This window comes from Methylomonas lenta (genome assembly GCF_001644015.1).
GTDB lineage: Bacteria > Pseudomonadota > Gammaproteobacteria > Methylococcales > Methylomonadaceae > Methylomonas > Methylomonas lenta.
Map to the genome: position 1 here is coordinate 1 of NZ_LUUI01000077.1, position 94,954 is coordinate 94,954.

83 protein-coding genes, 1 other RNA gene and 1 riboswitch are annotated in these 94,954 nt (G+C 47.2%); of the genes, 44 read left to right on the forward strand and 40 right to left on the reverse strand.

Translation table 11 applies throughout. The features are described from left to right. Nucleotides 1-98: 98 nt before the first annotated feature. The 4 genes from A1359_RS05120 to A1359_RS05135 are packed head-to-tail and all read right to left on the reverse strand — an operon-like array spanning nucleotide 99 to nucleotide 3,630. Nucleotides 99-1,526 (reverse strand): AMP-binding protein, encoded by a 1,428-nt coding sequence (locus tag A1359_RS05120; RefSeq protein ID WP_066978977.1) that lies wholly within the window; start codon nucleotides 1,524-1,526, stop codon nucleotides 99-101. Between the two features lie 3 nt (nucleotides 1,527-1,529). Further along, nucleotides 1,530-2,822, reverse strand: coding sequence for a hypothetical protein (locus A1359_RS05125; protein WP_066978981.1), 1,293 nt, complete (start codon nucleotides 2,820-2,822; stop codon nucleotides 1,530-1,532). Nucleotides 2,823-2,826: 4 nt separating this feature from the next. Beyond that, complete coding sequence (locus tag A1359_RS05130) at nucleotides 2,827-3,060, reverse strand: acyl carrier protein (RefSeq protein ID WP_066978984.1); 234 nt, start codon at nucleotides 3,058-3,060, stop codon at nucleotides 2,827-2,829. Between the two features lie 54 nt (nucleotides 3,061-3,114). Further along, a complete protein-coding gene (locus tag A1359_RS05135; RefSeq protein WP_232322125.1) occupies nucleotides 3,115-3,630 on the reverse strand; it encodes a methyltransferase family protein in 516 nt (171 codons plus the stop codon). Between the two features lie 140 nt (nucleotides 3,631-3,770). Here A1359_RS05135 and A1359_RS05140 point away from each other — a divergent pair, with 140 nt between their 5' ends. From A1359_RS05140 to A1359_RS05165, 7 genes are read left to right on the forward strand one after another with little or no spacing between them, the layout of a single operon-like run. Continuing rightward, entirely contained in the window at nucleotides 3,771-4,034 is a 264-nt protein-coding gene (locus A1359_RS05140) for a phosphopantetheine-binding protein (RefSeq protein ID WP_066978987.1), read from the forward strand. 4 nt (nucleotides 4,035-4,038) lie between these two features. Then, a complete protein-coding gene (locus tag A1359_RS05145; RefSeq protein WP_066978990.1) occupies nucleotides 4,039-4,659 on the forward strand; it encodes a COG4648 family protein in 621 nt (206 codons plus the stop codon). Further along, on the forward strand, nucleotides 4,656-5,282 hold the full coding sequence (locus A1359_RS05150; protein ID WP_066978993.1) for a LolA family protein: 627 nt from the start codon (nucleotides 4,656-4,658) through the stop codon (nucleotides 5,280-5,282). The genes A1359_RS05145 and A1359_RS05150 overlap by 4 nt, the downstream gene beginning before the upstream one ends. A gap of 3 nt (nucleotides 5,283-5,285) precedes the next feature. Then, entirely contained in the window at nucleotides 5,286-7,598 is a 2,313-nt protein-coding gene (locus tag A1359_RS05155; RefSeq protein ID WP_066978996.1) for an MMPL family transporter, read from the forward strand. Continuing rightward, the gene (locus A1359_RS05160; RefSeq protein WP_066978999.1) at nucleotides 7,598-8,800 is read left to right on the forward strand and encodes a beta-ketoacyl-ACP synthase; all 1,203 of its coding nucleotides are present in this window, start codon (nucleotides 7,598-7,600) and stop codon (nucleotides 8,798-8,800) included. The genes A1359_RS05155 and A1359_RS05160 overlap by 1 nt, the downstream gene beginning before the upstream one ends. Next, entirely contained in the window at nucleotides 8,800-8,964 is a 165-nt protein-coding gene (locus A1359_RS23080) for a hypothetical protein (RefSeq protein ID WP_232322126.1), read from the forward strand. Before A1359_RS05160 ends, A1359_RS23080 begins: the two co-directional genes overlap by 1 nt. Next, nucleotides 8,940-9,557, forward strand: coding sequence for a beta-ketoacyl synthase chain length factor (locus A1359_RS05165; protein ID WP_232322127.1), 618 nt, complete (start codon nucleotides 8,940-8,942; stop codon nucleotides 9,555-9,557). The genes A1359_RS23080 and A1359_RS05165 overlap by 25 nt, the downstream gene beginning before the upstream one ends. Nucleotides 9,558-9,661: 104 nt before the next feature. Here A1359_RS05165 and A1359_RS05170 read toward each other — a convergent pair whose 3' ends face one another. The 4 genes from A1359_RS05170 to A1359_RS05185 form a co-directional block, all read right to left on the reverse strand. Further along, the gene (locus A1359_RS05170) at nucleotides 9,662-9,955 is read right to left on the reverse strand and encodes a hypothetical protein (RefSeq protein WP_157200480.1); all 294 of its coding nucleotides are present in this window, start codon (nucleotides 9,953-9,955) and stop codon (nucleotides 9,662-9,664) included. Nucleotides 9,956-10,176: 221 nt separating this feature from the next. Then, nucleotides 10,177-13,578, reverse strand: a complete 3,402-nt coding sequence (locus A1359_RS05175; RefSeq protein WP_066979005.1) for a choice-of-anchor O protein — start codon at nucleotides 13,576-13,578, stop codon at nucleotides 10,177-10,179. Between the two features lie 100 nt (nucleotides 13,579-13,678). Continuing rightward, nucleotides 13,679-13,757, reverse strand: a riboswitch (cyclic di-GMP riboswitch). A 281-nt stretch (nucleotides 13,758-14,038) separates the two neighbouring features. Continuing rightward, nucleotides 14,039-14,674 carry a PEP-CTERM sorting domain-containing protein gene (locus A1359_RS05180; protein WP_066979009.1) on the reverse strand — a complete coding sequence of 212 codons (636 nt, stop codon included), beginning with the start codon at nucleotides 14,672-14,674 and terminating at the stop codon, nucleotides 14,039-14,041. 1,360 nt (nucleotides 14,675-16,034) lie between these two features. Then, nucleotides 16,035-18,209 carry a glutamine synthetase III family protein gene (locus tag A1359_RS05185; protein ID WP_066979012.1) on the reverse strand — a complete coding sequence of 725 codons (2,175 nt, stop codon included), beginning with the start codon at nucleotides 18,207-18,209 and terminating at the stop codon, nucleotides 16,035-16,037. Nucleotides 18,210-18,809: 600 nt separating this feature from the next. On the opposite strand from A1359_RS05185, the gene A1359_RS05190 reads away from it, so the two are divergent. The 3 genes from A1359_RS05190 to A1359_RS05200 all read left to right on the forward strand — a co-directional run bounded on the left by A1359_RS05190 (nucleotide 18,810) and on the right by A1359_RS05200 (nucleotide 23,094). Further along, nucleotides 18,810-19,220, forward strand: a complete 411-nt coding sequence (locus tag A1359_RS05190; protein WP_066979016.1) for a hypothetical protein — start codon at nucleotides 18,810-18,812, stop codon at nucleotides 19,218-19,220. A 17-nt stretch (nucleotides 19,221-19,237) separates the two neighbouring features. Next, complete coding sequence (locus A1359_RS05195; RefSeq protein WP_066979020.1) at nucleotides 19,238-20,443, forward strand: NAD(P)/FAD-dependent oxidoreductase; 1,206 nt, start codon at nucleotides 19,238-19,240, stop codon at nucleotides 20,441-20,443. Between the two features lie 260 nt (nucleotides 20,444-20,703). Beyond that, nucleotides 20,704-23,094: a fatty acid cis/trans isomerase gene (locus tag A1359_RS05200; protein ID WP_232322128.1), complete on the forward strand. Its 2,391-nt coding sequence runs from the start codon at nucleotides 20,704-20,706 to the stop codon at nucleotides 23,092-23,094. A gap of 188 nt (nucleotides 23,095-23,282) precedes the next feature. On the opposite strand, the gene A1359_RS05205 is transcribed toward A1359_RS05200, so the two are convergent. Continuing rightward, the gene (locus A1359_RS05205) at nucleotides 23,283-23,750 is read right to left on the reverse strand and encodes a hypothetical protein (RefSeq protein ID WP_157200481.1); all 468 of its coding nucleotides are present in this window, start codon (nucleotides 23,748-23,750) and stop codon (nucleotides 23,283-23,285) included. A gap of 175 nt (nucleotides 23,751-23,925) precedes the next feature. Here A1359_RS05205 and hslV point away from each other — a divergent pair, with 175 nt between their 5' ends. The 11 genes from hslV (at nucleotide 23,926) to A1359_RS05260 (ending at nucleotide 33,939) form a co-directional block, all read left to right on the forward strand. Continuing rightward, nucleotides 23,926-24,492 (forward strand): ATP-dependent protease subunit HslV, encoded by a 567-nt coding sequence (hslV, locus tag A1359_RS05210; RefSeq protein WP_066979029.1) that lies wholly within the window; start codon nucleotides 23,926-23,928, stop codon nucleotides 24,490-24,492. A 20-nt stretch (nucleotides 24,493-24,512) separates the two neighbouring features. Then, entirely contained in the window at nucleotides 24,513-25,832 is a 1,320-nt protein-coding gene (hslU, locus tag A1359_RS05215; RefSeq protein ID WP_066979032.1) for an ATP-dependent protease ATPase subunit HslU, read from the forward strand. Nucleotides 25,833-25,834: 2 nt separating this feature from the next. Next, entirely contained in the window at nucleotides 25,835-26,224 is a 390-nt protein-coding gene (locus A1359_RS05220; protein ID WP_066979036.1) for a gamma-butyrobetaine hydroxylase-like domain-containing protein, read from the forward strand. A gap of 8 nt (nucleotides 26,225-26,232) precedes the next feature. Next, the gene (ubiE, locus tag A1359_RS05225; protein WP_066979038.1) at nucleotides 26,233-26,982 is read left to right on the forward strand and encodes a bifunctional demethylmenaquinone methyltransferase/2-methoxy-6-polyprenyl-1,4-benzoquinol methylase UbiE; all 750 of its coding nucleotides are present in this window, start codon (nucleotides 26,233-26,235) and stop codon (nucleotides 26,980-26,982) included. Between the two features lie 97 nt (nucleotides 26,983-27,079). After that, entirely contained in the window at nucleotides 27,080-27,724 is a 645-nt protein-coding gene (locus A1359_RS05230) for a ubiquinone biosynthesis accessory factor UbiJ (RefSeq protein WP_066979041.1), read from the forward strand. Nucleotides 27,725-27,740: 16 nt separating this feature from the next. After that, on the forward strand, nucleotides 27,741-29,309 hold the full coding sequence (gene ubiB / locus A1359_RS05235; protein WP_066979044.1) for a ubiquinone biosynthesis regulatory protein kinase UbiB: 1,569 nt from the start codon (nucleotides 27,741-27,743) through the stop codon (nucleotides 29,307-29,309). A gap of 44 nt (nucleotides 29,310-29,353) precedes the next feature. After that, nucleotides 29,354-29,704: a hypothetical protein gene (locus tag A1359_RS05240; protein WP_066979047.1), complete on the forward strand. Its 351-nt coding sequence runs from the start codon at nucleotides 29,354-29,356 to the stop codon at nucleotides 29,702-29,704. 253 nt (nucleotides 29,705-29,957) lie between these two features. Then, nucleotides 29,958-31,502, forward strand: a complete 1,545-nt coding sequence (locus tag A1359_RS05245; protein ID WP_066979050.1) for a 2-isopropylmalate synthase — start codon at nucleotides 29,958-29,960, stop codon at nucleotides 31,500-31,502. 11 nt (nucleotides 31,503-31,513) lie between these two features. Beyond that, nucleotides 31,514-32,365: a uracil-DNA glycosylase gene (locus A1359_RS05250; RefSeq protein ID WP_066979053.1), complete on the forward strand. Its 852-nt coding sequence runs from the start codon at nucleotides 31,514-31,516 to the stop codon at nucleotides 32,363-32,365. 5 nt (nucleotides 32,366-32,370) lie between these two features. After that, on the forward strand, nucleotides 32,371-32,925 hold the full coding sequence (rimI, locus tag A1359_RS05255) for a ribosomal protein S18-alanine N-acetyltransferase (RefSeq protein WP_066979210.1): 555 nt from the start codon (nucleotides 32,371-32,373) through the stop codon (nucleotides 32,923-32,925). Nucleotides 32,926-33,414: 489 nt separating this feature from the next. Continuing rightward, nucleotides 33,415-33,939, forward strand: coding sequence for a hypothetical protein (locus tag A1359_RS05260; protein WP_066979056.1), 525 nt, complete (start codon nucleotides 33,415-33,417; stop codon nucleotides 33,937-33,939). Between the two features lie 210 nt (nucleotides 33,940-34,149). On the opposite strand, the gene A1359_RS05265 is transcribed toward A1359_RS05260, so the two are convergent. The 7 genes from A1359_RS05265 to A1359_RS05295 all read right to left on the reverse strand — a co-directional run bounded on the left by A1359_RS05265 (nucleotide 34,150) and on the right by A1359_RS05295 (nucleotide 45,463). Further along, complete coding sequence (locus A1359_RS05265) at nucleotides 34,150-35,769, reverse strand: NAD-dependent malic enzyme (RefSeq protein WP_066979058.1); 1,620 nt, start codon at nucleotides 35,767-35,769, stop codon at nucleotides 34,150-34,152. 31 nt (nucleotides 35,770-35,800) lie between these two features. Beyond that, nucleotides 35,801-36,295, reverse strand: coding sequence for a hypothetical protein (locus tag A1359_RS05270; RefSeq protein ID WP_066979061.1), 495 nt, complete (start codon nucleotides 36,293-36,295; stop codon nucleotides 35,801-35,803). A gap of 404 nt (nucleotides 36,296-36,699) precedes the next feature. Next, entirely contained in the window at nucleotides 36,700-37,215 is a 516-nt protein-coding gene (pgaD, locus tag A1359_RS05275) for a poly-beta-1,6-N-acetyl-D-glucosamine biosynthesis protein PgaD (RefSeq protein ID WP_066979064.1), read from the reverse strand. Next, the gene (gene pgaC / locus A1359_RS05280) at nucleotides 37,212-38,573 is read right to left on the reverse strand and encodes a poly-beta-1,6-N-acetyl-D-glucosamine synthase (RefSeq protein ID WP_083960508.1); all 1,362 of its coding nucleotides are present in this window, start codon (nucleotides 38,571-38,573) and stop codon (nucleotides 37,212-37,214) included. Before pgaC ends, pgaD begins: the two co-directional genes overlap by 4 nt. Nucleotides 38,574-38,600: 27 nt before the next feature. Then, a complete protein-coding gene (locus tag A1359_RS05285) occupies nucleotides 38,601-43,502 on the reverse strand; it encodes a tetratricopeptide repeat protein (protein ID WP_066979067.1) in 4,902 nt (1,633 codons plus the stop codon). 314 nt (nucleotides 43,503-43,816) lie between these two features. After that, nucleotides 43,817-44,437 carry a lectin-like protein gene (locus A1359_RS05290; protein WP_066979070.1) on the reverse strand — a complete coding sequence of 207 codons (621 nt, stop codon included), beginning with the start codon at nucleotides 44,435-44,437 and terminating at the stop codon, nucleotides 43,817-43,819. Between the two features lie 624 nt (nucleotides 44,438-45,061). Then, nucleotides 45,062-45,463: a hypothetical protein gene (locus A1359_RS05295; RefSeq protein ID WP_066979074.1), complete on the reverse strand. Its 402-nt coding sequence runs from the start codon at nucleotides 45,461-45,463 to the stop codon at nucleotides 45,062-45,064. 75 nt (nucleotides 45,464-45,538) lie between these two features. Between A1359_RS05295 and A1359_RS05300 the strand changes: the two genes are divergently transcribed. From A1359_RS05300 to arsB, 6 genes are all read left to right on the forward strand, one after another. Continuing rightward, entirely contained in the window at nucleotides 45,539-45,886 is a 348-nt protein-coding gene (locus A1359_RS05300) for a phenylpyruvate tautomerase MIF-related protein (RefSeq protein ID WP_066979077.1), read from the forward strand. Between the two features lie 231 nt (nucleotides 45,887-46,117). Further along, nucleotides 46,118-46,582, forward strand: a complete 465-nt coding sequence (bfr, locus tag A1359_RS05305; protein WP_066979080.1) for a bacterioferritin — start codon at nucleotides 46,118-46,120, stop codon at nucleotides 46,580-46,582. Nucleotides 46,583-46,813: 231 nt separating this feature from the next. After that, a complete protein-coding gene (locus A1359_RS05310) occupies nucleotides 46,814-47,161 on the forward strand; it encodes a metalloregulator ArsR/SmtB family transcription factor (protein WP_066979083.1) in 348 nt (115 codons plus the stop codon). A gap of 57 nt (nucleotides 47,162-47,218) precedes the next feature. Further along, on the forward strand, nucleotides 47,219-47,671 hold the full coding sequence (locus tag A1359_RS05315; RefSeq protein ID WP_066979086.1) for an ArsI/CadI family heavy metal resistance metalloenzyme: 453 nt from the start codon (nucleotides 47,219-47,221) through the stop codon (nucleotides 47,669-47,671). A gap of 55 nt (nucleotides 47,672-47,726) precedes the next feature. Further along, a complete protein-coding gene (locus tag A1359_RS05320; protein WP_066979088.1) occupies nucleotides 47,727-48,206 on the forward strand; it encodes an arsenate reductase ArsC in 480 nt (159 codons plus the stop codon). 10 nt (nucleotides 48,207-48,216) lie between these two features. Then, on the forward strand, nucleotides 48,217-49,383 hold the full coding sequence (arsB, locus tag A1359_RS05325) for an ACR3 family arsenite efflux transporter (protein WP_066979097.1): 1,167 nt from the start codon (nucleotides 48,217-48,219) through the stop codon (nucleotides 49,381-49,383). A 70-nt stretch (nucleotides 49,384-49,453) separates the two neighbouring features. Here arsB and ssrS read toward each other — a convergent pair. The 3 genes from ssrS to A1359_RS05340 form a co-directional block, all read right to left on the reverse strand. Continuing rightward, nucleotides 49,454-49,632: non-coding RNA, 6S RNA (gene ssrS / locus A1359_RS05330), on the reverse strand. Nucleotides 49,633-49,653: 21 nt separating this feature from the next. Then, entirely contained in the window at nucleotides 49,654-49,947 is a 294-nt protein-coding gene (locus tag A1359_RS05335; protein ID WP_066979098.1) for a cell division protein ZapA, read from the reverse strand. Continuing rightward, nucleotides 49,944-50,171, reverse strand: a complete 228-nt coding sequence (locus A1359_RS05340; RefSeq protein ID WP_066979099.1) for a TIGR02449 family protein — start codon at nucleotides 50,169-50,171, stop codon at nucleotides 49,944-49,946. Before A1359_RS05340 ends, A1359_RS05335 begins: the two co-directional genes overlap by 4 nt. Before the next feature lie 108 nt (nucleotides 50,172-50,279). On the opposite strand from A1359_RS05340, the gene A1359_RS05345 reads away from it, so the two are divergent. The 7 genes from A1359_RS05345 to proB all read left to right on the forward strand — a co-directional run bounded on the left by A1359_RS05345 (nucleotide 50,280) and on the right by proB (nucleotide 56,379). Next, a complete protein-coding gene (locus A1359_RS05345; RefSeq protein ID WP_066979216.1) occupies nucleotides 50,280-50,804 on the forward strand; it encodes a UPF0149 family protein in 525 nt (174 codons plus the stop codon). Nucleotides 50,805-50,814: 10 nt separating this feature from the next. Continuing rightward, nucleotides 50,815-52,125, forward strand: coding sequence for a Xaa-Pro aminopeptidase (pepP, locus tag A1359_RS05350; RefSeq protein ID WP_066979100.1), 1,311 nt, complete (start codon nucleotides 50,815-50,817; stop codon nucleotides 52,123-52,125). Continuing rightward, nucleotides 52,126-53,334, forward strand: coding sequence for a 2-octaprenyl-6-methoxyphenyl hydroxylase (gene ubiH, locus A1359_RS05355; RefSeq protein WP_066979101.1), 1,209 nt, complete (start codon nucleotides 52,126-52,128; stop codon nucleotides 53,332-53,334). It begins immediately after the preceding gene. Nucleotides 53,335-53,529: 195 nt separating this feature from the next. Beyond that, nucleotides 53,530-53,841 carry a 50S ribosomal protein L21 gene (rplU, locus tag A1359_RS05360; RefSeq protein WP_066979109.1) on the forward strand — a complete coding sequence of 104 codons (312 nt, stop codon included), beginning with the start codon at nucleotides 53,530-53,532 and terminating at the stop codon, nucleotides 53,839-53,841. Between the two features lie 17 nt (nucleotides 53,842-53,858). Then, entirely contained in the window at nucleotides 53,859-54,116 is a 258-nt protein-coding gene (gene rpmA / locus A1359_RS05365) for a 50S ribosomal protein L27 (RefSeq protein WP_066979114.1), read from the forward strand. 84 nt (nucleotides 54,117-54,200) lie between these two features. Further along, nucleotides 54,201-55,271, forward strand: a complete 1,071-nt coding sequence (gene cgtA / locus A1359_RS05370) for an Obg family GTPase CgtA (protein ID WP_066979116.1) — start codon at nucleotides 54,201-54,203, stop codon at nucleotides 55,269-55,271. Then, on the forward strand, nucleotides 55,258-56,379 hold the full coding sequence (gene proB, locus A1359_RS05375; RefSeq protein ID WP_066979117.1) for a glutamate 5-kinase: 1,122 nt from the start codon (nucleotides 55,258-55,260) through the stop codon (nucleotides 56,377-56,379). The genes cgtA and proB overlap by 14 nt, the downstream gene beginning before the upstream one ends. 145 nt (nucleotides 56,380-56,524) lie before the next feature. On the opposite strand, the gene A1359_RS05380 is transcribed toward proB, so the two are convergent. The 3 genes from A1359_RS05380 to efp form a co-directional block, all read right to left on the reverse strand. Next, nucleotides 56,525-57,454: a ZIP family metal transporter gene (locus tag A1359_RS05380; RefSeq protein ID WP_066979118.1), complete on the reverse strand. Its 930-nt coding sequence runs from the start codon at nucleotides 57,452-57,454 to the stop codon at nucleotides 56,525-56,527. A 90-nt stretch (nucleotides 57,455-57,544) separates the two neighbouring features. Continuing rightward, nucleotides 57,545-58,525: an EF-P lysine aminoacylase EpmA gene (gene epmA, locus A1359_RS05385; RefSeq protein WP_066979119.1), complete on the reverse strand. Its 981-nt coding sequence runs from the start codon at nucleotides 58,523-58,525 to the stop codon at nucleotides 57,545-57,547. Then, nucleotides 58,525-59,094, reverse strand: a complete 570-nt coding sequence (efp, locus tag A1359_RS05390; protein WP_066979120.1) for an elongation factor P — start codon at nucleotides 59,092-59,094, stop codon at nucleotides 58,525-58,527. Before efp ends, epmA begins: the two co-directional genes overlap by 1 nt. A 74-nt stretch (nucleotides 59,095-59,168) precedes the next feature. On the opposite strand from efp, the gene epmB reads away from it, so the two are divergent. The 5 genes from epmB to A1359_RS05415 all read left to right on the forward strand — a co-directional run bounded on the left by epmB (nucleotide 59,169) and on the right by A1359_RS05415 (nucleotide 66,938). Continuing rightward, nucleotides 59,169-60,155, forward strand: coding sequence for an EF-P beta-lysylation protein EpmB (gene epmB, locus A1359_RS05395; RefSeq protein ID WP_066979219.1), 987 nt, complete (start codon nucleotides 59,169-59,171; stop codon nucleotides 60,153-60,155). Nucleotides 60,156-60,232: 77 nt separating this feature from the next. After that, nucleotides 60,233-64,231: a PAS domain-containing protein gene (locus A1359_RS05400; RefSeq protein WP_066979122.1), complete on the forward strand. Its 3,999-nt coding sequence runs from the start codon at nucleotides 60,233-60,235 to the stop codon at nucleotides 64,229-64,231. 3 nt (nucleotides 64,232-64,234) lie between these two features. Then, entirely contained in the window at nucleotides 64,235-65,161 is a 927-nt protein-coding gene (locus tag A1359_RS05405; RefSeq protein ID WP_198159278.1) for a diguanylate cyclase domain-containing protein, read from the forward strand. Nucleotides 65,162-65,241: 80 nt separating this feature from the next. Beyond that, a complete protein-coding gene (locus tag A1359_RS05410) occupies nucleotides 65,242-65,967 on the forward strand; it encodes a sulfite exporter TauE/SafE family protein (RefSeq protein ID WP_066979132.1) in 726 nt (241 codons plus the stop codon). An 11-nt stretch (nucleotides 65,968-65,978) separates the two neighbouring features. Beyond that, entirely contained in the window at nucleotides 65,979-66,938 is a 960-nt protein-coding gene (locus A1359_RS05415; RefSeq protein ID WP_083960509.1) for a sigma-54 interaction domain-containing protein, read from the forward strand. 48 nt (nucleotides 66,939-66,986) lie between these two features. Here the strand turns inward: A1359_RS05415 and A1359_RS05420 are convergent, their stop codons facing one another. The 10 genes from A1359_RS05420 to smc form a co-directional block, all read right to left on the reverse strand. After that, the gene (locus A1359_RS05420) at nucleotides 66,987-67,727 is read right to left on the reverse strand and encodes a PP2C family protein-serine/threonine phosphatase (protein ID WP_066979134.1); all 741 of its coding nucleotides are present in this window, start codon (nucleotides 67,725-67,727) and stop codon (nucleotides 66,987-66,989) included. A 3-nt stretch (nucleotides 67,728-67,730) separates the two neighbouring features. After that, nucleotides 67,731-68,474 (reverse strand): pyridoxine 5'-phosphate synthase, encoded by a 744-nt coding sequence (pdxJ, locus tag A1359_RS05425; RefSeq protein ID WP_066979225.1) that lies wholly within the window; start codon nucleotides 68,472-68,474, stop codon nucleotides 67,731-67,733. A 64-nt stretch (nucleotides 68,475-68,538) separates the two neighbouring features. Continuing rightward, nucleotides 68,539-69,243 (reverse strand): DNA repair protein RecO, encoded by a 705-nt coding sequence (recO, locus tag A1359_RS05430; RefSeq protein WP_066979141.1) that lies wholly within the window; start codon nucleotides 69,241-69,243, stop codon nucleotides 68,539-68,541. Between the two features lie 3 nt (nucleotides 69,244-69,246). After that, the gene (era, locus tag A1359_RS05435; protein WP_066979143.1) at nucleotides 69,247-70,134 is read right to left on the reverse strand and encodes a GTPase Era; all 888 of its coding nucleotides are present in this window, start codon (nucleotides 70,132-70,134) and stop codon (nucleotides 69,247-69,249) included. After that, nucleotides 70,134-70,814, reverse strand: a complete 681-nt coding sequence (rnc, locus tag A1359_RS05440) for a ribonuclease III (protein WP_066979145.1) — start codon at nucleotides 70,812-70,814, stop codon at nucleotides 70,134-70,136. The genes era and rnc overlap by 1 nt, the downstream gene beginning before the upstream one ends. Then, complete coding sequence (locus tag A1359_RS05445) at nucleotides 70,811-71,188, reverse strand: DUF4845 domain-containing protein (RefSeq protein ID WP_066979154.1); 378 nt, start codon at nucleotides 71,186-71,188, stop codon at nucleotides 70,811-70,813. Before A1359_RS05445 ends, rnc begins: the two co-directional genes overlap by 4 nt. Nucleotides 71,189-71,215: 27 nt before the next feature. Continuing rightward, nucleotides 71,216-71,992, reverse strand: a complete 777-nt coding sequence (gene lepB / locus A1359_RS05450) for a signal peptidase I (RefSeq protein WP_066979157.1) — start codon at nucleotides 71,990-71,992, stop codon at nucleotides 71,216-71,218. Between the two features lie 12 nt (nucleotides 71,993-72,004). Next, nucleotides 72,005-73,804 (reverse strand): translation elongation factor 4, encoded by a 1,800-nt coding sequence (gene lepA, locus A1359_RS05455; RefSeq protein ID WP_066979159.1) that lies wholly within the window; start codon nucleotides 73,802-73,804, stop codon nucleotides 72,005-72,007. Nucleotides 73,805-73,872: 68 nt separating this feature from the next. Further along, complete coding sequence (locus A1359_RS05460; protein WP_066979162.1) at nucleotides 73,873-74,565, reverse strand: cell division protein ZipA C-terminal FtsZ-binding domain-containing protein; 693 nt, start codon at nucleotides 74,563-74,565, stop codon at nucleotides 73,873-73,875. After that, nucleotides 74,565-78,065: a chromosome segregation protein SMC gene (gene smc, locus A1359_RS05465; protein WP_066979165.1), complete on the reverse strand. Its 3,501-nt coding sequence runs from the start codon at nucleotides 78,063-78,065 to the stop codon at nucleotides 74,565-74,567. The genes A1359_RS05460 and smc overlap by 1 nt, the downstream gene beginning before the upstream one ends. 264 nt (nucleotides 78,066-78,329) lie before the next feature. Between smc and A1359_RS05470 the strand changes: the two genes are divergently transcribed. Continuing rightward, on the forward strand, nucleotides 78,330-79,457 hold the full coding sequence (locus tag A1359_RS05470) for an aminotransferase class V-fold PLP-dependent enzyme (RefSeq protein WP_066979167.1): 1,128 nt from the start codon (nucleotides 78,330-78,332) through the stop codon (nucleotides 79,455-79,457). Nucleotides 79,458-79,609: 152 nt separating this feature from the next. Here the strand turns inward: A1359_RS05470 and rpsI are convergent, their stop codons facing one another. The 8 genes from rpsI to def all read right to left on the reverse strand — a co-directional run bounded on the left by rpsI (nucleotide 79,610) and on the right by def (nucleotide 87,286). Further along, nucleotides 79,610-79,999: a 30S ribosomal protein S9 gene (gene rpsI / locus A1359_RS05475; protein WP_066979169.1), complete on the reverse strand. Its 390-nt coding sequence runs from the start codon at nucleotides 79,997-79,999 to the stop codon at nucleotides 79,610-79,612. A gap of 3 nt (nucleotides 80,000-80,002) precedes the next feature. Further along, entirely contained in the window at nucleotides 80,003-80,443 is a 441-nt protein-coding gene (rplM, locus tag A1359_RS05480) for a 50S ribosomal protein L13 (protein WP_066979173.1), read from the reverse strand. Nucleotides 80,444-80,521: 78 nt separating this feature from the next. Next, nucleotides 80,522-81,883, reverse strand: a complete 1,362-nt coding sequence (locus tag A1359_RS05485) for a sigma-54-dependent transcriptional regulator (protein WP_066979177.1) — start codon at nucleotides 81,881-81,883, stop codon at nucleotides 80,522-80,524. After that, nucleotides 81,880-84,036 carry a sensor histidine kinase gene (locus tag A1359_RS05490; protein ID WP_066979180.1) on the reverse strand — a complete coding sequence of 719 codons (2,157 nt, stop codon included), beginning with the start codon at nucleotides 84,034-84,036 and terminating at the stop codon, nucleotides 81,880-81,882. The genes A1359_RS05485 and A1359_RS05490 overlap by 4 nt, the downstream gene beginning before the upstream one ends. Next, entirely contained in the window at nucleotides 84,018-84,497 is a 480-nt protein-coding gene (locus tag A1359_RS05495) for a DUF4390 domain-containing protein (protein WP_232322129.1), read from the reverse strand. The genes A1359_RS05490 and A1359_RS05495 overlap by 19 nt, the downstream gene beginning before the upstream one ends. Nucleotides 84,498-84,555: 58 nt before the next feature. After that, nucleotides 84,556-85,848, reverse strand: coding sequence for a 16S rRNA (cytosine(967)-C(5))-methyltransferase RsmB (gene rsmB / locus A1359_RS05500; protein ID WP_066979190.1), 1,293 nt, complete (start codon nucleotides 85,846-85,848; stop codon nucleotides 84,556-84,558). Further along, nucleotides 85,845-86,771 (reverse strand): methionyl-tRNA formyltransferase, encoded by a 927-nt coding sequence (fmt, locus tag A1359_RS05505; RefSeq protein ID WP_066979193.1) that lies wholly within the window; start codon nucleotides 86,769-86,771, stop codon nucleotides 85,845-85,847. The genes rsmB and fmt overlap by 4 nt, the downstream gene beginning before the upstream one ends. A gap of 8 nt (nucleotides 86,772-86,779) precedes the next feature. Beyond that, nucleotides 86,780-87,286, reverse strand: a complete 507-nt coding sequence (def, locus tag A1359_RS05510) for a peptide deformylase (protein ID WP_066979196.1) — start codon at nucleotides 87,284-87,286, stop codon at nucleotides 86,780-86,782. Nucleotides 87,287-87,509: 223 nt separating this feature from the next. On the opposite strand from def, the gene gap reads away from it, so the two are divergent. The 4 genes from gap to A1359_RS05530 all read left to right on the forward strand — a co-directional run bounded on the left by gap (nucleotide 87,510) and on the right by A1359_RS05530 (nucleotide 94,860). Beyond that, a complete protein-coding gene (gene gap, locus A1359_RS05515) occupies nucleotides 87,510-88,523 on the forward strand; it encodes a type I glyceraldehyde-3-phosphate dehydrogenase (protein WP_066979199.1) in 1,014 nt (337 codons plus the stop codon). 8 nt (nucleotides 88,524-88,531) lie between these two features. Continuing rightward, nucleotides 88,532-89,965 (forward strand): pyruvate kinase, encoded by a 1,434-nt coding sequence (gene pyk / locus A1359_RS05520; RefSeq protein WP_066979202.1) that lies wholly within the window; start codon nucleotides 88,532-88,534, stop codon nucleotides 89,963-89,965. Nucleotides 89,966-90,090: 125 nt separating this feature from the next. Next, nucleotides 90,091-90,747 carry a TMEM165/GDT1 family protein gene (locus A1359_RS05525; protein ID WP_066979204.1) on the forward strand — a complete coding sequence of 219 codons (657 nt, stop codon included), beginning with the start codon at nucleotides 90,091-90,093 and terminating at the stop codon, nucleotides 90,745-90,747. A gap of 21 nt (nucleotides 90,748-90,768) precedes the next feature. Continuing rightward, nucleotides 90,769-94,860: an EAL domain-containing protein gene (locus A1359_RS05530; RefSeq protein ID WP_066979207.1), complete on the forward strand. Its 4,092-nt coding sequence runs from the start codon at nucleotides 90,769-90,771 to the stop codon at nucleotides 94,858-94,860. The last annotated feature ends 94 nt before the right edge of the window (nucleotides 94,861-94,954 follow it).

Sequence of the window (94,954 nt, forward strand, 5' to 3'; positions counted from 1 at the left end):
CATATGATGCTTTCTTGTTTTAGGACGCTGGAGCGTCTGGGGCTGCGTTACCATTTATGCCCTTGAGGGTGCGCGGAGCGTGGGAACGATAGTTATCTTTAAGTTTCCAACATACTTCGTAACGTTTGGTAATCCAGCTTGCCATTCGGCAAGCGGGGCAGGGCGTCCAGCACTTGATAACGGCTGGGTTGCATGTAGGAAGGCAACTGCTGAAGTAGGTGTTTGCGTATTTCGGCAATGCCTATTCCAGATTCTAAAACCATAGCCAATACGGGTCGCTGGCCAGCGGTAGGATCATCGACACCCAGTACCGCACAATCCCGTACCCCATCAATTGCATTGACTACCGCTTCAATTTCCGCTGGTTCCACTCGATAGCCGGAGCATTTCAGCATGCGACCCAAGCGGCCATGAAAGCGGTATTCGCCATTTTCCAGGCTAACGCTGTCGCCAGTGGGATACCAACTTTGTGCGTTCAAAAAAGGCCGCAACTGGCCTGCGCCCCAATAACCGCTGGCTAAGGTGGGGCCGCGCACCCTCAGTTCGTTGCTGTCGGCATGGATATGCAATTCGCAGCCGGCTGCGGGTTGGCCGATGGGAATGTTTTGTTTGGCCTGCAACTGTTCCCGCTTAACCGGCCAATAACAACAGACATTGGTTTCCGTGGGGCCGAAGAAATTGTATAAAGCCGTTTGCGGCAGTGCTGCAGCTAAATCAATCAAAGCAGGTGTTGGAAACACTTCACCCGCGAAGATTATAAAGCGTAAGGATGCCAGCGGCGTTTGCGCCAAGTTGCCTTTGTAAGCCAGAAAGGCCAGCAGCGAAGGCACGCTGTACCAGCCGCTGATTGCTTGTTCACTGAGCCAGGCGCTCAAACGGGCCGGTGCCATGGTCAGTTTGCCGGGCAAAAAATGTAAGCTGGCGCCTGTGCCTAAAACCGCATAAAGGTCGAAGGTGGACAGATCAAAAAACAGCGGTGCACTGCTGGCGATGCGGTCGATGGGTGTTAAAGCCAGCAAATCAGCCGCCCAGTTTGCAAAAGCCGCAATCGCGCCATGACTCAGGGCTACGCCGTGCGGTTGGCCGGTAGAACCCGAGGTATACAAAATCGCCGCTAAACCATCGTTAGTCGTTTCGACGGGGTTAAATGGGGTGTTCGGACAATCGGCCATGTTCAGCCATAAACCTGCTTCCAGCCATTCGGGGGCTGTACCGATTCCTAATACGACTTTGACTTGCGCATCCGCAGTGATAAATGCCAAGCGGGAGCTTGGGTTTTTTAGGTCCAAAGGTACATAGCAAGCCCCGCTCAGCAAGACGCCGAAAACGGCAATCACCGCATCAATGCCACGATCCAGATGAATGGCGACGGGTTGGCCGGGTAGGGTGCCTAATGTTTGTAGCGCTGCAGCGACGGCTTGTGCTTGCTGTAATAACTGCGCATAACTTAAGCAGCGGTCTTGCTCTTGCAAGGCTAACGCATCCGGATGATCAATGCATTGATGTAAAAAGGCCTCAAGCAACATGGCTTAGCTCGGTTGGTTTGCCAATAATTCGTCGTCCATTTTGGCCATCACCGCATCCAGCCAGGCTTCGTCTATTGCCGGCGACAGATAGTTATACGATAGCGTCAGCCGGCCGTTGATTTGTCCGGCCAACAAGGCCATGCCTGGCGGTAGCGTCATCCAGCACAGCATGCTCATGTCTAAAACCGGTATGCCCTGAAAGCCGTTTTTGCTCCAGGATAAATCGCCGACATCGGAAAACCACAACGAGCTTAATTCGCCACCACTATGTTGTTTTCGCAGCAATTTGGCATAACGTGCCGGTGACAAGAATTGTCCCAACCACATCAGCGGCAAGTAAGCCAGATCCAGTTCGTCTCGCACGACTTTTGTATGTTGCGATAGCAAATGCTGGAATAAGCTTTGTCTGTTGTAGACCTGCTCGCGGGTGGCGCGGGCGAATAGACAGCCGACATGATTGCCTAATACCGGCGTAGGTGCATTTTGCCGACGCAAATTAAACGCATAAGGAATGCAATATCCGGCTTTGGCGGCTGGTGGTCCCACTAGCTCCATGGCTCGCATGAAACAGCCGAGATAATAGAGGGTGCGGCCAGCCATGCCGGTTTGCTGTTGCGCGAGTTTGGCGATGCGTTTGGATTCGTCGTCGTCATAACGACGCACTTTCAGTTTTAGGGTTTGTCGGCCTTGTTCACTGGTTGTGGGTAAGCAGCTATCCAGACGGTTGGATTCGTTATTGTGGCGTTTGGCTTTAAATAACAACAGCAGCTTTTTCCAGATACTCCATTGCGCCAGTTTGGCTTCGATCAGCGATGGCGATTCTTTGAAGCTTTCCGGCTGTTCCGAAGCTAGAAAATCCAGCAGAATCTTCCCGCCGCGCGCATCCAGTAACGGATGAACCCAGTTAAGCAGCAAGCTGCCACCGGTATTGCTGGCTATCCAATGCACGGTTAGCGGCAAAGATTCCGGACGGTTGAAAATCTCCAAAAGGATGCGCTGCGATTCTTGCTGCTGATCTTGATCCGCTTGGCAGCGATGCCGTTCCAGCACGATGGGCTGGCCGGTTGGTACCCAGGCAAAGCGTTTACCCTGAGATTCGATGCGCGCAGATGCCTTGGGGAATTTCTCCACCAGTAGATTTAAGCGTTGCTGTAATTGCTCCAAATTGGGTTCGGCGGCCAATTCCAAGGCAAAACAGCAATAGCCGCCGGGCATGCCGGCAGCACGGATTTCCTGGTCGAGCACATAGGTAAAATAGTCGGCCGGATTGAATAACTGCGGTGAGTTTGTTGTCATGGGGTTAGGCTGCTTTTTGTATCCATATTTCCAGCGCATTCAGGCTTTTTACATTGTCGGGTTCGATTTCCGTATCCGGCAGGGTGACGCCAAATTCTTTCTCGGCGAACATGATCAGCCGCATGATGCCCATGCTGTCGAGCCCGGCTTCCAGCAGATCATCGTCATCGCCAAAAGCGGCCGGGTCTTCATGGTAAATAAGTTCGGCAAAGATAAACGTTTTGAGTTTTTCTTTCATAAGTTGAGTTGATTAAGAAAATGAATGAATAAGCTGATTATACACAGCGAATAATCAGTCTTTGCCTGCCGCATTGCTAGAAAAAGGCTGGCTGGCAAAACCCCAGCGCGGCACTTTTTGGCAGTAATCGGAATACGTGACGCCGAAGCGTTTGACCAGAGCGGGTTCTTCGTAAAACACCACGAATAGGTGAAATGTCAAGCCTATCGAGCTGGCGTAAATCCACAGGCCGGCTTCAGGAAACAGCAGGCATTCGGCTAACAGTAATAGCAGAACGCCATGATACATGGGGTTGCGAGTTCGACGATATAGCCCGCTGACGACCAGTTTTTTCGGCGGATCGATAGGTGCCGGTGTGCCAAGCCCATCAACGGCAAAATCCCAGGCGCAACGTAGATAGATGGCTGTGCCGATAAGTATGCAGAGCGACGCCGGAATGCTTAGCGCCAGATTCGGCCATTGCAAGCTGCCGGTAGATCTCAATACTAATGAATAGGGGAAGTAAAATATGACTGTACCAGGAACCAGTACGGTAAACAGTATGACTTTAAAAGCTAATAAATAACGCACGTATTAATAATCCGGGTCGGCTGGGCTAAGGCTTAATCTGCTAGCAATTTTGGCATCACTAGCCTGGCAATCCAAGTGTTTTTGGCGCAAGTCGGATTATTGTGTAAAATCTTGGCTTTATTAAAGGAATTGAATCCGTTATGTCAGACGACTTGATCAGCCAATTGAAAGCCATGCTTATCGAGGGTTTGCGCCTGGAAGATATTGCACCGGACGACCTGTCACCCGATGCAGCTTTATTCGGTGGCGGCCTGGGGCTGGATTCCATCGATGCGCTGGAAATTGGCGTGATGCTGGATCGTCAGTTTGGTATCAAAATCACCTCCGGTGACGAACGCAATAATCAGATTTTTGCATCCGTACGCGCCCTGGCAGAATTCGTCGCCGATAATCGCAGCCGATAAAGTCATGCTTAACGCAATCAAGCCCGTCGCGATTGCCTGTTTGTTTCTTGCTTATCCCTTTCTTAGCGCTTACTTGGCCAAACTAGGCTTTGCCAGCCTAGAGTTGGTGGTGTTTGCCGGCATCAGCTTTTGGCGCGGAATCAAGCTGGAAAAAATCCTATATCGCTTGGCTACTCTGGCGTTAGTGGCTGTGTTGTTGGTAGCCGCCTATTTTTCCAACGCCTATTTCATCTGGTTGGTGCCTTCATTCGTTTATATCGGGCTGACTATATTGTTCGGCCACACCTTGTGGTCGCCGCCAACCTTGTGCGAACGTCTGGTGCGCTTACTGTATCCGGATTTTATACCCGGTATTGCCGAATATCTTCGTCAAGTGACCTGGGTTTGGACGGTTTTTTTCGCCGTCAATGTATTAGTCTGCGCCTTGCTGCCGCTTTTTGCCGGGCCAAAAGCTTGGGCTGTATACACGGGGGTGTTGGTGTATTTGCTGATGGGCGTTTTGGTGGTCGCGGAGTGGCTATATCGGCATAAACGTTTTCCTGATCTTGAAATTCCACCTATGCTGGAAACCGCTAAATTCTTTGCCTTGAACGGCCACAAGTTATTTGAGGATAAGCCGTTATGAAGCAGTGGCTGTTTTTGCTGTTACTGTTTGCGCCCATCTTGGGGTTTGCCGATGATAGCAAGCTGACTGAATTGCTGGCCCATATCCGCCAAACCGGACCGGCGCAATATCAATATCAAGAAACCCGACAACTGGAACTGGCGACTTCGCCCTGGCAAGGCCAAGGTATTATGCTGACCGACGGCAACGGCAGTTTGGTCAAGCTGCAATTGCAACCTACTCGGGTCATCATGGCTATTACTAATGACAGCATGATTTACTGGGACCCTGAACAAGATCAACGCCACACTATGCCTATAGATTATGCTGGCCCTGCGGCTGCGCAAATTTTGGTGTTCCGCTCCATCCTGCAAGGCCGTGCCGAGGAATTACAGCCTAACTACAATTTTGTTGCCGAGCAGCACGATAAGCACTGGACTTTAAGGCTGACACCCAAAGCCGAACACAGTGACGACCAGACAGCTGCCATCGAAATTTCCGGTGATGGCGACGATCAGCAACGACGGATTATCATTCGCCAAGCCGATGGCGAATCCACCGAATATCATATCGACAAGGCCTTACCCAAGCAGGCTGAGGCCTACAGCATTCCGCAGTTGCTGCAAGAAGCCACAGGAGAATAATCGGTGTCTTTCGTTTGGAGAAAACGCTGGTTTTTAATGCTGTTGCCTTTGCTATTGGCACTCACCGTTTGGCAAATCCGGGTCGAATCCGATCTTAATGCCTTTTTTACCGCTACCGACGACGAAGATTCCCGATTACTGTCCGGACTACTGCAGTCGGGCGAACTATCCCGCCGTTATCTGTTGGTGGTGGAAGCCAATGCGGATAAGCCGGATGATCATACCAATATGCTGGCAAATTTCAGCGCCCAATTGGTGCAGGGCTTGGCCAAGCTTGATGGTGTAGAGCAAGTTTGGCCAGCTAACCAGCCGCCACGCGACTGGATTGATGCAGTAACTACTTATGCGCCTTACCATGCGCGGCTATTCAGTCTTAACCCTGCGCAGGACGGAGTCACACTGTTTGATCCTTTGAGATTGCTGGCGCAGGCAGAGGGATTGAAGCAAGCCTTACTCTCGCCGCAGGGTGGTTTCGTCAAAACCATCGCCAAACAAGATCCATTGCTACTGTCGCTCAATGGTTTCAAAGGCTTACAAGCCCAGTTTGCCCAGCAATCACCCATTAGTGCTGCCGGTGGCGCCATCATCCTGCAAAGCCAGCCGCCGGCGCTGGATTCTGCTGCCCATCAACAGTTACAAAGCGCAATTCATGCCACTTTCGATGCGTTGAATGCTAACGCCGGCGGCGGATTTCATCTGGCAATGGCCGGTGTACCGGTATTCAGCGTGGCCGCACACAGTGAAATCAGCCGTGATGTGACTTTGGTGTCGGTAGTTTCCAGCGTCGGCGTGGTGCTGGTTTTTTTACTGCTATTTCGCTCATTCATCGCCCTGCATTGGATCATGATGATCCAGGCTGCTGCATTTCTGGTGGGTACGCTGGCAACCTCCCTCGCTTTTGAGTCTGTACACAGTCTGACGTTGGCGTTAGGCGCCAGTTTGATTGGTATCTGCGTAGATTATCCTATGCATGTCATGATCCATTCTGCCAAGCATCGCCACACGCCATTGGCTGCCGTACAACTGCTATGGCCCAGCCTGTTCATGGGTGGTTTGACCACCGTGGTCGGCTACATAGCGCTGGGGCTTACCGGTTTTCCGGGGTTTGAACAGATTGCCGTGTTTGCTTTGTTCAGCATCGCCACTTCACTGGCATTGACTCGCTGGGTGCTGCCGGCATTATTGGTTAATGTATCGATGCAGGTTGCCCATTTACCGGGCATTGCCGGCTGGGTGGCTTTTTGTGGACGTCGGCGCAAACTTTTGTTGAGTGTGTTTGCCGCTGCAGTGGTGTTGTCATTGCTGGTTTTGCCGCAGTTACGCTGGATGGATGACATGCAAAAACTGGCCATGGATATGGATTTTATCAAACAGCAAGACCAAGCTGTTCGCGCGCATTTTTCCAGCATCGAGCCAGGTCGTTTTGTTTTGATTCAGGCAGATGATTTCGAAACCGCGCTGCAACGTAGCGAAGCCGCCGAACGCCGTTTGCAGCAACTAAAACAGGCCGGCGTGTTGAGCGAATATCACGGCTTGTTTCCCTGGTTGGTATCGCAAGCGTTGCAAGCGGAAAACATGCAAACCTATCAGCAAGACATAACCCCGCAATTCCGCCAGGCTTGGCTGGACGCATTGACAGCAGCCGGCTTGTCTACCGAAAAGCTCGGCACGTTATTACCGGCCTCATCTCAGCCGCTGAATCCCGAAACGGTATTGGCTTCATCGGTTAGGCATATTCTGTCCGGCCAATTGCTGCAAGGCCAACAGGGCGTGAGTTTTGCAATATGGCTGGGCGACCACGATGCCGTTAAACTCAGCGAGGGTTTGCAAGGCCTAGCGGGCACTCGCTACTTTAGCCAAAAAGATCAATTGGATCACTTGGCGGCACAATATCGTGATCGGTCGTTACGCATGCTGGCCATCGGCATTGGTATCATGGCTTTGTTGATTTGGTTACAGCAACGCAATCTACGTAGAATGCTGTTGACCCTGGTACCGGCGCTGGCTGCGGTATTATTTATTTTCGCTACTTGGGCGGTAATCGGTGAAGAAATCAGTTTCCTGCATGTGATCGGCTTATTGTTGGCAATATCCTTGTGCGTCGATTACGGCATCTTCTTTATGGACAATCGCGGTCGCGACAGCAATGTCACGTATCATGCCATTGCATCGTCCACCCTGACTACGCTGGCATCCTTTGGGGCGCTGGGTTTAGGTAAAACCCCAACCTTACCCATCTTGGCGCTGTCAGTTAGTTTGGGCGTCACTGTTGGTTTTCTGCTTTGCCCATTGCTGATTCCTAAAACCACAAAGTAATGACGATACATCAGGCGCTGCCACCTGCAGCCATTACCGCTTATCAATGTGTTAGCGCCGCCGGCGATGACGTGGAGGCGCTATATGCCGCTTTAATGGCTAACCAAACCTGTTTAAAACCGCTAGGTTTATTCGACATTCCTTTCGAAACCTTGGTGGGTGAGGTCAGTACTGCATTACCGGCTCTACCAGCTCATCTTAAAACCTATCAATGCCGCAATGCCCAGCTGGCGCTCAAAGCATTGAATCAGGGGGGCTTCCGCGCTGATGTGGAACGCGCTATAGCGCAACATGGATCAACACGGGTAGGGGTGATTTTAGGCACCAGCACTTCCGGCATTTACGAAACCGAGAACGCCTATTTTGATTTACAGCGCGATGGCAGCATGCCGGCTGACTTTAGTTTTCTAACAACCCATACCGCCCAGGCTACGGCAGAATTTTTACAGCATGAACTGGCTCTGCAAGGACCCTGTTTTGCCATATCCACCGCCTGCTCATCCAGCGCCAAAGCTTTGGGTGCGGCACAACGCTTAATCACTGCCGATATCTGTGATGCGGTGCTGGTGGCTGGGGTAGATAGTTTGTGTCGCTTGACGTTGCGCGGTTTTTACAGTCTGCAGTTGATCTCGCCGGAAGCCTGCCGACCGATGGACGCCGAACGCAAAGGCATCAACATTGGCGAAGCCGCGGCCTTGTTATTGTTGGAACGCCCCAATCCCGATAACGCCGGTAGCCCCCGATTGTTAGCCGTCGGCGAGTCGTCAGATGCACATCATATGAGCGCTCCGCATCCACAAGGCATCGGTGCCGCCGCCGCCATGCGCCAGGCTGTGCGGTTGGCTGGCCGCCAACTGGAAGACGTCGATTACATTAATCTACACGCCACTGCCAGCCAATTGAATGATTTATCCGAAGCCAAAGCTGTAGCAGGTCTGTTCGACAATCCGCCGCCTTGTAGCGGGGTAAAAGGATTGCTCGGACATACTCTGGGTGCGGCGGGAGCGGTGGAAACCATCGTCAGCCTGTTGGCTTTGGAAAAAGGTTTTCTGCCCGCCACCTGTGGTTTACAACAAGTCGACGCGCAATGTCAGATCCCGGTCATTGCCAGATTGGATGCGGCTATAAAAACCAAGCTAGTGTTGAGCAACGCTTTCGGTTTTGGCGGCAATAATGCCAGCGTGTTGTTGGAGGTTGTCTGATGGAATACATGAGCCTGCTCGGTTTCGGCGCTTGCGCACCTGATGCTGATATACGCGCGGGCATGCCGTTTCCGGTTTCCGACATTATTCGTGCACCATTCCGCCTTTGCTGCGTCGCCGTAGTAGTCAGGCGACCCAAATGGCATTTACAGCCGCAACCTTAGCTTGCAAGAACGCCGGTTGTTCAACGGCGACCCTGCCAGCAATTTTTGCCAGCGTAGCCGGCGAAATTCAAACCACCGACCAACTTTGCCTGGAATTAAGCAAAGCCGATGGCGTGGTGTCACCCAGTGCTTTTCACAATTCCGTACAAAATACCGTGGCCGGTTATTGGAGTATTGCCCAGCAATGCAGCCAACCCGCTACAGCCTTGGCCGCAGGTTTGGACACTGTTGCCATGGCCATGCTGGAAGCCTGGTGCCAATTAGCCTGTCACGGTGGTGAATTGCTGCTGGTGTGTTACGACGAGCGCTGGCCGGATTATCTGGCCCCCGGCAGCGGCGCACCGGCTTTCGCTAGCGCCTTTGTATTAGCTGCGGGCGTTGTGGAAGACCGTGTCGCGCAACTTGGCAAACCACATATTGGCACGGCACGATTTTCTGCCGAATGGCAGTCTCAGGCAAGCAAAATGCCGATTCTGGCTGCCGTGCCGCTGCTTGATTCAATTGCAAACTGCGCGGAAAAACAACACATTTCGCTGTCCCCATTGCAATCGGGCTGGCAGGTAACTATGGATGGTTTGCATCAAAATAGTTGAACGCTTAACTTTTTGGGTCTTTGATATTTGATGTTGAAAAGTTACAGTTTGGATGAGTCAGGGCTTTTACTGATTGCCTTATGGCTATTATGCCCCCTGCCAGTTTATCGTTGCATCTGTTGCTCTTGTATCTGATTTTGTTCGCGCTCACGTTCGCGCTCTTGCATCTGCCATGAGCCGTCTTGTTGGTTATGCTCTTGTTTCATTTGGCGGTTTGTTTCCTGCATTTGCTGCTGCTGGGGGTTGCCGCGTGGAGCTGGATTGGTTTGCCATGTGCCGCCTTGATTAACACCGCCAGCACCTTGCCGTCCACCACCGCCCGGTGCTGCGGAAACGACTCCCAAAAAACCAGCCAGTAACATTAATATTGCTATCTGGCATGTATGATTTCGCTTCATTGCTTTATCTCCTAAAGATATTCGGACCGATAATTTAAGCAATCTCAAACTATCGGTCGTTGATCGTTGTGTATAAAAAAACACTTGGCTCAATTAACGCCATTCAGTGAGGTAAATTCCTGCCCAACCGGCTTCTTCCGTACCCATGCTGGCATTGATAACAAGACGTCCGCTTGAGGCATCCTGCCCGGGATAGACCCCGGGCAGGCGCGATCAAGAGACTAAGGAGTAGCAGGCGTACCGTCACCGCTACCCTGACCAAAATCCCAGCCCCATGTGTCGGAGATGTAGCCATCTATCCACCATACCCTACGGGCCATGGCGTCTGACCCTAGAAGCTCGCCGCTGTCTTTGTCGTGCTCCAACTGCGCCCAAACACCGTAGAGGAACTGGCCGCCAGGGTTGGCCGCCAGGCTGGCTTCACTGGCTTCCAGACCAGGAGTGCCCTGGTCGAACTGATCGAACTCGTTGCAAAAGCCTGAGCCGATATGTTCCGCTGGCACGCCTTTATCAGGATCAGTGTCCTCATGCGGATCAGACGGGTAGCAAGTACTAAGGTCATTCTCTGCCCATACCTGATAGTCATCGCCAAAGTTCACTGCGCGGCTATAGAACAGATCCAGTGGCTCTGGTTCGCCCTCGGCGGCGGTGGTGTTGTCACCGGTTTCGTACACTACAAAGAAGCGCGATGGATTCCTCACGTCTTCACCGTAAGGATTGATCCCGTAACCGAATGGGTTCAGCGTGTTGCCCACTCCTTGAGGTGAACCGGTGATGGCGAAGCGTGGGTCGAGGGTGGTGATCCGCATCGACTGATGCTGCGTCACGTTGCGGGCCTGCTCGGCGGCGCCGGCCGCATACTTGTTGCATACTCTGGGTTCGAGTAAGTCACCGCTGGCCTGGGTCTCGGCGCTGCGAAAGGTTTCGCAGGTAACCGTGCCATCTCCAACATAACGGTTTCTGTCATTCGAATCCCAGTACTTGTATTTCGCCGGCAAGGTGGTCCAGCTGGTGGCGCCTGCGAAGGAGCGGCGAATGTACAGCTCGTAGCGGTCGTTACCCTTTACGTTGAGACGCCAGTTGGGCGACCACGCATACAGCATCATCACCATATCTCCGTCCAGGAAGCCGCGATGACCCTTCGCCACGTCCAATGGATTGTACCAGGACTGGTCGGCCAGGGTGCTGGCGTCGTTGGTCCTCGTGTCGTTATCGCAGTTATATAGCACTGTTCCATCGGTGGATTTTACCGTGCTGAAGCTGGCTGGGCACTGGTGCCAAGACAGGACCTTGGTTTTATTAGGCTCTACCGAACTTCCCTGCAGTACCGGGTTAGTAGTCGTGGTGCCGAAGGGGGTACTACCTATGGTAACCATCGGGCAGTCAACTGCTTCACCGGAGTCTGAATCCGTGCAGGTGTCGGGAATGGTAGCCGACAGGTTGATGGCCGAATCCATACAGAGGCCACCTGGGTAGTAAGGATTATCTTTCTCGGCCAAGTTATTGCAAGCCATATTACGGAAGGCATAAGGATTACCGTCGTTGGTTAGGCTCCAATTGCCTCTATTCGGGATCACGATACGACGTGACATTACGTCCGCCGGGCCACCCTGGTTCATGATGCCTTGTTTCCAGGTCGGCAAGGCGAGCAGACCGAAGGCGGCTTTCGATGTAGCCAGATGCACCTTGTAGATATCCTGCCCCAGCCAACTGCCGCGGCGAGCGATCTCGGTATTGTAGATGTTGAAGTTGTAATTCCCTGAGTCATCAACAAAATTCCAAAACTCGCTGGTGTTGCGGGCCGGATAGAAATCACCGGATTGCCAGTCTACTTCCGGCTGGTTGAGTTGATGGCCGGGCTGTGTCAGGTTGGCCAACAGGCCGTCCTGAGACTTACCGCCAACGGTGTCCTTGATCGACATGCTGAAGGTAAAGTACTTGATGTTCTTGCCTTCGTCGAAAGTGAAGCAGTCGGGGTCGCTGTTGTTCTCCTGGACGCAGGATTGGCCGTTTGCATCGAAGGTGAACGCACCGAGGCCTTTGTCTTCCTCCGCTACCACCGCGACGAAAGCACTGTCGATGACAGCATCTCTTACTTTGCCAGTGGAGTCATAACCGTACATTGCCAGCCGCGGGCGGGTGGCCGCGGTATTGCCAACCAATGGTAAACCATCCTGGGTCACGCAGAGTACCGTCTCTTTGGGGTTCTGCTTGCCGGTCATAACCGTAACCGTGTATTTGCACATATCCTTTAGGCCGTAGCTCATCGGCGTCGCGTTCGCGACTGGGAAGACCGGTTTATTTTCTTCGGCGACCGTACCTAAGATGGCCGAGCCATAGCAGTAAGGTTTAGGATTGGTCACGTTGCACTTGGCGTTATCGGTCAGCTGCATGGGCATGGCGAAGGGTACGAAGGGTTTGGGCTTCTGCGTAATGTCGCCGGTGGCGGCAAGCTCGTAGTTCGCTAGGGTCATGGGCAAGCTACCATCCTCTTTAGACGGATCCTGCACCACATCAAAATGCTCCGCATCGATATAGGTATACCAAACGTCGGTCTGACTGTTGGCGACCGCGCCGCTCCAGCCCTCGCCGGGGCCTTCGCCCTGACCACCGCGCAAGCCATCGGGATCTTCTTGCCAAGTGATGCCGCAGCCGGCACCGGCCACGCAAACGGTTTCGATGCGATTGACATCACGAACGCCGGAAGTCAAGCGCTCGGGGTTAAACCAACGCATATAGCTCGACTCGGTGACATCTGTGGTGCGCGGGTCGTCGCCCTTGTTTAATACGCCGCGGGCGGTCCACAGGCAATTATAGGGTACCTCGCCCACCGCCTGGTTTGGCTCGTAGTCGTCCTCTTCTGCGTAGTTGACGGAACCCTGTGAGCCGCCGACGCCGTACATATCGATCAGGTAGAGGTCATCCGGTGTGGCCGTGGTCAGGTCGATGCCTAGAAACGCGGCGATGGCGGCGCGGCGAGCCTTCTGCTCGTCAGATGCTTGCGGATTGTCCAGCGAATAGTTGGGCTGACCGCTGCCGCAGTAACGACTCTGCCATGCCACCAGCACCTTGTTGCCCATGATGCTGTGAAACAGGTTGGTTACATCGCCAGGGTATTTATATGCGGTGTTCGCGAACAAAGGTACATCCGTCCGTGTGACATTGCAATTGGCGTTGTCACAAGATGTCTCGGAAGCTGAGTCGGAGAGATTGGTCTTTTTCCAGGTGATGCCGTCGTCCAGGCTCACCGAAGCGTAGGCATCGCGCTTGCCGTGGCCGATAAAGCCAACGCCAGGCACTTCTATCATGGGCCCGTACATGTGAACGTCCACCAGTGGCTTAGCCAAAGTACGCGTATCTTTCTTATTGCCATCAATGTCGAAGTAAAGACTGCCGTCCGAGTTAGCGTCAGGATCAGTCCCTGACTCGGCCCCGCTTGCGGCCTGCATCGGTACGTAAAATTTCATCTGGCCGATGAAGGCGTGCTCGGCCTCGTCCAGGTAGCCTGCTACCGTTGGGGACGGCAACTTGGACGTGCTCTTCAGTATTGGTTTGCCGGCTTCACCGTTACTGCCATCATCGGCGAGAGCTTGATTGATTCCCAGTGCTAGCGCGGTAGTCATTAAAAGTAATGCGGCTCGCCTGGATATTATTGTATTTTTGGTATTCACAGAATACCTCCCGTAAAATAAATTACAGATTGCGACGCTTACGAGGTCGATATTCGGCAATCCGGCTTTCCTTCTGGGAAGGAACCGCGACTTTCTGCCCCTACTTTACAATAGGTTTAGTTTTAGTTTTGTTTTAATTATAAATTACAAATATCACAAATTAGTTGAAAAAAAACGGAGTATTTAAGTTGGTAATTCTGTTTGTTACATCGATATTTAAAATCCGTATATATGAAGGGAATAGGCTTAGTATGTTCTATCAAAAATAGAAATAGTGACTCAATAAGTCCTATACATGGCTACAAATATTTTATATTCAGCGATCATTTAATGATTTCTTGGTAAAACTATAGGTCTCCTCTGTGCAATAAAGCCCCGATAAAAATCGAGACTTTCTACTGTCAAAACTAAATTAATTAGGCAATTTTATTTTTCTTGAAAAACCCATTCCAGCTAAGCCAATACCTAATAGGGCAATTGACGTTGGCTCTGGTACAGAAGATATTTGCGCTGGTACAGAAAATTCGGCACCTGTTAAAGCAAGCGTGTAATTCCCTGTTTGAAAAGTCCATGGATCCCGGTCCCATCCGGAAAGCGGGTCGAAGATTGGATATGTGTCATACAAAGCAAAGCCTAAAAAGTAGGTGCCTATGGATAAGAAAGAAACGTCCCCAGTATTGAACTGAGGAAGGTAGTTTCCATTTATAGTGTCAATATCTTCATCAAAAGCGGCCAGAGCGCCTAAAGAATCAAATAAAAACAGGGTTGAATCATTATCCCCAGGTGAGCCGTCATCCTCAAAGAAATTTGAAGTAACAGTTACTGAAAAAACGGAGGTATCTGAAATAAATATCTCAAACAAATCAATATCATCTACACCTTGTCCTAAATTAATCAAAGAACCGGTAATTGAGGTGAGCGGACCACTGCCAGTAGTTACTTGCGCAGTATTGATTAATTCGCCCGCATCACCTACCTCTGAAAATGATGCAGCATTAGCCTGGCCGAGAAGGCAGCTAATAAACAAACCTAAAAAAAGCTTTTTCATGGCATTTCCTTATATTAAGTTATTGAAATATACATTAGTTTAAGCATATTATATGCCAGGCTATAAGTGACTGATAAATAGATGATTATCATTAATTAAATCGAGGATATCTATTGCATGTGTAAAAAAAGCTGACACCTTGAATGATTTATTCAGATCTCTGCCTCTTCAAAAAAACATGGAAAACTTGTCGATGAAGTGCGTAGCAACCAATCAACATAGATCTGCGTGTTTGGTGTCAACTATCTTGGCCGGCTACCGTGTTCACTAAAAGGAGCGCTAAGCTCAAACTCTCGGAATTTTTTTAATCATGTAAATCAATAATATAACTATATTATAAATCCATAATTCCTGGGTTCGTTGCAGGTTTTTTGTCGTCGAAGAATCTGACATCAGAGCGGCTTTATTCTTCTGGAAACGCATATTCAGTCGTGAAATTTATAAAACCATTTCGAGGGTTTGGACACAAACCTCTAAAATTAACAATTGAGGGGGTAGTGCATGTGTAAAAAAAACTGACACCTTGATCGATTTAATCAGACCTCTGCCTGTTCAAAAAACATGGAAATCTTGTCGCTTAAGTGCTTAGCAAACAATCAACATTGATGTGCAATTGTGCTGTCATGTTTTCTAAAAGAGAGGCTCTAAGCCCAAACCTGCGGAATTTTTTATATAACCCTGAATCCGTGACTTAGTCCTTAATCAATTGAATATAAAGTGATTTTTAATCGGTTTGGGTGAAATCATAAAAACCTGTTTTCGTGCTTTATTCGAATAAGTACATGTATCTTAGGTTTTGAATTCACGCATTCAGGCTATAGTCAACCGCATACCTTATTTCAGCATTATTACTTTAATTCCTGACTAATTTAGTCCTGTAAAATTAACTGACATTACTGCACTTTCGGTTGCCAAACTGTCGCTGTTGACGTAAACCATTGGTAAATTCAAATACATTTTGTAACCTAGCGGGCGTGCATGGTCGGTAAGGCCGGTCGGGTCGGGGTAACGATTTCGCCCGTCACTCTCCTTCAGCACAAGACATAGGGCTTTCTGCATCCGGCGATTGAACCCGGCTACTTATTGGGTCGCACAAGCTGAGTAAACCCTGGCGTCGCACCCGGGCATTGTTCACCACATTTACCAATTCATTGAGTTGCTGGCATTTTTGGAGTGTGGTTTGAGGTTGGACTGAGGTCGAGTGGAAGCCAGAGGCGTTTAGAAGTAAACCCGAAAGCTTACCCTTATATCTCTGCTGAAAGGTGACAGCTGCAGGCTGTTGAAGTGACTCAAGCAGGTATTTTGTATGCTTGTTCAACTTCAACAGCCTTTTCAGGGCTTCTGTGGCATGTAGTGGCAGTTATTTAATAAATAACATTTCTTGATAAGTGGGATACGGCCATAATTCGTCAGCGATTTCACCTTCCAGTTCATCGGCAAACTGACGCACCTCATCCATCAGGGGGCGGATAGTCTGCGCGCAGAACTGCAAATGTTCTTCAATCGTGGCAAAATCATGCTTGGCAAGCGTAGCGCTGAGTGTATCCGCGGTTGCGGTCATTGAGGTTAAGAGTCCAGCAATCAGAACCAGGCGCTCATTTCCCAACTCAACACCATTGGTTTTAAGACTGCTTAACGTAGCCGAAAGATCTGACAGATATTTCACTGCAGCCGGATAAATCCCGGTTTTTGCCATGCCGACCACCAATTTAGCCTCTACCTCAATTGCCAGTATGTACTGCTCGGCGTAGATTTCAAATCGGCTGGCGAGTTCGACGGGTGACAATACACCGAGTTTTTCGAATAACTCTTGCACGTCGGGTTCTTTTAACACCGGCAAGGCATCGGCTGCGGTTTTTAGATTACGTAAACCGCGTTCTTCGACCGCCATTTTGTGCCATTCGGCAGAATAGCCATTGCCGCCGAAAACCACGGCGCCATGTTGATCGATTAATGTCTTCAGAGTTTTAAGGATTGCGCCATCGAGATTGATGCCTGCATTCAACTGACTTTCCAGGCTATCGGCCACCCAATTCAGGGAATCGGCCAGCATGGTATTCATGGTCACCAGCGGACCGGCGACCGATTGACTGGAGCCAACAGCGCGAAATTCAAAGCGGTTACCGGTAAACGCAAAAGGCGAGGTACGATTTCTGTCACCGGCATCCTTACTAAACACCGGCAGGGTGTTGATGCCTAGATTCATCACGCCGGCGTTTAAGGAGCCGGTGATTTCACCGTTGCTGATTTGTTCGAAAACATTATCCAGTTGCGAGCCTAAATACACGGACATAATCGCTGGTGGCGCTTCATTTGCACCCAAACGATGATCGTTACTGGCGGTGGCGATGGCCGCGCGCAATAACGGACCGTATTTATGCACGCCGCGAATCACTGCGCCGCAGAACAACAGGAACTGTGTGTTTGCATGCGGTGTATTGCCTGGATCGAGTAAATTGCCTTGGGTAGCATTACCGACCGACCAGTTCACGTGCTTGCCGGAGCCGTTAATGCCTTTGAATGGCTTTTCGTGCAGCAGACAAACCAGACCGTGTTTTTTGGCAGTATTTTTCAAGATCGTCATTAACAATTGTTGATGATCGGTGGCGACGTTGGCGGATTCAAAAAACGGTGCAATCTCGAATTGACCGGGCGCCACTTCGTTGTGACGGGTCTTGGCTGGAATGCCCAGACGGTATAGCTGCTGTTCCACATCCTGCATGTAAACCTGAACCCGTTCAGGTATTGCACCGAAATAATGATCATCAAACTGCTGACCTTTTGCCGCCGATGCTCCAAAAAGCGTACGTCCCGCCAGCAACAAATCCGGCCGGTTGTTGACGAAATTAGCATCGACCAGAAAATATTCCTGCTCGGCTCCGCAGCTGGAATTTACCGGCGCAATATCGGTATGGCCAATCAGAGATAATACGCGTTGTGCGGCTTTGTTCATCGCCGCATTGGCGCGTAATAACGGAGTTTTCTTATCCAGCGCTTCGCCAGTCCAGGAAATAAATACCGTGGGAATACATAGCGTCGCCCCATTGTCGGTAGTCATAATGTAGGCGGGACTGGTTACATCCCAGGCGGTATAACCTCGGGCTTCAAAGGTGGAACGAATACCGCCATTCGGGAACGAGGAACCATCCGGCTCGCCTTGAACTAGCACTTTACCGCCGAATTCAGAGATGACCGAGCCATCGCTCTGTACCGAAATAAAGCCGTCGTGTTTTTCTGCGGTGGCATTGGTCAACGGATAAAACACATGGGCGTAATACAGCGCGCCCTTTGATAGCGCCCAGTCTTTCATGGCCAGTGCCACCACATCGGCGATGGAAACATCCAGCTCCGCGCCGGTTTCAATGGTTTTCTTTAACGATTTAAAAACCTCTTTAGGCAGGCATTCCTTCATTTTGCTTAAGGTAAATACATCGCTCGCCCATAAACTAGCCAAAGACTGCGGTGCTTTGGGAGGCATGGGTTGGCGATTAGTAATGTTTTGAACAGCTTGAGTGCGTGCAGAATTTCCAGCCATAGCTTTCCCTTTAGTTTGATAATGAATACAAGCTAAGTGGTGAGCAATAATCGATCCAACAAGCTAGATTAATTGCTTGGTAGGATCAACCGCGCGGATTGTCGGTGTTTGTAGCTGTTTGGCAAAAAGTTGACGCTGCTTGAATGGTAAATTTGTGAGTGTTATTAGTGCAATGTAATGATATTTAGGCACAATTTTGGTGCGAAAATGAATTAATATTTTTAAGGCATTAGCTTGATACCAAGATAGTTAACGCCAAACAACCACCCTATTTATCGTTAAAAGTGGTTATTCATGAATGGCATAAGCTGGCAGAGCTATACACTGCAGAACGATCCGAGCCTATGCAAAAATTTAGGGAAATGTATGCAGCGGGATAAATAACGCCCTCAGTGTAGAAATAGGCTTATGTTTTAGAATTGTCACGCTTAGACCTTGCTCAATTTGAATGGCTTGCAACTTGCGTTAGCTGCTTAAGGTTGGGCGGATTGCAAAAAGCAGTATCAGTTAGAGATTAGCTGTCGAACAAGGCTAAGCCTCGAAAAGAGTCGCTGAATGAAATACTATATAGCTCCACCCAATTGAACGTAAGGAATGTTAATGAAAAACCATAAGACTATCGCGCTCTGTCTGGCTTTTACGCTGGGAGCAGGTTGTGCTTCAACAAACAAAACTACAGATCAGGCGGCACAGCCAAATACTCAAGCCGCTAAACAGCCGGAGTCGCGAATCGAGGGTAACTTTCCTGCTGATAGTCCGTTTGCAAAAATCAAATTAGGCATGACCCAAGGCGAAGTCCACGAAATTCTGGGTCAGCCAACCGACACAAAATCCTACCAAACAGGCAAAGCCTGGATACCCTTTTATTTTGGGCCGGATGTGATGCGCACCGATGAATTTTATAAAGGTGTCGGCATCATCACGTATACCGGCGCGGGGATAGGTGGCGTGCATTGGAAGGTTTTTCGCGCTATTTACAATACCGCCCAAATCGGTTTTCCTAACGATTGATAACGAGTACATACTGGATGTCAGAGAATACTCGAAACGACTTCGACTATGATGTAGTGGTCATCGGTGGTGGCCCTGCAGGTTCCACGGCAGCAACATTGCTGGCGCAATATGGGCATAAAATTTTGCTGCTGGAACGCGATAAGCATCCGCGTTTTCATATAGGCGAATCCATGTTGCCGTTTAGCGAGCCGGTTATACAGCGTTTGGGCATCGATTGGAGCGAGGGCAATCAGTTCAAGAGTGGGGCAGTGTTTATCGACGAAAGCAGCGGTCAGCGCATGTATTTTCCACTGAGCGTCTATCGTAAAACCTATCAGCTGGAAAGAGCGCCTTTCGATCAGTTGCTGTTTGAAAACGCCGCCAAACACGGGGTGGAAACGCAGCAGGAAGAAAAGGTGCTTGAAGTATCCTGTGAGGCGGATGGGGTGACGATAGATTCCGATAAGGGCCATTATCGTTGCCGCTATCTGGTGGATGCCACGGGACGCGCAGCCTTGATGGGTAAAAAAGCACGCAGTATAGAGCGCTTCGAAAATCTGGGTAAATTTGCCGTGTATACCCATTACCAAAACATTCAACCAGGCGAAGAAGCCGATGAGCTGTTTCGTTCCGGCAGCATTTATGTGCCGGTAGTGGACATCGGCTGGATTTGGATTATTCCTTTGTCCGGTCGGCGTTTGAGCGTGGGCTTGGTGGTGCAGAAAGAACGCCCGAAAGACTGCGATGTGGAGGAATTGTTACGCCGTTATCTGGCGGCTTCGCCTATCCTCAACCGCTTGCTGGCAGGCGCCGAGCAATCCGCACCCATCAGAATCGAGGCCGATTTCAGCTACGGCAACCAAAGCCGTTACGGCATGCGTTACGCCTGCTGCGGTGATGCGGCCGGTTTTCTGGACCCGGTGTTTTCCTCCGGGGTTTTCCTGGCATTTACCAGCGCCGCCCGCATCGCCGATCGCATTCATCAAGGCTTAACCGAAGGCCGCGAAGCCGATCCGCAATTGCACGCCGAAGATGACGAAGCTTATTTAATGGGCTTTAACACCATGCGCTTGTTCGTAGAACGGTTTTACCATTCCAACGTGGTACATAATCTGTTTTTTGAGGCACACAGAGATCCTGAATTGACAGCGCAAATTGCCAGACTGTTATCGGGTGATTTGTGGGTGGACGACAACGCATTACAGAAAAGTTTGTTAGCGGGTCGCAGAGTAAGTGGTTAATTGTCTTAAAGATCCTTCATCTGGGCTGAAATAGCGTCATTCCGGCAATCCTTGCCTGAATGACGCATTGGCATAAACAGCATAAGTGTTGATATTCAGCTGTTAAGATTTTGCCTTTTCGATGGTGTTCAGTTGAAGGCTAATTGAAACGTTCTTGTCGTGATTTCAACTAGACGATGATTCGACAAACCAAGCGACCTTTGTGCTTGCCAAATTGACAATGTATAGATTTTTTTCTCCAGCATTCAAGTATAGAAATTGTGAAACCACTTATTTTTGTTGTTTTTCTGATTATTACCGGTTGCGCGTCTGTTGTTTATAAAACAACAGATTTTGAGAGTTTGTACGGGCCTTCAGCGCCTAAACCTCGGCAGTTGACACCGGATGAGGCGCAACTTGCTTTGCGGCAACATAAAGTCTCATTTACTAAAGACATTAAACACATACTGGATTCACGTTGTGTGGTTTGCCACGGTTGTTACGATGCGCCGTGCCAGTTGAAATTGGGCTCTATAGAGGGCATCGATAGAGGGGGCAGCAAGCAATTGGTTTATGATTTTGCTCGGTTGGAAGCGGCTGATCCGACACGGCTTTTTATTGATGCTACCAATACTGCAGCTTGGCGGAAAAAAGGCTTTCATCCGGTGTTGAATGAGCGTAACCAAACAGGCGTTGCCAATTTGGATAATTCGGTTCTGGTGAAATTGATTCAGTTGAAACGCCTAAATCCACAACCGATAACCGGCAAGTTGGATGCGGATTATGATCTTGCCTTTGATCATCCGTTGCAATGTTCTACTGTAGATGAGTTTCCAAAATATCAATTTGAACATCCTAAATGGGGCATGCCTTATGCTATGCCAGGCTTGTCTCTAAAGGAAGAGTACAAATTGTTGCAATGGTTGCAGGAAGGGGCAAAATTGGAGCCATCACCGCCGATGTCGGCTCAAGCTACGGCGGCTATTCAGAAATGGGAACATTATTTCAATGCTTCCAGCCTGAAACAGAAGCTGGTTTTTCGCTATATCTACGAGCATCTGTTCATCGGTCATATGCATTTTAAAGGCCAGCCGGAGCATGAATTTTATCGCTGGGTGCGATCTAAAACGCCTTCGGGCCAAGCCATTGAGGAGATTAACACTGTGCGGCCCTATGATGATCCTGGCGCCGTTTTTTATTATCGACTGCAACCAGTTATCGAAACCATCGTCGATAAAAATCATTTTGTCTATGAATTAAGTGACGAAAAGATGCAGCGCTATGATACGTTGTTCTTTGAAACTGATTATGAAGTCACCGCCTTACCAAGCTATGAAGCCTTGATAGCCGCTAATCCTTTTAGTGCGTTTAGCCAATTACCGTTGATATCGAAATATCAGTTTCTACTGGATGATGCGCAATATTTTGTCTCGGGTTTTATAAAAGGCCCGGTGTGTCGTGGTGAATCGGCAACTAGCAGTATACGAGATCATTTTTGGGTGGTTTTTAGTCAACCGGGGATGATAGATCAGCATAAAGTCAGTGCTGCCCTGGCAGAAAATAATCAGATTTTGGGCTTGCCGGGAGAGGAAAGTGATGAAATTAGTCTGTTCGGTTTTAGTAAATTCGATAAATATGGCGAAGAATACCTAGTCAGGAAAAATGCGTTTTATGAGCAGGTGTTGCCAAAAGGGCAGGGCTTTGGCCTGCAAAATATTTGGGATGGCGGGGGTGATAATCAGAATGCGGCATTGACGATTTTTAGGCATTTCGATAGCGCTACCGTGAGCAAAGGCTTTATCGGCGATACCCCGTTAACCGGCTGGGTGATTGATTATCCGATTTTTGAACGACTACACTATCTATTGGTGGCGGGCTTTAATGTTTTTGGCACAGCGGGGCATCAGTTGGCTACCCGAACTTATATGGATATTGTGCGTCAGGATGCGGAAGATAACTTTCTTCGCTTTATGCCTATCAGCCAAAGACAAGCTATTTACAATAGCTGGTATCTTGGTTTAGACGGTTTGCTCACTGATAAGCCTTTGTTCAATATTACGCATGAAACCCAGGTGAAATTTAAAACTACGGACTATAAAGAGGAGTTTTTTGAGCAGATTCGGCAAAAATTAGGTAAAGCCGCCGGTATCTCCGATAGCATCAATCACTGTGAGCAAGCAAGTTGTACGCGGAAGGGTGTATCGTCCACACAGCAGTCTGTCGATAGCCAAATGCGTGACCTGGCAAAGCTAAAGGGGTTGGAATTAAAAGCATTGCCGGAAATGTCGTTGTTGCGGATAAAAACCAACGATGCTCAAGGCGATTTGGTGTATACGCTGTTAGTGAACAAAGCTTACAGTAATATCTCAAGACTCATATTTCAAAACTCCCTACGCCAGCCTGAAAACGATACCTTGACGGTTGTGCCCGGATTTGTCGGCAGTTATCCCAATTTTTTCTTTAATGTGGAAAAAAACCAGCTGGGCGAATTTGTCAGTCTGGTTCGCAATGCTACTAGCGAAGCAGAATTGGAACAACTATATAGTCAATACGGTATCCGCAGAACTAATCCTGATATTTGGCAGCATGCCGATTGGTTTAATCAGCAGCATCCTTTATATAGAGGTTTGGAAGCCGGGTTGTTTGATTTGAATCGGTATGAAAATTTGTAGGGCTTGTTGGGGCTAAATTACAGACTGGGGATAAAACCCCAGTCTGTATTACTGTGAAAGTACGCAGCGCTTCAATTGCGAACGATGCGCTTCATGTTGTTCAGCAGAACCTGGCTAACTTTCCATTTGCCGGGGCGATAAAGCTTGTTCATAATCGTTAGACAGATAAAGACCGGTATAACTTCTGTTTATTTGTCGTCAGTGGCCGCGCTGAGCTCTTGTTTGGATTCTTCTTTGGCCTCAGCATTGGGTGTCTCTTTTGCCTGCTCATTGATTTTAACCAGCCAGCCATCTACTCCCACGCAATCGCCTTCTGTGGATTTAGCTTCAATATGGATGCGGGCGTAACTATCTCTTAGCTCTTTGGGTAGTTTGGCGGTGACATAATAAAAGGTCTGTTTATCCTCTATCTGAACTTGCATGGGGATTTTTTTTGCGCTGGCGCCAATGTGTAGTGGGTCAGCGTAGCGGTTGACATGAAAAGAAATCTGCGTTTCCGGTGCTACTTCAGCTTTATGGGCGGGTGAAAAATCTCTGAATTTGGGTTTGATGCATTTTTTTTCCGTCTCTTCAGCGGGCGTTTCTGCTAATGCGGCTTGAGCAAACACCAGCGTGGTGAGTAGGATGGCATGTTTCCAGGATTTGGATAATTTCATAGCGGGCCTCTTGATGTTGTTTTTATTATGCTTTTCCAGGCCAACTTTAATCAGTTTTTCGGCATATTTCAATGATTAAACAACCACAGAGTTGTTAAGTAAACTGTAAACTTTTGGCCCATCCTGTTGGATACCATGTAAAATTACCGGCTTTTCATCAGTAACAGTAGAGCAAATGAGCATAGAACTTAGAGGCACAACCATCCTTGCTGTTCGACGCGGCGATAAAGTCGTTATCGGTGGCGATGGACAGGTTACTATGGGGAATACGGTCATGAAAGGCAATGCCCGTAAGGTCAGACGTCTTTATCACGATAAAGTCATTGCCGGATTTGCCGGGGCGACTGCCGATGCTTTTACCCTGTTTGAGCATTTTGAGGGTAAGCTGGAAAAACATCGCGGTAATTTGACGCGGGCAGCAGTTGAAATGGCCAAAGACTGGCGGACTGATCGAGCGTTACGCAAACTGGAAGCCCTGTTGATTATTGCCGATGCCAAAACTTTGTTAACACTATCCGGTACTGGCGATGTGATTGAACCTGAGCACGATTTTATGGCTATTGGTTCCGGTGGCGCATTCGCGCAAAGTGCGGCCAGGGCATTGCTGGATAATACCGAGCTAAGTGCGCGCGAGATAGTCGAAAAATCATTGAATATCGCTGCTGATATCTGCATCTATACCAATCATAATCTGCGCATCGAAGAGTTGGATGCGGAGCCGCAAGCGCCGGCTATTTTATAAACGCTGGAGAAGAGTTAAACATGAGTCAAATGACCCCAAGAGAAATCGTCAGCGAACTGGATAAACACATCATCGGTCAGGCTGATGCCAAACGCTCGGTAGCGATTGCATTACGTAATCGCTGGCGTCGTAGTCAGGTAGCCGTAGAATTGCGCGAGGAAATTACCCCGAAAAATATTCTGATGATAGGTCCTACCGGCGTTGGTAAAACTGAAATCGCCCGCCGTTTAGCGCGCTTGGCGAATGCACCTTTTATAAAGATAGAAGCCACCAAATTTACCGAGGTGGGTTATGTCGGTCGCGATGTGGAATCGATTATTCGTGACTTGGTGGATACTGCGGTAAAAATGACCCGCATGTCGGCCATGGAAAAAGTGCAAAACCGGGCGGCCGATGCTGCTGAGGAACGCGTGCTGGATATTTTGCTGCCCAGAGCCGAAGGCGGCATGTTGTCTGAAACCGAAGCCTCGACCCGGCAAAAAATGCGCAAAAAACTGCGTGAAGGTGATTTAGACGACAAGGAAATTCAAATCGATGTCAATGCTCCCTCAGTAGGCGTAGAAATCATGGCGCCTCCTGGCATGGAAGAAATGACCAGTCAGCTGCAGGGCATGTTCCAGAATCTCAACAGTGGGCGCACCAAAGCACGCAAGTTGAAAATCAAGGATGCCATGAAATTGCTGCAGGAGGAAGAAGCCGGAAAACTGGTTAACGAAGACGAAATCAAGCAAACAGCATTGGAGGCTGTTGAGCAACACGGTATCGTGTTTTTGGACGAAATCGACAAAATTTGCAAACGATCAGAAATGGGTGGCGGTGAAGTGTCGCGAGAAGGCGTGCAGCGCGATTTGCTGCCGTTAGTGGAAGGCAGTACTGTCACCACCAAATTCGGCATGATCAAAACCGATCATATTTTATTCATCGCTTCGGGTGCCTTTCATTTGACCAAGCCGTCGGATTTGATTCCGGAGTTGCAAGGTCGTTTTCCGATTCGAGTGGAGCTGAGTGCCTTGAGCGCTGATGATTTCGTCCGCATTCTTACCGAACCGGACGCCTCGTTGACAGAGCAATATCAAGCCTTGCTGGCTACCGAAGGTGTGCAGGTGACATTCACCGATGATGGCATCAAACGTATTGCCGAATTGGGTTGGCAGGTCAATGAAAGCGTGGAAAATATCGGCGCCCGACGTTTACATACCATTTTGGAAAAGCTGCTGGAGGAAATTTCCTTCGATGCGCCGGATTTGACGGACAAAGTCATTAATATCGATGCGACCTATGTAGATGCTCATCTGCAGGAGTTGGCGGCGGATGAAGACTTGAGTCGTTACATACTTTAATCATGCGTCTAAAAATCACCCCTTGCCACCACACGCCGACCGAAATCAAGCTGCACAAATTGTCGGCAATTTTGGAAGTGCATTTCGACGACGGTAGCATCTTTGAAATGCCGAGTGAATATCTGCGGGTTTATACCCAATCAGCCGAAGCGGTTGGTCATGGCCCGGGTCAGGAAACTTTGCAGACAGGTAAGCAGGATGTCAGCATTACCGATATTCGGCCAGTAGGCAATTATGCGATTGCCCTGACGTTTAGTGACGGCCACAACAGCGGGATTTATTCGTGGGATTTATTGTATAAATTAGGCTCTGATTTTCCGCTGCTGTGGTCGGACTATCTGGAGCAACTTAACGCCGCCGGCATTAGCCGCAAATCGACTATCAATCATTAATTCGACTCATGACAAACGACAACACCACTCATTTCGGTTTTAAACAAGTTCCCAAACAAGAAAAAGTCGCCATGGTTCGCGGCGTTTTTGATTCGGTTGCCAGTCAATACGATTTAATGAATGACTTGATGTCAATGGGCATACATCGCATCTGGAAGCGAGTAGCCGTGCAATTGGCCAATGTGCGCGAGGGTGATCGGGTACTCGATCTGGCCGGCGGCACCGGCGACTTGACCACGCTGTTTGAAAAGCGCGTCGGCAAAAAAGGTGACGTGGTGTTGGCGGATATCAACGCTGCCATGCTGCGCACAGGCCGCGATCGTTTAATTAACCGTGGTTTGGCGGGCAATCTTCAGTATGCACAGGTCAATGCCGAATGTCTGCCGTTTGCCGATAATACCTTCGATTGTGTCTGCATCGCTTTTGGACTGCGTAATGTCACGGATAAAGATGCGGCTTTGCGCTCCATGTATCGGGTGTTAAAGCCGGGTGGACGCGTGATTGTGCTGGAGTTTTCCCATCCCATCGATCCTATCACCGAGAAAGTTTATGACTTTTACTCGTTTAAGCTGTTGCCGAAAATAGGCGCCATCGTCGCCAAAGACGAAGACAGCTACCGTTACTTGGCCGAATCGATTCGTATGCATCCTAAACAGGACGAATTAAAACGTATGATGGAAGAAGCAGGCTTGGAACGTTGCGAGTATTTCAATATGACGCAGGGCATTGTTGCGGTGCATAGGGGCTATAAGTTTTAGTCACCCCAAAGGCAGCAGACAATATGGCTCTTAAGTATGCTGAACACTTCATTTGTCAGCAGGATAATCTGCAACAACTCGCACAACAGGCAGACTGATGTCCAGCAATTTCGTCCAAATCAAACCATTATTAATCGGCGCGTTAGAAGCTGCGATAAATAGCTATCTCAGGCTTGATGAACAATTAGAGCAATTGTTGGTGCCTATGGTCGGCAAAGTGATTGCTGTTCATATCACGCCTTTCAACGAAACGCTCTACCTAAGCCCGGCGCATGATCGTATTCAAATACTGGAAAGCTACCCCGGAGAAGCCGATGCCAGTTTGAGTGGTTCACTCTCGGCATTGGGCTTGATGGGATTGAGTGCGACACCGATGCGGTCATTGTTTAAAGGTGAGGTGAGAATTGAAGGCGATACTCAACTTGCACAGAAATTGCAACGGCTGTTTGAAAAACTGAATATCAACCTGGAAACTAAATTGGCACGCTACACAGGTGATGTGTTTGCGCAACGATTAAGTGGATTAGTGCGCGGTAGTCGTGAATGGACCCAGCATACTGTGAACAGTTTTCGTCTAAATCTGGAAGAGTTTCTACAAGAAGAAACCCGTGATTTGCCAGCCAAAGCTGAAGCAGAAATAATGTTTCAACAAATCGATGTCTGTCGGTGTGATACAGACAGACTCAATGCGCGCGTCGAGCGATTGATGACCGCCCTGAATACCTCTCCTAAGCCTCAATAAATACAAGGACTTTGCCGTGATTCGCCCCAAAATTCTCATGCGTCTGATCCATATTAATTGGGTGATGATGTTTCACGGTCTGGATGAAATTGTTTTAAAAACCCATTTGTTTCGGCCTATTCGTTATCTGGCCTACTTTTCTCCGACTTTTTGGTTACGCAAACCCACAGAATCGCGCGGCGTGCGTATCCGCCGAACTTTGGAAGATTTAGGACCTATTTACGTCAAGTTTGGCCAAACCCTATCCACCCGCAAGGATTTATTGCCGGAAGATATTGCTGAAGAGCTGGTCAAATTACAGGATAGAGTGCCGCCATTTTCTGCCGAGACTGCGCGTGCCATCATCGAGCAACAACTGGGACAGACTATCGAACAGGCATTTGATGAATTCGAGCCTCAGCCTTTAGCTTCGGCCTCGGTGGCACAGGTGCATACTGCCAGATTGAAAACCGGCGAAAATGTGATTATCAAAGTATTGCGCCCGGATATCGAAGACAAAATTCATTCCGATGTGGGGTTGTTGTATGAACTGGCCCGCCTGGCCGAACGCTTCTGGAGCGACGCCCGCCGTTTACGCGCAATGGAAGTCGTAGCAGAGTTTGAAAAAACCATCCTGGATGAGCTCGATTTGTTACGTGAGGCTGCCAATGCCAGCGCAATCCGCAATAATTTTAAAAATTCCGATTCGCTGTATATTCCGGAAATTCATTGGCCTTTGACCCGCCATAAAGTGTTGGTGATGGAACGCATCTATGGCGTACCAGTGGGGGATATCCAGGCCTTGCGTGCCGGCAATGCCGATTTCAAAAAGCTCGCTGAGCGAGGTGTGGAAATCTTTTTTACTCAAGTTTTTCGCGATAATTTTTTCCATGCCGACATGCACCCCGGCAATATTTTTGTCGAATTACCGGACAAATATCTGGCGGTGGATTTTGGGATTGTCGGTAGTTTGTCGGACACCGATCAGCGCTATCTGGCAGAGAATTTCCTGGCATTTTTCAATCACGATTATCGCCGCGTGGCAAAAATGCATATCGAGTCCGGCTGGGTGCCGAGTACGACGCGCGTAGAAGAATTCGAGGCGGCCATTCGCAGTGTCTGCGAACCTATTTTCGAAAAGCCTTTAAAAGACATTTCCTTTGGTTTATTGCTATTGAGGCTGTTTCAAACCGCACGCCGCTTCGATATGGTGGTACAGCCGCAATTGGTTTTGCTGCAAAAAACCTTGTTGAATATCGAGGGCTTGGGGCGGCAGCTGTATCCTGATCTGGATTTATGGCAAACCGCCAAGCCATTTTTAGAAAACTGGTTTAAACAGCGTTTGGGGCCAGCTGCAAAAGTTAAAGAATTACTCGGAAAGCTGCCTGAAATGACCGAACAATTACCAGAAATTCCTGGGTTAATATTTCAGGCTTTGCAAAGTAACGCCCAGATGCAGCAGCAGATTCAGCAACACAATCAGGAAATGACACAATTACGTAAACAACTACAACGTAATAATAGACGTACCCTGCGGGCAATTTTAACCGGTGCGCTGATGGTGGCGGCAGCAATACTGTTGCAATCGCCGCTTTTGAACGGATAAGCCAGGAGCGGGTTTCTGTAATCTACTTTGCTGGAAGAGTATGCATGAAATTAGCACACAGATCAGATGAAGATATTTTGGCGATAGCGAATCCCATTATGGATAACCTGATGGCGGGTTCTACAGAGATCAATCATTCCAAGCACACCAGAGACTTTACCGACAGACTAAAGGCCATCGTCAGCGAGGCGTATTTGCAAAAAGTCTGTCAGCGTTATCAGGCCGAATGGGGCTATTTTGCTGATAGGGAATTTGTGGCTATATTTCGGCGGCCTGAATCGGTGGCCATAGTCTGGAAGCAATACTGTAGCAAACAGGCTGGGGAATTTGTGGCGGAATTGGTTTTGCTGGAGCAAAACGGCCGATATTTAGTTGATCATGCCATGGTGTATTAAGGCTGATTTGAACTACCTGGCATTGGATGCTTGAGCCAATTCCTGCAATGCAGTATAGTTCTTAACTATGAACATTCAGTCACACATTCATTTTGCTGATTTGATTTGCTTGCCATGCCCAGGCAGCTTTCCGTTCGTCCTGTCTTTAAGTTTGCTGCTGCCCTGAGGGGCGCACATTCTATCCAAATATTATTAATCCACCTTTTTTCTGCATCTCGGCATAAATTGCCGAACTTTTCATGACGGAGTTCTCATGAAAGATAAATTGATTATTTTTGATACCACCTTGCGCGATGGCGAGCAAAGCCCTGGCGCGTCGATGACGCGTGATGAGAAAGTGCGGATTGCCCGTGCACTTGAACGCATGAAGGTCGATGTGATTGAAGCAGGCTTTCCAGCTGCCAGTCAGGGCGATTTTGAAGCAGTGCAGGCCGTAGCCGATGCGATTAAAGACAGCACGGTATGCGGATTGGCTCGTGCGCTGGATAAAGACATTGATCGGGCCGGCGAAGCGTTGAAAGGCGCGCAAAGTTCGCGTATTCATACATTTATCGCCACCTCGCCTATCCATATGCAGATGAAACTGAATATGCAGCCGGAGCAAGTCATCGAATATGCGGTCAAGGCGGTAAAACGAGCTAGACAATATACCGATAACGTGGAGTTTTCGCCGGAGGATGCCGGTCGGTCGGAAGAAGATTTCTTGTGCCGGATTTTGGAAGCGGTTATCGATGCCGGAGCGACGACCTTGAATATCCCCGACACGGTCGGTTACAGCATGCCGCAACAGTTTGGCGCCACCATTGCCAATTTAATTCAGCGTATCCCGAATTCCGATAAGGCTATTTTTTCCGTACATTGCCATAACGATTTGGGTTTGGCGGTAGCTAATTCCTTGTCCGCAGTAATGAATGGCGCACGTCAAGTGGAATGCACCATCAATGGTTTAGGCGAACGGGCTGGTAATGCTTCTTTGGAAGAAGTGGTGATGGCGGTTCGTACCCGGCAGGATTTCTTTACTTGCGATACTAGTCTGGATGCACGCGAAATTGTCACCTGCTCGAAGTTGGTGTCGTCGATTACCGGTTTTCCAGTGCAGCCTAATAAAGCAATTGTCGGCGCCAATGCGTTTGCGCATGAATCCGGCATTCACCAGGACGGTGTATTGAAAAACCGCGAAACTTACGAAATCATGTGTGCGGAAGATGTGGGTTGGACCACTAATCGGATGGTGTTGGGCAAGCATTCCGGTCGCAATGCCTTTAAAACCCGCATGGCAGAATTAGGCGTGCAATTTGCCAGCGAAGCCGATTTGAACGATGTTTTTTTCCGCTTTAAACAATTGGCTGACAAAAAACACGAAATTTTCGATGAAGACCTGCAAGCCTTAATTTCCGAGCAAAGTTTTGAAGCAGAGGATGAGCACATCAAATTGGTGGCTCTGAAGGTCTGCTCGGAAACTGGCGAAGTGCCGAATGCCACCGTGACTATTCGTGTCGATGGCAAAGAAATGACCGGCTGTGCGCAAGGAGGCGGTGCGGTTGATGCCAGTTTGAAAGCGATTGAAAGTTTGGTGAAAACGGGTGCTATCTTGGCTTTGTATTCGGTTAACAACATCACGAATGGCACGGATGCGCAAGGCGAAGTGACAGTAAGGTTGGAACATGCCGGTCGAATTGTCAACGGTTCCGGTGCGGATACCGATATTGTGATTGCATCGGCCAAGGCTTATATCAATGCGGTTAATAAACTGCAAGGCGTTGATAAAAGACGGCATCCGCAAAAAGGCGATGTCTAGTCTAAGCAGTTATGGATAACGCCACCCGCTTGCAGTATCTGGAGGCGATGGGCATCGATGTCTGGGTTCCCAGGCATCAACCCGTCACTGGCGTGCCGGCGGGTGGCGAGTCGGACAATGTAGGGCGGACTGTCGAGTGCAGGGATGGAGGAGGTATTCCCTCAAGGGCACAAGGCACAATTGCCGAACAGCGAGACGCCGATCAAGAAGGCCTAAATCAAAGTACCGTTACGCCAAGTGAAGCGCCCGAGTGTTGGGCTTCATTAGCTTCAGCCCAAGCTACGCAATTATCCCATGCCGGCGATCATGCTTGGAGCGAGCTGCAACAACAGGTTGCTGCGTGCCATGCCTGCCAATTATGCGAAACCCGCACCCAAACCGTATTCGGTGTAGGCAGTCATCGGGCAAGCTGGATGCTGATCGGTGAAGCGCCGGGACAAAACGAAGATTTGCAGGGCGAACCGTTCGTCGGCAAAGCCGGTCAGTTATTGAATGAAATGTTACGGGCAATCGGTTTGGCGAGGGAGGAAGTCTTTATTGCCAATGTGTTGAAATGCCGCCCGCCCGCCAATCGCGACCCGCAAGCCGAGGAAGTGGCTGCTTGTCATGATTTTCTACAGCAGCAGATTAGCCTGTTGCAGCCCAAGATTATTTTGGCAGTGGGTCGCATTGCAGCACAAAATTTACTCAATTCCCAGCAACCTCTGGCAAAATTACGCGGTAGACTGCACCGACTGGAAGATATTCCATTGGTGGTGGTTCACCATCCGGCTTACCTGTTACGCGCATTAACGGAAAAAGCCAAGGCTTGGGACGATCTGCAATTTGCGTTGTCCGTTTATCAATCGCTAGAAGAAAAATAATAATGATGTGGAAATTGCTACATAAATTAAAAAATGCCGTTCTTTACGATGCTGATCGAGAGTTTTACGCCAAAGTGTTTCCGAACTCAGTGAGTAGCAAAGATTTACTGCGGCTACGAAAAATGGATCACAGTGACTTGACTGCGGTGTTAAGAATTGAAGCCTTAAATTACGAGTTTCCTTGGTCGGCAGGGGTTTTTAAGGATTGTTTTCAGGCCATGAATTACACCAATTGGGTGTGTGAAGCTCCGGATGATGTGATTGTCGGCTATTGCATTATTTCAGTAGCCGTTGGCGAAGCGCATATTATGAATATCAGCGTCAGCCCGTATTTTCAAAGACAGGGCGCAGGTCGTAAAATGCTGGAGCATTTAATCGAATATGCCCGCTCACGTGCCGAGAAAGTCTTTTTGGAAGTGCGGCCTAGTAATCCAGGGGCAATTGATTTGTATCGTCAAGTGGGCTTTCGCGAAATTGGTGTGCGCAAAGGCTATTATCCAGCCAAGAATGGACGTGAGGATGCGATTATGTTTGAACTGGATCTAGTGCCAATGTTGTAATCGTGTCGATTAATACAGTTAGTTCAATCATTAAGAATGTGGTTGGAGATAACTTCACGGACCCCCAACCGCTCTGCGGTTCGGGACGCTGGAGTTCCCCACGCAAAGCACTCATCGTTATACACATCTCGATTTACACTGCGTAATCCGTTTTCATGCTGGAACACTTTAATGTGATGGTGTTAAGCCCCCTCTCCTGATGGAGAGGGCGGGGGTGAGGAGAATTTGAATCACCAAAATGCTTTATTTTGATTCTCCTCACCCTACCCTCTCCAACAAGAGAGGGGTTTTGAGGGCTTCGCCAGGATTCGAGTGACTTGTGTATAACGATGAGCGCAAAGCATGGGAACCATAAGCGGGAGTTGATTTTGGCGAAATCCTAAGCCGCAAATCTGTTTTTGTAAAAAATTCTACCCGTGACGATCTTGACTTTTTATTTTTTTAAGGCATAGATATTCCATTGCTTTTGTCCTGGTTCGGAGGTTCGTCATGTCTCAATCTAAAGCTTATTTAAACTCTGCAACTCATCCGGTGGTGGCTATCGTGGCCGGTGTTGATAAGGATGTTGAGCGCGGCGAGGATATTTTGATGTTGGGCTATAGTCTGGTATTGATGGCGCCGATTTTTGCGCCGATTGCGCCACCCCGAGTGTTGTTGCCTTTGATGGCGTTAGCCTTTGTGATTTCAGTGTGCGTGGCCAGGTTGAACTTTTTAGGGATACGTACCAAATTGGCCGCTGCCATGGCGGCATTGGATGGTCGGCAGGATTTGTCTTTGCTGAAACCGATTACCGAGATTTTTGCCGAACATCCCAAGTCCACGTTAACCGAAGGTTTTAATCCGTTAAAAAACTGGCAGCGCACAGCCAAAAGCATACTCGGCGCAATGATGATCAATTCATTCTGGATGCCGATTTTTTACATGCTGGGTTTGCAATTTGTTGAAGAAAAACAGCTGAGTTTATTGAATCGCGCAGTGATGGAAGCCGAAGAAAAAACCTCAAGCTGGCGCTAGTTATTCATACAAGCAGTGCCGACTCCAATTTAAGCACTGCTTTTATCGCTAAAGTCTGGACGGGTTAATCATTTAAGGCGGTTACGTTAAGCCGTTCATGGTGGGTTTGTCCGACCATCAGCGGCTTAATTTTTACCTTAAAGGCATTGGTTGCTAATCATGCGACATTTGGAAATGAACATCAACCCCTGCATTTCAGATTACAGCCGATCAATAAATCGTGTTGTACATCATGTCCTGTAAAACCTTTTTGATGTCCCCTGGTTGAGGTGAGCGGTTAAGTCCTTGCTCAAAAACATAGGTGGCTACTTGTTCGGCAATTAGTAAAGAAATATCCAGGATGTTATCCAGGTCGGGATAAATGGTGCCATTCAGCAGCTCGGTTTTTGAAACTTGTTTTGCCAATGTTTTTGCCGCAATCAAAAACATTTCATCGGTGATAATACTCGCATCGCCAGCCAGCGCGCCTAAACCTACGCCCGGAAAAATGTAGACATTGTTGCCCTGTCCGGGAATAAAGCGTCGCCCCCCCTCTATAGTGACGGGGGGAAATGGGCTGCCGCTAGCAAAAATGACATTACCATCACTCCATTCGTAAGCTTGTTGGGCAGTACATTCAGAGCGTGAGGTAGGGTTTGATAATGATAATAAAACCGGGTGCTCGTTATGCTTGCACATGGCCTTGACAACCTTAGAATTAAAGGTGCCACCGACGCCGGTCGCACCGATCAAAACATGCGGTTTAAAGTGATTGATGGCGCCAATAAATGACAGCATCGGTTGTTCATGGGCATAAGGTAAGTTATGCGGCATCAAGTCGTCTCTTTCTTTGCAAATCAGGCCATTTTCATCCACAAACCATAGCCGTTGCACGGCTTCGGATTCAGTTAGGCCTTCTGCAACCAAGGCTAGTTTTATCAAGTCGCCTATGCCGGTAGCGGCAGAGCCGGCCCCTAAAAACATCAGTCGTAAGTCTTTGAACGCATGCCCGGTTATGCCGCAAGACGCCAGTACGCCAGACAGCGCCATGGCCGCCGTGCCTTGAATGTCATCATTGAAACACAAGATCGATTTCCGGTATTTTTCCAGTAAGGCATAGGCGTTCGGGGTCAAAAAATCTTCAAACTGAATTAACGCTTTAGGAAAGATCTCCTGTACGGCCTGGACAAATTCATCAACCAGGCTTAAATATTCATCACCCTGTATACGTTTTTGGGTTAAGCCCAGATACAAAGGATCCTCACGCAAGCTGACGTTATTTGTGCCTACATCCAACATGACCGGCATACAGTATTCCGGATGTATGCCTGCGCAGGCGGTGTATAAAGATAATTTGCCGATCGGGATGCCCATACCGTTTGCGCCAAGATCCCCAAGTCCTAAGATGCGTTCACCATCGGTGACGACAATGATGCGTACATCTTTATGCGGCCAGTTTTGCAATACTTCTTTAATCTGCCCGCGATTTGTAGCGCTAAGCGTCAAGCCTTTTTGTTGTTGATAAATATGGGCAAATTCCTGACAGGCTTCTCCCACCGTCGGGGTATAGATGATGGGCAGCATTTCTTTGATATTTTCTGAAACCAAACGAAAAAATAAGCGCTCGTTGCGACTTTGTAGGCTATTCAGAAAAATATAGCGGGCTATATTGCTTTCTTGTCTATGCAGGTTGGCTAGAACTCTCTTTAATTGCGTGTCCTGGGTGGTAATCGCTGTCGGCAACAGGCCGTGTAATTTGTACTTATCCCTTTCTTCTGAGGTAAAGGCGGTGGATTTGTTAAGGCTTGGGTTTTTTAATCGGTCAATACCGATGATCAGCTCTTCGTTCATTGATGAATCTCTTTTTGTAGCTTACTTTTAATTAACTTTCGCTAGGCGGTAAATATTTGGTTCTTTCAAGACGATCTTCTAACTCGCCAATATAGGCGTCCAGCGTATTTTCCATCTCTTCAATCATGGTGCGGAAATTACCATCAACGAGGTCGTATCTTGCAAATAGTTCGGCTTTTATTTCATCGTTAAGTAAACTTTGTTTGGACAATTCAGTTTCAAAACTATTTTTTAATTCGGTAAAGCGCGATTTTTCAGTATCGTTGACTAGCTCTTTGTTCGCTTCCAATTCTTTCGAGTAGCGACGGGATTCAAGAATTGAAGTGGATTGCATATAGACCATATTCATTAGAAAGAGCACAGTGATAAATATCAATGTGCCTAGCAAAACCAGCCCAATGGGGGCTTGAATAGTTGTAAACCCAAGCGACAATTCATTGGGCGCAATAAAAATAGGCCAGTTATGATATGCAAGCGCAGCCGTAGCTGTAAAAGTCAGTAGTAATAAAAGACCGAAAAATCTCATAGTAATATCCCCAATTCCATGAAGTGAGCTGATATGCCAAGCTCTGAATCTACATCCATCATATCACCCTGCATTAGCAATCAATGAAGTGTTTGCAAGCGAATTGCGCCTGGCTAAAAGTTGCTAAGACTAAGGCTTGATCAGCTGGCAATTTCGCCTAAGTGAGTGAGTTTTGTATTATGAAGCTAGGTTTTTGGCGGCATCTGAAAGTGTTTCAATTAGCGAATGTTTAGCAGTTGCCTTTAGAAAAACCTGATTAGGATTTGGTTTGGAATAAGGTGCCGACTTGGAATCCCCATGCAAAACATCGTGGCCGCTGTCGATAAAGATGTCGAACGTAGCGAAGATATTTTGATGCTGAGTTATAAGTTGGATAAATCCAAGCAAAATTCCGTGTTGGTGCTTTAGATTGGAGTTTCGGGTTGTTGCTTCAGCTCTGCTGTAACAGAAGATTGTTTTGGCATTTCAGAGGGAAGCTCAATTTCTGTACTGTTGACAATATTTCCATGCTCATCGAAATAGACTGATAAGCACTGGGATTTTTGTTGTTTGGCCAGTAATGAGGGGTCGATAGCAAAAAATATGGATAATTGATGGTTGTTGACAGGCTCAATGGCCGCACGGCGATCGATGTCTTTAAAGCGCATAAAATTATAAAGCGCCCAAATTCCCAAAATAAAACCTATAACCGCCACGCATATTAGAAATAAGCCGAAATCGGTAATCACGGCTTTATAGCCTTCCAGTTCTATCATTTCAAGATAAACCAAATCTAAACCCAGCAGCCAGCCGATTAAAGTGACTAAAGGAGTCCATAAAAAAATCCAGATTATCCAGAACAGAAACGTGAAGAGGGCGGAGAGGTAACGCTCACTTAGGCTCTGCAGCGATGGTGAATTGATGACCAAGGGTTGTTTCATCTCAGACCTCGATCGGGGCTAACCCAGGTTGCTCGTGTGTTACGTTTTTTTATCAGGGCTTTGATCAAGCCGCATACAGTTGTTAGCACGTTGATCAGCCAGTAAATCAATGGATACCAGATCATCCAGTAATAGGTTTTGGTAATGCCTTTTTCGTAGCGGGAATCTATAATCAGGCTGACGGCAAATTGTAGTAAGCAAGTGGCCCCTAAAAGTACGCCACCCCAGCTGGGTATCAGTGTTGGAATGGTCAGTTCATCCGGTAACTCGAAAAACCAGCCTAGTGTCCAGAGGATTAAAATCATGATCATTGTGAAGGACCAGAATACACTGGTCAGATATTCGACATAAATCCCCCACATGCGCCGTGACCGCCATATAGCTAGAGGTTTGCTGTAACGAAACAAAACCTCTGCTCCGCCTTGGGCCCAGCGTAAACGTTGTCGCCATAGTCCTCGCAAAGTTTCCGGCATCAAAATCCAGCAGAGTGCATTGGGTTCGAAACGAATATCCCAATGATCGAGTTGCAATTTCCAGCTGATGTCAATGTCGTCAGTCACTATGTCGGTGCTCCAGTAACCAACGCGATGCAGCGCTGATTTCCGAAAGCCGGCAACGACGCCAGAAACAGTGAAGATGCGGCCATAGACTCGTTGCGCCCGTTTGATCAGGCCGATAATGGCAGAAAATTCGCCAACCTGGATTTTACCTAGCAACGTTGAGCGTGTGCGTATGCGGGGATTACCAGTGACGGCAGCCACGCGCGGCCCGGAGAGTAAATGCTGCATGATCCAGGTGGTGGCGTGTGGTGCTAATAGGGCATCGCCGTCTATGCAGATCAGATATTCGTTATTGGAAAAAAGCGCACCGGTCCTTAAAGCCACCGCTTTGCCTTGGTTCTGCTCCAGGTTGATTACCCGCAATTGCGGATGTTTCGCAGCCAATTCCAGTAATATGTCCAGTGTATTGTCTTGGCTGCCATCATTGACAGCAATAATCTCAAAATCGGGGTATTGTTGTTGCAACAAAAACTCGATGGTATCCGCGATTTCGCGTCCTTCATTGTGGCATGGCACCACAATGGAAACCGGTGGATAGCTCTGCAATATGGGTGGGTGGTCGGGATCAAAATGGCTGTTTTTTTCCCAGTGAAAATAATAGATGAATGCGCCTATCATCCATAGATAAGCCATGAAGAGCGGGTAATAAAAGGCAAACTCTAGTAGCAGACTTATCCATTCGCCGGCAAAATAACTGGCAGTTTGCCAAATCCATTGCCAGATTTGGTAGCTGGCATGCATCACTAACGAGATGACTTGATAGAGTTTGTCCATTAATGAATGCATCAATTCAGGCATGATGGTGGCTGTGAATATATTTGCATATTAGAAGCGTATATCGGCTGTTAAATACATTTGCCACGTTTGGGTTAAGGCATTATCGTAATAACGATAGCTTCGGTTGCCGCCGTAAATCAGTTCTATATCAGAGCCAAGGTGCCAGCGATGTTCATATTGGATATTGCCAATCATATTGGAGCCATAATCTTCCTGCCAGTAATCGCCAGCAGTTAGGGCTACGCGTTGATGGAAGTCTGTTTCGTAATTACGGTAAGTCAGCCAGTCATTGTCCAGTGTCAATGCGACTGTGGCATCTTTTTTGGGGCTGTAATAGAAAACGTTAGTGGATGTATTGGCAGAAAAACTAGCGCCCAAGATGGTTGAGAACTTATAAATTGGACCACTGTACCAGCGTTCGAAATAGTTCCCATCTAAAGCGTAGCGGTTGTTAGAGTGGTTGTATATTTGGTTGGTAAGGTTAGATAGTTGTGTTTGCTGAATAAAATCATTTACTGTTTGGCTTGACCATATTTCATCATATGCTCTACCCGTACTAGCGGAAAGATTGTCTTTTTCGGGCAAGATGGCTGCTACGGTATCGGTCAGGCTTTTATATTTTTGCGAGAGGTAATCATAGCTAGCCGCGCTGTCGCATACTTGTTCTGAGCTTAAATAGGTAGGGCTATAGACAGTCGAATTAAACTCTATTTCTGGAATTGATACAGAGTTACAGGAAGTTGATTGTGCGCTACTGAAATTATAATAGTGGCTGGATAAGTTGAATTGCCTGGATTCATTAACCTTGAATGTAAAACCAATAAGAGCCGATTTTGCAGTAACCCCATACTTTAGTGCGCGTACCGGAATATTATTATCCAGGCTACTTAAGTGGGTAAACAGTTGCCAATGATCATTAAATTGATATTCGAGGTCTAAATCTACGCCTACTTTATTTGCCCCACTGTTGTCATAGTGGATTTCAGCTCCTGCTTTGGTTTTATCTTGAGTGAATTCAACGCCGACACCGTAATGTCTTAGGTAGCCATTCCCAATTTCAGCGTCAGTTTCTTGCCAGTTGCGTTTGGCTATGAGATCGGCAGTATTGTTCAACAAGACGATTTTTTTACAGTCGTCTGGATTAGTATTTAAATTACAATCGGGTAAATCGGAAGGGTTTGGTAGGGCGATACTATTTCCAAGTGTAGATTGCCATGAACTACCTTCCTTAAACGACGAAGTTTTCCAGCCATTATGTGCGAATAATCTAAAGTTTTGAGCTATCGGTTGAGAGTAAGCAATGCTATCTATATTGATTTCATCGTTACCAATTAATGACGCCGCAGCCGAAGGTTCATTTTTACTGATACCGCCATTTGCAAATATTTTTAACTCCGGCTTATTGTGTCGTTTCCAGGCCTGCATTTGTTTTAGTGCGCCGGAATCCTCTGGATAATCACTGTAAAGCTCGTTTGTCAGCGATTGCTCTGCAGGGTAGTCACGTAATTCATGCGAAACTTTGGCCTGATTTAATTTTAAGCCGAAATGTTCCGGCGCCTGTTGGCGGGCGATATCGATTTCATGTTGTGCTTTGCGGGGCCAGCCGCGAAAATAGTAGACTTCAGCTAGTTTGCTGTGAATGTCGGTATTATCGGGATATTGCAAATGCAAGCGCTCCAGGCGCGACTGTGCCTCGTTGAGATCGTCCACATAAGCGTGGAATATCGCAGCGGTCATATCCGCGGTGGCTTTTTTAGGATTGGGAATGCTGATTTCACTACCGTCAGTCTGGGGTAGGCTAATGGTTTCCGGTTGTTCCTTCGACAGTTGCTCTGCGGTGGCAAGGGCTAAATCCGGTTGTTCGGCTTCTAAATAGGCGTAAGCAAGTGATGCTTTGGCGTTATAGTAATCAGGCACTTCCTGTAGAACGCTTAGATAGAGCTCCCGCGCTTGTTCCGGTTGGCGGTTATTCAGGTAGGCATCGGCTGCTGCCATGCGGGCATAGACAGGTAATCTCGTGTTTTGTCGCAGTAACTGTTGGTATAGCGCGATGGTGTCGTCCATACGGCGTCGATCACGAAAGGCGACCAGTAAATCAAACTGAGCTCTTTGCCGCCAAACAAGGGGGTCTTTGAGTTGCAGTGAGTCCACTAAGGCGATATTGCTTTGCAATTCGTTAATTGCCTGATCTATGCTGCGATAATCTCGCGCATCTTGGGATAAAGCCTGTTCTCCTTGACGTATCAACCCGGCGGCGTGGCTCCATTTTAGCTCAGCCCATTCTTCATTGTTAAATAAAGTTCGGTTAGCTTCGGCAATAGTTAAAGCTTGCTCGGTTTGGCCGGCATTTGATAGGGCGAATACCTTGCCACGCAGCGCATTTGGTTGAGTCGGCTGTAGTTCGAGCGCCTGTTGATAGAAGTCGACGGCTTTGAGGTATTGGCCGGCAAGTTCTTCTGCGCTAGCCTGAGTCAGGATCAATTCAATGTCGTTCGGGTAGTCTACTCGAAGTTGTTGCAGGTAAGTGGTAGCCGATAAGGCTTGTTGCTGGTCGAGCATTAATCCGGCCAGTGCGAGTTTGGGTGTTAGTCGATCAGGTGCTTTGTCGGCAGCAAGGCTATACAGATTTTCGGCAAGCGGATAATCTTGGGTGTTGCGCGCTGAGCGGCCCACAGTTTCCAAAATATAAACAGGCGCCGAATTTTTGTCGATAAGAAGTGCTTGCTGCAATACTTCTGTATCTCGCTCCAGCCAGGATAAACCTTGTAGCAGATCGTATCGATAGCGAGGTTGTGAGGGATTTTGTTCGGCTAGCGTTTGTAGTTTTATCAGAATGGGTGCTATGTCTTGTGTTTGCCCAGTTGCCAAATAGGTACGCATCAGGCCTTCAATCGCATCGAGATTGTCCGCTTCGTTGGCAAAAATCTGTAGATATAGCTCGCGAGCAGCAGTCGGCTGGTTGTTTTTGAGTTGACTGTCGGCAACAGCCAGCAGTGCGTAGGTGGGCAGGTTGAGATTCTGATCTAACGCAACTTCATATTCATCGTTAACTTGGTTATAAAGTTGGCGATCATGTAGGGCAACCAATAGGTCGGCTTGGGCTCGGCTTAACCAGATTTTCTTGTCGCGGATTGCAAGTCTGGAAATTGACTTTATGTTAGCGTTAATTGCAGCAATGGCCTGATCGGTGTAATGAAAATTGTCTGGGTTGCTATTTAAAGAGGTTTTGCCGCGGCGAACGAGTTCGGCAGCGTGATGCCAATTTAAGTCGACCCATAGATCGTCAGGCACTAATGAGCGGTGCTGTTTGGCCACTTGTAGGGCTTCTGCTTGCAGGCCTGCAGATGCCAGGGTGCGAATCAAGCCGCGCGCTGCTTCCGTATGTTGCGGTTGATTGTTTAGGAGTTTTTGATAAAGCTGGCTGGCTTGTTTGGGATGTCCAGCCATTTCATGCGCTGCTGCCTGTGCAAACAAGATGTCCGAGTTCTGTTGACCGGTACTTGCTAGCTCATCGAAATGTCGAGTCGCTAGCTTGGTATTGTGCTGGTCCAGCATAAGTAGACCTAGTCCCAATTGGGGTGTTAGGCGATCCGGTGCTTTGCTGGCAGCCATAGTGTAGAGTTTTTCCGCTTGTGGGTAATCGTGCAATTCACGTGCGGCTTTGGCAATGGTTTCCAAAATATAGGCAGGGGCGGCGTCCAGCTCGATTTTTTTAGCTTCTGTGAGCACTTCAGCGTTATGACCGCTCCATTGTAAATATTGTAAATAGTCATATCTATAATTCGCGACATCCGGATGACTGTTTGCAAATTCGCTTAGCTGGGTCAGGCTGTTGTCCAGTTGACTTTTATCGCCCATATCCAGGCTGATTTTAGCCAAAGCTTTTTGGGCGGTGTAATTCTTCGGTTGTTCTTGGATTATTTCTTGATAGAGTGCCTGCGCATTTTTTGTCTGATTTTGATCTGCAAAGGCGTTTGCCGTTGCCATTTTTGCGTAGGCGGGCAGTGACAGGTTTTGTTGCTGTAAGCGTCGAAAGCGGGTTATGACATCGCTCATTTGCTTGCGATCATGCAAAGCAACCAATAAATCCGCTTCTGCACGTGTTTGCCAGTATGCTAAATCCTTCAGGTTGAGTGTTGCTAATGCTGCAAGGTTGGCTTTAATCGCTTGAATAGCTAGGTCAGTCTTGGCGAAGTTGGTTGGATCTATGCTTGTATCTCTTTCGCCTTGCCTAATAAGATCAGTAGCGTAATCCCAGTTTAAGTGAGTCCATTCTTCGTCGTTTAATGCTTGTCGATGTGTGTTGGCTGTAGCAATTGCAGTAGTAAAGTCCTTGCTGGCTGATTGCGTCCTGATTAAACCTTGCGCGGCATTTTTATTATCCGGTTCATAGGTTAAGGCTTGTTGGTAAAGTTGTTCTGCGGCTTGTGTTTGCCCGTCTTGCTCTAAAGCAGATGCCAGGGCCAAAGTTAACTCAAAATTATCCGGAAAGTTTTGGGCGAGCTTGTTGAAATGCGCTATGGCGGCTTTGGTTTGCTTTTGATCCAGTAGAATCAAGCCAATGCCGAGATTTGGGGTCAGCCGATTTGGTGTTTTTTTAGCCGCTTGGCTATACAGTTCGGTGGCTTTATCTAGTTGGCCTTTGTTGCGAGCGGACTTGGCAATGGTTTCAAGTACGTATGCTGGCGCTCGTTTAAGGTTTAGGCCTTCGGCCTCCCTTAGTACGTCATCATCACGTTCTGCCCATAAAAGTAGTTGCAAGTAGTCATACAGATATTGTTTGCGTCTTGGGTGATCAGTTACGAGAAGCCGTAATTGCTCTAAAGCAAGTTCGGTTTGACCCGAGCGCGCTTGTTCCAATGCCTGTTGATAAGTCGCTTCATTTGTCTGTTTGGCATGTAAGCTGTATGCGGGGAGCCATAGCGCGATTGCAATGATTTTACGATTCATCAATTATTTGTAGTGGGGGTGTCGAGCTTTTGGCGTTTATGGGGTGGAGAGTATAGTGATGGTTTGGAAAAAAACTAGTAAATAGTCGATTTTGGCGAGAAATATGCTGAAAGCATTCTATCAGTCAGGCACGTTTCTCTGGCTTGATTGCTTGCTTGGGAGGGGGGTAGAGTTAGAAGCTCTGGTTTTTAGAGTGCCTTGGCAAAAGTCCTTTTGTTGTATGAATTATGAGTCGAGGCTGCGGGGCTAAATAAAGTCATTGATTAACCCGCATATCCAGGAAGATAGCGGGCTAAGAGAGTGATTGAAAGACGTTAAGCGTTGTTTTTTTGACGTTTTAACATCAGTAGTATGCCTGAAGCAAACAGCCAGATGCTGTGGGGTATGGGTACTATTGGTGAAGTAGCTGTTGGAGTGTACTCAACTACAAATCCCCGGGTAGTATATTTGAGTTGATTATTATCCATAAAAGATGAATCCACATTGGTATCGTTCCAATGTCCGGTGTAGTTGTTCCCTGGCCACCAATACATCAAATAGTCTTCGTTATTAGGTGTTAATGGTGAGTTGTCTTGCCAGTTGTTGGGTTCGCCAGTCACCCAGTTTGTATAACTGAATGCTTCGCCTGTAACCCATTGCCAGTTGGTTTCATTGCCGCTGGTATCAATTCCACCCAGAAAACTACCTTGGGCGCCGAGTGTATTCCACAAAAAATCGTCCTCATTCTGGCTGGTTACGGTTGCCAGGTAACCTGAGCCGCCAAGAAACGTCAAACTTTCGGCGAAGTTTTTAGCGTCCACCCAGTCAAGACGCCAATCATCAGTAAAAGTGTGTAGCTCGTAATAATGACCGTTGTCTGCATTGAATACAGGCGAAGCCAATGAGGATAGGCTGGTTGCGGTTAATAAAATGGCGGTAAAAGCCTTTAAAATCATGGCAAAACTCCTTTAGTATTTAAAATCAGCGCGTGTAATTGATAATCCGATGTTAATAAAGCATGATCCGTGCCATGTTTATATTGTTGATCATGTGTGTCTGCATAAGTTTAGCATGTTGAGCCAATTAAACAGATGAAGTCGGATTATTAATTCTGGTAAAGCTATTGATGTGTATTGGCGTAATTCTTTCTTAGGATGACCTATTGATATGCAACCTGTCAAAACTGGCAGGCTCATTGCCATGCCTGGCACTCATTTTAATATTCTCTGGGAGAGTTTTTTAGTTCTTCAAGTTTAGGGTGATCATGGTGCATGATTATCCGGGTAGTAGGCTATGGGGGTAAAAGCTTTGATAATCATCGTCGAAAGTTAGAATTACGGTTTTAGCAGGCAAAGTGTTGATCTAGACGAATTTTAGTAATTGCAAAACGATCATTCAGTTTTCCGTTGGCTGGATTTTCTACAATATAGTGATTATTCAGCACCAGAAAATTTTGAGCCGTTGTTTCAGAATAAGCTCGCCCTGAAATAACGAATAACAAACAGCTCAAAATAGTGACTAGTAGTGAGGGTTTTAGTCTGTATATCAATGCTTTAACCAGTAATTGGTTCGAGGCTAAATTATTGTACCTTAATCAAATACCCATCCGTGCTTTCGCAACCGGGTTTGCTGTGGGCTGTGACGCTGATGCGGGCATGTCCGTGTTGGAAGGGTTTGTTGAGTTTGCCTTTTACTTCCAGGCGGCCACTTTTTTGAGGAGTGATTTCTAGCTCTTTAGCACTAAAATGTTCTTTGAATGCACCAGCGCTGATATTCACTTCTATCGAGTTGGCAGTGGTATTGGGCGAGGCTACAAAGGAAAACTCACGAAAGCTTTGTAGGTATGTATTGGCATTCGGGTTAAATTCGGAATATTTGGGCTTGTCGCAATTACTTGAGCTTGAACTGCTGCCATAGGCTAAAACGGAATCCATAGGTAAGCTCAGCATAACTGCGACAATTGTGAAAAATCGTGGGTTCATGACTTTCTCCGCGGTGTGTTTTTATTAAATACCCGCTAAGATTACCAACAATTTGTATAAAGGAGAGAAATACCGATGCCTTATTTAAAACTAAGCACCAATGTACAGATTGGCGATGAGCAAGCCCCCCATTTAATAGCAGCTTTTTCTAAGTTATTAGCCAAGGAAACCGCTAAGCCCGAACGGTATGTTATGGTCGACATGCATGCAGAAAAGGCTATGTTGTTTGGAGGCTCTGCTGAGCCGCTAGCCTATGTCGAATGTAAAAGCATTGGCTTATCGGCTACCCAAGCCAAGGCTTTATCAGCCTCGATTTCAAAATTGCTAAATACTGAATTATCGCTGGCAGCCGACAGAATTTATATCGAATTCAGCAGTTGTCCGGCCGAATTCTGGGGCTGGAATGGCGGCACCTTTGGTTAATCGCTGACGACTTATACAAAGCCATGTAGAGTCTGGCAAAAGGCTGCATAAGTTGCGGTTTATGGTTTGATAGTTAGCCTTATTGGGTCTGCTATGATTTATTGTCTTTAAATGTAATTCTGTGTTTCACGACTGAGCTGGTTTAGTGGGTTGGGAGTGTGTTACTTTGACTCAATGCCGCTATCTGTCGACATAACTTAGCCCAACTACGACCGAATTTAGGAGATTTTTATGCAAGGTGATAAAAAAGTCATTGAATATCTAAACAAAGCCCTGGAAAACGAGCTTACTGCCATCAATCAATATTTTTTGCATGCGCGTATGTACAAAAATTGGGGTTATGCAAAACTCAACGAAAAGGAATATCACGAGTCCATCGATGAAATGAAGCATGCCGACAAGTTGATCGAGCGAATTCTGTTTCTGGACGGGCTGCCTAATCTGCAAAGTTTAGGCAAGTTAATGATAGGCGAAAATCCAAAAGAAATGTTGGAATGCGATTTAAAGCTGGAAAAGCTAGCCATACCACTCTTAAGAGAAGCTATCGCTTATTGTGAAACGGTTAGCGATTATATTTCCCGTGAGTTGTTTGAGCATATTCTGGAAAGCGAGGAAGAGCATGTCGACTGGTTGGAAACGCAATTGGGGTTGGTCGAGCAAATTGGTATTCAAAATTATTTGCAATCGCAGATGTAAAACAAAAATGCATGGCCGGGCTGTGATGACATTGTCCGGCATCCATTTTCATGCCCATAAAGTATTTTAGCCGGCGTTAAGTCGGCAGGCTGCCGGGAAATAATGCGAAAAGTCCGGTAAGACTTTGCTAGCGCTACGCTAATAGCTGAATACATTGAGTGCGTTAGAAAAAGTTGCTATTTGAATCAGCCTAAATTTATCATTCTTCAACCATCAAAAATATAGCCATTTATGTCACCTGCACAGTTTTTTAAATGTTTATCCGATGACACGCGTTTACGGTGCGTTACCTTGTTACAGAAGGAGGGAAAGCTATGCGTGTGCGAATTAACAGCAGCACTGGCTTTATCACAACCTAAAATATCTCGTCATTTGGCATCCTTAAGGCAATGCGGGTTATTACTAGACAGCCGCGATGGGCAATGGGTTTATTATCAGATTAACCCTAAGCTAGCAGACTGGACGGCTCCATTGTTAAAACATGCCTTGGCTGCGGCTGAGCTCACCGAGGTATTTAAAGCTGATTGGGAGCGTTTGCAGCAAATGAATAACCGTCCAGATACACTTATGTGTTGTTAATTTTTTTGTTGTTATATATGCTTATACGTATATATCGTTAACTTTAAAGGAATCCTGATGAAAAGAATGCATATTCACCTTGCAGTAGAAAATCTCGATCAAAATATTGCGTTTTACAGCACAATTTTCGGTTGTCCGCCAACGGTACAGCATGAGGATTATGCCAAGTGGATGTTGGATGATCCGCGGGTTAATTTTGCCATTTCTAATCGTAGCAAGCAGCTGGGGCTAGATCACCTCGGTATTCAGGCTGAAAATGAACAGGAATTACAATCACTCAAACAACAACTGGATGCGACCCAGACACCGATTGAAGCTCAGGAAGGCGCAGCATGCTGTTATGCGCGTTCGGATAAATACTGGATTACTGACCCACAAGGCATTGCCTGGGAGTCTTTTCATTCGCTGACCGAAATCCCAACTTTTAACGATCAAAAAGCAGCCTCTGATGGTGAAAACCCTTTTGCTTGTCGGCCCTCTGAAGATAAACAATCGTCATGTTGTGGCTAACGTTGCGCGAAAAAACTGATCTGTTAATCATAAGCTCGATAGTAAAGGAAGGAACATGCAAAACGTTTTTGTAATTTGTACTGGCAACTCTTGTCGCAGTGTTATGGGCGAAGCTTTATTCAATCACTTAGGCCAGGGGCGTATTCAAGCCTTTTCGGCTGGCAGCCATCCAATAGGCAGAATAAATGCTGGCGCATTGGCTACATTGAAACGCCATGGTTTGCCCACTGAAGGCTATAAAAGCCAGTCATGGAATGAGTTTGAAAGTCAGTTGATGGATATTGTGATCACGGTTTGTGACAATGCGGCCGGTGAAACCTGTCCTGTTTATCTTAACCATGCTGTTCGGGCGCATTGGGGCGTATCGGATCCGGGTCATATTGAAGGTACGGAAGAGGAAAAAATTGCCGCCTTTGAAACAACATTTGGTATTTTGAAGCTGCGGGTACAGAAAATGCTGGCGTTACCACTGGAAACCATGACTGCTGATCAGCTCAAGACTGAGCTTAATGCAATTGGTCGATTAACAGCCTAAGGGGTATCTGATGACTGAAAAACAACATGCTATGGGTTTTTTTGAGCGGTATTTAACGCTATGGGTGGGCTTGTGTATCGGCGCAGGTATTCTGCTGGGGGTTTATGCGCCGGAATTTGCCAAGGCGCTGGATGGTATGAGTGTCAATGTCAACGGTGCACCGGTAGTCTCGATTCCTATTGCCATCTGCTTGTTTTTCATGATGTATCCCATCATGGTGAAAATCGATTTTGCTGAAGTGGTGAAAGCTGGAAAAAGCATAAAACCAGTGACGTTGACACTGATTGTTAACTGGACGATTAAGCCCTTTACTATGTATGCCATTGCTTATCTATTTCTGGGGATGTTGTTTCAACAACTCATAGGCGCGGATGCGGTTGATTTAGTAAAAATGCCTTTTGGTTTGGATTTAACGGTCGGCAGTCAGTATGGTTCTGGTATGGTGGTGTTACACGAAGGGGTAAAAATGCTGGCAGTACCATTATGGCGTAGCTATTTGGCCGGTTGTATTTTGCTTGGTGTGGCGCCCTGTACGGCCATGGTGTTGGTTTGGGGGTATCTGGCTAAAGGTAATGCTGGTCATACCTTAGTAATGGTTGCCATTAATTCATTGGTGATGTTAGTGTTGTATGGCGTTATTGGCGGTTTTCTTTTAGGTGTGGGGCAATTGCCGGTGCCTTGGGAGGCTCTGCTGCTGTCTATAAGTGTATATGTTGCATTGCCGTTATTCGCCGGCTACTTTTCCCGCAAATGGATAGTTGCCCATAAAGGTTTGGGTTGGTTTGAGCGGAAATTTTTGCACATTCTAACTCCGATCACGATTGTTGCCTTATTGTTGACGTTGGTATTGCTTTTCTCATTTAAAGGCGAAGTCATCATTCAAAATCCATTAACTATTTTATGGATTGTTATTCCTTTAGCCTTACAAACCATTTTGATCTTTTTTATCACTTATATAGCGGCAAAATATTGGGGCTTTTCTTATGAAAATGCCGCGCCTTCGGCGTTGATCGGTGCCTCCAATCATTTTGAGGTCGCTATTGCTACAGCGGTGATGCTGTTTGGATTGTCATCCGGCGCTGCCTTGGCAACCGTGGTGGGCGTGCTGATTGAGGTGCCCTTGATGCTGGTATTAGTCGGGTTTTGCAAGCGAACTCAAAATTGGTTTCTTGGGTAAGCTTAATTAATGTTTAGGCGCCATCTGTGATTGACGGACGGAGGGGATTTATAGCAAGTGGGGGTGGGAGCGATCTCCCGCCTGCGCCGTCTGATGCTTTCGTCCTTGAACCGGAGGTTCAAGTGGAAACCAAATCCAGTCAATCAGGCTTCCTGAATAAACAGGCATGCACACCATGAATGGTCAAAGTTTCCGGGGTAAAAACAGGTTCAGGAAACACCCAGCACTGCTCGAACGCTGCAGGAGATACCCGTAACATTCTAAACAGTTTTATGGGTTTTCTAAAACATTTTCTATTTTTTGGCGTAATTCCACCAGGTGGTTGCAAAATTCCGTATCAGCAACGTTGCTTTTGCTAGGGCTGGCAACATGGGCTAGATTTAAGGCGGCTAACACGGCAATCCGTTCGGAGCCAACTACTTTACCGGTGTCGCGAATTTTTCGCATTTGAGCGTCTAGTTCCTGAGCGGTGTTAATTAGTCCTTCCAGTTCGTCTTGAGGACAGGCAATTTTGTATTCTTTGCCCAGGATATTTAGCGACACTGGTTTAATGGGTTTGCTCATGAATCATGTTCCATTGCTTTCAGGCGGTTAATCATTGCCTCGACACGCGCCTTAGCCAGCGTGGTTTTTTCCAGTAATTTGGCTTTTTCTTTAACGAGTGCATCTTGCTTAACTTTGAGCGATTTATTTTCGCTTTTCGTTAGCTGATATTGGGCGATGAGTGCATCCAGTTTCGCTTCCAGTGCAGCCAATTCAGTAGAGGGGTCTTTTTCTAATTCAGACATAGCAGAGTGTTGGCCGATAAGACATTAAAATCATCCAAAATGGTGAACAATGTTAGCATAAGCGCCAATTTTAAACAGCTTAAACACAGCAGGAAAGGCAGGAAAATCATGTATCAGGCAATCAATGAAATTCTGATAAGGCACAATGCCGATCAGGGCGCTGCAGAAGCGCATGGCATTGCGGTAGGGATGTTGTGTATCGAGGGGAAAGTTGATGCGGCCAACTGGTTGCATGAATTATGGGCTGATGAGCAAGATTTGCCGGATGATGATAAGGCTTTTATGCTGGAGTTGTTCGAGCGTACTCGCGAATTACTCGATCCGGATGCTAGTGAATTTAGTTTTGACTTATTGCTGCCCGATGACGATGAGCCGTTAAGTGAGCAAGTGGACGCATTTCGTTGTTGGTGCCAGGGCTTTTTGTTTGGCGTGGGGTATATCCAAACCGATGCCGAATGGCCAGGCGATACTGCAGAAGTGATGCGGGATATGATTGAACTCACCAAGATCGAAACTGAGGTCGAAGGCGAGGAAGACGAAGATGCATTTATAGAGATTCACGAGTACGTGCGTATGGCAGTATTGAGCGTACGTGACCAATTTGCCGGCGACAAAAGTGGGCAAATGCACTGAGAGAGATTCTATGAAACAAGCCGAATTTAAAAAACGCCGTGCCTTGCTGATGAAACGAATTGGCAAAGGCAATATTGCTATTATTGCCAGTGCTGCGCAGCAAACCCGTAACCGTGATGTGCATTATCCCTACCGGCAGGATAGCGATTTTTATTATCTGACAGGGTTTAATGAGGCTGAATCATTAGCCGCTTTTATCCCTGGTCGCGAGCAGGGCGAATATGTGTTGTTTTGTCGTGAGTTTGATGAGAAAAAAGCTCTATGGGAAGGTGCGCACGCAGGTTTGGAGGGTGCTACCCTGCATTACGAAGCCGACGATTCGTTTCCTATTGACGATCTGGACGATATTTTGCCCGGAATGTTGGAAAACAAAGGCAAGGTGTTTTACCCAATGGGCAAGGATAGCGAGCTGGATCACAAGCTATTGGACTGGATCAATCACATCCGCAAACAATCACGCAGCGGCGTGACGGCGCCGGGAGAGTTGGTGTCATTAGAGCATGTGTTGCATGAAATGCGCTTGTTCAAAAGCCCTGAAGAGCTTAAGTTAATGCGCCGCGCCGCCGAAGTGTCTGCGCGAGCACATGTAAGAGCTATGCAGGCTTGTCGGCCCGGCATGTACGAATATGAAGTCGAAGCCGAACTAATACATGAATTTATTCGGGATGGCTTGCGCGCAGTGGCTTATCCATCCATCGTCGCCGGTGGCAAAAATGCTTGCGTACTTCATTACATCGAAAATAAAGATAAGTTGCACAAAGATGATTTGCTGCTAATCGATGCCGGGGTGGAATGCGATCATTACGCTGCGGATATCACCCGTACATTCCCTGTGTCCGGGAAATTTTCTGAGCCACAGAAATTACTTTATCAGTTGGTGCTGGATGCGCAGGCAGCAGCGTTGGAGCAGATTCAGCCTGGCATCACCTGGAATAAAGCCCATGAAGCATCGGTAGATGTGCTGACCAAGGGCTTGGTTGAATTGGGTTTGCTGAAAGGACGGGTTAAAAAACTCATCAAAGATGAGAAATATAAACAGTTCTACATGCATCGTATTGGTCACTGGTTGGGCATGGATGTGCACGATGTTGGCGATTATAAAATTAAGGATGAATGGCGCATACTCGAGCCTGGCATGGTGTTGACTGTCGAGCCGGGCTTATATGTCCCGGCTGATTGTGAAAAAGTGGATAAACAATGGCGTGGTATTGGTATCCGTATCGAGGACGATGTGCTGGTTACCAAAAACGGTTATGAAATACTGACGCACGCTGTGCCAAAAAGCATTGCGGATATTGAAGCGTTAATGCAGGGTGGTTAAATGCAAAATCATTATGACTTGATTATTGTGGGTGCCGGTCTGGCGGGTAACTGTCTGGCGCTGGCATTAAAAAATAGTGGTCTGAATATTGCCATCGTGGAAGCTGCGAGTCGGGAGCAATTAAGAGATTCGCCGGCAGGCGATCGCGCTTTGGCCTTGGCGGCGGGTACGGTGCAATTGTTGCAAAGCTTGGGTGCTTGGGATGGCGTGGCGGATAAGGCTAATGCCATTAAGCACATACATATTTCTGATCGTGGTCATTTTGGTAAAACCCGGTTGTCTGCGACCGAACAAAATGTAGATGCGTTGGGGTATGTGATTGCAGCGCGCGATATCGAAGAATATTTGGCTGATCTGGTGGCGGAAATCGCCGTAACCCGGTTATACGAAACCCGGGTGGTCGGATTGATGTCCGGCCAGGAAGCTATTAATGTCAGTTTAAAACAAAACAAGCAGTCGTTAAATTTAACCGCCCAACTTTTAGTCGGTGCTGATGGCGGGCAGTCGACTGTGCGTAAATTGCTGGATATTCCGCAACAAATTAAGGAATACGGTCAGACTGCACTGGTGACCAGTGTGCAATCGACAATGCCGAATCTACATACTGCCTATGAGCGGTTCACGGATCAAGGCCCGCTGGCTTTGTTGCCGATTGCCGCCAAACAGGCTTCAGTAGTGTGGACGCGTTCCCAAGAGCAGGCCGAGGCATTGATGGCGGGTGGTGAAGCTGAATTTCTGGCTGAATTGCAAGCCTGCTTCGGCTATCGCTTGGGTGCGTTAAAGCTGATCGCGCCGAGGCGCGCATTTCCGCTGAGTCTCATCAGGGCAGAGAGCATGGTATCCGGGCGGGCTGTTATTGTAGGCAACGCAGTACATCAATTGCACCCGGTGGCTGGGCAGGGCTTTAATTTGGGAATACGCGACGTAGCGCAATTGGCTGACATGTTGATTCGGCAACATCAGCAACAAGCTGATTTGGGCGCAGCTGATTTATTAACGCTATTCACTAAACAGCGGCAACAGGATCACAGTAAAACCATTGGTTTCACAAATAATGTGGTGAGAATATTTTCCAATGATTGGCTGCCGGTCGCTGCTTTGCGCAATACCGGTTTGGCATTGCTGGATCACCTGCCGTTTGCCAAGCATTTATTAGCTCAGCACGCCATGGGATTGGCTGATCCACTGCCTAAGCTTAATGAGCAATAATTTAGCTGATGGATAATCAGATCTGGTTATTGGTAAGTATTTTGTAAAATATTCAGCTAAATTTCAGCGGTTTAAAGTGCTTCGAAACTGCCTGTCAATCAAGCTAAATCAAATTTAGGTTTGACGCGTGGGCTTTTTGAAAATATAATCCGCTGTTCACTTTTAACAGATATATGCTTGATGGAGCTTGCGCTGATGTATGCGGTAATTCAAACAGGTGGTAAACAGTATCGTGTCGCAGAGGGTACTACCTTAAAAATCGAAAAACTTGAGTTGGGCGCCGGCGACAGCGTGGAGTTTGACAAAGTGCTTTTGGTTCAATCAGGCGACGCTGTTAAAGTTGGTCAGCCTTATGTCCAAGGCAGCAAAGTTACTGCGACTGTGGTATCTCAAGGCCGACACAAAAAAATTAGAATCATTAAATTTAGAAGACGTAAGCACCACATGAAGCAAATGGGGCATCGTCAATATTACACAGAAGTCCAGATTACTGGCATTTCTGCATAACACACGAGGTTTAGAAAATGGCTCACAAGAAGGCAGGCGGTAGTACACGCAATGGACGCGACTCTAATGCTCAGCGATTGGGTGTTAAGCGTTTTGGTGGTCAAGTGGTAAAGGCTGGCAACATTCTGGTTCGCCAACGTGGTACCAAATTTCATGCTGGCGATAATGTCGGTATGGGAAAAGATCATACCTTGTTTGCTACATCTGATGGCACTGTGGTTTTTGAAGAAAAAGGCCCAAAAAACCGCAAATACATCAGTATTGCAGCAGCATAGAAATTTTTTGGCTGTGCTTTATGGCACACCTGATTGAAAAAGCCTCGTTTTTTAGCGGGGCTTTTTTGTTTATACCGGTAAATTATGAGATTTGTTGACGAAGCGGAAATCCGCGTAGAAGCAGGGGATGGCGGTAATGGCAAAGCCTCATTCCGTCGCGAAAAATACATTCCTTTGGGTGGACCTGACGGTGGTGACGCTGGCGATGGTGGCAGTGTCTATCTGGTGGCAACCGAAAACGTTAATACCCTGGTGGATTTTCGCTATTCCTCGGTGCATCGTGCTCAGCGTGGCGAAAACGGCGGTAGTCGCGATTGTACCGGAAAAAAAGGCGAAGACTGCTTGGTGCCGGTTCCGCCGGGGACTATCGTTTTTGAAGCCACTACCGGCGAGAAAATCGGTGACTTGATAGCGCCGGGTCAGCGTTTGTTGGTGGCTAAAGGCGGCTTTCATGGATTGGGCAATACGCGTTTCAAAAGTAGTGTCAATCGAGCGCCGCAACAAACCAGCAAAGGTTCAGCTGGCGAGCATCGCCTGTTGCGTCTTGAGTTAATGGTAATTGCCGATGTGGGTTTGTTAGGGATGCCTAATGCCGGCAAATCCAGTTTAATCAGAGTGGTGTCGTCTGCCCGGCCAAAAGTGGCTGATTATCCATTTACCACCTTGCATCCCAATTTGGGTGTGGTGAGTGTCGATGAATTACGCAGTTTTGTGATAGCCGATATTCCAGGAGTCATCGAAGGCGCAGCAGAAGGCGCGGGATTGGGTTTGCAGTTTCTAAAGCATTTGTCTAGAACCGGATTGCTGCTGCATATCGTTGACATTGCGCCTTATGAAAGTGATGAAACACCTGTCTCTTCGGCCCGTAAAATTATCCAGGAAGTGGAAAAATGGAGCGATGATTTAGCCAACAAGCCGCGCTGGTTGGTGCTGAATAAAATCGATAACGTGCCGGATGACGAAGTCGACCAGCATTGTCAGGTTATTGTCGATGAACTTGGTTGGACTGGCCCGGTATTTCAGATTTCCGCTTTAAAAAACCAGGGAACCAGAGCATTGATGTATGCCATCATGGATTTTCTGGAACAACAAAAAGCTGCACTAAAAGAAGAGCAACACATCCAGCAACAGGAGTTTATGCGTGATCCGGAGTGACTTTCGTCAAGCTCAGCGTGTCGTTGTTAAAATTGGTAGTTCTTTACTCACCGATGGTGGGCGTGGTCTGAATAAACAAGCTATTGCAGGATGGGTGGCGCAAATGGCGGCGCTGCGGCAGCTTGGTGTGGATGTTGTGTTGGTATCCTCCGGATCAGTTGCGGAGGGCATGAGCCGCCTAAAACTAAAGAATCGTCCGAAAACCTTGCACGAGCTGCAAGCTGCAGCTTCTGTGGGACAGATGGGTTTGGTCAGACGTTTTGAAAACGAATTTCAACAGCATGAACTGTTGGCTGCACAAGTATTATTAACGCATGACGATTTATCCGACCGTCAACGTTACCTCAATGCTCGTAGTACTTTATTGACCTTGCTGGGTTTTGGTGTAGTGCCGGTAATCAACGAAAACGACGCTGTCGCCACTGAAGAAATTCGTTTTGGCGATAACGACACCTTGGGCGCTTTGGTTGCCAACTTGGTAGAAGCGGATTTGCTGATTTTGCTGACCGACCAAACCGGCTTGTTTGATGCTAACCCCAGCCTCTATCCGGATGCCAAGTTGATTTCCAGTGTTAGCGTCAATGATAAGCTACTGGATGAAGTGGCCGGTGAAAGTATTAGTGGATTAGGTCGTGGCGGCATGTTTACTAAAGTTCGGGCGGCCCGTTTGGCAGCGCGTTCCGGTGCGGCTACCGTCATCGTCTCAGGTAGTATCGAAGACGTGATAAAACGTGTGTTTCAAGGTGAAGAACTTGGCAGCTATTTAATTCCTAATTTGGCACCGTTGGTTGCTCGAAAGCAATGGTTGGCTGGGCAGTTGCAACTCAAAGGCACTGTCACGCTGGATGATGGAGCCGTCAGAATTTTACAAGCAGCAGGCAAAAGTTTGCTGGCAGTGGGCGTTAAAGCAGTGCAGGGTAAATTTAAGCGCGGCGATTTGGTATCGTGCCGAGATCAGAATGGTGTGGAAATTGCCCGCGGCTTGATAAATTACGGTGCTGAAGACGCGGCCAAAATTGCCGGTCGGCCTAGTGGGGAATTCCAAGCCTTATTGGGTTACGCTGACGAAGACGAGTTGATACACCGGGATAATCTGGTTTTGATCTAAAACGCTTGGTTTTCGAGTCTTAATAACGCCTGCATCCGGGGAAATATTCTGGCTCCGTTAAGAAATGCCGACGGATTTTTCGACAGAGCCAAATTTGAGCTAGGGTAGGTTGTTTTCGCCTTACAGCTTTCGTCTTTTTTCTGATTTAACCCAGCATCTTATCCAGCATCATCATAATGATAAAGCCTAGCATTAATGAAAATGTGGCGATGCGAGAGCGACCTTTAGAATGGGTTTCGGGGATAATTTCTTCACTGATGACAAACAGCATGGCGCCGGCCGCAAAACCCATGGCAATAGGCAGGATGGAAGAAAAAACCGTTACCATGGTAATGCCTAGTAAGCCACCGACAGGTTCAACCAGCCCTGTGAGTGTGGCAACACCTACGGCTTTCCATTTGTTGTAGCCCAGACCTACCAGCGGTAGCGCGACAGCCAAACCTTCGGGGATATTTTGCAGGGCAATCGCAATCGACAATACCAGGCCGCTTTTCAAGTCACCCGAGCCAAAACTAACCCCTACAGACATACCTTCCGGAAAGTTGTGTATGGTAATGGCGATAATGAACAGAGAAATTTTTTGCAGCGAATCCAGGCTTTCATCCGCTACGGAATCAAAATGCAAATGCGGTAATTTTTTATCGGCAAAATGTAAAAACAAAGCTCCCAGCATCATGCCGGCAGACACAATCAGCAAACCTTTGCCTGGCCAAATTTGTTCGCCAAAATCCATGCCGGGTACCAGTAGCGAAAATGCGGTGGCCGCCAGCATGACGCCAGCCGCTGCACCCAGCATGCTATTGAATAAGCGCGGAGAAATATCTTTAAAAAATAGCGCAGGTAGTGCGCCAACGCCAGTAGCCAAACCTGCCAGGATGCTGGCTAAAAACCCTATCACCACGATTTCATCAAAAATGACATACAAACTGCCGAATACCACTATCTGACTGAGCAAAAATAGTCCAACCAGCACGCTCCACTTCTGCAGAGTCGGTAGTGTCATGACTTTCAAATACTGTGGATGAGCTTGTAAACGCAGATACTGATTTTCAAAAAAGCTGTCTATGCCGTACATGATATTCCCCGTTTTTATTGTTATAACTAGCTGCGATTATACTGAAGCTAGTGTAGAAGGTAGTTGATTTGTTCTGTAATGTTAGGCCTGTTAAGCATTGGCAAAAGGAAAGGCTAGAACATGTTCGATGCTATCGCAGTCTGAAGCGATCATCAGCAAGCGATCCAGTCCGATGGCAATACCGCTGCAATCAGGTAAGCCGGTTTGTAATGCATCCAAAAACAGTTGATCTTTTTCTACGGCAGCCAAACCGTGTTTTTGTCGATAGGCAATTTCACGCTCGAAACGGGCGTTTTGCTCTTCCGCGTCGGATAACTCAAAAAAGCCATTGCCCAGTTCCACGCCGTTGATGAATACTTCAAATCGTTCAGATAGGCGTGTATCGTCGGTATGCAGCCGGGCCAATGAGGATTGAATTGCGGGGTAATCGTGAACTAAACAGATTGAGTTTCTCGGCATGGCATTTTGTACGCAATGGCTGAACAAAAAATCTAGCCATAGAGCATGATTATCAGCGCACAAGCTATCCGCTTCCGGGTGGCCTTGGCTTTTGCTAAACTGGTGATAGGCTAATCGGGAAAAGCATAGCGGATCCAGGCCGGTGCATTCGATGAACAATTGTTGATAGCTGACTTGCGTCACCGATAATTGCGGCATGCTGCCAGATAGTAGCGTCATTAACAATTCCGCTACTTCATGCATCAGTTGTTGCAAATTAAACTCAACCCGATACCACTCCAGCAGGGTGAATTCGGGGTTATGAAAGCGGCCAACTTCACTGTTTCTGAAGGCTTTGCAAATTTGATAAATGCTGCCACTGCCTGCAGCCAGTAAACGTTTCATGGCAAATTCGGGAGAGGTTTGCAGAAACAGGTCTTTTTTATGCGGCGGATTATGAAACTGGCTGGTAAAGAAATCCAGATTGGGATCGGTACCTGTGGCGCGACATAGTAATGGTGTCTCGACTTCCAGTACATTGCGCTCGGCAAAAAACCGGCGGATGGTGGCCAGCAACTGCGCGCGTTGCTGCAGTTGCTGTAAATCCGCCACTGGTCGCCAGTCGGCTGTCACTATTCTTTAACGCGGGAAACGTATTCGCCGGTTCGTGTATCGACGCGGATCATTTCGCCAATTTGTACAAACAAGGGCACCCGTACAACCGCGCCGGATTCTAGTGTGGCTGGTTTGCCGCCACCGCCTGAGGTATCGCCTTTCAAGCCGGGGTCAGTTTCGGTAATGCTTAATTCAACAAAATTTGGGGGGGTGACCGATAAAGGCACATCATTCCACAAAGTCATGGTGCACATATCTTGTTCTTTCAACCATTTGACGGTGTCACCGACCGCATTTTTATCAGCTTGATATTGTTCGAATGTATCGGGCACCATAAAATGCCAAAACTCGCCATCAGAGTAAAGATATTGCATTTCACGATCCACAACATCAGCACCTTCTACCGACTCACCGGATTTAAAAGTACGCTCAATGACGCGACCGGATTTTAGATTGCGGATTTTGACCCGGTTAAAGGCTTGGCCTTTGCCGGGTTTAACGAACTCGTTCTCAATAATCGAACAAGGGTCGTTGTCCAGCATGATTTTTAAACCGCCTTTGAACTCGTTGGTGCTATAAGTTGCCATTATTTCCTCGTGAAACAAACAATAAGTCGGAGGATTATAATGTATATGGATTTTATTCGGAAACCGGAGCCGTATTGAACACCCCCACCACTCTCTGGCAACGCCAACTTGCCGAGGCTTTTTCCAGTGTTGACGCTTTATGTCGACATCTGCAACTCGATTCGTCCAGTCTGCCTTTATTGCCTCAATTCAAGGATTTTCCGCTACGGGTGCCGCGCGGATTTGTCGATTGCATGGAAAAAGGTAACCCCTTCGATCCGTTATTAAGGCAAGTGCTGCCTGTTCAGGATGAGTTGCAGGATTTTCCTGGGTACAGTTTTGACCCTGTGGGTGATTTAAACGCAGTGGCCCAGGCAGGCGTTATCCATAAATATCAGGGCAGGCTGCTGCTAATTTGTACTGGCGGCTGCGCCGTGCATTGTCGTTATTGTTTTAGGCGTCATTTTCCATATAACGATCTGCAACTATCCAGCCAAAAAATGAATCAAGCGCTGGATTACATTATCACTCGCAGCGAGATTAAAGAAGTGATACTTAGTGGTGGTGATCCGCTATTATTAAGCGATGCGAAACTTTGCGACTTGCTGGAAAATATTAGTCGGATTCAGCATGTTCAGCGCATCCGGATTCATAGTCGTATTCCGGTAGTATTGCCTGCACGCATCACAGACAAACTTTTACAGACTTTGGCCAGCTTGCCTCAGCAAATAGTGCTGGTGATTCATGCCAATCATGCTAACGAATTGAGCTCTGATGTGGCTGTTGCCTGCCAGCATTTGAAGCAACATAATGTAACTTTGTTAAATCAAAGCGTGCTTTTAAAACACGTGAACGATAACAGCAATACGCTTTGCCGGCTTAGCGAGAAACTGTTTATTTTTGGCATCTTGCCCTATTATCTACATAGCCTGGATCGCGCCACTGGCGTTGGGCATTTTGAAGTATCTGAGCAGCGAGCCAAACAACTCATTCAGTCCATGCAGGAAACTTTACCTGGCTATCTGGTGCCGAAACTAGTCAAAGAACAAGCAGGAGCCGCTCACAAAATCCGTCTGGCCTAATTTCGACCTTGCCAGTCGTTGTTTGGCAGTCTGTCGCGGTTTATCATTGAATGTAGTCATTACCTTTTAGGAAGCTCATGACAGTAAAGTCTACGATAGCTGATATTCGTAAACTACGCATCGCTTTGATTGCAGCATTTTTATTGTTTGCAGCAGGGCTGGCGGCTGACATTTTTTTAAATTTATCCGGGTCTGATTTGTCTTGGGGTGCAGGGTTACCGATAGTGATTGGCCTATCTGGCTTGAGTTGTCTACTGTATTGTTTCATCGGTTTTCCCCGTCTGTTACTGAAAACCAGCACCTCCAGAGCTTGTTTTGATCGCCTGCCGCAACCCGCTATTGTGTTGGATAGGCAAGGCTTGATATGCAACATCAATCAAGCGGCAGCCGATATGGTTAATCAAGCTAAATCTAGTTTGCTGCATCAACCGATACACAACTGGTTTCATCCTTCGCACCTTACAGAGCATGAGTGTTTGCTGTGTCAGCATATTCATGCTGGTCAGGAATTAGCTGCCACCGACTTTGTTTTTTCAAAATCAGTCTGGCAGCAGATTTCTTTGAGTCATCTGCCTGGTAATAACCTGAATCTATTATTACAGCTTCATTTTGATATCAGCAGTCGCAAACGAATCGAAGAACAAATGGCGCTAGTGATAGATGGGGCCAAACTTGGGTTTTGGGATTGGGATTATCTTACCGGCAAGCATGAGGTGAATCAGCACTGGCTGGATATGCTGGGGTTGACAGCGGATGAGCTGGATAACTACATCAGTGATTGGGATCATAGAATTCATCCTGACGATCATGAGCATGTGCGAGATGTGGTTGCTAAACACATTAAGTTAGGTACGCCCTACGTAGTGGAATTTCGTATGCAGCATAAGAATGGACACTGGGTGTGGATACAAGGATCAGGTTCCGTGGTGGAGCGCGATCCTTTGAGTGGTTATCCCGCACGTCTATGTGGCATCCATCAAAACATCAATGCCCGCAAAGAGTCTGAAAATAATTTACTGACTACATATCGGATTATCAGCCAAACCACGTCAGTGGTCTTTAAATGGGAAGTAGCAGCGGGCTTGCCCGTTGCATTTGTGACAGAAAATGTTTTGTCTTTATTAGGCTTAACTGCCGAGCAAGTTACAGCAAAACCCTTGCTTTATCTTAGCTTGATTCATCCGGACGATTTACCCGTATTCAATCAAGAAATCAATAGCTGCGAAATCGATCAAAAATGCACAAAAATTGAACATTTACCTTATCGACTGCTTGATCGCAATGGTCATATCAATTGGGTGCGAGATCAAAAATTGATTAGTCGCAATGTGCAGGGGCAGGTTATCGGTTATCAAGGACTAGTTACCAATATCACCCGTCAACGCCAGCAAACGAGCGCCATCCGAAATATCATTTCAAGGTCAATGGAGGAAAGCTCCAATCATACTGCGTTGGATAACCTAACTTTGCTGGCTGCGGAAACTCTAGCAGCTGACTACACATTTATCGGTGAGATTCTGAAAGATGGTCATTGCAATACGTTGTCATTTTGTGCTCAGACCAAAGCGACTAACCCAGCAGATTATTCTATGCACCCTAGTCTGTGCCGCCAATTGGCTGCAGGTAAAATCTGCAATTTTCCGCAACATGCCAGACAGTTATTTGCCGAGGATCCGTGGCTACAAGATCATGAAATTGAGAGTTTGATCGGTATTCCGCTTTACAACGACCAACAGCGTATTTTTGGTTATTTGCTGGCAATGTATCGGCAACCAACGCCTGACAGTCAATTGGCTGAAGACATTCTGAAGCTTTTTGCGGCGCAAATCACCGCTGAATTGGAAAGAGCACAAGCTATCAAAGAGCTGAAAATTCAGAAACAACGCTTGATTAATGCGCAAAGTATTTCTCATATTGGGGATTGGCAATGGCATTGGTCGGATAATCATTTTAGTTGGTCAGATGAAATGTATTGCATCACAGCAACTAGTCGAACCAACTTCATACCATCCTTTGCCAGCATTTTGACGCAGTTGGTTCATCCGGATGATCGAAATTTGTTTAAATCAGCATTACAAAACAGTAATAGTGAGCGTGAGATCGATTTTAAGCATCGTATCGTGTTAAGTGATGGCGAAATTCGGCATGTGCATCAGCGCGGCAAATTGATTTATGATGATAAGCAAAACCCCTGTGGAATTCGGGGCACGATGCAAGATATTACCGAGCATTTGAAAACCGAACTACGATTGCTGGAAGCCAAGCAGGACGCAGAAAAAGCCACCCAGGTTAAATCGGAGTTTTTGGCCAATATGAGCCACGAAATCCGCACGCCGATGAACGCCATTGTCGGTTTGGTTGAGTTGTGCTTAAACAGCAATATCAGCTCAAAACAACGCGACTATCTTGAGCGAGTAGAAACCGCTGCTTTAAGTCTGACAAGCCTGATTGATGATATTCTGGATTTTTCCAAAATGGAGTCGGGTAAGCTACAGTTAGATAGCACGCCGTTCTTATTGGCAGAAATGCTGGATCAGGTGTTTTCGACCATGGCGGAATTATGTAATCGAAAACAGCTAAAACTGATTCGGCCCGAGCTTGATCGGCAACAGCATGCGGTTATTGGTGATTCGCAACGTTTACGGCAAATTTTGATCAATCTGATTGGAAACGCCATTAAATTTACCGAGCACGGACAAATTGAAGTTATATTGAACGAACTCAGTCGCAATAAAAATCAGGTTACATTGCAATTTAGCATTCGCGATACGGGTATTGGCATGTCGCAGACTCAAATTGATAAGCTGTTCAAAGCCTTTAGTCAAGGTGACAGCAGTATTACTCGCAATTACGGTGGTACTGGTTTGGGGTTGGTGATTTGCAAACAATTGGTTGAACAAATGGGCGGTAGTATCAGCGTTAGTAGTCAGCTGCGGATAGGATCGTGTTTCAATTTTACTGTTTTGCTGGGCGTCACGGAAATAAATAATTGGTGTCAACCTCAACCTCAATCTTGCCAGGTAGGCGATACTGACATGTATCCATTACAAGGCATTCGGAATGCCCGCATTCTTTTGGTGGAAGACAATGAGGTGAATCGTTTTGTCGCCATAGAATTGCTGACCCAAGCGTTTTTTAAAGTTGATACTGCTGAAAACGGTGCTATAGCGCTGGAAATGCTCGAGCAGAATACTTATGATTGTGTGCTGATGGATGTTCAGATGCCGGTGATGGATGGCTATCAGGCCACTCGCGCGTTACGAAAATTGCCGGGTTGCAGTCATTTACCCGTGATTGCAATAAGCGCTAATGTTATGAGTGATGATCGCAAGATGTGTCTGCAAGCCGGTATGGATGATTTTATTGGCAAGCCGATTTTGCCGCAAACGCTGTATGCAACTTTAAGCAGATGGTTGTCGCCACAGCACGATCACCAGATTGCCCCAAGCTCAGACTCTAATGAAGAACTACCGTATCTGTACGGTATAGATGAGGCTGCTGGTTTGCGATATAGCGCTGGCGATAAAAGCGTGTTCCGTAAGATTCTGCAAAAATTTGCCGAAAATCATGCCACAAGTATTGATGAGGTTGTACATGCCATAGCTTGCCAAAATTTTGTTGGGGCCAAGCATATCTTGCATACGTTAAAAGGGTTGGCTGGTTCGCTGGGTGCTGTTGCCCTGCATGGTCACGTAGTGCGGCTGGAGGAATTACTTGCAGAGCAAAATTCTAGCGTTGAAAATAGCAATACTTTTAAAAGACTGATTAGCTTGTGCGATCAGGAATTAAATCGAGTAGTTGGCGGTATTCAAACTTATTTGCCACCGACTCAGATGCCCGTTAAGCAACAGGCATTGTTATCTACAGAGGAAACTCAGTGTCAACTGAGTCTTTTAGTCGACAAATTACAAGCATTTGATTCTGATGCCGACAGGCATTTGGAGAGAATTTTGTCGGCTATTGAAGACCCTATCCTGACTCAAAAGTTATTGCTGATTAGAAAGAAAATTGCAGATTATGAGTTTGTCGAAGCAGCCTTAGCGGTAAGTCAACTTTTAGAATTTACGGATAATTAGCCAATGGATAAAAGAATGGATTATACGATTTTGGTTGTCGACGATAGCCCAGAAAATCTTGACCTGATCAAAAACATTCTTGAACCTTATTACACCATTAAAGTAGCGTTACATGGCGAGTTGGCGCTGCAAATCGCGCGGAAACAAAAGCTTGATCTGATTCTGCTGGATATTATGTTGGAAGGCATTAGTGGCTATGAAATTTGCCGCTTATTAAAATCCGATGATGAGACACGTAATATTCCGGTGATATTTCTAACCGCGAAGCGCTCGGAAGCTGATGAGGTTCAGGGGTTTAAAATTGGCGGCTCCGATTATATTACCAAGCCTTTTTCACCTGCTATCGTGCTGGCCAGAGTCAAAATGCAAATTCATCTGAAAGCTAAAACCGATTTACTGGAAATGCTAGCTTCACTGGATGGTTTGACCGAAATTCCCAATCGTCGCGCTTTTGATACCGCTATAGACCGGCAGTTTAATCAGGCCAAGCGCACAGTAACGCCGTTGTCGTTGTTGATTTTAGATATCGATAATTTTAAGCTGTTTAATGATCATTATGGCCACCCTCTAGGGGATGACTGTTTGAGGCGGGTTGCCAAAAGTTTGATCAATCAAACCCAGCGCGCTGAAGATTTAGTAGCGCGAATGGGGGGGGAGGAGTTTGTGATTCTACTGCCTAATACCGATAACACGGGAGCAACTATGCGCGCTGAGCAATATCGTGCGGCAGTGGAGCAGCTGAAAATTCATCACGCTGTCAGTAGCCCGTTGCCTTATGTAACCGTTTCGATTGGCGTGGGTACTGTAATTGCCAGTACCCATGATCATTTTTCCGGTCTGATCAAGGCGGCAGACAACGCGCTTTATCAAGCCAAGCATCAGGGACGTAATCGGATCTGCTGTCAAAATTTATCGCCTAATTGTTTTTAGTGTTTGTGAGTCGTTTGGCAGTAATGCGTTTATAATCGATAGCAGTCAATTCACTTCCTGTTTATTCAATTATCACGGTTATGCATCTTTATCTTGATTTTAATGCTTCTTATCTAGCTGCATTTTTCATAGGCCTATTTAGTAGTCTGCATTGCATCGGTATGTGCGGTTCTATTATTGGCACATTAACTTACAGTTTGAGCCAGGAACTACGCAGCAATAAGCGTATCTTATTCAGTATTGTCTTGAGCTATAACCTTGGCAGAATAGCCAGTTATGCTATGGCAGGTGCTGTTGTCGGGGCATTGCAGGTGTTCCTGAGTTTGCCGTTTACTCAAGGTCAAGCTCACCGTTTGTTGCAAATTTTTTCGGCATTGGTCATGACAGGGGCTGGTTTATACATTGGTGGCTGGTTTCCCCGTTTTGCGTACATTGAAAAAATGGGCTCAAGATTTTGGAAAATCATAGAACCGTTTGGCAGGCGAATGATTCCGGTACAAAATCGCACCCAAGCTTTGTTGTTTGGCATGGTTTGGGGCTGGCTACCCTGTGGCTTGATATACACTGCTTTGGCTTTGGCAGCTACAACAGGTAGTATCATGCATAGCTCGATGACAATGCTCGCTTTTGGTTTGGGGACTTTACCTGCTGTGGTGGGAGTCGGTATAATGACTTCATTATTGGCCAAGCTTTCAAAAATTCAGCGCTTCAAGCAAGCTGTAGGAATCTTGTTCATTATTTTTGCCTTGCTGGCAGCCTTCCCATGGCTTAATCCGATGCGAGTTGAACACATCATGACGTTTTGAGAGGTTTTACAGTGGATCATTTCAATACCATTATTGGGCAGTCTCCGGCGCTGGAAGCATTAATTCGTAGTGCCCGCATGGTCGCGGCAACAGATGTTACAGTTTTAATTAAAGGGGAAACCGGTACAGGAAAGGAAGTTCTGGCTAGTGCTATTCAGAAAGACAGTAATAGAGCGAACAAGCCATTTGTGACGCTTAACTGTGCCGCTTTGCCGGAAGGTTTAGTGGAATCAGAAATATTTGGCCACAAAAAAGGCGCATTTACCGGCGCATTTGCCGACAAACAGGGCTTGTTTCAGGCAGCAGACGGTGGCACTTTGTTTCTTGATGAGATCAACTCGCTGCCCTTAACCATACAATCCAAATTACTCCGTTTTCTGGAATCCGGTGAGTGTCTACAGGTTGGTAGCACCAAACCTTATCATGTTAATGTTCGCGTTATAGCTGCCACCAACTCAGACCTAACCAAGCTTATTGAAACGGGAGAATTTCGCCGCGACTTATATTTTCGCTTGAATGTGGTGCCTTTAGAGTTGCCTGCCCTACATGAACGCTGTGAGGATATTGAAGTACTGGCCAAACATTTTTTTGTGCATTTTGCCCAGGCCCACGGCTTGGAGTCACCTACTTTTAGTCGGCATGCCTTAAGGTCTTTACGGTCTTACAAATGGCCAGGCAACGTGCGGGAACTGCGTAATTTATGTGAACGTCTCAGCATTCTGCTGGCCGGTCGAGTCATAGAACCGGAAAATCTGCCGCATGAATTTGCTCTCCAAAAAGATATCAGCACCACGGTTATTGAGTTCAAACTGCCGGAAGCAGGTGTGCAACTGGATGAACTTGAAGCTAACATAATCCACCAAGCTTTAGCTCGCACGAATGGCAATCGCAGCAAGTCAGCTCGTTTACTGGGTATTTCCAGAGATACCTTATTGTATCGTATTCAAAAACACGGTTTGGCTACTCACTAAACTCTCCAGACTGCGTGTCCATTGCATCGCAACCTTACTCCTAACCTGTTAGCGTTTTCTCACCCACTGTACCGTGCAGTTATCGCTTTTGCCCTGAGCTCGTAAAATCGACATTTTGGCCATTTTTTTAAGTTCGGTTTTGCCACTATTAGGCTGCGATAATTGTAATAACTCGGGCTCTTTAATCGACTCCCAAAAGCCATCGCTACAGAGGATAAAGGTTTCTCCTGACTGCATTGCTGCAAATACCTTAATATCGACTGCTGCTGGTGTCAGTACATTTATGCTGCGAGTTAATTTATTTTGCTCGGGATGCACACCCATTTCCCATTCGGTGATTTGACCTTCGTCGAATAATTGCTGGATGTGCGAATGGTCTTTGCTGCGCCAGATTATCTGGGTAGGATTAAGCCGATAAATCCGCGAATCGCCACAGTGCGCGCTGATAGCTCGCTCATCATCCAAGTATAAAATTGCACAAGTAGTATGTGAATTGGCAGCTGCGGGGTCATCGGTAAATAATTCAGCCATTCTGGCCACCGCTGCAGCAATCCAGTCATTAATAGCCTGTTGTGTGTTTACTTTGATCCGTGGTTGAAATTGTTCTGCTAGTCCAATCAAACCACGACAAAAAAACTCAGAAGCTTTTTCGCCTGCATGATGCCCGCCCAAACCATCGGCAACCACAAACACAGCATAATCGGCACAAACGCGGTGCGCCATGCAATCCTGATTGATATCACGATCACCAATCGAAGTTAATTGATAAAATTCAAGCACTGTTTGCATGGCTCAAATGTGCAGTCGGGCTGCTCGCATTAGTTGCTTCATATCTCTTACTGCCTGACTTAAGCCAAAAAACACAGCATCGGCCATAATACTATGGCCAATATTCAGCTCAACAATCTGGCTGATGCGGCAAATGGCTTCCACATTGTGTAAATTTAAGCCATGGCCGGCATTAACTTGCAAGCCGGCTTGATGGGCATATTCAGCCGCCCGTTGCAGTCGTTGCAGCTCCTGATTTTGTTGCTCAGGTGTGATGGCATCGGCATAACGGCCCGTATGTAGCTCAACCACAGGTGCACCGGATTTTAGAGCGGCATCGATTTGATTGTATTCAGGGTCGATAAACAAAGATACTTCAACACCTGCCTCTGCTAAGGCATGGCAGGCATGATGCATTCTTGCGGGGGCGGAAGCAACATCAAGCCCACCTTCTGTGGTCAATTCTTCACGACGTTCCGGCACCAGACAGCAGGCCTGCGGTTTAACTTGCAGGGCGATTTCGAGCATGGCGTCAGTAACTGCCATTTCCAGATTCAGTTTGGTCTGCAGCATGTCTTTCAATAGAAGAATATCTCTGTCCTGAATATGTCGTCTATCTTCGCGCAAGTGGGCGGTAATACTATCAGCTCCCGCTTGTTCTGCCATCAAGGCTGCCTGTATCGGTTCTGGGTAACGTGTGCCACGGGCTTGTCGCAAGGTTGCCACGTGATCGATATTCACGCCTAATAAAATGATTTGTTTTTCCATTGAGTCCATGATTGTCCGCAAAAAGACAAGTAAAAAGATGAATGCCTAAAGATTGTGCTTTGGTTTACAAATACCTAATAATGTTTGCCAGTACATGCCTGCTTTTCAAGGGTTTGCCCTGTAAATGCACTTCAAGCATTTTGCGCAGCAACAGTTTGGATTCGTTCAAGGCGGCGCCGGTCAAGCTTGCTTTGACATTGAGTGTCATTAAAGTTGCACCGCTAACGATACCCAGACTATCTGCCACTATGCCATCACCTGCGACAAAATTGTAGCGCTGCAGTGGCTGTATGGTTTGGTTGTTCAGCTGTTGACTATCCAATTGTACGCCGTAACCGGTTTCTTCCAGTAAATCCAGTTCGAAATAACGCAGGGTTTGTTCGATAGTTTGGCTGTGCATTAAATCAACTAGACAAGCCTGATAAGATTCGAATAAATAAGAATGTGGATCGTATCGGTGTAAAAACGCTTGCAACAATTCGTTGACATAAAATCCACAATACAAAGCTAGTTTTTGCAGCGGGAAATGGCTGACTAATTCGGCTTGGGTGAAGATTTTTAGCTCAGTTTTATCCAGATAAGAAATTTGTAACAAGCTAAACGGTGTCAGCAAGCCAGCCCATTTCGACTTTTCCTTACGCACACCTTTGGCTAACACTGGCACAATGCCAAAGTCTCGGGTAAAGACTTCCATCAATAAGCTGGTTTCACGATAGGGCCGATGTTGTAGGATGAAAGCCGGCTGCAAATGAACAGCGGATTCCGACATGTGTTATTCGGAGTCAGTGAATCCCAGGCTTTGTAAGGCCCGTTGGTTATCAGACCAGCCTTTCTTCACCTTTACCCATAACTGTAGAAAGACTTTTTGACCGATCAGCTTTTCAATATCAATGCGGGCTTCAGTGCCGATTTTTTTCAGCATTTCACCTTGCTTGCCGATGACTATGCTTTTTTGGCTGCTGCGCTCGACCCAGATGTTTGCATATATTTTGCACAGCTCTGGCAGTTCTTCAAATTGTTCGATTTCCACTGTCAGCGAATAAGGCAGTTCATCACCTAGGCGACGTGTGAGTTTTTCCCGGACAATTTCTGCCGCGAAAAAGCGTTCCGGTCTGTCGGTGATTTGATCTGCGGGGTAAATCGGATCGGCAACTGGCAATAAAGTCATAATCTGTTGCTCAAGCACCTCTAAATTGGTGCTCTTTAAGGCTGAAACCGGTACGATTTGTTCGAAGGGATATTTCTTTTTGGCGTCGGCAAAAAATGCCAGCATAGCTTGTTTATCTTTGATTTTATCGATCTTGTTGACGACTAAAATTACTGGCAAACCGGCGGCATGCAGTTTTTTGAAAATCCGCTCGTCATATTCGTGCCAATACAAGCCATCCAGCAACCAAACTACCACATCAACACCTAACAAGGTGCTGTCGGCGGTTTTGTTTAAATAGCGATTTAACACTTTCTTTTCTTCGCTATGCATACCCGGCGTATCCATAAAAATAGCCTGACCGATTTCGCTGGTTTTTATACCTAAAATGCGGTGCCGCGTGGTCTGCGGTTTTCTGGATGTAATGCTAAGTTTTTGACCCAGCAGGTGGTTCATCAAAGTCGATTTACCGACGTTGGGCCTTCCGATTAAAGCGACATATCCGCAATGCATTAGTCTTGATCTTCCAAGTGAATTAACATACTTTCCGCCGCAGCCTGCTCGGCTTTTTTGCGGGAAATTCCAACGCCGATGGTTGTTTCAATCGTGATAGGCACACTGCATTTAACTTCGAAGGTTTGCGCGTGATCGGCACCCGACATGCTGAGCAATTCATAAACTGGCAGTTCTTTTTTTCTAGCCTGCATCAGCTCTTGCAAACGCGTTTTTGGGTCTTTATTCCAGCTATCCAGTTTAATCTCGGCAAATTTTCTAGTAAACAACGATAAAATCCATTCCCGACAGCTATCAACACCTTGATCCAGCAATAAGGCGCCCATCATGGCTTCCATGGCATCTGACAAGATAGAGTCGCGGCGAAAACCGCCGCTTTTCAACTCGCCGGAGCCCAGGATCAGATAGTCGCCAATATGGTGTTCGCGGGCAAGTTCTGCCAATGAGGTTTGATTGACCAGGCTGGCGCGCAGTCGGCTTAATACACCTTCCCCGGCACCTGGAAACTGTCTATAAAGACTTTCCGCAATCACAAAGCCCAGTATAGAATCCCCTAAATACTCCAGTCTTTCGTTGTTTTTGGCACCGGCACTTCGGTGGGTTAGAGCCATTTTAAATAGCTGCGGTTGGTTAAATGTGAGTCCCAACTTGTTGGCAAGTACTTCTGATTTCTTAATCACTGACCACCGATTTCAAAACCGTTATGAAATTCGACCAGTACACTTAAATTACCCATAATAGGTTCCACTCGGTCGTAATCAATATCGACTTTTACATAGCCGGGCTGGGCAACAATAGTTATATCATCATCGGTGACATATTCGACGTAGTTCATATTAAAACGCTTATGCAGGCTCTCTAAAATTTGGTGTCTGGGTTGGCTGGCAATGTCAGTGCTCTTTTCAACTGCTTCTAAGGCATTGAGTACTTTGCTATGGTTAAAGTATATCGGGGCTATTTTTAATACCAGCAAGGTGAAGAAAGCGATCAGGCCGAGCACTAACATCAGCGAAATAAAAGTTAAGCCGCGTTGATTGTAAGGTAAAGACCTCATGTCGATCTCCCGAAAGTTGGATGTTGTTTATTTCAAAATAGTGCCGATTCGATCAAAAGCAATACCGTTATTTTCCCAATCCCAATTCATCCAGATGAAAAATGCCCTGCCGACCAAATTAGCTTCCGGCACGGTTCCCCAATAACGACTGTCGTTACTGTTATCTCTATTGTCGCCCATCACAAAGTATTGGCCTTTTGGTACTACAAACACATCTTCGACCGTAGGGGCGCCTGGTGTGTTTAAAATTAAGTGTTTTACGCCGGTTAAATCTTCTTCCAGGAGTTCCGAGCCTGTCATATTAACGCCTTGGCCGACACCCTGGTAGCGACCTAGGGATGTCTCTTTGACCAGTTGACCGTTGACGTAGAGTTTTTTATCAAAGTAAGCGATTCGGTCTCCTGGTAAGCCTATTACGCGTTTGATGTAATCCACCGTGGGTTGCTTAGGAAATCTGAACACGACGATGTCTCCTCGCTCAGGCTCGCCGAGTTCGATAAATTTTGTATTCAATACCGGTAAGCGGACCCCATAAGTGAATTTGTTGACTAAGATAAAGTCGCCAACCAGTAAAGTTGGCATCATGGAGCCGGATGGAATTCTAAACGGTTCGAACAAGAATGAGCGCAACAGCAATACAATCAAGACTACCGGAAAGAACGAGCGGGCGTATTCCACTAGCAAGGGTTCTTTTTCGGTGGGATAAGGCTGTTGAACATATTTCAGATATAAGCAGAAACCGCCCCAGACCACGCCAGTTACAAAAGTTGCCACTACCAGAAAAAAAGAAAAATCATAATCCATAATTAACTGCCGTTATTCTTTATTAACCTGCAAAACCGCCAGAAACGCTTCCTGCGGAATCTCAATACTACCTACCTGCTTCATACGCTTTTTACCGGCCTTTTGTTTTTCCAGTAGCTTTTTCTTGCGGGTAATGTCGCCGCCATAACATTTGGCGGTGACATTTTTCCGCATGGCTTTCACGGTGGAGCGGGCGATAACTTTAGAGCCAATAGCCGCCTGTATTGCCACTTCATACATCTGACGCGGGATCAGATCTTTCATTTTATCAACCAGATCACGGCCACGGTTTAGGCTCAGATCTCGATGCACAATTATCGACAAAGCGTCGACTTTATCGCCATTAATCAGCACATCCAGCTTCACCAGCGGCGCCGGATCGAAGCGCAGAAACTCATAATCAAACGAGGCATAACCACGACTGACTGATTTCAAACGATCGAAGAAATCCAACACGACTTCGCTCATTGGCAACTCATAGCTTAATGACACTTGGGCGCCAACGTATTGCATGTTTTTTTGCGTGCCACGCTTTTCTATGCACAGATTAATCACGCTACCGAGATAAGTCTGCGGCACCAAAATGTTGGCTAAAATGATGGGTTCGCGAACTTCGGTTATGCTGCCGGCATCCGGTAATTTAGCCGGATTATCCACCATCAATATCTCGCCGTTATGCGTTTCGACTTCGTAAACCACCGTCGGGGCCGTTGTGATTAGATCGATATTGTATTCACGCTCCAGTCGCTCCTGCACAATTTCCATATGCAGCATGCCCAAGAAACCGCAGCGAAAACCAAAGCCCAAGGCTTGTGAGCTTTCCGCCTCGAAATTTAACGCCGAATCGTTCAGCCTTAATTTATCCAAAGCCTCACGCATGTCGCCGAAATCATCGGAGCTAACCGGATACAAGCCGGCAAATACTCGCGGCTGCACTTTTTCAAAGCCGGGTAGGGCTTCAGTCGCAGGATTGTCCGTGGCAGTAATGGTATCACCCACAGGTGCACCGAAAATATCCTTGATGCCGGCAATCATAAAGCCGACTTCGCCGGTATTTAACTGCTGTTTCTCAAATTGTTTTGGGGTGTAAACGCCGAGTTTTTCCACCAGAAAGGACTTGCCGGTGGACATCACTGTGATTTTTTGTTTTTTGCGCAGACCGCCGTTGATAATCCGCACCAGAGAGACGACGCCTAGATAATTATCAAACCACGAATCGATAATAAGTGCCTGCAAAGGTTTGTTCTGGTCACCACTAGGTGCAGGCACTTTCTGTATCAATTGTTCAAGTACGGCTTCGACACCGATACCGGTTTTAGCGCTAATTTTTAAGGCTTCATCTGCGGGTATGCCGATGACATCCTCGATTTCAGCCATCACTCGCTCAGGCTCGGCGGAAGGTAAATCGATTTTGTTTAAAACCGGCACGACCTCCAGGCCTTGTTCTAGCGCGGTATAGCAATTGGCTACGCTTTGCGCTTCCACACCTTGCGCCGCATCGACTACCAGTAAAGCGCCTTCGCAAGCGGCCAACGATCGCGAAACCTCGTAGGAAAAATCTACGTGGCCGGGCGTGTCGATGAAATTGAGCTGATAGACTTCGCCATCGTTAGCTTTGTAATCAAGCGTGACGCTTTGTGCTTTGATGGTGATGCCGCGTTCACGTTCCAGATCCATGGAATCAAGTACTTGCGCCTCCATTTCCCTGGCGCTTAATCCCCCGCAAATTTGTATGAACCGATCTGCCAATGTCGATTTACCATGATCGATATGGGCAATGATAGAGAAATTTCTAATGTTTTTTTGATCCACTTACTGACTACTAATATTAACTTGAGAAGAGGGCTGTTTCGCCCTCGCCAGGAATTGACGGATGCTTGCTAATGAGCCAGCATTTGTCGGAATTGAGCAATGGTTTCGGCTGTTAAAGGTTGTCTTTGATTGTCCCAGACCACCCCATCCAGCTCCGTAGCCAGAGTATCAATGGTTTCTATGAAATCATCGAATACGACCAATGGCTTATCGAGTTCACGCGGCTGCATATAAAACACGATGCCAGGGCAATAAAACTCTTCCAGTTGCGTGTCGGGGAATGTGCCGGGATCTATCATGCTGGCAACCGCAAAATCAACCAGGCGATTATGGTCGATACGCTCAAACACTTTAACACTGCCATAGATCAAGCCCACCCTTTCGAAGGCATCGAATAAATCTTCGCCATTAAAGCCTTCATCTGCACGGGCCACAATGCTGAATTCAATCAACGCGGGTAACGCTGTTTTGGATTGAGTTTTGGAGGCTGCTTGAGGCGACTCTTTGTGGGTCGGCTTGATAGATTCTTCATCCAGTAGGGCGTCGCCGTCAACCGGTTCGCGCATCGGAAAAATATCCATTTCATCATCGTCGTCGTCGACTTCAAAGTCATCGCTGCCTAAGCCATACTCGGAATCGTCAAAGTAATCGTCAACTTCGCGGCGTTCACGCAACGATTTAAAAAAATGCCACAACAGCATGCTGATCATCACCAACATGCCGATTAAAATAATCACGACTCTTAATAATTCTTTATCCATTAGCTTTCCGCCATGCTTACTGCTTCTTCAATATCAACTGCCACCATTCTGGATACCCCAGGTTCTCTCATGGTAACACCTGCCAAATGTTTTGCAATTTCCATTGTGACTTTGTTATGTGAAATGTATAAAAATTGTACGCTAGCGGACATATCCTCCACCATTTTGGAGAATCTCACCACGTTGGCGTCGTCCAACGGCGCGTCCACTTCGTCCAATAGACAAAATGGTGCTGGATTCAATTCAAAAATTGAAAAAACCAAGGCTACCGCAGTTAATGCCTTTTCACCACCAGACAATAGATGTATTGAGCTGTTTCGCTTGCCGGGCGGCTGCGCAATGATATTAACACCAGCTTCTAGTACATCCTGTTCGGTCAGCTCCAAATAAGCCCGGCCGCCGCCAAATAAACGCGGAAACTTTTCTTGTAAGCCACTGTTGATCTTGTCAAATGTCTCCTTGAAGCGCTGACGACTTTCTTTGTCGATTTTACTGATCGCTTGATCCAAAGTATTCAAAGCAGCTATCAAATCGTCATGTTGCTCATTCAGGAACTTCAGGCGTTCGGATTGAGTTTTATATTCTTCGATCGCCGTTAGGTTAATCGAACCCAGCTTATCGATTTGATCACTTAAATCATCTAGTCTGTTTTTCCAGACCGATTCTTTGGCATCTGCAGACAGATTTAGCAAAATGGCCTCGGGATCAGTATCGACTTCAGTTAATTGTTCTGCAATGGTTTGTTGTCGTACCCGGCTATCCTGCTGCTCAAAACGCACATTATCCAGTGCTTCTTTTTGTTTTTCCAAATCACGCTGGGTTTGCGAATAAAGGTTAGCTAATTGAGTGACGCTTTGTTCGCTAGCCTGTTGTGCTTGTCGTTCACTGGTCAGGCTGGCTTCAAATTGCTGCTTTTGCGCCAGTAATTGTTCCAGCTGCATTTTTTCGTCATCCAGCGGTGACAAGCTGAATTCTAATTTATTTTCCAGTTCGTTAATACGGTCTGCTGATTGTTGATGCTGTAATTGCAGGCGTTCAATTTGTTTGGCGGTTAATCCTTCTGATGCTTTTAACGACTCGATTTGTGCATGTAAGCGCTGCAAATGTTGCCGAGCCTCATTCACAGACGCATCGGTGTTTTGTTGCTGAGACTGGATTTGCTGGCTCAAATGTTCCAGCTGCAGCTTTTTATCGCCCAATTCTCCCAGTGCCAGCTCGGCATCCTGCTTGATCAATTCAGCTTCGGAAATATTCTCGGTATTTTCAGTAAAGTGTTGGCCGAGTTCGTCTATTTCGTGATCAAGTTGTTGTAAGCGGCGTTTTTGCTGTTCAAGTCTTGCCGAATACGCGCTGTGTTCAGCGCTTTTAGCTGAATATTCGGCGCTGAGTAATTTTTCTTTTTGTTGATATTGTTCGCGGTTGGTTTCAGCTATTTTCAGCGCTTGCTCAGCATTATCCAATTGCAGTTCATCTTCGGAAATCAACATTTGCAATTCATTTTGCCGCAGCTTTAATTCGCGTAACTCCTTTTCCCGATGTAATACGCCGGCTTTGCTATCGCTGCCGCGACTGATTTTAATCCAGTTTTTGCCCAGCCATGTGCCGTCAGTCAACACCACTGATTCATGGTCAGCCAATGCCATTTGTCGGGCTTGCGTCATGGATTCGGCGCAATAAATGCCGCTTAGCAGGCTGGATAAATCCCAGCGACTGTGTAGCTTGCTAACCAGGCTGACTGTTTCGGTTGCGGGCTGATCCTCAGCTGGTTGCGTTTCAAATACAATCAGCGATTGTTTGGTCAACTCCTGTAACTCACCGAGTAGTGTTTCTGCGCTATCCACACAAATGGCTTCCAGATAACTGCCCAATACTGTTTCCACTGCGGTTTCCCAGTCTTCGTCAGCATCCAGAAATTCTGCCAGACGAGGTTGTTGCTCCAAGCCGACCTGTTCCAGCCAGCTAGTCAGTTCTTTTTTATCTTTGCCCATGGCATGCTGCTGTAATAATTCCAGCGAACTGATTTTGCCGTTAACCCGTTGCAGTTCGGCGCGATGCAGGTTTAGTTGTTCGTGTGTGCGTTTAATGGCTGGTCGCAGCTCGCTAATTTTTTGTAATACAGCTTCCAATTGTTGCTGTAATTGTGCGCGTTCGGTTTCGATTAGCTCAATGCTGCTTTCCAGGGTTTCCAGTTCCAGCTGTAATTGGGTGTCGACCAGGCTGTCGCGCTCAGTGTGTAATTTATCCAGTCTTGCCTGTAATTGTCGATTTTGATTTTCCAGTTGTATTAATTTGGTACGCTGCACTTCGGCTTGTTCACGATAGCCGGCATTTTCATTTAAAAAGGCTTCCCATTGCTGTTGCCAATGTTGCTTTTGCAAATGAGCATCTTGTTGGATACCCAGCAAATCTTCCTCGCGCTCCTTGGCGACCATCATTGTTTCTTCAGCTTCCATCAAGGTCTGGCGAATTTCTTCCAGTTGTTGTCGATCCAGCTCACAATCGGTCTGAGCTTGCTCGGCCTGTTGTTTTAAGCGCTGGATTTCGATCAGAGTCTCTTCATGGCTTTTTTCGCTATGCTTGATGGCTTGCTCCAGGCGGCTCACCTCGCCGACCACCGCATAATACTCAGCTTGCGTAGTATCCAAATGTTGCTGCTGATTTTTTTGCTCGCCACGCTTGAGTTCCATGGACTTTTCGGTATCGCGCAGCAATACGAACAAGCGATTATGTTCTTCGGCAATACCTTGCAACTTATTTTCCAATTGTTGCGCGGAACGTTGGAAACTTTGCCAGCGCATAGCCAATAATTCTTGTTTGGTTTGGCGTTCCTGCTTTTTTAGCGTGGTGTATTTTTCGGCCTTTTCTGCCTGCTTGGCCAGATTTTTGATTTGCTTTTCCACTTCATCACGCAAATCATCCAAACGCTCTAAATTTTCCCGGGTATGTCGCATGCGGGTTTCAGTTTCCGAGCGTCGTTCCTTGTATTTGGAGATGCCGGCGGCTTCTTCGATATGCACTCGCAAGTCATCTGGTTTGGCTTCCACCATGCGGGATATGGTGCCTTGCTCAATAATGGCATAACTGCGTGAACCCAATCCGGTGCCCAAAAAGAGATCGGTAATATCCTTGCGTCGACACTTGGAGCCATTTAGCATAAACAGTGACTGACCATCACGGCTAACCTGGCGCTTGATCGAGATGGTGTTGTATTGAGCGTACTCGCCACCTGCCTTGCCTTCGTTGTTATCAAACACCAGCTCTACCGATGCCATGCTGACCGGCTTGCGGCCCGAGGAGCCATTAAAGATGACATCGGCCATATTGCCGCCGCGCAAATGCTTGGCTGAGCTTTCGCCCATTACCCAGCGTACGGCGTCGATAATGTTGGATTTGCCGCAACCATTAGGCCCAACAATAGCGGTCAGATTGCCGCTAATCGGTATCGTGGTAGGATCGACAAAAGATTTGAAACCCGAAAGTTTAATTTTTTCCAGCTTCATGACTGGCTAGGTACGCTCAAGACTGTTTACAAAGCCGGCTATTATCGACGAAAAGCCGAATAATTTGGAATGCATTTTGTTTAGATAATCTTATCGGTCAAACAATCTGTAATTTTCTAGCCTGTGGCGATGTTCTGGGCGAGCGACAAGGCAGCTATAAACAAGGCATACTAAGGCTGTTCGGTATTCAGCGACTGGCCTTTTAAGTGTTCGTGCTTTTCAGGTGTACTGTATTTTCTAATCTACTTTTTTCGAATTAACGCTATGAAACATGCTGATTTCACCCTGACTGATGATTTGATTTATCTCAATCATGCAGCCGTAGCGCCCTGGCCTAAACGAACCGCTGCGGCAGTGATTGCGTTTGCCGAACAAAACAGTCGATATGGGTCGCACTTTTATCTGGATTGGATAAAGAAAGAGGCCGAATTACGCCAGCAATTAAAGGTCTTGATAAACGCACCCAGTGTTGACGATATAGCGCTGGTGAAAAATACCTCGGAAGCCTTGTCTTTTGTGGCTTACGGTTTGCCTTGGCAAGAGGGGGATAACATAGTTTCCAGTAATGAAGAATTTCCTTCCAACCGATTGGCTTGGCAATCACTCGCCAATCAAGGCGTGGAATTTCGTCAAGCCGATCTGAGTAGTAGCAAAACGCCGGAAGAGGCATTGTTTGCATTAGTAGATAGCCATACCCGTTTGCTCACCATCAGTTCGATACAATTTGCCTCCGGATTGCGGCTGGATTTGGAGCGGATTGGTGCGTTCTGTAAAAAGTATGGCATCTTATTTTGTATCGACGCGATTCAAAGTTTGGGGGCAGTGCAATTTGATGTGCAAGCATATAACGCAGACTTTGTCATGGCTGACGGTCATAAATGGATGTTTGGTCCGGAAGGTTTGGGGCTGTTTTATGCTAAGCCTGAGGCTAGAGACAAGCTAAAGCTAACTCAATACGGCTGGCACATGATGAAAGACACGCATAATTACGAAAACCTGCCTTGGGAAGTTCATCCCGGTGCCCGGCGCTTCGAGTGTGGTAGCTCCAATACGCTGGGTATTCATGCCTTGTCGGCCAGTTTGTCTTTGTTGTTGGAGGTGGGTATGGAGATAATCGAATCCAGGGTTATTGAGCGCAGCGATTATCTAAAAGCGGTTATCTCTGCCAATCAACAGCTTATATTATTGTCTAATCAAAAAAGCCAGCTAAAGTCCGGCATTGTTATTTTTAAGCATAAAAGTATAGCTAACGAGATTTTATACCAGCATTTGCAGCAAAATGGTGTGGTTTGCGCCATGCGTGGTGGCGGTATTCGTTTTTCACCGCATTTTTATAATTCCCTTGCAGAAATTGAGCGGGCAGTGGTTTTGGCTGCTGAGCTGGATCTATAGCCAGTCTATGATTTAATTCGCCGCTACTGCTTTTCAGTGTTGTGCTGCAGCATCTGGTTTTACAAGCAAAGAAAGCCGGGCAGATAATGCTGAATGTCAGGTATAAAAAAAGCCGCTTTAAGAGCGGCTTTTTGCTTCCCGAAGGAGCGCGATTAACGTTTTGAGTATTGAGGACGTTTTCTGGCTTTGTGCAAGCCAACTTTTTTCCGTTCAACTTCGCGAGAATCGCGAGTAACGTAACCTGCTTTTCTTAATGATGGTCTTAATGTTTCGTCGAAAACCATAAGCGCACGAGTCAAACCGTGACGAATAGCGCCAGCTTGGCCTGATGGGCCGCCGCCGCAAACGATGATATTGATATCAAAGTCGTTGGTTTTTTCCAGTAACTCCAGAGGTTGTCTGGCAATCATTTCGTCGGTTTTGCGGCCGAAATATTGTTCAATAGGTTGCTTGTTGATGGTGAACTTGCCTGAACCTATTGTGGCGTACACGCGAGCAATTGCGCTTTTGCGACGACCTGTTCCGTAGTATTGAGCTGCCATAAACTATCTACCTGCTGAAAATTCTAGAACTTTAGGCTGTTGAGCTTGATGACCGTGCTCAGAACCTGCGTAAACTTTTAATTTTTTGAACATGGCGCGTCCTAATGGGTTTTTAGGTAGCATGCCTTGTACGGCGGTGGTAATGATGCGATCAGGAAAGGTTTGTCTCAGCTTGCCCAAAGAAGTCGACTTCATGTTGCCGACATAACCAGTATGACGGTAGTACATTTTGTCTTTTTCTTTGTTGCCTGTAACGCCAACTTTCTCTGCATTAATGACGATGATGTAATCACCGGTATCAACGTGTGGTGTGTATTCGGGTTTGTGTTTGCCGCGAAGACGTCGTGCAATTTCAGTAGCAAGGCGACCAAGTGTCTTTCCTTCTGCATCAATCACGTACCAATCGCGCTTAACTTCTGCGGGCTTTGCACTAAATGTTTTCATCTTTGCTTCTTAATTCTGTTGAGACTATGTATAAAGAACGGGGATTCTACTTAAAGTAGCTGCTGACTTCAAGTTGTTTTAGAGTTTAATTTTTAATGAGTGCAGTTTTCGATAAAGGTGTGTGCGCTCCATGCCTATAGCTACCGCGAGTTTAGCGACGCTACCGCCATTTTTTTCGAAATGATATTCCAGATAAGATTTCTCAAAATGATCGCGGGCTTCTTTCAAAGGCAGGTTAAAAAACTCCGGAACGTTAGAACCTAGTTTGGGTTGTTCGGCGATGGAGCCCAGTGCGGTTTTGGCTTCATCCAGTTCGATGTCATCGCCCGCGCCTAAAATCATCAAGCGTTGCACCAGATTGCGCAACTCGCGCACATTGCCCGGCCAGCTGTAGTTACGCAAGTAGTTCTGCGAGGCCATTGAGAAGCGGCGGAACGGCAGCTTCTCGTGCGCTACAAAATGATCGATGTAAAAATTCAGCAAGCCAGGTACGTCTTCACTATGATCACGTAAAGGCTGGACCTCTAGCTTGACTTCATTTAGCAGATAATACAAATCCTGACGGAAGCGACCGCTATTGACCTCTTCATCCAGTGCCATGCGGGTGGATGCAACCACGCGCACATCCACGCGCACCGCTTGGCTGCCGCCCACTCTTAAAAAAGAACTGGATTCCAGTGCGCTGAGTAATCGAGCCTGGGTTTCAGGATCCATGCCGCCGATTTCGCCCAGAAACAAAGTCCCGCGATGTGCTTGTTCTAGCAAGCCGCGATAAATCCTGCCATTGTCTTCACGACCGAAAAATTCCACCGCCGCGTTTTCAGGAGAAATACTGCCGACCGAAACATCAACAAATGGACCTTCCCGACGTGGGCTGTTGTTGTGCAAATAGCGGGCAAACATTTCCTTGCCAACGCCGGCTTCACCGACAAACAGCACCCGCGTGTCGTGCTGCGCCAAGCGCTTAACTTTGTCTTTGGTGCGCTCCACACCGGCACTTTTGCCGACCGGGTCCACGCCTATCATTAATTGTTGTTTTAATCCGGCATTTTCTCGTTGCAACGAACTGGTTTCCAGCGCGCGTTCAACAATGAGCAATAATTTAGCTAGCGATAATGGTTTTTCCAGAAAATCATAGGCGCCGAGCCGAGTTGCCTCTACGGCCGACTCTACCGAGCCATGACCCGACATCATGATCACCGGGCATAAACTTTGATCTTCGGCGACCCATTCTCGCAGCAAAGTGATGCCATCGCAGTCCGGCATCCAAATATCCAGCAAAATCAGATGCGGCGAGCGTTGGCTTTTTAAGCGTTTGGCTTCTGTGGCGTTTTCGGCCATGGCTACTTCATAGCCTTCATCCTCTAAGATTTCCGAAACCAACTGACGAATATCCTGCTCGTCGTCGACTACCAGTATGTAAGGCGCTTGATTATTCATTGACTATTTCCAAATTCGAAGACCGGCAGCTGGATTACAAACCCAGCACCAGCATTATAAGACGTATCCACCCAAATCACGCCGCCATGTTCTTCGACTATCTTTTTAACAATCGCTAGACCGAGACCTGTACCTTTGGTTTTGGTGGTGACATAGGGTTCAAAAATGGTTTCAATTTGGTCGGTATGTAGACCACTACCATTATCATAAATGCCTAATTCGGCATATTCGGCATTATTTTTTATCACTTTATTGATCTTGATGCTGACCTGGCATTGCGCAGCAGTCGCTTCCTGCGCATTCTTGAGCAGATTATGCAGCACCTGACGAATACTAACCGGATCGGCTTCGATAATCACGCGATCAGAGGCAAACGCAGAATTAAACGTAATTCCGGATGGCTGATACAACGATTGCATTTCATGTATCAAATCGATCAGGTTGATTCTTTCCACTTGCTTTTTGGATGGGCGGGCGTATTCGGCAAAGTCATCCACCATGCGCTTCATGGCTTCTACTTGTTGCACGATGGTGCGGGTGCTGCGTTGCAGGAACTCGGCGGAACTGTCCTCTAATTCTTTGGCCAGTTTGTGTTGTAAGCGTTCGGCGGAAAGCTGAATAGGGGTTAGCGGGTTTTTAATTTCATGTGCCAATCGGCGTGCGACTTCGCCCCAGGCTGCATTTTTTTGTGCTTGAATCAGATCGGTGACATCGTCAAATACTACAACAGCGCCCATGCGGTTGCCATTTTGCAAAAACAAGGGGGTGCCGCGGCAAAGTAATTCCTGCCGGCCGTTGGGTCCCAGAAATACGATGCGCTGTTCCCAGATATCATCCGCTTTTTCAAGTAGATGCTGTATTGCTTCCAGTAATTCGGCCAGTTCGTTGTGTTGGCTGGCCAGATGCGGCAGGGTTTGGCTGACGAAATGGCTGACTGGAATATGCAGAATCCGATAAGCGGCCTGGTTGGCGGTGCGTATGTGAAACGAAGCATCGAAACTGATAACGCCCGCAGTGAGATTGGAAAGTATGGTTTCCAGATAAGCCCGCTGGTTTTCAACTTCCAAGCCGGCCGCGCGGGTTTCATCGCTGGAGCGTGCGATGCGTTTGGTCATTTGATTGAACGATTCTACCAAAAAGCCCAAGTCGTCCTGGCTCATCACCGGCAGTTGCTGTTTGTAATCGCCCTCGGCTACAGCCTTGGTGCCCTTGACCAGCTCTTTTACCGGCGCGACGATGTTTCGGATGCTGATAAAAGCAACCCAGATGGCCGCTAATAAACTTAGCAACAAAACCAGCAGCAGAATCAAGGAAAAGCTGGTTTTTAGAGAATTGCGCAGAAAAGTCATTTCCTGATAGCGAATGAAGGCAAATTCTATCGAATCCGCCAAGTCAGTCATTCGTACAGGAACAGGGTAGAGCACTTGTAAAAACTGATTTTGGTCTCGATCGATAGGCAATATGATACGCACCATCATTCCGTCGCTGTCACCCGGAGCAAATGCAAAGTATTCCTTGTTTTGCTTGAGTTGCAGCCAGATTTGTTCGTCAGGCAAATGTGGCAGGATATCGCTGGGATTGACGCTACTGGAAGCGATAACACGACCCTGGCTGGAAAAAGCTGCAATTTCGGTGGCACCGGATTCAGCCCAAAGTGATCCAATTTCCAGCGCTATCAGGGTATCGGACTTGTTTTCCAGTTGTGTGGCAATTTGGCGGGTTTGTTTGATGTGCCAGTTCATGCGTTGTGTGAGTGAGGATTGGCTGAGCTCTAAGGCATCGTCCATGGCGCGATCAATTTCGACGTTAAACCAGCTGTCGATACCTTGATGCAGAAACTGCACAGAAAAATAGAACACGATTGCAGCCGGTGCCAATGCCAGCAACACAAACAACGACACCATGCGGGTGGTCAGGCGTGAGCCGGCTGCCTTTTTATTGAGTTCTCGTACCAAGGAATAGGTGTTGACGATAACCAGTGCCAGCAGGGTAATCGAACCCAGGGTGTTGATTACCAGCAGCCAGGAGTGCATTTGGCTTAATTCAGAGGACTCTTGGGTCGAACTGCTCATCAATTGCAGTGAGAGCAGAATAAAGCCAAATAAGATGAATATGGAGGCGCTAGCCGGAAGCTTTATTTTTGAATAGGCCATAAGTACCAGTTACTGGAGAGGAACCACTGGGCATCCAGGTAGGAAAAAGGCCGCAGCGGAACCGGTAGTGATTCCCGGTCAAACTGACATTTGACTGCCAGCTTGTAGTGCTGGCCGGTCTGCAGCAGGTCGGCAGGAATCGGCTTGGTAAAGTTTGGGGTCGACATGAACCTAAATGCGGCGTTCAGCGTTAAAAACATTTCACTTTCATTATTTGGAGTCAGTACTTCGTATTGATTCAATAATGCATGGAACTGCAATTGATAAGGCAGAGCCTGTTTGTATATTGTGCTGTCCCAAAACGAGCCGATTTGGCGAATTTCCAGCCGGACTATCCAGGTTAATGGCACGCCTTTATGCAGGGCTTCCTTGGCGGTAGGGCTCAATTCATAGTCAATTTTGGCTTGAACGCTAAAGTTGTGGTCGTTAGCAATTAATTTTGCATGGCGAATTTGAGCCACAAATGACTCGGCAACACTCAGCGTGGGCCATAGTAGCAGGCAGATTAACAAATAGCTTTTAAATGTGCTTGCCAAGCTTGGCATAATAAAAGCCGTCCATTTGTAATTCACCGGTGAGAATTTGACGGCCGTGCGTTCTGGCTATACCCCAGTCGGCAGCAAGCGATAGTTCAACCGCATCGCTGTGATTGCCTAAAAATGCGGCAATTTGCTGTTCGTTTTCCTGTTTTAAAATAGAGCAAGTGGCGTAGAGCAGAATGCCGCCGGGCGCGAGTAAGCTCCAGGCAGTGTTAAGAATTTTGGCTTGCAGGATTTGCAAAGCTTCGATGTCGCTTTCTCGGCGTAATAGTTTGATATCCGGGTGACGGCGTATGACGCCTAATCCAGAGCAAGGCGCATCCAGCAGGATGCGATCAAATAATTTGCCTTCAGCCCAGGCTGGGTCGCTGGCATCGGCTGTTTGAGTGTCCGCCTGTAATTGCAAACGGCTTAAATTATCTTTGACCCGCTGCAGACGAGTAGGGTCAACATCAATTGCTAACAAAGAGGCTAAGTCGGGTTGCTGTTCCAGAATGGCAGCGGTTTTTCCGCCCGGCGCCGCACATAAATCCAGTACACGATGACCGGGTTTTACATCCAGTAAGCCGCTGGCAAGTTGTGCGGCGACATCCTGCACGGAAACCAGACCTTCGCTAAAGCCGGGTAATTGATCGACATTCAGCGCCAGGTCCAAAATTAGCGCAGAGGGGCAATGGCTGACCATGCGTGCACTAATGTCCAGTTGTTCCAAGCGTTGCAGATACGCTTCCCGGCTACCTTTTAAAGCATTGACGCGCAGTGCCATTGGGGCGGGTTGGTTATTGGCGGCCAAAATGTCCGCGGCTTGTTCCGGCCAACTGGTTTGGATGGCATGAATCATCCAGTGGGGGTGATTCAGTTCGGCTTGCTGATCGTCTAGGCAGGCGGCTTGCAAGGCTTCAGCGTCGCGTAAATAACCTCTGAGAATGGCGTTGACCAGTGATTTGGCCCAGGGTTTATGTCGGGTGGCGGCTACGGTTTCCGAAACAGCGGCATGCTGCTTTACGCGCATGTGCTGCAATTGATACAAGCCAACAAGTAATAAAGCTTGAATATCTCCATCTTTGGATTTAAGCGGTTTATCCAGCAATTTTTGCAGCATGAAATCCAGTGCAAAATAATGTCGGATGACGCCGTAACACAGGGCTTGCACAAAAGCCCGGTCTTGATGATCTTTGAGTTTAGGCAGCTGATTATCCAGTGCTGCTGTCAATGAGTAGCCATCGCTGATGACGCGCGACAGAATTTGGGCCGCACAGCCGCGTAAATTCATAAACCTAACTTCTCGCCATCGGCAGCCTGAGCATTCAAAAAATCTTTACCGGCAATACGTTTGCCACCGGGTAATTGCACTTCCAGCAGGCGGATGACACCAGCGCCGGTGGCGACATCCAGAGCCTGGTCGGCGCAACTGATGGTGCCGGGCGGCAACGAGCTGGTTTTATCGGTTAAGGCGCAATTCCAGACTCGCAACACCTCGCCTTTAAAAGAGGTTTGCGCGACCGGCCAGGCATTTAAGCCGCGAATTTTGCGATCCAGTTGGATGGCGGAATCTGTCCAGTCCAGTACTGCCTCGTGCTTTTCCAGCTTATGCGCATAACTTACCAGGGTTTCATCTTGTGCCTCAGCGATTACAGTACCAGCTTGAAATTGATCAACTACTTTCAGCAAACTGGTTGCGCCCATTTGCGCCAATTGATCATGCAAACTGCTGGAAGTGTCGGTGGCTGTAATGGGGCATTCATCTTTTAATAACATGTCGCCGGCATCGAGTTTTTTTACCACTTTCATAATGGTAATGCCGGTTTTGTCGTCGCCAGCCATTAAGGCTCGATGAATCGGAGCTGCCCCGCGCCAGCGTGGTAACAAAGAGCCGTGCACGTTGATGCATGCCAGACGTGGAATGTCGATCACTGCTTGTGGCAAAATCAGGCCATAAGCAATCACTATCAGCAAATCGGCGTTTAAGGCTGCTAATTCTGAAATGGTAGTGGAGTCTTTGAAATTTTCCGGCTGGTAAACCGGAATGTCATGAGCGAGCGCCAATTGCTTGATCGGGCTGGCTGTCAGCTTGCGACCGCGACCGGCTGGCCGGTCCGGCTGGGTATAAACTGCGCACACTTCATGTTCAGAATCCAGCAAGGCTTGTAATGTGGGCACGGCAAACTCCGGCGTGCCGGCAAAAACGATTTTCATGGGGTTCCTTAGTGGCCTTGCTGTTTGTGAATTTTTTCCAGCTTGGCTTTGATGCGGTTGCGTTTGAAGGCCGATAAATAATCCACAAAAAGTTTGCCTTGTAGGTGATCCATTTCGTGTTGAATGCAAACTGCCAGTAAATCGTCAGCCTCCATTTCAAAACTTTCGCCGTCACGGTTTAAGGCTTTGATTTTAATTTGTTCGGCACGGCTGACAGTTTCGAAAAAGCCGGGTACCGAGAGACAGCCTTCTTCGGACTCTTCAACGCCGATTGTTTTAATAATTTCAGGGTTGATCAGGCATATCGGCTCGTTTTTATCTTCACTGATGTCCATCACAATCACCCTTTTATGGACATTAACTTGCGTGGCTGCCAGTCCCACGCCTTTGGCAGCGTACATGGTTTCCAGCATGTCGTCGACCAGGGTTTTGATGTCGGTATCGACTACGGCGACTTCCTGCGCTACGGTACGCAACCGTTTATCAGGAAATTCCAGAATCGTTAAAATACTCACCCGCTACTCCACTCACTAAACTTAATAGCGGAATTCTATCCGGTTTTGCATAAATTCGGAACCGCCAGGAAGGTTGATCGACTTTGGTAAGGTGTCAAAGAAATTTAATTCCAGCAATCTGGACGCTTTCCGGCGCATTTTGTTACAATCTAGGCTATTTTTGACGCCACCCGTGTCAATTTGCTTTACCCTTGTCTTTCACTCTCATTCCGGAGAACACTCTATGGCAATTAAAGTTGCAATTAACGGTTATGGTCGTATCGGTCGCAATGTCATGCGCGCGTTGTACGAATCAGGTCGCACCAACGAAATTCAAATCGTTGCTATCAATGATTTGGGCGATTCTAAAACCAATGCACATTTGACCAAATACGATACCGTACACGGCAAATTCCCTTTCGATGTGTCTGTTGATGGTGACTACATTGTCATTAACGGTGACAAAATTCGTGTTTTAGCCGAAAGAGATCCAGCAAAACTGCCTTGGGCTGAATTGGGCGTGGACGTGGTACATGAATGTACCGGTTTCTTCGCTAGCAAAGCCAAAGCTTCTGCGCATATTGCGGCCGGTGCTAAAAAAGTCATTATTTCTGCACCAGGCGGTGCCGATGTTGATGCAACTATTGTGTACGGCGTTAATCACCAATCTTTGAAAGCGTCTGATACTGTTATTTCTAATGCGTCTTGCACCACCAACTGTTTGGCGCCTTTAGTTAAACCTTTGATCGATACTATTGGTATCGAACACGGTTTAATGACCACTATTCACTCGTACACCAACGATCAAGTATTGACCGACGTCTATCACAGTGATTTACACCGTGCCCGTTCTGCCACTCAATCCATGATTCCAACCAAAACCGGTGCCGCTGCTGCGGTAGGTTTGGTATTGCCCGAAATGAAAGGCAAACTGGACGGTTTCGCCATGCGTGTGCCGACCATCAACGTGTCTGTCGTTGACTTATGCTTCCAGGCTTCACGTGATACCACTAAAGAAGAAATCGACAGCATTTTGAAAGAAGCGTCTGCAGGTTACTTGAAAGGCATTTTAGCCATCAATGAAGAACCATTAGTATCCATAGACTTCAACCATAACCCGCATTCTTCAATTTACGAATTGGGTTTGACCAAAGTCACTGGTGGCAACTTCGTTAAAGTATTGTCCTGGTATGACAACGAGTGGGGTTTCTCAAACCGTATGCTTGATACCACTGTTGCTCTGTTCAACGCTAAATAAGGATTTTCATGCTGTTACGAAGAACAAAAATCCTGGCTACGCTGGGACCCGCTACGGACAAACCCGGTGTACTTGAGGAATTGTTCCTGGCCGGTGTCGATGTTGTCAGAATGAACTTTTCACACGGTGCGGCGCAAGATCATATTGATCGTGCCAACCGTGTGCGAGCCATCAGCAAACAAACGGGTCGTCGGGTTGGTATTTTGGCCGACTTGCAAGGGCCTAAAATCCGTATCGAACGCTTCAAAGAAAACAAGGTTTACTTGGAAGAAGGTCAAGATTTTTCGCTTGATATCAATCTAGGTAAACTGGATGGAGACAACACCCAAGTCGGGATTAGTTACAAGCCTTTGGCTCGGGAAGTAAAGCCCGGTACCCGTTTGTTGCTTGATGATGGTCGCGTAGTATTGGATGTGGTGAATGTCATCGACGAAACCCGTGTCAACTGTACAGTTGTGGTTGGCGGCGATTTGTCTAACAACAAAGGTATCAATTTGTTGGGTGGCGGTTTATCTGCTGCGGCTTTGACTGACAAGGACAAGGAAGATATTAAAACCGTTGCCATAATCAATGCCGATTACGTGGCGATTTCCTTTCCACGTACTGCAGATGACATGCATGAAGCGCGCGCGTTGTTGGCAGCGGAAGGCTGTAATGCCGGCTTGGTGGCAAAAATCGAGCGTGCTGAAGCCATGGAAGTGATCGATGAGATCATTTTAGCCTCTGATGCCATCATGGTGGCGCGGGGCGATTTGGGTGTGGAGATTGGTGATGCCAATTTGCCTGCTGCACAAAAAATGTTGATCAACCGTGCTCGTGAATTGAATCGCGCCGTCATTACCGCAACCCAGATGATGGAATCGATGATAGAAAATCCGATTCCTACGCGTGCTGAAGTATTCGACGTGGCTAATGCCATTGTCGATGGCACCGATGCGATTATGTTGTCTGCTGAAACGGCTTCGGGCAAACACCCGGTTAAAACCGTACAAGCGATGGTGCGGATTTGTCTGGAAACCGAAAAACAACCGAGTGTGATCAAGTCTATGCACCGGATGGCTGATAGTTTTGAGCGGGTTGACGAAGCGATTGCCATGTCGGCCATGTATATGGCTAATCACACCAAGTTAAACGGAATTGCGTCGTTGACCGAGACAGGTTCTACACCATTGTGTATGTCGCGGATTAACTCCAATATACCTATTTATGCTTTTAGTAATGAAGAACGTACTTTGGGGCGGGTGACCTTGTATAAAGGTGTATTTCCGATCCATTTCACCCATGAAAAGATGAACTCTGAAGGCGTCAGCAAAAACATCGTTGAAAAACTGCTTTTGCGTGGCGTGGTGAAAACGGGTGATTCATTGATTCTGACCAAAGGCGATTCAACCGGTCGTATTGGTGGCACCAATTCAATGAAAGTCATCAATGTAACTGAATAATCAGTATCAGTTGTATTGTTATGATAAGGAGGTGTCGTGCAAACGACACCTCCTTTTTTGTGTCTGAGTTCTTGTATTTACTGACTGCTTACATAAAGCGTTCACTTTTAACATAATATTAGTCTATGAACACATTGGTAAATTTCATTGATTATCTAAATAACCTAAGCCTTTCCCAAGTCGCAACAACTTCTGCTACCAGCTTTGTGCTGATAGCGGCAGCGGAAATTGGTGATAAAAGTCAGTTGGTCTGTATGAGCTTGGCCGCAAGACATCGCGCAACACCCGTTATCTGGGGGGCGATTACGGCATTTGCTTTATTAAACACCTTAGCTGTGGTATTTGGAGCTGCAATAGCTGACTGGTTGCCGGATTATTTGGTCGCCGCTAGTGTGGCGATATTATTTGCCAGCTTTGGTTTACATGCTTTGCTCAATCATACTGATGAGGATGATGACGGAGAAGTTGTAGAAAAAAGTGGGCATAATATTTTCTTTACGACGTTTTTATTGATTATCGTGGCTGAATTTGGTGATAAAACCCAGTTGGCAGTCGTAGCGTTTAGCAGTACCGCAGAGCCGTTGGCCGTCTGGTTGGGTGCGACCTTGGCGTTGAGTTTTACTTCGGGCTTGGGCGTTTGGGCTGGACGTACGGTTTTGCAGCGAATACCCATGCAGTTGCTGCATAAAATCAGTGGCTTGCTTTTCCTGGCTTTAGCGGCAGTTGCTGCTTATCAAGCCTATACTTCCGCACAGGCAGCAGCCTGGTGGCCGCAGTTTTAATGACTCCGTAAGCTGATAACTATGACTTTTCCGCATTACCGCTGGCAAGACCTATCCAGCATGTTGCTGATGGCAACCGTTTATGCTCTGCTGGCGAAACTGATGCTGAGCTATTTTTCTGTGGCTGGTAACGTGACCCTGATATGGTTTCCGGGTGGTATAGCACTGTCAGCGTTGCTGCTAAAGGGTTTGCGGTTGTGGCCAGGGGTTTTTGTCGGTGCTTTTGCGGCCGGTTTGTTGGTGGATGATGGGATTTGGCTGTGTTTTGTTACCGCCCTAGGCAATACCTTGGAGTCGGTGTTGGCGGCCTGGTTACTCAATCGGAGTCACCGGTTTAGTTTGGATTTAGCCAAACCGGAGCATTTGCGCACACTGACACTGGTCGGCGCATTTTGTAGCGTTATCAGTGTCACATGCGGCCCGGTTGCCATGGGTTTTCAAGGGCTGTTTCCAGTGCAGGCTTTACCGCAAGTGATGTTGCATTGGTGGATGGCCGATGCGTTTGGCATTATTACCCTCACACCAGTGATATTGATCTGGCGACATTGGCCCTCAGGGTGGTTTCAAGGTAAGCGTGGCTTTGAAGCGCTAGGCTTTATTGGCTTGACCGTGTTTGTCGCTCTACTGGTGTTTCTGGATGTTTTGCAAAAACAATTAGCTGATTTACCTCGCACGTACTGGATGTTTGCCTTTTTGTTTTGGGGGGCGATGCGTTTTGGTCGGCATGGTGTGCAGTTCGTGGTGATTCTAACTGCCTCAACAGCATTGCTGGGGGCGGCGGCAGGTAAAGGCGTTTTTGCTGATGATTTTGAAATTAGTGGCTTGTTGAATTTTTGGCTATTTCAAAGTCTGTTTTCCTGGATAGGCAGTGTACTGGCCTTGACTTTGCACGACTTGCGAGAGGCGGATAGTTTTTTACGCAGTAGTGAGCGGCGTTTGGAAGCCATTATTAGCGCTTCACCAGTGGCGTATGTGCTAAATGACGATCAATTCAATATCACTCTACTGAATCCGGCATTTATCAAGACTTTTGGCTACACACTGGCAGATATTTCCACCCTGGCGGACTGGTGGAAAACAGCCTACCCAGATCCTGAATATCGCCGCTGGGTCGAAACCCGCTGGCTTCAGCAATTGGATCAGGCCAAACAAACCGGGCAAGCTTTTCAATCATTCGAGATGGATGTTCATTGTAAAAATGGCGACATCAAACACGTATTGGTGGGCGCTGTGCCACTGGAAGGCATCTGTAGTGGAGAGCATTTGGTGATTATGCTGGATTTAACCGAACAATACCACGCCAATAAAATCTTAATTGATACTAATATTTTACTGCAAACCATTCTGGAGACGCTGCCGTTACGGGTGTTCTGGAAAGATCAACAATCACGTTATTTAGGTGCAAATCAATTATTTGCGCAAGATGCCGGACTTGACTCGGTGGCCGAACTACTGGGTAAAAATGACTTTCAGTTGAGCTGGAGTCAGCAGGCTACGTTATGCCAGGCTGATGATCTGCAGGTTATGCAATCGGGTGTTAGTCGCTTGGCTTACGAGGAACTGCGAACCAGGCCGACGGGCGAAGAAATCTGGCTGCGCGTGTCTAAATTACCTCTGCGCAACAGTGAACAACAAATTATTGGCGTGATGGGGGTATATGAAGACATTACCATGCGCAAGCGGCTGGATGATCAATTGTTGTGGCGCACTACTTTTATGGAAACCTTGCTTGATTCTTCCCCGGATGGCGTTTTAGTAGTGGATGCTGAAGGCAATAAGCTTATTCAAAATCAGCGGGTTTCCGAGTTGTGGGGTATTCCTGTCGAGATAGCAGGCCAATCTGATGATGGCGTACAGCTTGAATTTGTAAAGCAAAAACTCAAAAATCCCGAGCAGTTTTTGCAGCAAGTTACCCGCTATTACAATGATCCTACGCTGACGGGGTGTGATGAAATCGAATTAATTGATGGGGTGGTTTTAGAACGCTATACCGGGCCGGTACGCGATAGGTTGGGGCAATATTATGGCCGTATCTGGCATTTTACTGATGTTACCGAAGCGCGGCGGGCACAAAAGGCATTATTGCAGAAGCAATATTACCAACGCGCTTTGCTGGATAACTTTCCGTTTTTAGTCTGGTTAAAAGATAAAAATTGCCGTTATCTGGCGGCAAATCGTGTGTTTACCGAACAGTTGGGTATTAGTGTTGATCAGGTTATTGGCAAAACCGACTTTGATATCTTTCCGATTGATTTAGCCCAAAGATACCAAGTAGATGATAGAGCTGTGATGGACAGCAAACAGCATATGCACGTCGAAGAAAAAATGCAGCTTAACGGCGAATGCAGATGGGTAGAAACTCACAAATCGCCTTTACTGGATGATCAAAATCAGGTGTTGGGCTCGGTCGGTTTTGCCCGTGATATTAGCCAGCGCAAAGAGACGGAAGAAGCTTTAAAGTTGTCAGCGCTGGTATTTGAAAACAGCAGCGAAGCCATGCTGGTGACAGATGCCGATAACAAGATTCTGAATGTCAACGCCGCATTTACTCATATGACAGGCTATACGGCCGAAGATGTGCTAGGCAAAGATCCGAAAATGCTCAGCGCAGGTGAACATGATCCTGCGTTTTATCAGGCTATGTGGCAGTCTATTAATGCCACTGGTACTTGGCATGGTGAACTCAAAAACCGTCGTAAATCCGGAGAAGTCTATATCGAAGAGACCTTCATCAATACTATTTATGACGATGATAAGCAGCCGCAGCGGCGGGTTGCACTGTTTTCCGATATTACCCAACGTAAACAAACAGAAGAACAAATTTGGCGGCATGCTAATTTTGATCCATTAACAGGTTTGTTGAATCGGCGTATGGTTCGAGAGCGCATCGAGCAGGAGATTAAAATATCTCATCGCATGCAGCAACGCTTTTGCTTGATGATCATTGATCTTGATCACTTTAAAGAGGTGAATGACACCTTGGGTCATGAAATGGGCGATGAGTTGTTACAACAAGCCGCCCAGCGGTTGCTGTCGTGCGTACGCGAATCGGATGTGGTAGCCCGGCTTGGCGGCGATGAATTTACCATCCTCCTGAATGAAATCGACAGCGTCAATAGCCCTGAACGGGCAGCCAAAGAATTGGTGAATCAGTTGAGTCAGCCGTTTACATTAGGCGACGAGCAAGTCTATGTATCCGCCAGCATTGGCATTACCTTATACCCTGAAGATGGTCAGGAATTGAGTCAATTGCTCAGAAATGCCGATCAGGCTATGTATGCGGCGAAAAGCCAGGGTAGGAATTGTTACAGCTTTTTTACCCAGTCCATGCAGATCGCTTTGTCTACTCGGGCGGCGATGATTAATGATTTGCGCGGCGCTTTAGCAAAACAAGAGTTTAAGTTGGTCTATCAGCCGATAGTAGAACTTGCTAACGGCAAGATTTACAAGGCGGAAGCTTTGCTGCGTTGGCTACACCCACAACGTGGATTGGTTAGTCCGGCCGAATTTGTGCCGCTAGCCGAAGAATCTGGTCTGATCAATGAAATTGGTGATTGGGTGTTTCATACCGCTGCTGCGCAAGTGGGCCTCTGGCGCAAAACCCTGCATACGGATTTTCAAATTAGCATCAACAAATCGCCATTGCAGTTTTTAGATGCTAGACATAATCCTGCGGACTGGATAAGTTTTTTGCAGTCTGCAGGATTACCCGGTCAAGCCATCGTGGTGGAAATTACCGAAGGCTTGTTACTGGAAGCCAGTCAGAGAACCGCCGAGCAATTGCTGGTGTTTCGAGATGCTGGGGTGCAGGTCGCTATCGATGATTTTGGGACTGGCTATTCTGCACTGTCTTACTTGAAGAAATTTGATATCGACTATTTAAAAATCGACCAATCTTTTGTTTGCAATCTGAGTGCCGAGTCCAGTGATTTTGTGTTATGTGAGGCCATTATCGTGATGGCGCATAAGTTGGGTCTGAAGGTGATTGCCGAAGGTGTGGAAACCGAGTTGCAGCGTGATTTGCTGGCGTCGGTGGCTTGCGACTATGCTCAAGGTTATTTGTTTGCCAAGCCGATGCCGGCAGAAGAATTTGAAGCTCAATGGAGATCATAGGCTTAGGAATATGCATGGAATATCATATGCAAGAATCCTGTGTAGGTGCGGATTTATCCGCACAGTGCGAATAAATTCGCACCCACAGCTGACG

Coding starts and splice junctions, on each gene's coding strand:
- A1359_RS05120 (WP_066978977.1), bottom strand. CDS start 1,526: ATGTTGCTTGAGGCCTTTTTACATCAATGCATTGATCATCCGGATGCG.
- A1359_RS05125 (WP_066978981.1), bottom strand. CDS start 2,822: ATGACAACAAACTCACCGCAGTTATTCAATCCGGCCGACTATTTTACC.
- A1359_RS05130 (WP_066978984.1), bottom strand. CDS start 3,060: ATGAAAGAAAAACTCAAAACGTTTATCTTTGCCGAACTTATTTACCAT.
- A1359_RS05140 (WP_066978987.1), top strand. CDS start 3,771: ATGTCAGACGACTTGATCAGCCAATTGAAAGCCATGCTTATCGAGGGT.
- A1359_RS05145 (WP_066978990.1), top strand. CDS start 4,039: ATGCTTAACGCAATCAAGCCCGTCGCGATTGCCTGTTTGTTTCTTGCT.
- A1359_RS05150 (WP_066978993.1), top strand. CDS start 4,656: ATGAAGCAGTGGCTGTTTTTGCTGTTACTGTTTGCGCCCATCTTGGGG.
- A1359_RS05160 (WP_066978999.1), top strand. CDS start 7,598: ATGACGATACATCAGGCGCTGCCACCTGCAGCCATTACCGCTTATCAA.
- A1359_RS23080 (WP_232322126.1), top strand. CDS start 8,800: ATGGAATACATGAGCCTGCTCGGTTTCGGCGCTTGCGCACCTGATGCT.
- A1359_RS05165 (WP_232322127.1), top strand. CDS start 8,940: ATGGCATTTACAGCCGCAACCTTAGCTTGCAAGAACGCCGGTTGTTCA.
- A1359_RS05170 (WP_157200480.1), bottom strand. CDS start 9,955: ATGAAGCGAAATCATACATGCCAGATAGCAATATTAATGTTACTGGCT.
- A1359_RS05175 (WP_066979005.1), bottom strand. CDS start 13,578: ATGACTACCGCGCTAGCACTGGGAATCAATCAAGCTCTCGCCGATGAT.
- A1359_RS05180 (WP_066979009.1), bottom strand. CDS start 14,674: ATGAAAAAGCTTTTTTTAGGTTTGTTTATTAGCTGCCTTCTCGGCCAG.
- A1359_RS05185 (WP_066979012.1), bottom strand. CDS start 18,209: ATGGCTGGAAATTCTGCACGCACTCAAGCTGTTCAAAACATTACTAAT.
- A1359_RS05190 (WP_066979016.1), top strand. CDS start 18,810: ATGAAAAACCATAAGACTATCGCGCTCTGTCTGGCTTTTACGCTGGGA.
- A1359_RS05195 (WP_066979020.1), top strand. CDS start 19,238: ATGTCAGAGAATACTCGAAACGACTTCGACTATGATGTAGTGGTCATC.
- A1359_RS05205 (WP_157200481.1), bottom strand. CDS start 23,750: ATGAAATTATCCAAATCCTGGAAACATGCCATCCTACTCACCACGCTG.
- hslV (WP_066979029.1), top strand. CDS start 23,926: ATGAGCATAGAACTTAGAGGCACAACCATCCTTGCTGTTCGACGCGGC.
- hslU (WP_066979032.1), top strand. CDS start 24,513: ATGAGTCAAATGACCCCAAGAGAAATCGTCAGCGAACTGGATAAACAC.
- A1359_RS05220 (WP_066979036.1), top strand. CDS start 25,835: ATGCGTCTAAAAATCACCCCTTGCCACCACACGCCGACCGAAATCAAG.
- ubiE (WP_066979038.1), top strand. CDS start 26,233: ATGACAAACGACAACACCACTCATTTCGGTTTTAAACAAGTTCCCAAA.
- A1359_RS05230 (WP_066979041.1), top strand. CDS start 27,080: ATGTCCAGCAATTTCGTCCAAATCAAACCATTATTAATCGGCGCGTTA.
- A1359_RS05240 (WP_066979047.1), top strand. CDS start 29,354: ATGAAATTAGCACACAGATCAGATGAAGATATTTTGGCGATAGCGAAT.
- A1359_RS05245 (WP_066979050.1), top strand. CDS start 29,958: ATGAAAGATAAATTGATTATTTTTGATACCACCTTGCGCGATGGCGAG.
- A1359_RS05250 (WP_066979053.1), top strand. CDS start 31,514: ATGGATAACGCCACCCGCTTGCAGTATCTGGAGGCGATGGGCATCGAT.
- rimI (WP_066979210.1), top strand. CDS start 32,371: ATGTGGAAATTGCTACATAAATTAAAAAATGCCGTTCTTTACGATGCT.
- A1359_RS05260 (WP_066979056.1), top strand. CDS start 33,415: ATGTCTCAATCTAAAGCTTATTTAAACTCTGCAACTCATCCGGTGGTG.
- A1359_RS05265 (WP_066979058.1), bottom strand. CDS start 35,769: ATGAACGAAGAGCTGATCATCGGTATTGACCGATTAAAAAACCCAAGC.
- A1359_RS05270 (WP_066979061.1), bottom strand. CDS start 36,295: ATGAGATTTTTCGGTCTTTTATTACTACTGACTTTTACAGCTACGGCT.
- pgaD (WP_066979064.1), bottom strand. CDS start 37,215: ATGAAACAACCCTTGGTCATCAATTCACCATCGCTGCAGAGCCTAAGT.
- pgaC (WP_083960508.1), bottom strand. CDS start 38,573: ATGCCTGAATTGATGCATTCATTAATGGACAAACTCTATCAAGTCATC.
- A1359_RS05285 (WP_066979067.1), bottom strand. CDS start 43,502: ATGAATCGTAAAATCATTGCAATCGCGCTATGGCTCCCCGCATACAGC.
- A1359_RS05290 (WP_066979070.1), bottom strand. CDS start 44,437: ATGATTTTAAAGGCTTTTACCGCCATTTTATTAACCGCAACCAGCCTA.
- A1359_RS05295 (WP_066979074.1), bottom strand. CDS start 45,463: ATGAACCCACGATTTTTCACAATTGTCGCAGTTATGCTGAGCTTACCT.
- A1359_RS05300 (WP_066979077.1), top strand. CDS start 45,539: ATGCCTTATTTAAAACTAAGCACCAATGTACAGATTGGCGATGAGCAA.
- bfr (WP_066979080.1), top strand. CDS start 46,118: ATGCAAGGTGATAAAAAAGTCATTGAATATCTAAACAAAGCCCTGGAA.
- A1359_RS05310 (WP_066979083.1), top strand. CDS start 46,814: ATGTCACCTGCACAGTTTTTTAAATGTTTATCCGATGACACGCGTTTA.
- A1359_RS05315 (WP_066979086.1), top strand. CDS start 47,219: ATGAAAAGAATGCATATTCACCTTGCAGTAGAAAATCTCGATCAAAAT.
- A1359_RS05320 (WP_066979088.1), top strand. CDS start 47,727: ATGCAAAACGTTTTTGTAATTTGTACTGGCAACTCTTGTCGCAGTGTT.
- arsB (WP_066979097.1), top strand. CDS start 48,217: ATGACTGAAAAACAACATGCTATGGGTTTTTTTGAGCGGTATTTAACG.
- A1359_RS05335 (WP_066979098.1), bottom strand. CDS start 49,947: ATGAGCAAACCCATTAAACCAGTGTCGCTAAATATCCTGGGCAAAGAA.
- A1359_RS05340 (WP_066979099.1), bottom strand. CDS start 50,171: ATGTCTGAATTAGAAAAAGACCCCTCTACTGAATTGGCTGCACTGGAA.
- A1359_RS05345 (WP_066979216.1), top strand. CDS start 50,280: ATGTATCAGGCAATCAATGAAATTCTGATAAGGCACAATGCCGATCAG.
- pepP (WP_066979100.1), top strand. CDS start 50,815: ATGAAACAAGCCGAATTTAAAAAACGCCGTGCCTTGCTGATGAAACGA.
- ubiH (WP_066979101.1), top strand. CDS start 52,126: ATGCAAAATCATTATGACTTGATTATTGTGGGTGCCGGTCTGGCGGGT.
- rplU (WP_066979109.1), top strand. CDS start 53,530: ATGTATGCGGTAATTCAAACAGGTGGTAAACAGTATCGTGTCGCAGAG.
- rpmA (WP_066979114.1), top strand. CDS start 53,859: ATGGCTCACAAGAAGGCAGGCGGTAGTACACGCAATGGACGCGACTCT.
- cgtA (WP_066979116.1), top strand. CDS start 54,201: ATGAGATTTGTTGACGAAGCGGAAATCCGCGTAGAAGCAGGGGATGGC.
- A1359_RS05380 (WP_066979118.1), bottom strand. CDS start 57,454: ATGTACGGCATAGACAGCTTTTTTGAAAATCAGTATCTGCGTTTACAA.
- efp (WP_066979120.1), bottom strand. CDS start 59,094: ATGGCAACTTATAGCACCAACGAGTTCAAAGGCGGTTTAAAAATCATG.
- A1359_RS05400 (WP_066979122.1), top strand. CDS start 60,233: ATGACAGTAAAGTCTACGATAGCTGATATTCGTAAACTACGCATCGCT.
- A1359_RS05405 (WP_198159278.1), top strand. CDS start 64,235: ATGGATAAAAGAATGGATTATACGATTTTGGTTGTCGACGATAGCCCA.
- A1359_RS05410 (WP_066979132.1), top strand. CDS start 65,242: ATGCATCTTTATCTTGATTTTAATGCTTCTTATCTAGCTGCATTTTTC.
- A1359_RS05420 (WP_066979134.1), bottom strand. CDS start 67,727: ATGCAAACAGTGCTTGAATTTTATCAATTAACTTCGATTGGTGATCGT.
- pdxJ (WP_066979225.1), bottom strand. CDS start 68,474: ATGGAAAAACAAATCATTTTATTAGGCGTGAATATCGATCACGTGGCA.
- recO (WP_066979141.1), bottom strand. CDS start 69,243: ATGTCGGAATCCGCTGTTCATTTGCAGCCGGCTTTCATCCTACAACAT.
- era (WP_066979143.1), bottom strand. CDS start 70,134: ATGCATTGCGGATATGTCGCTTTAATCGGAAGGCCCAACGTCGGTAAA.
- A1359_RS05445 (WP_066979154.1), bottom strand. CDS start 71,188: ATGAGGTCTTTACCTTACAATCAACGCGGCTTAACTTTTATTTCGCTG.
- lepB (WP_066979157.1), bottom strand. CDS start 71,992: ATGGATTATGATTTTTCTTTTTTTCTGGTAGTGGCAACTTTTGTAACT.
- A1359_RS05460 (WP_066979162.1), bottom strand. CDS start 74,565: ATGGATAAAGAATTATTAAGAGTCGTGATTATTTTAATCGGCATGTTG.
- smc (WP_066979165.1), bottom strand. CDS start 78,065: ATGAAGCTGGAAAAAATTAAACTTTCGGGTTTCAAATCTTTTGTCGAT.
- A1359_RS05470 (WP_066979167.1), top strand. CDS start 78,330: ATGAAACATGCTGATTTCACCCTGACTGATGATTTGATTTATCTCAAT.
- rpsI (WP_066979169.1), bottom strand. CDS start 79,999: ATGGCAGCTCAATACTACGGAACAGGTCGTCGCAAAAGCGCAATTGCT.
- rplM (WP_066979173.1), bottom strand. CDS start 80,443: ATGAAAACATTTAGTGCAAAGCCCGCAGAAGTTAAGCGCGATTGGTAC.
- A1359_RS05485 (WP_066979177.1), bottom strand. CDS start 81,883: ATGAATAATCAAGCGCCTTACATACTGGTAGTCGACGACGAGCAGGAT.
- A1359_RS05490 (WP_066979180.1), bottom strand. CDS start 84,036: ATGGCCTATTCAAAAATAAAGCTTCCGGCTAGCGCCTCCATATTCATC.
- rsmB (WP_066979190.1), bottom strand. CDS start 85,848: ATGAATTTACGCGGCTGTGCGGCCCAAATTCTGTCGCGCGTCATCAGC.
- fmt (WP_066979193.1), bottom strand. CDS start 86,771: ATGAAAATCGTTTTTGCCGGCACGCCGGAGTTTGCCGTGCCCACATTA.
- gap (WP_066979199.1), top strand. CDS start 87,510: ATGGCAATTAAAGTTGCAATTAACGGTTATGGTCGTATCGGTCGCAAT.
- pyk (WP_066979202.1), top strand. CDS start 88,532: ATGCTGTTACGAAGAACAAAAATCCTGGCTACGCTGGGACCCGCTACG.
- A1359_RS05525 (WP_066979204.1), top strand. CDS start 90,091: ATGAACACATTGGTAAATTTCATTGATTATCTAAATAACCTAAGCCTT.
- A1359_RS05530 (WP_066979207.1), top strand. CDS start 90,769: ATGACTTTTCCGCATTACCGCTGGCAAGACCTATCCAGCATGTTGCTG.